This is a genomic window from Frateuria sp. GZRR33 (assembly GCF_051900425.1).
In the GTDB taxonomy this organism is placed as follows: Bacteria; Pseudomonadota; Gammaproteobacteria; order Xanthomonadales; family Rhodanobacteraceae; genus Frateuria_A.
This window is the reverse complement of the sequence record NZ_JBHZGK010000004.1, coordinates 225,682-341,024: the sequence shown is the minus strand read 5'-3', so window position 1 is coordinate 341,024 and position 115,343 is coordinate 225,682. Positions and strand designations below refer to the sequence as shown.

Sequence of the window (115,343 nt, the reverse complement as noted above, 5' to 3'; positions counted from 1 at the left end):
AGTGAAAGTGCCATCCTCGTTGGCGGTTAGGGTGGCTGTGCCGCTTGCTGTTCCAGCGTCCAAACTGCTGTAACTGCGTCCCGCGCGGAAATACAACCTTGAACCATCGGGCCTAATAAAGAATCCCGGAGAGCAGATATTGCGCCGAAGGTCCGGATCCCATTCGCACGACGGCGGGTCTAGGTAGTAGTCGAGATTGGTCGTCCACGCACCAGCTCCGATGCAAGGGTAGCCTTCCTGACACATGAACCGCGAGTTGTAGTACCGCTCGAACTTAAGTCCCATTTCGCCTGGCAAAACGAAATCAACGACGGATTCAACCTTCGCACCCGAGCCAAAGAGGATGGGGTCGGCACCTTTATCTACCGGTTGGGGCTGCGTAGTCTGTCCGCAGGGAAGTGTGGGCGTGGAACTGTTGTTCGCATCAGCAGCCGGGGCTTTGTTCGCAGGTGCATGTTCCGAGCCGTTTCCACGCGGGCTGATTTGCCCCGAACCATGTCGACCTTGATCACCTGTCTCGACCCAGTTTTCGCTACAGATGTAAGTGAAATATGCAGTAACGGTAATTTTGCCCCCGGCATCATGACTCGTCTCCCCTACCTGGTAGGTGTTGCACATGCGCTGCAGTGCCTCGACAGCGACTGCGCGGGGTGCCCATAGCAACGAGCTGATGGCAAATCCATATACCAGTGCCGCTTGGAGCAAGCCCGCAGCAAAGCAAAAAGTCGACCTACCGCGTCGCAATCCTTGCGAAATCATGCCGTCATCCCCTGTTAGCTCGAGCATTGCGCGCGAGCGGCAGAATCGACGATATCAGCATCTTTCGCTTGGACGCAAACAACCTGGTTCGGATGGCCAATACGGGCCGCTGCGAGGCTGATATGCGATTACACGCGGTCCCAAACTACCTTCTGCACGCCTTGCATCAAGGGCGTACCGATGCAAAGTTGCGGGCATACCAGTGGGCCGGTGACGCCGCGCGCCCTGCGATCTGACGCAGCAGGCATGGCCGCTTTGGGTCGGAATCGGTCGTTTCAGCGAAGCCCGAGCAGAGCTCAACTTCCCCGCAGGCAGCTCCTCAAGAACTCGCGCGTCTCTGCGTCTACGCAATACACGTAACAACCTTTCATCCCGCGGGTAAGAAGCGTCTTGTAGGTGTTGCGTATGATCCGATCGACTTGAGCGCTGGTGCCATCGGGATCGATCTTCGCGCGGCTCTTCCAGCCTCGGATCGACCGGTCCATCGGCGAGCGGGCGTCTGCTGTGGTCGTGAGCGTTCCGTCGCGAGCGACCATGTCTGGCCCGATGATCACGCCGATGTAGTCCAGTTCAAGCCCTTGGCAAGTGTGGATGCAACCGACTTCGTCGACGGAAGTGGGTGTGACTATCCAGAGGCTTCCGTCCCGGTCGAGGTTCCACCGTCTGGCGTACCCGTGCTCGGGCATGACGATGTCATACAGATCCGGGTTGCGCTTGCTCACCCAGTCCCAGCAGTAGCCGGCGACGACGCGGGCCTTGTTGCTGCCGTTGCGGGCGGCAATGAGGTCGTGAAGTTCGTTCGGCGAGTCGACGACGCGAAAGTCGAACTCATCGCAATCCAGGCGGGTGTTCGCCGTCTCGCGCAGGCCGAGCGTGTTGTCCAGCCAGGCGAGGTAGCCGTCAGAGCCGCTGCAACGGAACTGCGACGACAGCTCCAAGTGGGAGACTTGCGCGCCCATCGACCGTGCCCATCGCGCAAGCTCCTCCGAGTGGCCGATATCCGACAGCGTGACGATCTGGTCGTCGTCCACGAAGAAGATGGCGCACTTGCTGCTGCGGATGATCTCCTTGATCTGATTCTCGCCGAGGTTGCCGTACATGCCCGACTTTTCGTTCAGGCGGTGGGCCTCATCGACGATAAGTACGTCAAATGCGTCTGGACCGGTTTCGATGAACGAACCCGAGCCCGAAAATAGGTTATCGATGGCCGAGAGGCGGAGGTTGCCCTTCAGCTTGGCCTTGAACACGGCACGAGGGGCGGCATTCTTGGAGACGTACTTGCAGACGAGCCCCTGCTTGGACAGGTGCGCGAGCAGGTTCACGGCGATCACCGATTTACCCGTGCCCGGACCCCCTTTAATGATGACGACCTGCTTCTTCTCTACGGAGGCGGCGGTGGCTAGAGCGGCCGCGCTCTCGAACGCCACCTTCTGATCATCGATCAGTACAAACTCCCGATTGCCCTTCATCATGCCGACCAGGCTGTCGACCAGCATCTTCGACGGTCGGATACGTCCGTTCTCGATCTGGTAGATCAGTCCGGCGTTGTCGCCGTACTTGACGTGCTGCTTGATGAAGTCGCGCAGGCGTCGGCGTTCTTCCTCGCCCTTGAGGAACAGCGGCGCCTTGCGGATGTAGTCCCCGTAATACTCCGGGTGGTCGATGATCCCGTCCTGCACATAGTTGTGGAGGTAGGCACACGGAGTCAGGGCGATGGCTCGCTGGTAGACCGCTTCGTTGAACCCTTCAAGGAGCGCCGCGTAGGACCATGCCTGATAGCAAGGGTGGGCGCCTTCGCGCTCCGGTGCTGCGCCACCACGGCGTGCGGCGATGATACCGTCCTTACCTGTGAGGCTTGCCTCCGACCATTGCTTCAGCTCGACGATGATGAGATTGGGGCCAGCTTCGGTGCGCCCCGAGATGATGAAGTCGATCCGCTTGGACGTCTGCGGGATGCCGAACTCGACACCGACGCCGACGTCGTCAGGAATGCCGGGGTCACGCAGCACCTTGGCCATCTCGCCAAGCGAGTTCTTCCACGCTCGGTACTCGGCGTCCGGCGCATAGCGGCCGGTACGTTCCAGGTACTTCGTCGCGATGACGTGTTCGATTTCCCGGTTGTCGTGGTCGTCGAGAAAGTCGGCCTTGTTCGCCTGGTAAACGATCACCCTTCAGCCCCCTGTGGCTGTCCTTAGAACTCGGAGTACTTCTTGCTGCTGCCCTTGGCCAGATCGACCGGGTACTTGGCGCCGTTGATTTCGAGTTTTTGCCGGGCTGCGGCGAGCACGTCGATGTCGAGCTTGTCCGATAGCTGCAGGAGATAGAGAAAGACGTCGGCAATCTCCTCGGCAATGTCGTTTTTCTTCCCTTCGCTCAGCGCTCGGCTCTGTTCTTCCGTCATCCACTGGAAGTGCTCCAGCAACTCCGCGGCTTCCACTGAGAGGGCGGAGGCCAGGTTCTTTGGCGAATGGAATTGCTCCCACTCGCGCTCCCGGGCGAATGCCCGCAAGGCATCCTGTAAGGCACGAATCTCCGCGTTCACGGCCCCTGATCCATCGATTAAGTGCCCGGCGAGCATAGCGCGGGGCCGGGAAGGGGCCCAGCGGGAGCCATGACTTCCGGCCGTGTCCCGCCGCCGCCTACTCGGGCAACACTCGCGGGGTTCTGTGCCGTTCGTCACCCGTGGTGCCGCCGGCACGGCCCATCGTTCCGCCCATCCCCATAAGGACCCCTATGCGCCGTCATCTCTCCACCGCAATCTGCCTGGCCCTGGCCGGGCTTTCCATGGCTCCGCTGGGGGTCGCTTCGGCGGCCGAGGTGCGGGAGGCGACGACGCAGTTGCCGCGCGGGGTGGTGCCGTCGCACTACGACGTGGCGGTGACGCCCCATGCGGACAAGCTCTCGTTCGATGGCCAGGTGACGATCACGCTGACCGTGACCAAGCCGACCAGCTCCATCACGCTCAATGCCGCGGATCTCACCTTCTCCAAGGCGTCGCTGACGGCGGAGAAGGGCGAGATGGCGTTCGCTGCGCCCAAGATCGCGGTGGATGAGAAGGCGCAGACCGCGGCCTTCACCTTCGACCACCCCATTCCCGCCGGCACCTACCGCCTGGCGATGACCTACACGGGCAAGATCGGTACGCAGGCCAACGGCATCTTCGCGCTGGACTACGACACCAAGGCCGGCAAGAAGCGGGCGCTGTACACGCAGTTCGAGAACTCCGACGCGCGCCGCTTCATCCCATCGTGGGACGAGCCGAACTACAAGGCGACCTTCACCCTGACCGCCACCGTGCCCTCGGGCGAGATGGCGGTGAGCAACATGCCGATCGCGTCGAAGAAGGACCTGGGCAACGGCCTGGCCGAGGTGCACTTCGGGCAGTCGCCCAAGATGTCGACCTATCTGCTGTTCTTCGGGCTGGGTGATTTCGAGCGCGCCACCACCACGTCCGAAGGCACCGAGATCGGCGTGATCGCGCAGAAGGGCATGGTCGACCAGGCGCAGTTCGCGCTGGATTCGTCCAAGGCGGTGCTGAAGGAATACAACGACTACTTCGGCGTGCCGTACCCGCTGCCGAAGCTGGACAACATCGCCGCGCCGGGCCAGAGCCAGTTCTTCTCCGCGATGGAAAACTGGGGCGCGATCTTCACCTTCGAGTACTCGCTGCTGCTCAACCCGGCCATTTCCAACCAGGTCGACAAGCAGCGCGTGTTCAACACCGCCGCGCACGAGATGGCGCACCAGTGGTTCGGTGACCTGGTCACCATGAGCTGGTGGGACGACCTGTGGCTCAACGAAGGCTTTGCCTCGTGGATGGCCTCGCGCACCACCCAGAAACTGCACCCCGAATGGAACACCGAGCTGGATGCGGTCGGCGTGCGCGAAGGGGCGATGGGGCAGGACTCGGTCGCCACCACCCACCCGGTGGTGCAGCACGTGGAGACCGTTGAGCAGGCGAGCCAGGCGTTCGATGCGATCACCTACTCCAAGGGCGAGGCGGTGATCCACATGCTGGAAGGCTACGTCGGCGAGGATGCCTGGCGCACCGGCGTGCGCAATTACATCAAGGCGCACGCGTACGGCAACACGGTGTCCGACGACCTGTGGAAGTCCGTGCAGGCTGCCGCCGGCAAGCCGATCACGCAGATCGCGCATGACTTCACGCTGCAGCCTGGCATCCCGTTGATCGAGGTGCGCGCGGCGGCCTGCTCCAACGGCAAGACCACCATCGCGCTGCGCCAGGGCGAGTTCACCCGCGACCGTCCGCAGAAGAAGCCGCTGCGCTGGCACGTGCCGGTGATCGCCAGGACCGTCGGCGGCGACACCGTGCGCGCCGTGGTCGACGGCAAGGCCACCATGAGCGTGCCGGGCTGCGGTCCGGTCCTGGTCAATGCCGGCCAGACCGGCTACTACCGCACGCTCTACGCGCAGAACAATTTCGACGCGCTGAAGGGCCAGTTCGCCAAGCTTGCGCCAATCGACCAGCTCGGCCTGCTGGGCGACACCTGGGCGCTGGGCATGGCCGGCAACGAGCCGGTGTCCAACGTGCTGGCGCTGATCGCGGCGACCCCTGCCGATGCCGACCCGCAGGTGTGGGGTGAAGTGGCCGGGTATCTGTCGGCGCTGGACAACTACTATCGCGGCGACCAGGCCCGCCAGCAGCGCCTGCGCAGCTTCGCGCTGAGCCAGTTGCGGCCGGTGTTCGAGAAGATCGGGTGGGAAGCCAAGCCCGGCGAGAGCACGCCCACCTCCACGCTGCGCATGCAGCTGATCGGCGTGCTTGCCGACCTGGGCGACCAGGCCGTGATCGATGAGGCGCGCCGCCGCTTCGCCGCGCAGAAGACCGATCCGGCTGCGGTCCCGGTGGATCTGCGCAAGGTGATCACCGCGGTCGTGGCCGAGCACGCCGACGAGGCCACCTGGAACCAGTTGCACGCCCAGGCGAAGGCCGAGACCACGCCGCTGATCAAGGACCAGCTGTACAGCATGCTGTCGATTGCCGAAGACGATGCGCTGGCCAAGCAGGCACTGGAGCTCGCGCTCACCGACGAGCCGGGCGCGACCAACAGTGCCGGGATGATCCGCGCGGTTGGCTACCACCATCCGGAGATGGCGTTCGACTTCGCCGTGGCGCACCGCGCGCAGGTCGACAAGCTGGTCGACTCGACCTCCAGCAGCCGCTACTACCCGGTGCTGGGCGCCAGCTCGACCAAGCCGGAGATGATCCAGAAGATCCAGGACTACGCGCAGAAGTACATCGCACCGACCTCGCGCCGCGTGGCCGAGCAGGTGGTGGCAAACATCAAGTACCGCATGATGATCCGCCAGGACCGCCTGCCGGAAATCGATGCGTGGCTGGACAAGCACGCCGGCTGATCTCCGCAGCGATCGGTTGATCGGGAGAGGCCCCGCACTGCGGGGCCTTTTCTTTGGGCCATTGGCGGCGCGTGGCCGCGCCTGCATTGATGCGGGCTTGACGAAAATCCCGTGCGCGGCATGACCTTTGGCCCTAGCCGGCAGGCATGGTCGGAATAGGCTGCTGGCGCCGTCTGATGGATGGCGTCGTCATCGATCGGATGGCCGTGGGCGGTGCCTGCCGCAGGCGATCAGCCGTGCGTGTGGCAGGCGAACCGCCCGAACCCTCATGAGCACCGCCAAACCCCTGGCCGCTCATGGGTCCCCCACGTCGATGAGAAGCAGGTATCCCCATGAACGCATCCATCTCGACCCAGTCGGGCGCGCGCCGCTCGACGGTACGGAACCTGGCATTGGTGGCGGTCGCTGGCATCTGTGCCGCCGCAGGCCTGACCCCGGCCCACGCTGCGGAAACGACAGGAAGGGTGTTCGGCCGGGCGCCCTTGGGTGCCACGGTGCTGGTCAGCAGCCCGGAGTTCGCGATCCAGCGCGAGATCCCGGTCAACGCCGATGGTCGTTACGTCGCCAGTTGGCTGCCCATCGGGGTCTACGAGGTTACCGTGGTCGACCACGGCCAGCCCCTGGTGAGGCACCCTAGCGTGCAGGTCTTCGTGGACCGCGGTTCCCGGGTGGACTTCAGCTGCGCATCCGGGCGGTGTTCGGAACTCGCGGCAAACTAGCGTGGCCGACATGCAGGGGCCCGCGTGGGCCACGCGCAAGCATCGCCCACGCGTGGCTCCTGCGTGCGCAGTGGAGCCGGCGTGATGTGACTTCTGACCCTTCGGGGAGCCTTGCATATCGGGTACGCTGCGCACGCTCGCGCGGCGGTTTCGGCCTACGCGCAGCGGCGAACGGTTTTGCCGTGGCGTTGAACGCGCGGTGGCGCCGGTCGCATGACCCAAGGGAACAACGCCAAACCCCTGGCGGCCCATTGGGTTCTCCCCACATCGAAAAACAAAGGAAATCCCCATGAAGAATCTGCTCTCGATTCGCCGTGGCCTGTCCGTGCGCTCGTTTGCGATGGCTGCTGCCTTCGCGGCCTTCGGCATGGCCGGCTCCGCCGCTGTCCACGCCCAGGCCACCGCGGGCGAAGTGTTCGGCAAGGCGCCTGCCGGCAGCACCATCCTGGCCAAGAGCACGACCAACGGCACCCAGCGCCAGGTCACGGTGCCGGAGAACGGCCGCTACGCGATCCGTGCGCTGCCGATCGGCGTCTATAACGTCACGCTGTCGGAGAACGGCCAGCCGGTCGCCAAGCATGCGAACGTGCCGGTGGTCGTGGGCCGTGGCATCAAGGTGGACTTCGACGGTCAGGCGACCGCCGCGGGCCAGCAGTAAGGTGTCCATCGGGCGCTGATGCGTTCGATGAAACAAAAAGCCAGCGCCGGAAGGCGCTGGCTTTTTTTGTGGGGACGCCGTTCGGATGCGACCCGGCTGTCCGATGTAGCGATCGCCTGGACGCTGACCCCGCGCCGAGGGCGTTCCTGCACAAGCGGTCCCTCCGTTCAGGGGAGGAACCGGGCTCCTCAGAGCGCCTCGAAGATGCCGGCCGCGCCCATGCCGGTGCCGATACACATCGTCACCATGCCGTACTTCTGCTTGTGCCGGCGCAGGCCGTGCACCAGCGTCGCCACACGCACCGCGCCCGTGGCACCGAGCGGGTGACCCAGCGCGATGGCGCCGCCGAGCGGATTGACCTTGGCGGGGTCGAGCTCGAGGTCCTTCATCACGGCCAGCGCCTGCGCGGCAAAGGCTTCGTTGAGTTCGATCCAGTCGAGTTGGTCACGACTGATGCCGGTGCGCTTGAGCGCCAGCGGGATCGCTTCCTTGGGACCGATGCCCATCACCTCCGGCGGCACGCCGGCGACGGCGAAGCCGACGAAGCGGGCCAGCGGTTGCAGGTTGTACTCCTTGATGGCCTTCTCGCTGGCGATCAGCACGGCGCCGGCGCCGTCAGACATCTGGCTGGAGTTGCCCGCGGTGACGGTGCCTCCGAACTGCCCGTTGCGGAAAACCGGCTTGAGCTTGCCCAGCACGTCGGGCGTGCTGCCCGGGCGGGGACCTTCGTCCTGGCTGATCACGCGGCTGTCGGTGACGATCGTGTCGTTGGCCAGGTCCGGATAATGGTCGTCCAGCTGGAACGGGGTGATCTCGTCCTTGAACTCACCGGCGGCCTGCGCGGCCAGCGCGCGCTCGTGGCTGCGGGCGGCGAAGGCGTCCTGCTCCTCGCGGCTGACCTTCCACTGCTTGGCGACGTTCTCGGCGGTGATGCCCATGCCGTAGGCGATGCCGATGTGCTCGTTGTCGAAGATCGCCGGGTTCATCGCGACCTTGTGGCCCATCATCGGCACCATGCTCATGCTCTCGGTGCCGCCGGCGAGCATCAGGTCGGCTTCGCCGAGGCGAATGGCGTCGGCGGCATAGGCCACGGCCTGCAGGCCCGAGGAACAGAAGCGGTTGATGGTGACGCCCGGCACGGTGTGCGGCAGGCCGGCGAGCAACACGCCGATGCGCGCCACGTTCATGCCTTGCTCGGCCTCGGGCATGGCGCAGCCGATGACGGCATCGCCGATGCGATGCGGGTCGATGCCCGGTGCCTTCGCCATCACGGCGCGGATCACGTGGGCGAGCATGTCGTCTGGGCGGGTGTTCTTGAAGACGCCGCGCGGCGCCTTGCCCACCGGCGTGCGGGTGGCGGCGACGATGTAGGCGTCCTGGATTTGCTTGGTCATCGTTTTGCTCCGTCGCGCCGCGCTTGCCTGAAGCGCCGACGCGTTGTGGTTTGCGTTCGTGGGCCTGTCGCGCGAATCAGTTGCGCAGCGGCTTGCCGGTAGTCATGGTGTGGGCGATGCGCGCCTGGGTCTTCTCGGTCTTGGCCAGTTCCACGAAGTGCTTGCGCTCGAGCTTGAGCAGCCAGGCCTCATCGACCAGCGAACCGCGCTCGATGCCGCCGCCGCACAGCGTGTCCGCGATGCGGCTGGCGATCGCCACGTCGTGCTCGGAGGCGAAGTAGCCGGCCTGCAGGTTGACCAGCGACGCCTTGAAGGTCGCCGTGCCGGTGTCGCCGGCGACCGGGATCGCGCGGGCGGGCAGGGGCGGACGCCAGCCGCTCTCGGCAAGCGCCGAGGCGACCTTCCTGGCCACGTAGAGCAACTCGTAGGCGTTGAACACCACGACGTCGGACTCGCGCAGCAGGCCCAGTTGCTTCGCTTCGAACGCACTGGCGGAAACCTTGGCCATGGCCACCGTCTCGAACACCTTCTTGAGCGATTCGAACGGATCGGCCGGGTTGGCGTTCGCCGCACGCACGGCCAGCTCCTTCAGGCCGCCGCCGGCAGGCAGCAGGCCGACGCCGGCCTCGACGAGGCCGATGTAACTTTCCAGCGCGGCCACGGTGCGCGCCGAGTGCATCTGGAACTCGCAGCCGCCGCCAAGGCACAGCCCGCGCACGGCGGCGACGACAGGAACCAGCGAGTGCTTGATGCGCATGCTCGTGCGCTGGAAGTTCTCCACCATCGACTCGAAGGCGTCGAACTTGCCGTCCTTCAGCAGGCCGAGCGCACCCTTCAGGTCCGCGCCGGCGGAGAACGGCTCGCCGGTCTGCCAGATCACCACCGCCTTGAGCTTCTCCTCCGCCACCCCGATGGCGTGCTGGATGCCGTCGAGCACGTGGTCGTTGACCGTGTTCATCTTGGTCTTGAACGAGAGGATGCCGACGCCGTCGTCGCCCAGCGTCCACAGGCGTACGCCCTCGTTCTCCCACACGGTGGTGCCCTGGTCGAACTTCTCGCCGAGGATCGCGTCAGGGAAGAGCTGGCGCGCGTAGACGGCGTGGGTGGAGCGCGGCTTGTCGGTGTTCGACGCGGCCGAGTAGGAGCCCGCCTTGCCGTGCACGCCGTTGCGGCCGTCGGTGACCCAGGCGGGCAGCGGCGCATCGCTCATCGCCTTGCCGGCCTTGATGTCCTCGGCGATCCAGTTCGCCACCTGCTGCCAGCCGGCGGCCTGCCAGGTCTCGAACGGACCGAGCTTCCAGCCATAGCCCCAGCGGATGGCGAAGTCGACGTCTCGCGCGGTGTCGGCGATGTCGGCCAGGTGGTAGGCGGTGTAGTGGAAGAGGTCGCGGAAGATCGCCCACAGGAACTGCGCCTGCGGGTCGCTCGATGCGCGCAGCTTGGCGAATTTCTCGGCCGGGTCCTTGATCGCCAGGATGGCGGCCACCTCATCGGAGGCCTTCTGCCCGGACGGTACGTAGTCGCGCTTGGCCGCGTCCAGCACCAGGATGTCCTTGCCGACCTTCTTGTAGAAGCCGGCGCCGGTCTTCTGGCCGAGCGCACCGGCGTCGATCAGGCCCTGCAGCACGGCCGGCGTCTTGAAATACTTGTGCCAGGGATCGTCCGTCAGGGTGTCGCCCATGGTCTTGATCACGTGCGCCATCGTGTCCAGGCCAACCACGTCGGCGGTGCGGTAGGTGGCGCTCTTCGGACGGCCGATGGCCGGGCCGGTCAGCGCATCGACCGTGTCGAAGCCGAGCTTGAACTGTTCGGTGTGGTGCATGGTGGCGAGCATCGAAAACACGCCGATCCGGTTGCCGATGAAGTTTGGCGTGTCCTTGGCGATGACCACGCCCTTTCCGACCGTCGTGGCGAGGAAAGCTTCGAGACCCTCGATCACGCTGGCGTCGGTGAGACGGGTAGGAATCAGCTCGACCAGGTGCATGTAGCGCGGCGGGTTGAAGAAGTGCACGCCGCAGAAGCGGTGGCGCATTTCCTCCGGCAGCGCCTCGGCCAGCGTGTTGATCGAGAGGCCGGAAGTGTTGGAGGCGATGACCGCGGTCCTGGACAGGTGTGAGGCGATCTTCCTGTAAAGATCGAGCTTCCAGTCCATCCGCTCGGCAATCGCCTCGATCACCAGGTCCACTTCCTTCAGATGGTCGAGGTCTTCGTCGTAGTTGGCCGGAATGATCGCCGCGGCTAGGTTCTTGTCCGCCAGCGGCGCAGGCGAGAGCTTCTTGAGGTTCTCGATGGCCTTGAGCGCGATGCCGCTCTTGGGCCCTTCCTTGGCGGGCAGGTCGAACAGCACGGTTTCGACACCGGCGTTGGTCAGGTGCGCGGCGATCTGCGCGCCCATGACGCCGGCGCCCAGCACGGCGGCCTTGCGGATGCGTAGTGTTGCGGGCATTGGCTTCTCCAGGGGATGCGGACAGCGAAACAGAAAGTGGCTAGGCAGCCAGCCGTGGCTGGCCGGTGAGTTCGGATGCGGTCAGGGGTGGCTCAGGCCGGCGCTGGCGAAGCGGATCAGGTGCGCGATCGTCTGCTCGCGGTGGGTGGCCTCGCTGACGCCGCCCTTGCGCTGGATCATGCCGAAGCCGGACATCGCGTGGGTCAGCGCGCCGGTGACCAGGTCGATGCGCCAGTACAGCTCCTCGCGGCTGAGCCTGGGCAGCAGACGGGCGAACTCGGCGGTGAACTGGCGCATGACGTGGCCGTAGTTCTCCGACATGAACTGGCGCAGATGGTCGTCGTGCTCGGCGAAGGCACGCGCCAGTACGCGCATGAACAGCGAACCGCTGCCGTCGCCCGAAAGTGCCAGGGCAGGGCGGATGAAGGCGTCGAGCACGTCCTCGAGCGTGGCATCCGGCTCGCCGGCGACCTTCGACAGGGCGGCCAGTCGGTGCGCGTTCAGCGTATCGAGGCGGCGGCGGAACACTTCCTCGACCAGCTTGTCCTTGGATCCGAAGTGGTAGTTCACTGCCGCCAGGTTGACCCCGGCGGCGGCCGTCAATTGGCGCAACGACGCGCCATCGAAGCCGCGCTGGGCGAACAGCACCTCGGCGGCGGCGAGGATGCGTTCCTTGGTCGAGGCGGAACTGTTCACGCTTGGGCTCGCTCGCAGGAAGGGAATCAAACGATCGTTTGAGCATACGCGCGGGGCTTCGGGCCCGTCAAACGGCCGTTTGGTTCACGCCGTGTCCGCTTGCGATCAGCCTAGAATCTGTCAAACTTTCGTGAGCTAAATCCGCATTTCGTGTCGGATTTGGTCCTACATTGATCGGCAAGTCGGCCGATAGCCCACTCAGATACCAGTATTCCCGGAGCAGACCCCATGGCGCTGGAGCGCACCCTTTCCATCATCAAGCCCGATGCCGTCGCCAAGAACGTGGTCGGCCAGATCTACTCCCGTTTCGAGCAGGCCGGCCTGAAGGTCATCGCTGCGAAGATGAAGCAGCTGTCGCGCAAGGAGGCCGAGGGCTTCTACGCGGTGCACAAGGAGCGCCCGTTCTTCAACGCGCTGGTGGAGTTCATGATCTCCGGCCCGGTGATGATCCAGGTGCTGCAGGGCGAGAACGCGATCGCCAAGAACCGCGAGCTGATGGGCGCCACCAACCCGAAGGACGCTGCGCCGGGCACGATCCGCGCCGACTTCGCCGACTCGATCGACGCCAACGCGGTGCACGGCTCGGACGCCGCCGAGACCGCCAAGGTCGAAATCGCCTACTTCTTTGCGGAGACGGAAGTCTCCCCGCGGTGAGATAAGTTGTGAACCAGGTTGTAGCCACTCCTTCCATCGACCCGAAAGCCGCAAGCGACAAGGTCAACCTGCTGGATTTCGATCGCCAGGGCCTGCGTGACTTCTTCGCGCAGCTGGGCGAGAAGCCGTATCGTGCCGAGCAGGTCATGAAGTGGATCTACCACCGCCTGGAAGACGACTTCGGCAAGATGACCGACGTGGGCAAGGCGCTGCGCGCCAAGCTCGAAGCCTCGTGCTACGTCGGTCCCCCGAAGACGCTGTTCGACAAGGCCGCCGCCGACGGTACGCACAAGTGGCTGCTCGGCATGGATGGCGGCAACGCCATCGAGGCGGTCTACATTCCCGAACCGACCCGCGGCACGCTGTGCGTGTCCTCGCAGGTCGGCTGTGGCCTCAACTGCCAGTTCTGCTCGACCGCGACGCAGGGCTTCAACCGCAATCTCGCCGCGTCCGAAGTGATAGGGCAGATGTGGGTGGCGGCCAAGCACCTGGGCAACGTCACGCACCAGAACCGCCGCATCACCAATGTGGTGATGATGGGCATGGGCGAGCCGCTGCTGAACTTCGACAACGTGGTCACGGCGATGAGCCTGATGCGCGACGATCTGGGCTTCGGCCTGGCGTCCAAGCGCGTGACGCTGTCCACCGCCGGCCTGGTGCCGATGATCGACAAGCTGTCCGAAACGATCGACGTGTCGCTGGCCGTCTCGCTCCACGCCGCCAACGACGAGCTGCGCACCGAGCTGGTGCCGCTCAACAAGCGCTACCCGATCGCCGAGCTGATGGGCGCCTGCCTTCGCTGGATCGAGCGTCGGCCGCGCACTTCGATCACTTTCGAATACACCCTGATGAAGGGCGTGAACGACCAGCCCGAGCACGCCAGGCAGCTGGTCAAGCTGATGCGCAAGCTGCCCACCGGCAGCGCGAAGGTGAACCTGATTCCGTTCAATCCTTTCCCCGGCACGCGTTTCGAGCGCTCGGACGCCGACACCATTCGCGCGTTCCAGACCCTGCTGCTCAACGCGAACGTCCTCACCATGCTGCGCCGCACTCGCGGCGACGACATCGATGCCGCCTGTGGCCAGCTGAAGGGCCAGGTGCTGGACCGCACGCGCCGGCAGGCCGAGTTCCGCAAACGCCTTGATCAGGGACAAGGAGCCGTGCATGCGTCTTGAACGCTGGATGGGGGCAGCGCTGGCGCTCGCGCTGGCCGGATGCGTCACCACCACCACCGAGGAAGGCAGCCTCGGCGGCCGGGTGCCGCACACCAGCAGCAGCCAGGAGGCGCAGGACGCGGCCCGCATCCATACCGAGCTCGGTCAGCAGTACATGGCCAACGGCGACCTCAAGACCGCGCTGGAGAAGCTCAACAAGGCGCTCCAGTTCGATGAGGACTATGCGCCGGCGCATACCGTGATCGCGGTGCTCGACGAGCGCATCAATCGTCCCGAGCAGGCCGAGCAGCACTACCGCCGCGCGGTCCAGCTGGAGCCCGACAAGGGCATGCCGAACAACAATCTGGGCACCTTCCTCTGCCGCATCGGCAAGGGCGGTGAGGCGCTCAAGTATTTCGACACGGCGCTGAAGGACCCCTTCTACCAGACGCCCGACGTGGCGCTGACCAACAAGGGCATCTGCCAGATCCGCATGAACGATCTGGCCGGTGCCCAGACCACCTTGCGCAAGGCGCTGGACGCCAACCCGCAGAACGGTGACGCGCTGCTACACCTGGCCAAGGCCCTGTACCTGAACAACGACGCGTTCCGCGCGCGTGCGTTCATCCAGCGCTTCGATGCGCTGGGCCAGCCTACTGCCGACGCGCTCAAGCTCGGCCACGACATCGAAAACCGCCTGGGTAACACGGATGCTGCCCAAACCTACCGCAGGCGACTGCAAAGCCAGTTCCCGGATTCGGATCAGGCCCGCGCCCTCGACGCACCCGCTAGCCCATGACCTTCCAGCAGTCCAATCCCGGCCATCGCGCGATTGATCTGTTCGCCATCGCGGCGATCACGGATGGCCCGTCGAACGATCAGTCCCCCAGTTTCGGTAGTCGCCTGCGCGCCGCCCGCGAGGCGCGTGGCCTCGACATCGACGCCTGTGCGCACGCGCTCAAGCTTCCGGCGCGCGTGCTCCGCCAGCTCGAGAGCAACCAGCGCGAAGGTATCGACTATGCGGTCTACCTGGCCAGCTACATCGCCAAGTATGCCCGCCACCTGGGCGTGGACGAGGATGCCATCCAGGCGGAACTGGCGAGCCTCAAGCGCGCCGAACCGACGCTGGTGGCCACCGGTGGGATGTCGCATTCGCGCTACCTGCTCGAACGCTATGCGACCGCGGCCACCTACGTGGTGCTGACCGCGGTGATCGTGGTGCCGATGGTATGGCTGGGCGTGCGCGGCACGCTCGACCGCGACCTCAGCCACCTGGCGCCGTTGGACGCCACGCCGGTCGTCCAGCAGGACGCGCCGGCGCAGTTCGCGACCACCAACGGCAAGGTGACCGTCGCACCGCCCGCCGGCAAGGCCGCAGCCGCGGCGCCGGCCGAGGAACAGCCGCTGATGGCTTCGATGGCACCGTTCCCCGGGCTGGACGGCGGCAGCCTGACCGCCGCCAAGCCCGAGACCGCTGCCGTGGCGCCGGCCCCCGTCGCCCCCGTGCCGGGCGGGCACAGCGTGAGCCTCACGCTGGACCAGGCCAGTTGGGTCGAAGTGGTCGCTGCCGACGGGTCCCGCCTGGAATACGGCCTGTTGCCGGCCGGCACCAGCAAGACCTGGAACAGCGCGCAGCCGCTGGACGTGCGCATCGGCAACGTCGGCGGTGCCAAGGTCAGCATCGATGGCCAGCCGCTGCCGCTGGACGCCTACCGCCGCGCGAACGTGGCGCACTTCCGCGTACAGGACGGCAAGCCTGCCCCCAGCGGCGCCTGAGCCGAATCCTTGTTGTAGAAGCGCCCTCTGTGCACGACCGCCACGCCGGTCGCGCACAGAGGGCGCTTGTACATGAGAACCCCCAGGATTTCGCCCGTGCCCGCGGCGCATCGGTTATGCTTGCCCATTGACTGCGGTGCAACTGCGGTCATGGCATTCCAACCTACTTTTTTCCCACCGCCGGGCCGGCCCATGCCGTCGCGGCGCGCGCTTTTGACGGACAACTGCATGGCATTCGACGCATACGACGATTACGAGCAAGGCGAACGCGTACAGCAATGGCTGCGCCAGAACGGCCTGTCCATCGTCATCGGCATCGTCATCGGCCTGGTCGCGATCTTCGGCTGGCAGCAGTGGCGCAACCACCAGGCCACGCGCGAGATGGAGGCATCCAGCCTTTACCAGCAGCTGCAGACCGCGCTGGCTTCCGGCAATACAGGCGAGGCCGACAAGCTGGTCGACCGCCTGGAAAAGGACTACACCAAGTCCACCTACGCCGTGTTCGCCGCCAGCGACCAGGCGCAGCGTCTGGTCGAGGCCAAACAGCTGGACAAGGCGCTGGCCTCCCTGCAGTGGGCACGCAGCCACGTCGCCGACAATGCGCTCAAGCCGCTGGTCGAATTGCGTACAGCCAAGGTGCAAATGGCCGCCGACAAGGCCAAGGACGCGCTGGCCACGCTCGACGCGGTCACCGCGAAGGGCTACGAAGCGCTGCGCCAGGAACTACGGGGCGATGCGCTGGTCAAGCTTGGTCGCGCGGACGACGCGCGCAAGGCCTACCAGGCGGCGCTGGCCGCCATGGCTGAAGACGCGCCGCAGCGCGCCGCCTTGCAACTCAAACTCGACGATCTGGCCGTGGCCGGGAAGCAGGGCGCATGAAGGTGATGGGCATGAAGCGGGCGGTAATGGTGGCGCTGGTTGGCCTGGTCGCATTGGCCGGTTGCCATAACGCCAAGAAGGAAAACGTCCAGCCGCCGACGCCGCTGTCCAAGGATTTCAAGCCGACGGTGCAGGTGACCCGCCTGTGGCGCGAGAGCATCGGCGAAGGTGCCGGTGACACCGGTGTGCGCCTGCGCCCGACGGTGGTCGACGGTGTGCTCTACGCCGACAGCGCCGACGGCAAGCTGGTCGCGCTCGACGCCAACACGGGCAAGACGATCTGGTCCAAGAGCTCGCGCACCCACGGCTGGTTCGGCTGGGGCGACAAGAAGCGCAAGGACGCCTTCTACGCCGGCGGTCCGGCCGTCAGCGGCGACCTGCTCGCCGTCGGCACGCTGGACGGACACGTCTACGGCGTCAACGCGAAGGACGGCAGCCCGCGCTGGGAAGCCACGCTCAAGTCCGAGGTGCTCGCCTCGCCAGTGATCGTGGGCGATCTGGTGGTGGTGCGCACCGGCGACGGTCGCGTCTATGGCCTGGATACCGCCAGCGGCGAGCGTCGCTGGGTCTACGACCAGAGCGAAGTGCCGCTGCTTAGCCTGCGTGGCAACGGCCCGCTGCTGGTCGCCAACGGCGTGGTGTTCTTCGGCAGCGACGGCGGCAAGCTGGTCGCGCTGCGTCTGGACAACGGCGAGAAGCTGTGGGAGCAGAACCTCGCCAGTGGCGAAGGCCGCACCGAGATCGAGCGCCTGGACGACGCCGACGGCTCCATCCTGCTCGACGGCCGCACGCTTTACGGCGCCGCTTACCACGGCAACCTGGTGGCCGTCGACGGCCCCAGCGGCCGGCCGATGTGGGCGCACCCGTTCTCGACCTACGCCTCGCTGGCGACCAAGGGCAACGCGCTCTATGCCGTGGACGAAGACTCGCAGGTGTGGGCGTTCGACAAGAGCTCCGGCGCCGAGATGTGGAAGAACGACAAGCTCAAGTACCGCTGGCTGACCGGACCGGCAGTGCAGGGCGACTACGTGGTGGTCGGCGACATCGAAGGCTACGTTCACTGGCTGCAGTCCGGCGACGGCGCACTGGCTGCGCGCGAGCGCCTGTCCAAGCACGCCATTCGCGCCCAGCCGCTGGTCGTGGGTGACATCGTGTACGTCGAGGACGTGGAAGGCCGCATCGGCGCCTACCGTCTCGGCGGCGCGCGCTGATCGCCCGCAAGGAAGATGCTCAAATCATGCTGCCCGTCGTCGCCCTGGTCGGTCGCCCCAATGTCGGTAAATCGACCCTCTTCAATGCACTGACGCGCAGCCGCGACGCCCTGGTGGCCGACATGCCGGGCGTCACCCGCGACCGCCACTATGGCGTGTGCCACCTCGGCCCGCGCCCCTTCGTGGTGGTCGATACCGGCGGCCTGTCCGGCGTCGAGGAAGGCCTGGACGCGCTCACCGCGCAACAGGTACGCCTGGCGATCGACGAGGCCCAGGTGTTGGTGTTCGTGGTCGATGCGCGCGACGGCCTGCTGCCGCAGGACCAGGGCATCCTCGGCGAGCTGCGCCGCAGCGGCAAACCGATCCTGCTCGGCGTCAACAAGACCGACGGGCTGGACATCGAACATGCGGTGGCGGAGTTCGCCCGCTTCGGCATCGCCGGGTCGCTGCCGCTCTCGGCCGCGCACAACCGCGGCACCGAGGAGCTGATCGCCGCGGTACTGCCGCTGCTCCCGCCGGACGAGGACGAGTCCGAGGCGTCCGTCGAGGACGACAGCATCCGCGTCGCCATCGTCGGTCGCCCGAATGCCGGCAAGTCCACCCTGATCAACCGCCTGCTCGGCGAGAACCGGCTGATCGTCTCCGACGTCGCCGGCACCACGCGCGATCCGATCCGCGTGCCGCTGGAGCGCGACGGCAAGCGCTACACGCTGATCGACACCGCCGGTGTGCGCCGCAGGGCGCGCGTGGAAGAGGGCGTGGAGAAGTTCAGCGTCATCAAGACGCTGCAGTCGATGGCCGCCAGCCAGGTCGTGGTGCTGATGGTCGACGCCCGCGAGAACCTCGCCGACCAGGACCTGACTCTCATCGGCCACGCAGTCGAAGAGGGCCGCGCGCTGGTCATCGCCGTCAACAAGTGGGACGGGATGGACGCCTACCAGCGTGAACAATGCCAGCGCACGCTCGAGCGCAAGCTGGTGTTCGTCGACTGGGCCAAGACCGTATTCATCTCCGCGCTGCACGGTTCGGGTCTGCGCGAGCTGATGCGCGCCGTCGTCCGCGCGCATGCCTCGGCTACGCACGAGCTGGGTTCGTCCGACCTCACGCGTACGCTGGAAAAGGCCTACGAGGCCTACCAGCCGCCGCTGGTCCGGGGCCATGCGCCCAAGCTGCGCTTTGCCCATCCTGGCGGCTCCAACCCGCCGACCATCGTGATTCACGGCAGCCGCACCAAGCACATCGCGCCGGCGTACCGCCGCTACCTCGAAAGCTTCTTCCGCAAGCGCTACCGGCTGGAAGGCACGCCGATCCGGATCGACTTCCGCGATGGCGACAACCCGTTTGCCGGTCGCAAGAACGTGCTCACCGAGGGCCAGCAGCGCAAGCGCCAGCGGATGATCCGCGAGATGAAGCGCCGGAAGAAGTAGCCCGCGTTCGCGTGGGGTCCATCTGCAGATCGCGGAACAACCAGCTGCTGTCTGGTGGAGCCCCCTTGGCGCGGCTGCATGCGCAGGTTCGAGTGACTTCCTGAAGGGGCTCAGCATCCCAGATCGGCAGGGACGATCGCGTACACCGCGGCGTCCCGCGGCTCGTCACGCATCCACAGCCGATGCCGCGCAATGCATTCGAACCGCGCGCCGGCCTGTTCGGCCGTCCGCCGGCTTGCCTGGTTGTCCGGCAACACCGCGATCTCGATGCGAACCAGCCCCAGCGCCCTGAAGCCGAAATTCGCTGCCAGCCTCACGGCACGTCCGGCGGTCCGCTGGCCCTGGCGAGACTGGCGCACCCAGTAGCCAAGCGCCGCGCTGCGATGCATGCGGTTGCGCTGGTTCAGCCCGACGCTACCGAGCAGGGCACCGCTTTCGCGCTCGAACACGCCGAACGCGAAATGCTCGTCGCCCGCCCAGCCCTCGCGGCAATGCCGTATCCACGCCCGCGCCGCGTCGAGGTCGTAGCCTGCGTGGCACCAGGGCAGCCAGCGGCCGACGCTTTCCAGAGATTCCTGGACGGCCGCGTGCAACGCCGTCGCATCCTCCGGCTGCCACGGGCGCAGGAGCAGCGGGCCTTCGGCGAGATGCGTGTCAGCGGGCACAGGCAAGGTGGGTTCCTCTGGATTCGCAGGATGGGCTTCAGGCCATCGCGCCGGGTTCCGATCAAGCGAGGTAGGCCCAGAACCAACCTACGACGCCTGGCGTGTTTGTGCAGGGCCGATGGCGACGGGATAATAGACGCCTTTGCACAGCAGGCAGCCCCATGACCGCACGCATCCTCGACGGCAAACGCATCGCGCAGGAACTGCTGGAGCGGGTGGGGCGGCGCGTGTCCGAGCGGAAGGCGCAGGGCCTTGCGGAACCGGGGCTCGCGGTCGTGCTGGTCGGCGACGACGCGGCCTCGTCGGTGTACGTGCGCAACAAGCGCAAGGCCTGCCACCAGGTGGGCTTCCGCTCGTTCGATTACGACCTCCCGGCCAGCACCACGCAGGCGGAGCTGTTCGCGCTGATCGACGAGCTCAATGCCGATCCGGCCGTGCACGGCATCCTGGTGCAGTCACCGCTGCCGCCGCATATCGACGAGGACGCGCTGGTCGACCGCATCGACGCCAGCAAGGACGTGGACGGTTTCCAGGCGGTAAACGTGGGCCGCCTGGCCCTGCGCCGCTTCGGCCTGCGGCCCTGCACGCCCAAGGGCGTGATGACTCTGCTCGGCCACACCGATCGCCCGGTCCGCGGCCAGCACGCGGTGGTGGTCGGCGTGTCCAACCACGTCGGCCGGCCGCTGGCGCTGGAGCTGCTCATCGCTGGCTGCACCACGACCTGCTGCCACCGCTTCACGCGCGACCTCGAGTCGTTCGTGCGCCAGGCCGATATCGTCATTGTCGCGGTCGGCAGACCCGGCCTGGTCAGGGGTGAATGGATCAAGCCGGGCGCGGTGGTGATCGACGTCGGCATCAACCGGCTCGATGACGGGCGGCTCGTGGGCGATGTCGAGTTCGCTCCGGCCGCAGAGCGCGCCAGCTGGATCACGCCGGTGCCCGGTGGCGTGGGGCCGATGACCGTGGCGACGCTGATCGAGAACACGCTCGAGGCGGCAGAGGCGCGATAGGTCCTCGCGGGCTTCCCCCATCCGCCTGTCGACACATTCCCCGTAAACGGGGGAAGGAGCGGGCGCGCAAGGCTGTGCACCTTCCCGCTTCATGAGCCTTCCCCGTTTGCGGGGGAAGGTGCCCGAAGGGCGGTCGGGGAAGCCTTGCTCCGGCTCCTCACGCCCCTCCATCTGGCGACCACCACGCCCCCACGCGTATAATCCCATCTTTGCAGCGAGACCCACCCGCATGCGCATCCTCGCCGAGGCTCTGACCTACGACGACGTGTACCTCGTTCCGGCCCATTCGGCCGTCCTGCCACGCGACGTCGACACCTCTACCCGGTTGACCCGCAACCTGCGCCTGAACATCCCGATCGTGTCCGCCGCCATGGACACCGTCACCGAGGCGCGGCTGGCCATCACCATGGCCCAGCAGGGCGGCATCGGCATCATCCACAAGAACATGACCGCCGCGCAGCAGGCCGCCGAAGTGCGCCTGGTGAAGAAGTTCGAGGCGGGTGTGATCCGCAGCCCGATCAGCGTCGGCCCCAACACCTCGATCCGCGAAGTGCTCCAGCTCACCCGCGCGCACAACATCTCCGGCGTGCCGGTGGTCGACGGCGAGAAGCTCGTCGGCATCGTCACCAGCCGCGACCTGCGCTTCGAGCGCAAGCTGGAAGACCCGGTGCGCAACATCATGACGCGCCAGGACAAGCTCGTGACCGTGCGCGAAGGCGCCAGCCAGGACGAAGTGCTGCAGCTGCTGCACAAGTTCCGCATCGAGAAGGTGCTGGTCGTCAACGACGACTTCCAGCTGCGCGGCCTGATCACCGTCAAGGACATCCAGAAGGCGCGCGACAACCCGCATGCCGCCAAGGACGCGCACGAGCGCCTGCTGGTCGGCGCGGCGGTGGGCGTTGGCGGCGATACCGAGCAGCGTGTCGAGGCGCTGGTCGAGGCCGGCGTGGACGTGCTGGTGGTCGACACCGCCCACGGCCATTCGCAGGGCGTGATCGAGCGCGCCGGCTGGGTCAAGAAGCGCTACCCGCAGGTGCAGGTGATCGCCGGCAACATCGTCACCGGCGAGGCGGCGCGTGCGCTTCTCGACGCCGGCGTGGATGCGGTCAAGGTCGGCGTCGGTCCCGGCTCGATCTGCACCACCCGCGTGGTCGCCGGCGTCGGCGTGCCGCAGATCACCGCGATCGACCTGGTCGCCACCGCGCTCAAGGACGAGATCCCGTTGATCGCCGATGGCGGCATCCGCTACTCGGGCGATATCCCCAAGGCGCTGGCTGCCGGCGCGTCGACGGTGATGCTGGGCTCGATGTTCGCCGGCACCGAGGAATCGCCGGGCGAGGTCGAGCTGTTCCAGGGCCGTTCCTACAAGAGCTACCGCGGCATGGGCTCGCTTGGCGCGATGGCGCTGGGTTCCAAGGACCGCTACTTCCAGGACGAGGCGGACGCCGACAAGCTGGTGCCCGAGGGCATCGAAGGCCGCGTGCCGTACCGCGGCCCGCTGCGCAACATCATCCACCAGCTGATCGGCGGCCTGCGGGCCTCGATGGGTTACCTCGGGGCCGCCACGGTCGAGGATGTGCGCCAGAAGGCGCAATTCGTGAAGGTGACTTCGGCCGGCGTGACCGAGGCGCACCCGCACGACATCCAGATCACCAAGGAAGCGCCGAACTACCGGCTGAACTCGTGACACACGGGGCCCTTCGCGGGCCCCGACTTCTTATGGCGCCATTCCCCGCGGCCGCAGCGCTGCCGCACTCACGGATGTCCGGTCCAGGGAATGACGCCGACCCGTTTCTGGACGACAGCCCACAGAGCCCGGTCCGATGCAGAACATCCATTCCGACAAGATCCTCATCCTCGACTTCGGCGCGCAGTACACCCAGCTGATCGCCCGCCGCGTGCGCGAGCTCGGCGTCTACTGCGAGATCTGGGCGTGGGACCACGATCCGGCCGAGATCGCCCGCTACGCGCCCAAGGGCATCATCCTGTCGGGCGGCCCCGAATCGACCACGTTGCCGGGTGCGCCCAAGGCGCCACAGGCAGTGTTCGACTCGGGCCTGCCGGTGCTGGGCATCTGCTACGGCATGCAGACCCTGGCCGCGCAGCTGGGCGGCGCGACCGAAGCGGCGGACGCCCGCGAGTTCGGCCATGCCCAGGTCGACATCGCGGGCAACAGCCGCCTGTTCGATGGCCTGAGCGATCACGCCGATGCGCACCGCCTGGACGTCTGGATGAGCCACGGGGACCACGTCAGCCAGGCGCCGCCGGGCTTCGCCATCACCGGCGCGACCGACCGCATCCCGGTCGCGGTGATGGAGAACGAGGACAAGCGCTGGTACGGCGTGCAGTTCCATCCGGAAGTCACCCACACGAAGCAGGGCAATGCGCTGCTGAAGCGTTTCGTGGTCGACATCTGCGGCTGCGCCACGCTTTGGACCGCCGACAACATCATCGACGATCAGATCGCCCGCGTGCGCGATAAGGTCGGCAACGATCACGTGCTGCTCGGCCTCTCCGGTGGCGTCGATTCCTCGGTGGTCGCTGCGCTCCTGCACAAGGCGATCGGCGACCAGCTCACCTGCGTCTTCGTCGACACCGGCCTGCTGCGCTTCAAGGAAGGCGACCAGGTGATGGCCACGATGGCCGAGCACATGGGCGTGAAGGTGATCCGCGTCGATGCCGCCGACCGCTACTTCAGGGCGCTCGAAGGCGTGGCCGACCCGGAAGCCAAGCGCAAGATCATCGGCCGCCTGTTCGTGGAGATCTTCGACGAGGAGTCGGCCAGGGTCACCGCCGCCGGCCACGGCCAGGTCAAATGGCTGGCGCAGGGCACCATCTATCCCGACGTGATCGAGTCGGCCGGCAGCAAGACCGGCAAGGCGCACGTCATCAAGAGCCACCACAACGTCGGCGGCCTGCCGGAGGACATGAAGCTCGGCCTGGTCGAGCCGCTGCGTGAGCTGTTCAAGGACGAGGTGCGGCGTATCGGCGTGGCGCTGGGCCTGCCGCGTGAGATGGTCTACCGCCACCCGTTCCCCGGCCCGGGCCTGGGCGTGCGCATCCTGGGCGAGGTCAAGCGCGAGTACGCCGAACTGCTTGCCCGCGCCGATGCGATCTTCATCGACGAGCTGCGCAAGGCGGACCTCTACGACAAGACCAGCCAGGCCTTCGCCGTGTTCCTGCCGGTCAAGTCGGTCGGCGTCGTCGGCGACGCGCGAGCCTACGAATGGGTGATCGCCCTGCGTGCCGTGGAAACCATCGACTTCATGACCGCACACTGGGCGCACCTGCCGTACGAGTTCCTGGGCAAGGTGTCCAACCGCATCATCAACGAGCTGCGCGGCGTCTCGCGCGTCGTCTACGACATCAGCGGCAAGCCGCCGGCGACCATCGAGTGGGAGTGAGGCCGGTGCGCGCCTCGCGCCCGATGACCGGCCCTTCGCGAAGGCTCGTCGCGGTGCTGGCCCGAAGACGCGCGTTCCGCTCCACGGTTGTTCCTGCAAGTCGCCACACACGGTAGCCACGATGAGCCAGATCACGATCACCAAGCAGGATGGTCCGCGCCACGGCCGCTATGTGGCGCAGGCGGCCGGTGTCGATGCCGAAGCCGAGTTGACCTATACCCATCGCGGTCCGGGCCTGGTGAGTGCCGATCACACCGGCGCCCCCGAAAGCCTCCGGGGCACCGGTGCGGCTGCGGCGCTGGTCGACTATCTGGTCGCCGATGCCCGCGGAAACGGATTCCGGATCCTTCCGCTGTGCCCGTACGTCCGCGCCCGCTACGTGAAGCATCCGGAATGGCAGGACGTGATGACGCTGGCGCCCGGTGAGGAGCCAAACGCGGGCTGACGGCGACGACGGGGTGGGCGCCGTGCCGTGCGCCGGCCACCGGCCGTTTTTGCCGCACGATCGAGGAGCAAAACCGATGGTTCGCAAGACCCTGGCCACGGTGGCCGATACCCAGGTCAGTCCGCTCGCGGTGGCCATCGAGGTGTCGGGCCATCACCTGGTCGGCGATGAGCCGGCCACGCAAGGCGGCGCGGACCTGGGGCCCTCGCCCTACGATCTGCTGACGGCGTCCCTGGGCGCCTGCACCGCCATCACCGTGCGCTGGTATGCGCTCAAGATGGGCTGGCCGCTCGAACACGTCCACGTGGAGGTCGAGCACGACAAGAGGGTGATGGCCGCCCGTCCGGAGGTGATCGACGCCTTCCGCAAGCGCGTGACCATTACCGGCCCCGACCTGACGCCCGAGCAGAGGCAGAAGTTGCTCGAGGTGGCCGAGAAGTGCCCGGTCCACAAGACGCTGACCGGCACCATCAGCATCGAGACCTTGCCGGCCGACTGACCGCGGGGGCGAGCGCGGCTCGGCGCGCTCCGCGCAGCGGCTACAATGCCGGCCCCGCCAGCCGAGCCGCCCTTGCGCGTGTCCATGTCCGATTCCCTCACGCCGATTGCCGCCACATTCTCGTCCGAGGACGAAGCCTGCATGCGCCGCGCCCTGCAACTGGCGGCCCACGCGCGCGACGCGGAGAACGAGGTGCCCGTTGGCGCCGTGCTGGTGCACGAGGGGCAGATCGTCGGGCTGGGCTGGAACCGCAACATCACGCTGCACGATCCGACCGCGCACGCCGAGATCATGGCGCTGCGCGCGGCGGGCCAGAAGCTCGCGAACCACCGCATCGTCGGCGCGACGCTATACGTGACGCTGGAACCCTGTTCGATGTGCGCAATGGCCCTCGTGCATGCGCGGATCGGCCGGGTCGTGTACGCGGCGACCGATCCGAAAACCGGCGCAGCCGGCAGCGTGTTCGACACGCTGATCTCCGAGCGGCACAACCATCGCGTGATGGTGCAGGGTGGATTAATGGCCGCCGAGTCGGGCGAGATGTTGCGGGAGTTCTTCCGCTCGCGGCGATAAGGCCCAGGCAAGCGCGGAGGGTGCGCCTCAGTTCACCGTCGCCGCCCCGGGATGGTCGGCTCGAACGCGCCCCACGAGGCCTGCGAGCTCAAGCCAACAGGAATGCCAGCGCCTGGGCGCACGGCTGCTCCACTTTCAGGCTCAACAACGGATCGGCGCGCGTCCTTCCCAGGTTCACCGCCGCCACCGGCTTGCCGGCGCGCGCCGCCGCGTGCACGAAGCGGTAGCCGGAAAACACCATCAGCGACGAGCCGACGACCAGCACGGCATCGGCAGCTTCCAGCGCCGCCATCGCCAGCATCACGCGCTCGCGCGGCACGTTCTCGCCGAAGAACACCACGTCGGGCTTGAGTACGCCGCCGCACGCCGGGCAGGGCGGCACCCGGAAATCGTCGAACTGCGTCGTCTCCAGATCCGCATCGCCATCCGGCGCCTCGGTCGCCTCCAGGCAGGCCCAGCCGGGGTTGAGACGATCGAGCTCCTGCTGGAACACGTCGCGCGGCTGGCGCCAGTCGCAGCCCATGCAGCGCACCTGGTCGAGCCGTCCGTGCAGGTCGACCACCTGGCGCTGGCCGGCGCGGTGGTGCAACCCATCCACGTTCTGCGTGACCAGCAGTTCGAGCCGCCCCTGTGCCTCCAGCCGCTGCAGCGCGTGGTGGGTGCCGTTGGGCCGGGCTCCGCCAAAGTGGCGCCAGCCGACGAGGCTGCGCGCCCAGTAACGCCGGCGCGTGCGCTCCTCGCCCATGAAGGCCTGGTAGGTCACCGGCGGCGTGCGTTTCCAGGCGCCCTCGGTGTCGCGGTAGTCGGGGATGCCGGAGTCCGTGCTGCAACCGGCGCCGGTCAGCACGAACAGGCGCGGATGGGTATCGATGAACCGGGCGAGCGGGGCAGGTTGCATGGCGCCAAGTATGGCGCGAGCTCGTCCCCTGCAGGAGCACAGCTGTGCGCGACCGCGATCGTCGCCCCGCGCGGTCGCCCACAGGTGCGATCCTGCCAAGGATCACGGAACGCTTTACGACTGTCTCATCTTTCCGTGACGGCACCTTCAATGCGCGCCCACCAAGATGCCCGTGCTACCGCAGCACCGCGCGGCCACGGGTGAATCATGAGCCAGTCCGACCGGACCCTGAGCACGATCAACGACAGAGATCCGTTCGCGATGCGGTACTGGTCCAAGCAGCTGCGCATCTCCGAACGCGACCTGCGCGAGGCGATCGCGGTGGTCGGCACCAACACCCAGGCGGTGCGCCAGTACACCAACCGGCCGCAGGCCAGCCATGCGGACAAGCCGCGCGGCGCAAGCCGCCGCCACGGCGACTGATGGCCCGGCGCCAGGGGACAGCGGACGTGCCTGCCCGCCCCGGCACCAGCGGCCAGCGCAAGCGCGGCCCGGCCACGGCCGCGGCAGATCCATCTTCACAGGGAGTCTCCATGCCGGCACACGCCGTGGCGCCGCCTCGCATCTTCAGCCTGCCAGCCGGACCGGACGCCACCAGCGGGCAGACACCCTGGTTCACGCACGCGGCCGACCTCGGCTTCAGCCACGTGCTGGCGCCCGCCAGCGTGCTCGACGAAGGCGCCGGGGCGATCGGCACGCTCGCCCGGCTCTGCAGCAACCACGGCCTGGGGCTGCTGATCGACGTCGACGTAACGCGCCCGCTGCCCGCCGACGCCGCGCTGCGCGCCGAGCACCCGGACTGGTTCCATGCGCTGGCAGACACCACGGTGTTGCCCGACCCGCGCCGCCCGGCCGCCGAAGCCGGCGTGCGCTGGCGGTTCCACGATGACGCCGTGGCGCCCGAAGCGCTTGCCTGGTGGTGCGAACGGTTGCATGGCGCGCTGCAGGCTGGCGCGATGGGTTTCCGGCTGGCATCGCTCGATGCCGCGCCTGTGGCCTGGTGGGCGCACCTCGTCGATGGCCTGCGCGGCCGCGCGCCACAGGCGCTGTTCCTGGGCTGGACCCAGGGACTGGCGCCTGCCGAACTGGCCGCGCTCACCGACGTGGCCTTCGACTACGCCTTCTGCTCGGCCGAATGGTGGGATTTCCGCGCCGGCTGGCTGGGTCGCGAATTGCGCCGTGTGGCCGAGGTGGCGACGCCGCTCGCCTGCGCTGGCGCACCGTTCGACGACCCGGAGGCCGACCCGCGTTTCGGCCAACAAGAGCTGGCCGAGCGCCACCGCCGCCGCGCGGTCTGGTTCGCCGCAGCCTGCGCGGGCGGCTGGTTGATGCCCGCCGGCTTCGCGCGCGACGAATCGCAGGCGCTGGACATCACCGGTGACGTACGCGCCATCAACGATTGGCTGCGTGGCCTCGGCGCGCAGGCGCGTGAACCGGCGGCGATCCACATCGACGATGCCTGGGTCGGTGTGCTGCGCCGGCAGGGCGAGCGCGCCTGGCTGTCCCTCTTCAACGCACGGCTCGATACCGGCACGCCGGTGGACCTGGGGGCGATCGCCGGCGGTGCAGCCAGCCACTTCGCGGACTGGAGCGCACCGGACGGCGCACCCGTCATCGAGCCGATCACCCTCGGTCCGGGTCAGACGCAGGTACTCGAAGGCACGCGCACCCGGCCGGTCGCCACGCGCACGGGCGTGGCGGCCGCGAAACAGGCGCTGACCGCGGCCACGCAGGCGCCGCGCGTCGCCATCGAGGCCGTGACACCTTGCGTGGACGATGGCCGCTTCGCGGTCAAGCGCGTGGTCGGCGACGTGGTGACGGTGGAGGCCGACGTCTTCATGGACGGCCACGACAAACTCGCCGTGGCGCTGCGCTGGCGCGCGCTGGACGAGAAGCAGTGGCACGAGCTGCGCATGGAGCCGCTTGGCAACGACCGCTACCGCGGCCAATTCACGCCCACCCGCATGGGCCGCCACGAATACACGGTGCAGGCGTGGCGCGACGCCTACGCGAGCTACCGGCACGAGATCGTCGTCAAGCACGATGCCGGCGTGCCGATCGCGCTGGAAATGCGCGAAGGCCAGCACCTGGTCGAACAGACCGCCGCCGGCACCGCGCCGGCCAGGCGCAAGCCCCTGCGTGCGCTGGCCGCGGCGCTGGCCAAGGCCGAGGACGACGAGGCGCGCTATCGATTGCTGATCGCCGAGGACACCGCCCGGGCCATGGCCGAGGGCGACCTGCGCGCGTTTGCCGTCGAGCATCCCCCGCTGCGGCTGGAGGTCGACCGCCGCGCGGCGCAGTTCGCCAGCTGGTACGAACTGTTCCCGCGCTCGATCACCGACAGCCCCGACCGCCACGGCACCTTCCGCGACGTGATCGGACGCCTTCCCGCGATCCAGGCAATGGGCTTCGACGTGCTCTACTTCCCGCCGATCCATCCGATCGGCCGCGCCTTCCGCAAGGGCCGCAACAACACCCTCACGCCCGGCGAGCACGATCCAGGCAGCCCGTACGCCATCGGCTCGGCGGAGGGCGGCCATACGGACATCCACCCGGAGCTCGGCACGATCGAGGACTTCCGCGCGCTGCGCGATGCGGCGCATGCCCACGGCCTGGAACTCGCGCTCGACTTCGCCATCCAGTGCTCGCCCGACCATCCGTGGCTGGCCGAGCATCCCGAGTGGTTCGACTGGCGACCGGACGGCAGCCTGCGCTACGCCGAGAACCCGCCGAAGAAGTACCAGGACATCGTCAACGTCGACTTCTACGAGGAAGGCGCGATCCCGTCGCTGTGGCAGGCACTGTGCGACGTGGTGCTGTACTGGGCGGGCGAGGGCGTGCGCATCTTCCGCGTGGACAACCCGCACACCAAGCCGTTTCCGTTCTGGGAATGGATGATCGGCCGCGTGCGCAGCGAATACCCCGACGCGCTGTTCCTCTCCGAAGCCTTCACCCGGCCCAAACCGATGTACCGGCTGGCCAAGCTGGGCTTCAACCAGTCCTACACGTACTTCACCTGGCGGCATACGAAGCAGGAGTTCACCGACTACCTCACCGAGCTGACCCAGGGACCGCCGCGGGATTTCTTCCGACCGAACTTCTTCGTCAACACGCCGGACATCAACCCGTATTTCCTGCAGCACTCCGGCCGCAGCGGATTCCTCATCCGCGCCGCGCTGGCCACCACGCTCTCCGGCCTGTGGGGGATGTACTCGGGCTTCGAGCTGTGCGAATCGTTGCCGATTCCGGGCAAGGAGGAGTTCCTCGATTCGGAAAAATACGAGATCAAGCCGCGCGACTGGGAAGCACCCGGCAACATCATCGCCGAGATCACCCAGCTCAACGCCATCCGCCGCGAGCAGCCGGCCTTGCAGAGCCATCTGGGCGTGCGCTTCCTGCGCGCGGACAACGATCAGGTGCTGTTCTTCGAGAAGACGGCGCCGGGCGGCCGCGACCGCGTGCTGGTGGCGATCAACCTCGATCCGCACCACGCGCAGTCGACCGGCCTGCACCTGCCGCTGGCCGACTGGGGCGTGGGCGAAGACACGCCGCTGACGGTCGAGGACCTGCTGCACGACGCCACGCTGACCTGGCACGGCGGCCGGCAGCAGGTCTGGCTGGGGCAGGGCATGCCCTATGCGATCTGGCGGGTGGAGGCATGAGCGCCCGCCATTCCGCCAAGGTCTTCCATGCGTTGCACGCCCCCTGTAGGAGCGCGCTTGGGCGCGACCGTCATGCCACCCCCGTGCCCCGCGGTCGCGCCCAAGGGCGCTCCTACAGGGGGAGAGGGCAGCCTCGGGACGCGTCGATGCCCGCACGCGGGTGCGCGGCCCCATGGCAGCGAAATGCAAGGAGTTCCGCATGAGCGCCCATCCCCGGACTCCCAAGCGAAGCTTCACCAGCGATCCGCTCTGGTACAAGGACGCGATCATCTACCAGGTGCACGTCAAGTCGTTCTTCGATTCCAACGACGACGGCGTCGGCGATTTCCAGGGCCTGATCGACAAGCTCGACTACATCGCCGAACTGGGCGTCAACACGCTCTGGCTGCTGCCGTTCTACCCCAGCCCGCGCCGCGACGACGGCTACGACATCTCCGAGTACAAGGACGTCCATCCGGACTATGGGCGACTCGCCGACGCCAAGCGCTTCATCGCCGCAGCGCACGCGCGCGGCCTGCGCGTCATCACCGAGCTGGTGATCAACCACACGTCCGACCAGCACCCGTGGTTCCAGCGCGCCCGCCTGGCCAAGCCCGGTTCGGCCGCGCGCAACTTCTACGTGTGGTCGGACACCGACCAGGCCTACCCGGGCACGCGCATCATCTTCCTCGACACCGAGAAATCGAACTGGACCTGGGACGCGGTCGCCGGCCAGTACTTCTGGCACCGCTTCTTCTCGCACCAGCCGGATCTCAACTTCGACAACCCCGCCGTGATCAAGGCGGTGCTCGGCGTGATGCGCTTCTGGCTCGACATGGGCGTCGATGGCCTGCGGCTGGACGCGGTGCCTTACCTGATCGAGCGCGAGGGCACCAACAACGAGAACCTGCCCGAGACGCACGACATCCTCAAGCTGATCCGCAAGGAGATCGACGAGCACTATCCCGATCGCATGCTGCTGGCCGAGGCGAACCAGTGGCCGGAGGACACCCAGGACTACTTCGGCGATGGCGACGAATGCCACATGGCATTCCACTTCCCGCTGATGCCGCGCATGTACATGGCGATCGCGCGCGAGGACCGCTTCCCGATCACCGACATCATGCGCCAGACCCCGGCCATTCCCGACAACTGCCAGTGGGCGATCTTCCTGCGCAACCACGACGAGCTGACGCTCGAGATGGTGACCGATGCCGAGCGCGATTACCTGTGGGAGACCTACGCCGCCGACCGTCGCGCGCGCATCAACCTCGGCATACGCCGCCGCCTCTCGCCGCTGCTGGAGCGCGACCGCCGCCGCATCGAGCTGATGAACTCGCTGGTGATCACCATGCCCGGCACGCCGGTGCTGTACTACGGCGACGAGCTGGGCATGGGCGACAACATCCACCTGGGCGACCGCGACGGCGTGCGCACGCCGATGCAGTGGTCGATGGACCGCAACGGCGGCTTCTCCAAGGCGGACCCGGCCAAGCTGGTGCTGCCGCCGATCATGGACCCGCTCTATGGCTACCAGGCGGTCAACGCCGAGGCACAGGCGCGCGACCCGCACTCGCTGCTCAACTGGACCCGTCGCGTGCTGGCGGTGCGCAAGCGCTACAAGGCATTCGGCCGGGGCAGCATCAAGTTCCTCTATCCGGGCAACCGCAAGATCCTGGCCTACCTGCGCGAGTACGAGGACGAGCAGGTGCTGTGTGTGGCCAACATGTCGCGCACGCTGCAGGCGGTCGAGCTGGACCTGGGCTCCTTCGACGGTCGCGTGCCGGTGGAGATCCTCGGCGGTACGCCGTTCCCGCCGATCGGCCGGCTGCCCTACCTGCTGACGCTGCCGCCGTTCGGCTTCTACGCCTTCCAGCTTTGCGCCAATGCGCAGATGCCGTCGTGGCACCAGCCGCCGGCCGAGCCCATGCCGGAATACGAAACACTGGTGCTGCGCGGCCCGCTGGTGGAAGGCCCGGTCATGGCGCACCATCGCGGCGTGGTCGAGCGCGACGTGCTGCCGACCTACCTCGGCCGGCGCCGCTGGTTCGGTGCCAAGGACCGCGGCATCGCATCGATCAGCATGATGTACGGCCAGCCCTGGCCGGATCGCGGCGAGGACCTGGTGATCACCGAAATCATCGCCACGCTCGACGATGGCGGCATCGAGCGCTACTGCCTGCCGCTGGGCATCATCTGGGAGGACGAGAACCCGCCGGCCCGCGCACAGCAGCTGGCGTTGGCCCGGGTGCGCCGCGGGCGCCGCGTGGGCTACCTCACCGACGGTTTCGTGCTCGATGCGTTCATCTCCGGCCTGCTGCGGGGCCTGCGCCAGCGGCTGGAGATGCCGCTCAAGCGAGGCGGGGCGATCCGCTTCACCGCAACCCCGGCCTTCGACGCGCTCGACTTCCCGCCCGACGCCGAGAACCGCTGGCTGTCGGCCGAGCAATCGAACAGCTCCGTGATCGTGCACGAGCGCGGCATGCTCAAGCTCTACCGGCACATCGCGCACGGCATCAACCCCGAGCTGGAGATGGGCCGCCACCTGACCCGCGTCGGCTACGCCAACACGCCGCCATTGCTGGGCGAGGTGCTGCACGTGGGTGCCGACGGCATTCCCTCGGCACTGGCCGTGCTGCAGGGCTTCGTGCGCAACCAGGGCGACGCCTGGCGCTGGACGCTCGATTACCTGCAACGCACCTGGGACGAGTTCAGCCACGCCGAGGACGACGCAGCACGCGCGGAGATCCTGGCCGACTACGACAACTTCGCTGCGGCCGTCGGCACGCGCCTGGGCGAACTGCATGCCGTCCTCGCGCAGCCGAGCGAGGACGACGCCTTCCGGCCCGAAACCGCCGACGCCTCCCATCTGGACGGCTGGGCGGCCGACGCGCGTGCGCAACTGCAGCGTGCGCTGGAAGCCCTGGAGGGCCTCGACCCCGAGGACGGCGCCCTGCGTGCACAGCGCGAGCGCCTGTTCGAACGGCGCGAGGCGCTGTGCCGGCGCATCGATGCGCTGGCACGGCACGGCGAAGGCGCGCTGCGCACGCGCGTGCACGGCGACTTCCACCTGGGCCAGGTGCTGGTGGTGCAGGGCGACGCCTGGCTGATCGACTTCGAAGGCGAGCCGGCGCGTCCGCTCGAGGAGCGGCGCATCAAGACCACGCCGCTGCGCGACGTCGCCGGCTTCCTGCGCTCGCTGGACTACGTCGCGGCCGTCGCGCAGCGTGGCGAGGAGGGCATGGCGCCGATCGAGGATCCGCTGTTCGCGCCGTTCCTGGAGCGCTTCCGCCTGCGCGCTTCCGAAGTGTTCCTGGCTGCCTATGTCGCGGTCCTCGAGCGCGCGCCGGTGCGCTGGATCGACGCCGACGCGCTGGCGCCGATGCTTGAACTGTTCCTGCTCGACAAGGCCGCCTACGAGATCGCCTACGAAGCGGCCAATCGGCCGGGCTGGCTCGGCGTGCCGTTGCAGGGACTGCTGCGGTTGACCGACGAGGCCGCCATTGGCGGGGCGGGCACGTGAGCCGCTGGCGTCCCGATCCCGGTGCCGTCGACGCGCTGCTGCAGGCGCGCCATGCCGATCCGTTCGCGGTACTCGGACCGCATCAGGTCGATGGCCAGCGCGTGGTGCGCACGCTGCAGCCGGGCGCGCACGGTGTCGAGGCGATCGACCGCCAGGGCCAGGTCCTTGGCCCGCTCGAACCCGTGGCCGATGGTCTGTTCGCCGGCCCGGTGCCGGGCGAGGGCGGCTATCGCCTGCGCGTGCACTGGCCGACGGCGGCGCAGGAGCTGGACGATCCCTACGCCTTCGGCACCCTGCTCGATGACCACGACCTGGACCTGCTCGCACAGGGCCAGCACCCGGAGCTCTGGCGTCAGCTCGGTGCGCACCCGGTCGAGCGTGATGGCGTGCCGGGCGTACGCTTTGCCGTATGGGCGCCGAACGCGCGGCGGGTCAGCGTGGTCGGCGACTTCAACCAGTGGGACGGGCGCCGCCACCCGATGCGCGTGCGCCTGCCGCACGGGGTGTGGGAGCTGTTCGTGCCGGGCCTGCGCGCCGGCGCGCGCTACAAGTACGAGATCCTCGGCGCCGACTTCTCGGTGCAGCAGAAGGCCGACCCGGTAGCGCTGGCGACCGAGCCGCCGCCGGCGACCGCCTCGGTGGTCGCCCCCGATGCGCCGTTCCGCTGGACCGACCACGCCTGGATGGCCGAACGCGCCATGCGCCAGCGGCTCGATGCGCCGCTGTCGATCTACGAGCTGCACGCCGGTTCCTGGTGGCGCGACGAGCAGGGCGAATCCCCCGGCTGGGACGGCCTGGCCGAACGCCTGATTCCCTACCTGGTCGGCATGGGCTTCACCCACCTCGAGCTGTTGCCGGTCGCCGAGCACCCGTTCGGCGGCTCATGGGGCTACCAGCCGCTGGGCCAGTACGCACCCACCGCGCGCTTCGGCCCGCCGGAGGCGTTCGCGCGTTTCGTCGACCGCTGCCACGAGGCGGGGCTGGGCGTGATCGTCGACTGGGTGCCCGCGCACTTTCCCACCGACGCGCACGGCCTGGCGCGCTTCGACGGCACCGCGCTGTACGAACACGCCGACCCGCGCGAGGGTTTCCACCAGGACTGGAACACGCTCATCTACAACCTGGGCCGCAACGAGGTGTCCGGCTTCCTGATCGGCAGCGCACTGGCCTGGGTCGAGCGCTTCCACATCGACGGCCTGCGCGTGGACGCGGTCGCCTCGATGCTCTATCGCGACTACAGCCGCAAGCACGGCGAATGGGTGCCCAATATCCACGGCGGGCGCGAGAACCTCGAATCGATCGCCTTCCTCAAGCGCTTCAACACGGTCGTGCACCAGCGGCATCCGGGTGTGCTCACCATCGCCGAGGAATCGACCGCCTGGCCCGGAGTCACGCGCGCGCCCACCGACGGCGGCCTGGGCTTCGACTACAAGTGGAACATGGGCTGGATGCACGACACGCTCGAGTACATGTCGCGCGATCCGATCCATCGGCGCTGGCACCACCACGAGATGACGTTCTCGATGGTGTACGCGTATTCGGAGCATTACGTGCTGCCGCTCTCGCACGACGAGGTCGTGCACGGCAAGCGGTCGTTGCTCGGCCGCATGCCGGGCGACGACTGGCAGCGCTTCGCCAACCTGCGTGCCTACTACGGCTTCATGTGGGCCCATCCGGGCAAGAAGCTGCTGTTCGCCGGCGGCGAACTGGCGCAGCCGACCGAGTGGAACCATGACGCGCAGCTGCCGTGGCACCTGCTGGACGATCCGCGCCACCGGGGCGTGCAGCAACTGCTGCGCGACCTCAACCATCTGCTCGCGCGCGAGCCGGCACTGCACGCGTGGGACGGCGATCCACGCGGCTTCCGCTGGGCCATCGGCGACGACGCGGGCAACAGCGTGTTCGCCTGGCTGCGCTTCGCTGAGGGCGCGCGCCCGGCACTGGTGGTGAGCAACCTCACGCCGACGCCGCTGCATGACTACCGCATCGGCGTGCCGCGCGAAGGCCGCTGGGAGCTGGCGATCAACAGCGACGATGCCCGCTACGGCGGCTCCGGCGTGGGGCAGGACGAGGCGCAGGCGGAGCCGGTGCCGGTCCATGGGCAATCGCACTCGCTGGCGCTGTCGCTGCCGCCGCTGGCTACGCTGATCTATCTGGCGGATCGGGCATGAGCGTAGGGTTTGCCTGCGGCGTGGGGTATCGCGCTCCGTCCACCCCCATCCGCCTGTCGGCGCCTTCCCCCGTGGAACGGGGGAAGGCTCACTACCGGGCCTCCCCAAAGCCGATCCTTCCCCCGCCCGCGGGGGAAGGTGCCCGAAGGGCGGATGGGGGAAGCCTTGCCTCAGCCCGGCCCCCCACTCCCCAAATGCGTACCGGCGAACGGGCCCAAGGCCGGATCTCACCACAACCGGTCCTTCCCCCGCCTGCGGGGGAAGGTGCCCGAAGGGCGGATGGGGGAAGCCTTGCCCCAGCCCGGCACACCCGTGCCCACACGAAGCGGAACATCTGATGCCCACGCTCCCCGAACGCATGCAACCGGGCTCGCCGTATCCGCTGGGCGCGCACTGCGACGGCATCGGCACCAACTTCGCCGTGTTCTCGGCCCACGCCGAGCGCATCGAGCTGTGCCTGTTCGATCCTTCCGGTCGCCGCGAGATCGCACGCTACGAACTGCCCGAGTGCACCGACGAGATCTGGCACGGCTACCTGCCGCGCCTGCGCGGCGGGCAGCTCTACGGGTACCGCGCCTACGGCCCCTACGAACCGGAGCAGGGCCATCGCTTCAACCCCAACAAGCTGCTGCTCGACCCGTACGCCCGCCTGCTCGCCGGCCAATTGCGCTGGTCGGATGTACTGCACGGCTACCGCGTGTCCTCGCCGCGGGCGGACCTCTCCTTCGACCGCCGCGACAGCGCCGCGGCCATGCCCAAGGCGGTGGTGGTCGACGAGCCGATGCACTGGGAAGGTCGCACGCAACGCCCGCGCACGCCGTGGTCGAAGACCATCGTCTACGAGGCGCACGTCAAGGGCATGACCCGCACGCTCAAGCGTATCCGGCCGCACGAGCGGGGCACCTTCCTCGCGCTGGCCGACCCCTACGTGATCGACCACCTGGTGCACCTGGGCATCACGGCGATCGAGCTGCTGCCGATCCATGCCTTCGTGCAGGACCGCCGCCTCACCGAGATGAAGCTGCGCAACTATTGGGGCTACAACACGCTGGCGTTCTTCGCCCCGGAACCGTCGTACCTGGCCGAAGGCGCGCTCAACGAGATCCGCGCCGCCGTGCAGGCGCTGCATGCGGCGGGCATCGAGGTGATCCTCGACGTGGTCTACAACCACACGGGCGAGGGCAGCGAACTGGGTCCCACGCTCAGCTTCCGCGGCCTGGACAACGCCAGCTATTACCGCCTGCTGCCCGACAATCCGCGCCACTGCATCAACGACACCGGCACCGGCAACACCGTCAACACCTCGCACCCGCGTGTGCTGCAACTGGTGATGGATTCGCTGCGCTACTGGGTGCAGACCTTCCATATCGACGGCTTCCGCTTCGACCTGGGCGTAACCCTGGGCCGCGAGGCGAACGGCTTCGATCCGAACTGCGGCCTGTTCGACGCCATGCGCCAGGACCCGGTGCTCAACGGCGTCAAGCTGATCTCCGAGCCGTGGGACGTGGGTCCCGGCGGTTACCAGCTCGGCAACCATCCGCCCGGCTTTGCCGAATGGAACGGCAAGTTCCGCGACGACGTGCGCCGCTTCTGGAAAGGCGACGCCGGCCTGCGCGGTGCGCTGGCCGGGCGGCTGCAGGGCTCGGCCGACCTGTTCGACCACCAGCACCGCCGGCCGTGGGCCTCGGTCAATTTCATCACCGCGCACGACGGCTACACCCTGCAGGACCTGGTCAGCTACGAGCAGAAGCACAACGAGGCCAACGGCGAAGAAAACCGCGACGGCGCCAACGACAACGAAAGCAACAACCACGGTGCCGAAGGACCCACCGACGACCCCGCCATCCTCGATGCACGCGGCCGCGCCAAGCGCGCCATGCTGGCGACGCTGCTGTTTTCGCACGGCACGCCGATGCTGCTTGGCGGCGACGAGTTTGACCGCAGCCAGGGGGGTAACAACAACGCCTACTGCCAGGACAACGAGATCTCGTGGTTCGACTGGAAGCTGGCGCAAGCGGATGGCGGCCACGCGCTGACCGACTTCGTCGCCCGCCTGATCCGCCTGCGCGAGCAGCATCCGACCCTGCGCGCGGACAGCTTCATGCACGGCGGCCCCGACCTGCTGCCCGGCCTGGCGCCGGTGTCCTGGTACAACGAGCGGGGCAGCGCGATGAAGCAGAGCGACTGGAACGACGCGCAGGGCCGCCTGCTGATGCTGCGTCGCGCGCTGGCCAAGGGGCGACGCCACATCGACGTGACCCTGCTGCTGGTCAACGGCACCGGCGAACCCCACGCCTTCGAGCTGCCCGAACCGAAGTTGCCCTGGCGGCTGCGCATCGACACCGGTAACCCCGAGGCCCCCGAGCGCAACGTCGAGGAAACCACGATCGAACTGAAGGGCCTGAGCGTCATGCTGCTTTCGGCCGCGCCGCGGCAGGACGGTGCATGAGCGGGCGCTTCCGCCACGCCATGCCTTACGGCGCCGAACTGCAAGGCGATGGACGCACGCGCTTCCGGCTGTGGGCGCCTGACGTCGTGCAGGTGCAACTGGAGCTCGGGCAGGGCGGAACGCAGCCGATGCGCACGCTGGACGACGGCTGGCACGAGTGCCGTGCGGAGGCGCCGCCCGGCACCCGCTATCGCTTCCACGTCGGCGAGGATCTGCGCGTGCCCGACCCGGCCTCGCGGCTGCAGCAGGGCGGCGACGTGCACGGCGCCAGCGTCGTGGTGGACCCCGTGGCATTCGAATGGCAGCACGGCGACTGGCGCGGGCGGCCATGGCACGAGGCGGTGATCTACGAGCTGCACGTGGGCGCCTGCGGCGGCTTCCGCGGCGTGCAGGCCATGCTGCCGCGCCTGCACGCGCTCGGCGTCACCGCGATCGAACTGATGCCGATCGCGCAGTTTCCCGGCGAGCGGAACTGGGGCTACGACGGCGTGCTGCCGTTCGCCCCGGCGGCCGCCTACGGCACGCCCGACGAGCTCAAGGCGCTGGTCGACGCGGCGCACGGGCTGGGGCTGATGATGATCCTGGACGTGGTCTACAACCACTTCGGTCCGGACGGGAATTACCTGGGCGCCTACGCCTCGCCGTTCTTCCGCAAGGACGGCCCCTCGACGCCGTGGGGTGCCGCGATCGACGTGGCACAGCCGCCGGTGGGCGACTTCTTCGTGCACAACGCGCTCTACTGGCTGGAGGAATACCGCTTCGACGGCCTGCGCCTGGACGCGGTGCATGCGCTGCACAACCCGGCCTGGCTGCTCTCGCTGGTCGCCCGCGTGCGGGCCGCGATGGACGGGCGGCAGGTGCACCTGATCCTGGAGAACGAGGCCAACCAGGCGCACCTGCTCGGGCCGCACCGCTTCGACGCGCAGTGGAACGACGATTTCCATAACGCGCTGCACGTGATGCTCACCGGCGAGCGCGCCGGGTACTACGGCGCCTATGCCGACGACCCCACGGGCAGGCTGGTGCGGTGCCTAGGCGAGGGATTTGCCTGGCAGGGCGAGCCGATGCGCGGCAAGCCCCGCGGCGAACCGAGCGGCCACCTGGGCCCGTCGTGCTTCGTCGAATTCCTGCAGAACCACGACCAGGTCGGCAACCGCGCCCTGGGCGAACGGCTCGCCGAACTGGTCGAGCCGAAGCTCCTGGAGGCCGCGCTCGCCTTGCTGCTGCTTACCCCTTCCGTGCCGATGCTGTTCATGGGCGAGGAATGGGGCAGCCGCCGGCCGTTCCTGTTCTTCACCGACCACCAGACCGAGGAGCTGCGCACGGCCGTGCGCGAGGGGCGGCGGAAGGAGTTCGCCGACTTCGAAAGCCACGGCAAGGGCGACGTGCCCGATCCGAATGCACCGGCCACCTTCGAACGATCCACGCTGGACACCTCCGAAGCAGGCAGCGCAGAAGGCCTCGCGCGGCTCACTCTGGTCCGCCTGCTGCTGGCGCAACGGCGGCAGTACCTGATGCCACGCCTGGAGCAGGCACGACCGTTGGGCGCACAGGCCCTCGGCGAGCGCGCGCTGCAGGCGCGCTGGCAGCTGGGCGACGCCTGCCTCAAGGTCTACTGCAACCTGGGCGAGGGTGCAGCCGACGTCGACGCCAAGCCGACACCCGATGCGCGATGGTTGCACGGCGAGGCGTCGGCGATCGCCGCCCTGGCCGAAGGCCGCCTCGATCCCGCCTGCACCCTGGTCTGCCTGGAACCTTCGGCATGAGTTTCACCCTCATCCCCCACGCCCCTGCAGGAGCGCACCCCGTGCGCGACCGCGTGGCCAGCAAGGTGGCCAGCAAGGGTCGCCGCACGGAGCGGGGTAGACTGTGAGCGACCTCGACGCCCGCCTCGCCGAGCTTGCCGGGCAGGCCGGCGTCGACGTGCACTGGCGCGACGCCAACGATCGACCGCAGGAGGTGGCGCCGCCCACGCTGCGCGCCGTGCTTGATGCGCTGGGCCTGCCGTGCGCGAACGAGGGCGACATCGACGACAGCCTCGACCGGTTGCGCCGCGAGCGCGAAGGAACCCGGCTGCCGCGCCTGCTGGTGACTGACGCCGGTGGCTCCATTGCATTGCCGCCTGCCCATGCGCTGCGCCATTACCGCATGGAAGACGAGCAGGGCAGTCCGGTCGACCAGGGCACACTGGCGGCGGACGAGCGCACGCTGCGCGCGCCGGCGATAGCCGGTTACTACCGCCTGCTGCTGGGTGAGGACGAATGCACGCTTGCCGTCGCCCCGGCGCGCGCGTTCGGCGTGGGCGACATCGCCGGCGCGCACGGCCGCCCCTGGGGCGTGGCCGTGCAGCTGTCGAGCCTGCGCCGCCCGGGCGATGGCGGCCTCGGCGACTTCACCGCGCTGGAGCAGTGCGCCCGCGCAGCCGCCACACGCGGCGCCGACGCGCTGGCGATCAGCCCGGTGCATGCTCTGTTCGCCGCCGCGCCCGAGCGCTACAGCCCATATGCGCCCTCCAGCCGGCTGTTCCTCAACCCGCTGTACGTCGACCCGGGGCGCGTGGGCGGCGCCTCGGCGCTGCGCACGGTCATCGACGCACACAACCTGCGCCAGGAGCTGGCCGAGCTCGAATGGCTCGAACTGATCGACTGGCCACGGGCGGCGCGCGCGCGCATGACGCTGCTGCGCACGCTGTTCGAATGGTCCACCGCCGACTCCAAGCTGACCCAGGCGCTGTGCGCCTTCCGCAAGGCGCAGGGCGAGGCGCTCGAGCGCCACGCGCGTTTCGAGGCGTTGCAGGTGCACTTCCGCGCGCACGACATGCCCGGCGGCTGGCAGGCCTGGCCGTCCGAATACCACGACCCGGCGAGCCCGGCGGTGGCGACCTTCGCACGCGAGCACAGCCGCGAGGTGGCCTTCCACGCGTTCCTGCAATGGCAGGCCAGGCGCGGGCTGGAAGATGCGCAGCACACCGCGCGCGCCTCGGGCATGGCGATCGGGTTGATCGCGGACCTGGCGGTCGGCACCGATCCCGGCGGCAGCCAGGCCTGGAGCCACCAGGGCGAACTGCTGCACGGCCTGTCGGTGGGTGCGCCGCCGGATCTGCTCAACCGCAACGGGCAGGACTGGGGCCTGACCACCTTCTCTCCGGCGGGCCTCAAGCGCAGTGGCTATGCCGGCTATCTCGCGATGCTGCGCACTGCGCTCGCGCATGCCGGCGGCGTGCGCATCGACCACGTGCTGGGCCTCAAGCGCCTGTGGCTGGTCCCGCATGGCCACGGCGCGACCGGGGGCGCCTACGTGCGCTATCCGTTCGAGGACATGCTGCGGCTGCTCGCGATCGAATCGCATCGCAACCGGGCGATCGTCATCGGCGAAGACCTGGGCACGGTGCCCGCCGACTTCCGCCAGCGCCTTGGCGAGGCGGGTGTGCTGGGCATCCGCGTGCTGTGGTTCGAGCGCGCGGCCGACCGCGGTTTCATCGCGCCGAAGCACTGGTCGCCGGAGGCGATGGCGACCACCTCGACGCATGACGTGGCGACCGTGGCCGGCTGGTGGAGCGGGCGCGACATCGCATGGCGCGCCCGTGCGGGCCTGGCCGAGCCGGGTGTGGACGAAATCGCCGCGCGCGCGCTCGATCGCGACCGGTTGTGGCGCGCGCTGTGCGCGTCCGGTGCGGCGCAGGATGCCGGCGGCTCGCCGGACGAGAACCGGCCACCCTCGCCGGAGGACGTGACGCCGGTGGCCATCGCGGCCGCGGGCCACGTGGCGCGCGCGCCGGCGCCGCTGGTCATCGTTCCAGCCGAAGACCTGCTGGCATTGCCGGAACAGCCGAACTTGCCGGGCCCGACCGACGCGCTGCATCCCAACTGGCGCCGCCGATTGCCCGAGTCAGCCGCGCTGCTGTTCGATGGTCCGGTGGCGCAGGCATGCTGTGCCGCCGTGGCCGCGGCGCGAAACAACGCGTCGTGAGCGCGCGACCGCACGCCGTCGCTCCCTCTCGCCCGGCCCTTGCCGTAGGAGAGGTCTTTCCCGAACGGCTCCCCGCAAGCGTGGCCCCTCACCCAAGCCCTCTCCCCGGAGGGGAGAGGGCTTCAAATCCGGCAGGCACCCCATTTCCCGCAGCACCCGACGCACCGGGCGTGCCCAAGCGAAGTCGAAGGGCCTCGCCGTGAACGACCCCGTGCCCATCCCGCCGCGTGCGCTCGCGCGCCTGCAACTGCATGCCGGCTTCACCCTCGACGATGCCGCCGCGCAGGTCGACTACTACGCCGACCTGGGTGTGAGCCATCTCTACGCCTCGCCGCTGTTCACGGCGCGCCCCGGTTCGAACCACGGCTACGACGTCATCGACTACCACCGGGTCAATCCCGAACTCGGCGGCGAACCGGCGCTGCAACGGCTGGTGCAGGCGCTGCGCGCGCGCGGCATGGGCCTGGTGCTGGACATCGTCCCAAACCACATGTTCGCCGGTCCCGGCAACGCCTGGTGGATGGATGTCCTGTGCCATGGCCGCGCCAGCGCCTACGCCGGCTACTTCGACATCGACTGGCGCAGCCCCGATCCGCTGGTGCGCGGACACGTGCTGCTGCCCATCCTGGGCAAGCCTTACGCACAGGCGCTGCGCGACGGCGACGTCCGGCTCGGTCATGAGGGCGGGAACTACGTGTTGCGCGTGCACGACAACCCGTTGCCGCTCGCCCCGCCGTCGATCGAGGCGTTGCGCCGCGCAGGGGAGCCCTCGCGGGTGCTGTCGGCGCACGATGCCACGCGCGAGGCGGGCTTCGGCCAACTGCACGCCCTGCTGGAACAGCAGCACTACCGCCTGGCGCTGTGGAAGCTCGCCAACGACACGATCGATTACCGGCGCTTCTTCGACATCAACGAACTGGTCGGCATGCGCATGGATCGCACGCGCGTGTTCGAGGACAGCCATGCGCTGGTGTTCCGCCTCTACGCCGAAGGCCTGATCGACGGCCTGCGCGTGGACCACGTCGACGGCCTGGCCGATCCGCACCGCTATTGCCGCCAGTTGCGCCATCGACTGCGACGCCTGCAGCGGCAGCGTCCGGCCGGCGCGCCGCGTGGGCCGGCGTACCTGGTGGTGGAAAAAATCCTGGCCGAAGGCGAGCGCCTGCGCCCGGACTGGCGCATGGACGGCACCACGGGCTACGAATTCATGGACCAGGTCGGCGCACTGATGCACGACGGCGCCGGCGAGGCCATGCTGACCGAACTGTGGCAGGCGATCAGCGGCGAGCGCGCCGACTTCGCGACGGTGGCGCGCGCGGCGCGGCGGCAGATCCTGGTCGACAGCTTCGAGGCCGAACTGGACCGCACCGCGCGTGCCCTGTTCGACGCCGCGCGCGCCGACGTCTCCACCCGCGACGTCAGCCTGCCGGCGATCCGCCGCGTGCTGGTCGAGCTGCTGGTGCACTTCCCGGTGTACCGCACCTACGCCGGCGGCCTGGGCCGCGATGCGGTCGACGAGGCGGTGTTCCAGCAGGCCTATGCACGCGCCCGCCACCACGTGCGCATCGAGGATCGCGAACTGCTGGCCGAAGTGGCCGCCTGGCTCGGCGGCCAGGCGCCGCGCGGCTTGCCGCCGGGGCGCGTACGGCAGGCCCGCGAGCGGGCAATGCGGATCTTCCAGCAGGCCACCTCGCCGATGGCCGCCAAGGCGGTGGAGGACACCGCCTGCTATCGCTACGGGCGGCTGCTCTCGCGCAACGAGGTGGGCGCCGACCCCGGCCACCTGGCGCTGGACATCCCCACCTTCCACGCGTTGTGCGCCGAGCGCGCACGCGACTACCCACACAACCTGCTGGCCACCGCGACCCACGACCACAAGCGGGGCGAGGACGCCCGTGCCCGCCTGGCGGTGCTCTCGCAGGCGGCCGTGGTGCCGCACTGGGCCAGCACGGTCGAGCGCTGGCGCGAGCGCAACGGCCACCTGCGCGCCGCGATCGACGGCGCACCGGCGCCGTCCCCCGCCGACGAGTACATGCTCTACCAGACCCTGCTCGGCGCCTGGCCGCTGACGCTCGCGCCGGACGATCGCGAGGGCCTCGAGGCCTTCCGCGCACGCGTGGCCCAGTGGCAGCGCAAGGCACTGCGCGAGGCCAAGCGCCGTTCGCGCTGGAGCCGTCCCAACGAGCCGTACGAGGACGCCTGCGACGCGTTCCTGACCGCAATGCTGGCGCCGGCCCACGGCTTCGCAGGCGAACTGCACGCCTTCGTGCAGCGCATCGCAGCCGCAGGCGCCGCCAATAGCCTGGTGCAGACTGCGTTGCGACTGACCACGCCCGGCGTGCCCGACACCTATCAGGGCACCGGGTTCTGGGACTTCAGCCTGGTCGACCCGGACAATCGCAGTCCGGTCGATTTCGACGCGCGGCGCGCGGCACTGGCGACCGGGGCGCCGTGGGACGCGCTGCTCGGCCGGTGGCGCGATGGCGCGATCAAGCAGCGCGTGCTCCAGGCGTTGCTGCAGTCGCGGTCGCGCCACCCGGCCGTGTTCGCGCAAGGCGGTTACCGCCAGTTGCCGGTGGATGAGCCGGAAGGGATAGCCGCGGGCCGGTTGCTGGCGTTCCAGCGCAAGCTCGACGGCCAGGCGGTCATCGTGCTGGCGTTGCGCCACACGGCCGGCGTGCTGCTGGACGCGCGCGAGCCACGCTGGGACTGCGCCGCAACGACCGCACTGCTCGCGCCGGACGTGCGCGTGCGCGGTGTCGCTCCGGGGCGGTACCGCAATCTCCTCGGCGAGGGCGAGGGGAGCGTCGCGGATGCACTGCAGCCCGCGGACTGGCTGTCGCCGCTGCCGGTGGCCGTGCTGGAGCCGCTGGGCCCCTGACCCGCGCCCGGCGTCCGCGCCAGGGCTGCATCCATTCGGCCACGGCCTGCGTACAGGTTGCCGACCACCACGGCGACACATGGCTATGATGGACCTGGATCACCCCACCACGACGGTGGCGCGTTTCGAGGCTGCGAAACTCGTGCAAAGACCCCCCACCGCCGCACGACACGACTGGGCCGTGCTGGTGGAGGCGGTGGCGCGCCGGCGCGACCGCGACAGCTTCCTGCGCATCTACGACTATTTCGCGCCCCGGCTGCGCCGCTATCTGGTGGGCCTGGGCGGCGACGAGGGGTTGGCCGAGGAACTGGCCCAGGAAGCCCTGCTGCGCCTGTGGCAGCGCGCCGCGCAATACGACGCGGCGCGCAGCAGCCTGAGTACCTGGCTGTTCCGCATCGCCCGCAACCTGTTCATCGACCGGGCCCGCAAGGAACCGGTCTGGAGCCAGACGCAGGAGTACCTCGAAGAGATGGGCGTGCTTGACGGCACCGGCGGCGAAAGCGAACCGCCCGGTACCGAGGCGCTCACCGAGGAAGCCAACATCCGCCGCGCGATCGAGCAACTGCCCGCGGTGCAGGCGCGACTGATCCGCATGTCCTATTTCGAGGCCAAGAGCCACCAGGCCATCGCCGACGAACTCGGGATGCCGCTGGGGACCGTCAAGTCCCATTTGCGCCGGGCCTTCCTCAAGCTGCAGAACGAACTCCGATGAGACCGATGAACCCACGCCACCATCTGGGCGAAGCAACGCTGCTCAGCTACGCCGCCGGCGCATTGCCTACCGCGCTCGGGGTAGTCGCCGCGGCGCACCTGAGCGTATGCGCCGACTGCCGGCAGCGGTTGCGCCTGGCCGAACGCATCGGCGGCGGGTTGATCGAGATGCAGCAGGACCGGCCTTCGCCGGAGCAGGCCCGTCAGGCCATGCTCGCCCGGCTCGACGACAAGCCCGCGCCCGCGGGGGCCTCGCTGCTGCCGCCGGCTACCCTGGCGGACGACCCCGACGCCCTGCCGGCGCCGCTCCATCCGTACTTCGGGCCGTCGCTGAGCGGGCTGCGCTGGCGCTGGCTGGCGCCGGGCGTCCATCTGATCCGCGCCCGGGTCGACGAGGGGAACCTGTTCATGCTGCGCATCGGCCCGGGCCGGAGCATGCCGGTGCATGGCCACAACGGCAGCGAGCTGACCCAGATCCTGCGCGGCGCCTACAACGACGAGTTGGGCCATTTCGCACCCGGCGACATGGCGGACCTGGACGACGAGATCGAACACCAGCCGGTCACCGCCGAGGGCGGGGCATGCATCTGCGTGGCCGCCCTGGACGGCACGTTGCGCTTTGAGGGCTGGTTCGCGCGGACCCTGCAACCGCTGTTCGGACTGTAAGCCGGACACGCCTGCGGGCGTGTCTCAAGCGCACCTGGCGCGGCCTTGTCGAACAGCACGTTCAGGCGCTGCGCTCCAGCGGCTTCAGCGGATGGCCACGCTTGCGCGGGCCTTCGGACGGATTGGCGCCGCCGTCCATTGACGATGCACGTGCGCGCCGCAAATGGCTTGCGGCGAAGGGCATTTCGGCACGCACGAACGCGCAGGCCGTCAGTCGCCTGCTGCGCTATTGGCAGTCGGCGATGGCACCGTCGACCGCCTGCTCCATGCCACGATCGGGCCACTGCTGCGGCACCTTGACGACCCGTTTGGGGTCGTAGCCCATCGTGGCCACCCGAGCCAGCATCGCCTGGTAGTCGCTCGCCGGCACCTGCGGCGTGCGCGCCATGTACCAGAGGTAATCGCGCTTGTCGCGGGCGACGATGACCTGGCTGTAGTCCGGCGCGAGCCAGGCAACCAGGTACTGGGTCTTGAAGAACCAGGCGAAGTGGACGTGCCAGCGGGCCTGGCTGGCATCGGCGTCCACCGTCGCATACGAGCCGATGGTGTCGATCGGCGACTTGAACCCGCCCTTGCGGTGCACGTAACGGGTGCAGATCTCCCCGTCGGGGGTGAGCCGGTAGAGCTCCACGGCGTTGTAGCTGTTCCGCTCGGGGCGGGTGGGAATCGCGGCGATCACGTACCACCGGCCCATGTAGCGCGGTACGTCGACATGGGCGACCGGCACGATCGGGGGCGGGTTTGCCCGGGTGCATCCGGGCAGGCCGATGGCCGCGAGCAGGCAGTACAGCATGGGTGATTTCATCGGGATGATCCCTTGCTGGAAGCGGGCAGGGGTGGCCGTTCGGCCGGATGGACGGCCGTTATACGGGCACGCTGCTTCCATCGGATGCAGGCCGGGTGTCGTATGCACGCCGCGGCGGTCATCCGTTCGGCGATGCCTGCCGTAAAGGCAAGGCCGGGCACGCGACGGCGACGTCCTTTCAACCAACGGCAGGAGTTTCTCCATGGCACCGAAGACACCGTCCCGCCCCTGGCTCGGCCTGGCCGGATGGTGGCTGCTGAGCTTTGCGGCGGCCGCCATCGGCGCGCTGGCCTCGATTCAGGCCGCGGCGTTCTACGGGCAATTGGCGCAACCGTCGTGGGCTCCGCCGGCGTCGGTGTTCGGTCCGGTGTGGACCGTGCTGTACGCGCTGATGGGTGTTGCCGCCTGGCTGGTCTGGCGCGAGGCCGGACAGCCCGGGCGGCGCGTGGCGCTGGTGTTGTTCGTGGTGCAGCTGGCTTTCAACGCGTTGTGGAGCTGGCTGTTCTTCGCCTGGCACCTGGGCGGATGGGCGTTCGCCGACATCGTCGTGCTGTGGCTGCTGCTGGTTGCCACGGTGGTCGCGTTCTGGCGGGTGCGGGCGATCGCCGGCGCGTTGCTGCTGCCCTATCTGGCGTGGGTCAGCTTCGCCACCGCGCTGAACTGGGCCGTGTGGCGGCTCAACCCGTCCGTGCTGGGATAGGACCGCTCGATCCATCTTTCACGCGCTGATAGGCGTCCAGCGCGCGCTGGCGGGACTGGCCCAGATCCACCATGGGCGCGGGATAACCGCTGCGGCGAAGCAAAGCCGGGTCCTTCCACGGCTCGTGCCGCAGTGCCGGCGGCGCCCCCGCCAGCTCCGGCAGCCAGCGCGCAAGGTACTCGCCCTCCGGGTCGAAGCGCTGCGCCTGCGTGACCGGATTGAACACGCGAAAGTAGGGCGCCGCGTCCGCACCGCAACCGGCGACCCATTGCCAGCCCATCGTGTTGTTGGCCAGGTCCGCGTCCACCAGCGTGTCCCAGAACCAGTTCGCGCCGTGGCGCCAGTGCTGGCGCAGGTTCTTGGTCAGCAGGCTGGCGACGATCATGCGTACGCGGTTGTGCATCCAACCGGTGTGCCACAGCTCCCGCATGCCCGCGTCCACCAGCGGGATACCGGTGCGGCCGCGACGCCAGCGTTCCAGCGCGGGCTCGTCCGGCGGCTCCCACAGGCGATCGTCGAAGCGTGGGTTGAAGTTCTCGTTGGTCGTGTGCGGAAAATGGAAGAGCAGGTGGTGCGCGAACTCGCGCCAGCCCAGTTCGCGAAGATAGGGTTCCAGGTCGGCCCGCCGACGTGCATCGACGTTGCGGCGCTCCAGCTCGTGGTGGATCTGTCGCGGCGAGATCTCGCCGAAATGCAGGTGGGGCGACAGCCGGGACGTGCCGTGGCGGGCAGGCAGGTCGCGCAGCCGCGCGTAGTCGGCCAGCGCATCGTCGGCAAAGAGGTCCAATAGCTCGTGTGCACCGGCCTCTCCTGGCCGCCAGCTGGCCGCCAGGCCACCATCCCAGGGCTGGTTCGGCAGCAGGTCGAACGCAGCCAGGGGCAGCGTGTCGTCCTGTGCCGCCCAATCGTGGAACGCCGGTTCCGGCAAGGGCGCCTGCGCCGTCAGTTGAGGACGCAGGGTGCGCCAATAGGGAGTGAATACCCGATAGGGATCACCCTGCCGCGTGGCAACGGTCCAGGGCTCGGACCAGAGCGCCGCGTTGTGCGTGTGCACCGCCACGCCCTGCGCCTGCAACGCGGCCTTCAGGTGCGTATCGCGTGCGATGGATGCAGGCTCGTACTGGCGGTTCCAGTACACCGCCTGGGCACCGGTGCGGGAGATCAGCCCGCGCAGGGTGTCGAGCGTAGGGCCGCGCGCCAGATGGAGGCCCGCACCCCGCCCACGCAGGCGCTGCCCGAGCGCGGCAAGCGAGTGGTGCAGCCACCAGCGGCTGGCGGCGCCAGGGGCGTACCCGCCTTCCTCTTCCGGCGCATGGATGTACACCGGCAGCACGCGTGCATGCGACGCGCAGGCCGAACTCAGTGCGGGGTTGTCCGCCAGGCGCAGGTCGCGCCGGAACAGCATCAGCGCGATCGTCATGGCAGGCGGGCGGCGAGGCGGAGGCGGAGGCAACCGCGGTGTGCGGGAGGATGCATCGGCGCAGCCTAGCGTTGCGCCGGGCTTCGCTCAACGTGCGGATGCCGGGGTGCGCGAAAGGCCTGTCGCGGGAGACAGGCCTTCGGGGAGGGATCGGTGCTGGCGCCTGCCGTCAGATCAGCCAGCAGGTAGCCGGCTGGGTGGGCGAGATCCAGGGGAACTGGTCGTCTTCGTCCGGTTCCGGGGTAGGCACTGGGATGCGCGGCGTGCGACGGTCCTCGGTCGGCCACTCGATGTCGCTGTGGCGACGGTCCAGCGGCGCGTCCTGGTCGGTCGGCCAGCGTGGGGTCTGCTCCGGACCGATCGCCGGACCATTGATGGTCCAGTCGTGGTCACGGATGAAACCGGGGTGGCGGCGGAGGGTGGAGGGGCTGCGGACGTTCATGGTCATGGGGCGAAACACGTTCCAAAACAACTGGATGTAGTTTCCGGTCCCCGCTGTCTACGGACCGCGAAGAGAGGGCTGCCGATGCATTAAGAACGCTTGTCGCATGTGCCGTGCGGACGGGCGGGTCGCTCGTGGTTCAGGGTCAGCGCTTCCGTTCCAGCCGGCGACGTGACCGGACGTCTCACGCGCCAACGACGTGCAGCATCTCTATGGTCGTTGACCACTATGAAAAAGGGAGAGCTGTCATGAAAGCGGGTTATGGATCTTTTGCGGCCATGGTCACGGCCTCCACTGTGGTGATGTTCGCCCTCATGTACTTCACCGCCGAGCAGTGGTCCCACGTTTACTGGAGCCAGACGCGCGCCTACATGGCATTGGTCATGGGCGCGGCGATGACGATCATCATGTTGGGCTTCATGTGGCGCATGTATCCCAGGCGGGACATCAATACCGGCATCATCGTCGGCGCGCTCGTTGTCTTCTTCGGTGCGTGGTACCTGGCGCGAAGCCAGGCGACGGTGGGCGACGTGGCCTACATGCGGGCGATGATTCCGCACCATTCCATCGCCATCCTGACCAGCGAGCGCGCCGGCATCTCCGACCCGCGTGTGCGTCGACTGGCGGACGGGATCATTGCGTCGCAGCGGCGCGAGATCGGCGAAATGAAGGCCTTGATTGCCGACCTGGAGGACAAGGGGAAATGAACCGTCAGGCGTGCCGACAGCGAGCGTGAGGCTCTGCAGCAAGTGGAAGTCCGGGCGCCGCAGCGCGTCGCCGGCGCGCTGCGCTTGCACAGGCGCGCGAGCTCGGCGCATGCCCGGTCGCAACGCCAGGGCCGCGATGGCCTGGCGCAGCTCCGGCGCCCCGAAGGCGTTGAACAGCCGCAACTTCCATGCGGATTCCGCGCGCGGTGTCGCCGAGCGCGCCTTGAGAGGCGGATCGGGGCACGGAGCACTCGCAGGCATGGCAGGGTCCGTCCGATGATGACACTGCTGAGTGCCCCGCCGATCTACAGGCGGATGCGTACGCCGGCCACCCACTGCCATTCGAACGGGCGCCGGTCGTGGTCGGCCGCGCTCCCGAACCGGCGCGTCCATACCCCGCCGACGTAAGGCGCCACCTCGCGCCGGATCTCGTAGCGCAGGCGTAACCCCAGGGCGACGTCCGACAGGCCGCTGCCAAGGCGGCGCGCCGGGTCCGCCTTGCCGTACGCGTTGAGCTCCAGCTCCGGCTGCAGCACCAGGCGCTGGGTGAACAGCAGTTCGTAGTCGGCGCGCAGGCGTGCGGCGGTGCGGCCGGCCGGGCCGACGTAGCCGGTCGCTTCCAGCTCGAACCAGTACGGCGCGAGGCCCTGGACGCCGAAGGCTATCCATTGGCGGCCCGGGCCTCCGCCCGTGTCCGTGCGCACGCCGAGCTGGGTATCCCAGAAAGCGGCCACGGCGTGCTGCCAGAGCAGCTCGACGTCGGCCGCCTCGAGCCGGCCGCCACTGCGTTCGCCCTCGCTGCGCAGCCACAGCTTGTCGCGGCTGTCGCCGTAGCCACCCTGGATGTCCCACTGCTGGCCGTCGCCACGCGCTGTGTGTACCGCCTCCAGGCGGTCGACATGCAGCACGGCGAAGCGCGGGTCTTCTCCCATCGCCATGTCGATGCCGTGCATGGGGCTCGCGTGCAGGCCATCGGAATAGTCGGGCTCGCGCGCGTCCGGCGGTGGGGTGCCGCCCTGCGCGGGCCCCATGTCGTGATGCATGGGCGCGGATGGGTAGCGCGTGGCCGGCGCGTGCCGATGCTGCGCAGGCGTGGCGGCCTCGTGCATCGGGTGGTGATCGTCCGCCGGGATCGACATCGGGTCGTGGCGGGCCGGCGCGTGCGGCTCCTGCCCGGCGCCCGCCGGCGAGGCTGCGGCGGGTATGGCGTGATGATCCATGCCGGGCATGGCGCCCATGTCCATGTCCGGCATTTCCTGGGCCTGGGCGCCGGCCATGCAGGCGACCAGTGCCAGTGAAGCGAGCATGGGGCGGCTCATGACACCACGACCTCGCGGAACATGCCCGCCTCCATGTGGTAGAGCAGGTGGCAGTGGTAAGCCCAGCGCCCCGGGTTGTCGGCGGTTACGCGGTAGCTGATGCGCTGCGCCGGCTGCACGTTGATGGTGTGCTTGCGCACCAGCACGTTGCCGGCCGCGTCCTCCAGGTCGCTGAACATGCCGTGCAGGTGGATCGGGTGGTTCATCATCGTGTCGTTGACCAGCACGATCCGCAGGCGCTCGCCCTTGCGGAAATGGATCGGCCGGGCGTCGGAGAACGGAACGCCGTCGAACGACCACAGGAAGCGCTCCATGTTGCCGGTGAGGTGCAGCTCGATCTCGCGCTCGGGTTCTCGCGCGTCGGGTGGCGGATCGAGTGAACGCAGGTCCGCGTAAGTGAGTACGCGCCGGCCGTTGTCGCGCAGGCCTATGCCGGGGTCGTCGAGGTTGGTGCGGGGCATGTCCACGCGCATGTCGACGGTCGGGCCGTATTCGGTGCGCGCGTGGTTGACCCCTCGCCCGTCGGCAGAGGGTGCCCGAAGGGCGGGCGAGGGGGTGGCTGAAGCATGGTGGTCGTGGCTCGCCCGAACCTGCATCCCCACCCCCTTTTCCTCGGGGCGAGGGGCGCCGTGCTGCATCTCCCCCATCATGTCCTGCATCCCGAGCCACACGCGCGCATCCATCGACGGTACGTCCGCCTGCATGCCCTCGCGCGGCGCGAGCGTGCCGCGGGCGTAGCCGGTGCGGTCGATCGACTGGGCGAACAGGGTGTAGGCGCGCGCGTCCTGCGGCTCCACGATCACGTCGTAGGTCTCCGCCACCGAGATGCGGAACTCGTCCACCGGCACCGGCGCGACGTCCTGGCCATCGGCGGCCACGACGGTCATCGCCAGCCCGGGGATGCGGACGTCGAAGATGGTCGAGGCCGAGCCGTTGATGAAGCGCAGGCGGATCCGTTCGCCCGGCCGGAACAGCGCCGTCCAGTTGCCGGCCGGCGCCATGCCGTTGATCAGATAGGTGTAGGCGGCGCCGCCGACGTCGGCCAGGTCGGTCGGGTTCATGCGCATGCGGTTCCACATCCGGCGCATGGCGAGCGCTTCGCCCAGGCCGTGCTGGCGCGCGTCGCGCAGGAAGTCCGGCACGGTGGGCTGGTGGAGGTTGTAGTAGTCGCTGCGCTTCCTCAGGCGCGTGTAGATGCGCGTGGGGTCCTCGTCGGTCCAGTCGTTCAGCATCACCACGTAGTCGCGGTCGACCCCATGGCGCTCGGGCCCTGCCGGGTCGATCACCAGCGCGCCGAACAGCCCGGTCTGCTCCTGGAAATGCGAATGGGCGTGGTACCAGTAGGTGCCCGCCTGGCGCACGTCGAAGCGGTAGGTGAAGGTCTCGCCCGGCGCGATGCCGTCGAAGGAGAGGCCAGGCACGCCGTCCATGTCGAACGGCAGCACGATGCCGTGCCAGTGGATCGAGGTCGCTTCGTGCAGATGGTTGGCGACGCGCAGCGTTACGGTGGTGCCTTCCTTCCAGCGCAGCAGCGGCCCCGGAAGGCTGCCGTTGACGGTGGTGGCCAGGCGCGGGCGGCCGGTGTAGTTGACCTGGGTCCGCCCGACGTCCAACTGGAAATCGGTGCCGGCAAGCACGCCTGGCGGTTGGACACCGGCCCGTGCGCGGGCGGGACGCACCAGCCCCAACCCCGCGGCCACGCCACCCACGGCAAGGCCCTGCACGAAGCGACGGCGCGACAGGCCGGCCGTCGGTAAAGCGGAAAGCTGTTTCATGGAACCACTCTGGCAAGCGCATCCAGGGGACGCGCAGGAACACGCGCCAGCGCACCGGCGGCGCGCATGGCGATCAGGACCGACGCAGGGTCAGGCCAGCGGTGGTCGCAGGGGCGGTGCGAAGCCGGAGAGGGGCGCCTCGATCGGATGCGGCGGCGCGTAACCGGCGCGGATGAGCGGCAGGGCCGCAAGCCCGGCCGGGGTGGACGGCAAAACGCCGGCGCAGGGCAGGGCGCACTGGCAGGCCGGCGTGGCGGAGCGATCGGGCATGCCCGCGTGGCCGTCACAGCAACCGGCACCGTCCATGGGCATCGAGGCGTGCGACGCGTGGGCGTCCGGCGTCGCCATCGGCTGCGCAGACGCCATGGGCGGCCACGCGACGAACGGCGCCACCGCAAGCATCAGCCACGCGAACAGGGCCATGGCCGACCGGCAACGCAGACGACGACGGGAGCGCAGGAACACGACCATGTTCCGCAGCGTAGCCATCGCGCTGCGGCCACTCAACTGTGGAGTGGGCTCCAGGCGGCGCGGCAAAGCGGCGCGGCGCCACCTACTCCCTCTTCCCGCCAGGGAGGGCGGGGCGATGGACCAGGGCTTGCCTCGGGAATCGGTTGTGTGGCGACAGAAAACCAAGCTCGTCTGCCGAGGTTTGAGGCGAGCCCCGGCCCCTCACCCCAACCCTCTCCCCGGTGGGGAGAGGGAGCTCGTCTGCGCCAGTGCCCTATGGCCTCGCACCCCAAGCGTTCCAACCATGGCGTGCCCCACGCGACCCACGCACAGCGCGAGTACTCCAAGCTCCCTCGTCGGCTCCCTCTCCCCGGCGGGGAGAGGGAGCTCGTCTGCGCCAGTGCCCTATGGCCTCGAACCCGAGCGTTCCAACCGTGGCGTGCCCCCACGCGACCCACGCACAACGCGAGTACTCCAGGCTCCCTCATCGACTCCCTCTCCCCTCAGGGGAGAGGGCTGGGGTGAGGGGTCAAGGCTTGCCTCGAAACCGTTTGTGCGGCGACAGAAACCCAAGCTCGTCTGCCGAGGTTTCAGACGAGCCCTGGCCCCTCACCCCGACCGTCCGCCCGGAGGACAGAGGGAGCTCATCGGCGCTGTCGCGGGGATGACGTCCGCTCGAGGCGGTCGAGCTTTCCTCTGCGACTCGACGCCGATCGCGGCGCTCCCGGACGGAGGAGGAACGCCATTCGCACCGCCTGCTTTAAGCTGGCGCGAGCGAAACGGAGGCGAAACGGGGTCTGGCAATGATCGACACGACGCGCGCCCTGCACACGCTGCTGCTGGTGCTCGACCTCTTCGGCACGTTCGTGTTCGCGTTGAGCGGCGCGCTGGTCGCCGTGCGGCGCGGACTGGATCTCTTCGGCGTGCTGGTGCTCTCCTTCGCCGCCAGCAGCGCCGGCGGCATCACCCGCGACCTGCTGATCGGCGCCACGCCGCCGGCAGCCATCGAGGACTGGCGCTACCTCGGCGTCTCCCTGCTCGCCGGTCTGCTGACTTTCTTCCGCTACGCCGACATCGAGCGGATGCGCAATCCGATGCAGCTCTCGGACGCCGCTGGCCTGGCCCTGTTCGCGGTGGCCGGCGCGCAGAAAGCGCTCGCCTACGACCTGCCGCCCGGCATGGCTGCGCTGCTGGGCATGCTCACCGGCATCGGTGGCGGCATGCTGCGCGACGTGCTGGTGTCGGACATCCCCACCGTGCTGCGTGCCGAGCTCTACGCGGTGGCCGCGCTGGCAGGCGCCGGCGTGGTGGTGGTGGGCGACATGCTGCACATGCCGCCCACGGCCACCACGCTGACCGGCGCCGGCCTGTGCTTCGGCCTGCGCTTCATGGCCATCCGCTACGGCTGGCGCCTGCCGGTCGCCCGGCCGCCGGATGCGGACCGGCACGGTTGACCCCGCGGGCCAGCGGCGCTGAACCCCCGGCGACCACCGCGGTCCCCTGTTGATCCTGGTCAACCGGATCCGGCTCCTGGTGAACGAGGATGAGTCCGGCTCAACGCGAGATGCCCGTGGAAGGTTTCGACAAGCTCGATCGAGCAATGGTGCCGCGGCGCGGCCCGGTTTGCCGCGCCCTGCTCACGTTGCTTTGGAGCGTCATGGCGCTCCTGGCGTGGCTGCCGGCGAGCCGCGCCGCGAACCAGCCGTTCTGGCGTCCCGAACTGGCCCCGGTGGGTCCGATGGTGATGCTGGTCAGCCTCGACGAACAGCGCATCTACGTCTACCGCAACGGCGTGGCGATCGGCGCCAGCCGCATCAGCTCCGGACGCAGCGGCTACGAGACTCCGACCGGTGTCTACACGATCCTGCAGAAGGAACGCGTCCATCATTCCAATCTGTACGACAACGCGCCGATGCCCTACATGCAGCGCCTGACCTGGGACGGGCTCGCGCTTCACGCCGGCACGCTGCCGGGGCATCCCGCCTCGCACGGGTGCATCCGCCTGCCGGAGAGCTTCGCCGAGCGCCTGTTCGAAGCCAGCCCGCGCGGGACCGTGGTGGTCGTGACCGACCAGCGTGTGGCGCCGCCGGAGATCAATCACCCCGCGGCCATCGCCCCCCTGGGCCTGGAAGGCGCGGCCCACCCAGGCGGGGAAGGCTCGCTCTGGCCGCCCGACGACGGCGGACCGGTCAGCGTCGTGGCAAGCACGCACGACCGGGCGCTCTTCGTGCTGCAGTCGGGAAGGCTGATCGCGAGCACGCCGCTGGAGGTGCCGGAAGGTTTCTCCGTGGGAGGCATGCTGCTCTATGTCCGGCGCGCCGGTACTTCCGCCGGCGCCGCCGAAGGTGACGGCGGGCTGTGGTCGGCCTACCGCGTGCTCGGCGAGGGCCCGGCTCCCGCGCCCCGCGCGCTGGCTGGCGAACTCAGCGTCCCCGACGCGTTCGGCGCACAGCTGCGTGCGCGCATTGCGGTCGGGACCACGGTGCTGGTCATGGACCTGCCGGCGCGCGGCGGCCAGCCGGTGCCCTACGGCACGCTGCTGGAGGCGAGGGAGGCGGTTCCCCGGAAAGCGCCCGGACACCCCTAGCACTTTGTTAAGGCGGAGCGCGGCAAGCTTGTTTTTTTTGCTAAGCCTTACCGTCCATGCTCACCGCATTTGTCCGACGCCTTGCCGTCGCTGCGCTATTGCTCGCCCCTCTGGCGGCCGGCGCGTCTCCCACCACCGCCGACGTCCTGGCCCAGGCCCTGAGCCATGCGGCCCCCAAGGCCAATCCCAAAGTGCTGGCGCTGGCGTCGCAGGCGCTGACTTGCGTGCAACGGACCATGCCGACGAACACGCTCAGCGTGATCGACTATTCGCTGCCTTCCACCACGCCCAGGTTGTGGGTGTTCCAGCTCGGCCAGCAACCGCGGCTGTTGTTCCACGAGCGCGTCGCGCACGGGCGCAACAGCGGCGACAACATGGCGACGCGCTTTTCCAACCAGCCGGGCAGCCTGATGTCGAGCCTGGGCACCTTCGTCACCGACGGTACCTACACCGGGCACAACGGTTATTCGCTGCGGCTCAAGGGTATCGACGGGCGCTTCAACGACCGCGCCGAGGAGCGCGCGATCGTGATCCACGGTGCGAACTACGTGAGCGAGGCCTTTGCACAGAGCCAGGGCAGGCTGGGCCGCAGCTGGGGCTGCCCGGCGGTGCGCGCGGGCGTGGCACACAAGCTGATCGATGCGATCGCCGACCACTCGGTGGTCTTCGCCTACTACCCCGATCAGGCCTGGTTGCAGGCGTCGAAACTGCTTGGCGACTGCGGTGGCGGGGACGAGGCGCTGTCCTCGCGCTGATCGCCCGCGCCGGCCAGCAGCACATGCACGTGGCGGCAGATCTGGCGCTCTTCTTCCGAGGGCATGACGCGAACCTCGCAGGGCGCGTCGCGCGTGCCGATGCGCAACGCGCCGCCGCGGTTGCGTGATTCGTCCAGGCGGATCCCCGCCCATCCCAAGCCCGCGCAGATGTCGGCACGCGCCTGCGCGTCGTGCTCGCCGATCCCGCCCGTGAACACCAGCGCGTCGATGCCGTGGAGCACCGCAGCCATCGCGGCGATCTGCTTGCGCACCGACAGCACGAACATGTCGATGGCCAGCTTCGCGGCCGGTTCCTTGCGTTCCAGCTGGCGAAGCCGGCGCAGGTCGCCGCTGATCCCGGACACGCCGAGCAGGCCGGAGCGGTGGTCGATCAGCCTTTCGAGGCCACGCGCGTCCATGTCTTTTTCGCGGACCAGCCAGGTCAGCACGCCCGGATCCAGGTCGCCGCTGCGCGTGCCCATCATCACGCCGCCGTTGGGCGTCATGCCCATGCTGGTGTCGACGGAGCGGCCATCACGTACCGCGGTGACGCTCGCGCCGCTGCCCAGGTGGGCGATCACCAGCCGCGGCGGCGCATCCGGCCATTGCGCCAGCATCGAGGCGCACGAGAGGCCATGGAAACCGTAGCGCTGCACGCCCTCGGCCTGCAGCGCACAATCCACCGGCAGCGTGCGCGCCTCCTCGGGCAGTCCGGCATGGAAGGCGGTGTCCAGGCACGCCACCTGCGGTAGCGACGGATAGCGCGCCTGCGCGGCGCGGACCACCGACAGCGCCGCCGGCACGTGCAGCGGCGCGTAGATGCTGGCCGCTTCGAGCTGTGCCAGTACCGCGGCGTCGATGCGCGCATGCGTGCGCAGCTGCGGGCCGCCGTGCACGATCCGGTGGCCGATCGCATCGGGCGCCGGCACATCCAGCCCGGCCAGCAGCCGGGCGATGCGGGTGAAGGCCTGCACGCTGTCGGCGATCGCGACGGTTTCCTCGTGCAGCGTGGTGCCGCCGTGGCCGTCGCGCACGCGCAGCAGGCCGGCCGAGCTGCCGATTGCCTGCGCCTCGCCGGTGACGCGCGGATGCATCTCGCAGCCGCGCGCCCCGAACAGCCCGAACTTCAGCGAGGACGAGCCGCAGTTGAGCGCCAGTACGTGGAAGCCGCCGGGGTTCACGCCGACGGCGTCCCGGGCGTCCATTGCCACTGCGCCACCTCCGGCATGTCCTCGCCGTGCTCGCTGATGTACAGGCGGTGGCGCTCCATCGTCGTCCAGTAGCGGTCGGTCGCCGCCGAGGCAAGGTGCGCCAGTCGTGGGACACGCAGGATCGCGTCCAGCGCGAGCTGGTAGCGGTCCAGGTTGTTCATCACCGTCATGTCGAACGGCGTGGTGGTGGTGCCTTCCTCCTTGTAGCCGCGCACGTGCAGGTTGTCGTGGTTGTGGCGGCGGTAGGCGAGGCGGTGGATCAGGCCGGGGTAGCCGTGGAAGGCGAAGATCACCGGCCGGTCGCGGGTGAACAGCGCATCGAAGTCGTGGTCGCTCAGCGCGTGCGGGTGCTCGCCGGGCGGCTGCAGCACCATCAGGTCGACCACGTTGACCACGCGAACGCGTAGGTCCGGCGCGTACTCGCGCAGCAGCGTGACCGCGGCGAGCGTCTCCAGCGTCGGCACGTCGCCGGCGCAGGCCATCACCACGTCGGGCTCGGCGTCGCCGGTGTTGCCGGCCCACGCCCAGATGCCCGCGCCGATGCTGCAGTGACGGGCGGCCGCGTCGATGTCCAGCCACTGTGGAGCGGGCTGCTTGCCCGCCACGATCACGTTGACGTAGTTGCGGCTGCGCAGGCAGTGGTCGGCCACCGACAGCAGGCAGTTGGCGTCCGGCGGCAGGTAGATGCGCACCACGTCGGCCTTCTTGTTGGCGACGTGGTCGAGGAAGCCCGGGTCCTGGTGCGAGAAGCCGTTGTGGTCCTGGCGCCACACGTGCGAGCTGAGCAGGTAATTGAGCGAGGCGATCGGCGCGCGCCAGGGAATCTGCCGCGTGGTCTTCAGCCACTTGGCGTGCTGGTTGAACATCGAATCGATGATGTGGATGAACGCTTCGTAGCAGGAAAACAACCCGTGCCGACCGGTCAGCAGATAGCCCTCCAGCCAGCCTTGGCACAGGTGTTCGCTCAGCACCTCCATCACGCGGCCCTCCGGCGCCAGGTTCACGTCGACCGGTTCGATCGCCGCCATCCACGCCTTGGAGGTCGCCTCGAACACGTCCTGCAGGCGGTTGGAGGCGGTCTCGTCCGGCCCGAACAGGCGGAAGTTGCGCGCGTCGGCGTTCAGCCGCATCACCTCGCGCAGGTAGCGGCCAAGGGCGCGCGTGGATTCCATTTCCACCGCGCCCGGTGACGGCACGCCGACCGCGTGGTCGCGGAAGCGGGGCAGGGTGAGCGGCTCGAGCAGCGTGCCGCCGTTGGCGTGCGGGTTCGCACCCATGCGGCGGCGACCGGTCGGCGCAAGCTCGGCCAACTCCGGCTTGAGCCGGCCCTCGGCGTCGAACAACTCGCGCGGGCGGTAGCTCAGCAGCCAGTCCTCCAGCAGCTTGACGTGGCCGGGCTTGTCGAAGTCCTTCAGCGGCACCTGGTGCGCACGCCAGGTGCCTTCCACCGGCAGGCCGTCGACCACCTTGGGACCGGTCCAGCCCTTGGGGGTGCGGAACACGATCATCGGCCAGCGCGAGCGCTGCGGCGGACGGTCGCCGGCTGCCGACCGGGCGGCACGCTGTATCTCCCCGATGCGGTCGAGCGCGCGGTCGAGCGCGGCGGCGAGTTGCTGGTGTACCCGGGCCGGATCATCGCCCTCGACCAGCAGCGGCTCATAGCCGTAGCCGCGGAACAGCGCGTCCAGTTCCTCAGGCGTGATTCGCGCCAGCAGGGTCGGGTTGGCGATCTTGTAGCCGTTCAGATGCAGGATCGGCAGCACCGCGCCGTCGCGCACCGGGTCGAGGAATTTGTTCGAGTGCCAGCTGGTCGCCAGCGCCCCGGTTTCCGCCTCGCCATCGCCCACGATGCACGCGACGATCAGGTCGGGGTTGTCGAACGCGGCGCCGTAGGCATGCGCCAGCGAATAGCCGAGCTCGCCGCCCTCGTGGATCGATCCCGGCGTTTCCGGCGCCACGTGGCTGGGTACGCCATAGGGCCAGGAGAACTGGCGGAACAGCCGGCGCATGCCGTTGCTGTCGCGCTCGATGTCCGGGTAAGTCCCCGTGTAGGTGCCTTCCAGGTACGACTGGGCCACCAGGCCGGGGCCGCCGTGACCGGGGCCGATCACGTAGATCATGTCCAGATCGTGCGCCTTGATCAGCCGGTTCAAATGCACGTAGATGAAGTTGAGCCCGGTGGTGGTGCCCCAGTGCCCGAGCAGGCGCGGCTTGATGTGCCTGCGCTCCAGCGGCACTTCCAGCAGCGGGTTGTCCTGCAGGTAGATCTGGCCGACGGTGAGGTAGTTGGCCGCGCGCCAATAGGCGTCCATACGGCCAAGCAGCTGGTCGGACAGCGGCATGGGCATGGCGGGCTCCGGGGTTCGCGCTGGGTCGTCGGTGAACATGGATCGGGCTCCGCGTGGAAGGGGTGAAGGCCTGCGGTCAGTGCGCGAGCAGCAGCGGAAGCTGCGCGTGCGAAAGCACGTGGTGGGTGGTGCCGCCGAGCACCAGCTCGCTGATCCGCGAGCGCCCCCAGGCGCCCATGACCAGCAGGTCCGCGCGCATCGCCTCGGCCTCGCGCAGCAGGTGCACGCCGACGTCCTCGACGGGGTGGAACGGGCGACGTTGCTGCACGGTCACACCCTGGCGCGCCAGCCACTCGCCTATCGGCAAGGTTGGCGGGCCGAAGCCAGGCAGGGTCTCGTGCCAGCCGTCGAGCAGGTGCACTTCGGTGGCCTTGCGCAGCAGCGGCAAGGCCGCGCGGATGGCCTCGGTGGACTCGCCCGATCCGTTCCAGGCCAGCAGCACGCGCTCGGGTGCGCCACGCACTTCGCAGGACTCGGGCGCCAGCATTACGGGCACGCCGCCGGCGAACAGCGTACGCGTGACATTGTCCCAGCCGACCGGCAGGTTCTCGTTGCCGGGGGGCGCGCTGCAGACGAGCAGGTCGGCCATCCGCGAGCGGGTGGCCAGCACCGGGACGTACATTCCGCGAAACACCTCCCAGCTGCCTTCCACGCTCGCGCGTCGGCACAGCTCCTGCCACCACGGCGCCCGGCGGCGCGCCGATTCCTCCTCGGCCTCGAGGATCGCCAGCGCGTCCGGGATCGCGGTCACCGAGGGGATCTGCGCGACGATGTGGACGCCCGCCACGAACGCCTGCTGCTGCCGCGCGACGGCCAGGCCCAGCTGGATGGCGGGAAGATCCTCGCGCATCCGGTCGACGTCGATGATCATCTCGTACATGGCGTTCCTCCGGCGAGGCTTCATCCTCGGCCAGGGCTCGGGCCATGCGTTTGATCAGGATCAACCGGGTACGGCGTCGGGTGGCCACCACTGCGCCGGCACGCCTGTGCGTTGACCGAAATCAATTCGCAGCGTTTGCGGCGGCCTAGGCTGCTGCGCAGGCCACAACGGCCCCAGCCGCGGCTGCCTGCCGCCGAAGGAGAAGCGCATGTAAAAGCACATCCTGTTGCCGACCGACGGCTCCGAAGTGTCCCGGCGCGCGGTGGACCAGGGCCTCGAACTGGCAAGGGCGCTCGACGCGCGCGTGTACGCGTTGCACGTGATCCTGCCCTTCCAGGCCCTTTCCTACATGACCCAGATCATTCCCGAAAGCGAGACCAGCTATACCGAGGAGTCGGTGCGCTGGGCCGAGCACTACCTCGGCGAGGTCCGCGAAAAGGCCCGGCAGGCCGGCGTGCCCTGCGACAGCGATTTCGTGTTCGAAAAGCACCCCTGCGACGCGATCCTGGATGTCGCGAAGAAGCGCGAGTGCGACCTGATCGTGATGGGCTCGCACGGCTGGCACGGTTTCACCAAGCTGCTGCTCGGCAGCGAAACGCAGAAGGTGCTGGTACGCAGCCCGCTGCCGGTGCTGGTCTGCCGTTGAGGCGCCCCCGACGGTCTGCGGCACGGCGTGCGGCCGGTTGCCGCAGCCGATCCCGCGGGGAATTGACGCGGATCAATCCGGGCGCGTGACCGGCATGACCCAATGAAGCCACAGGGGTATTACACGCGACGAGGTTCGCCCATGGCCACGCTACCCACCGGAATCACTTCGCCCGCCAACGCCAGCCCGCCCGTGCTGCTGGAGGGAACGCACTGGATCAACCACCTGCGCGACGGCACCGTCGTGCTGATCCGCCCGCTGCAGCCGGAGGATCGCGAGCGCGAAGAGGAGTTCCTGCGCGCGATGTCGCCCGACGCCAAGCGCATGCGGTTCATGTGCAGTTTCCGCGAGGCCAGCCCGGAGCTGGTCGATCAGCTGATGGATGTGGATTACGACAAGCGCATGGCCTACGTCGCGCTCGCGCACGAGGATGGCAAGCTGCGCGAGGTCGGGGTCAGCCGCTACAGCACTAACGGCGACCGCACGCGTTGCGAATGCGCGGTCACCGTGGCTGACAACTGGCGGCACCGTGGCCTGGCCGTGGTGCTGATGCGGCACCTGATCGACGTGGCCCGCAAGCACGGCTTCAGGCAGATGTACTCGGTCGATTCGGCGGACAACCAGCCGATGCAGGAGCTCGCCGCCTACCTGGGCTTCAAGCGCTCGCTGGATCCGGGCGACCCGGCGCAGGTCATCCACACGCTGGTGCTGTGAGGAGCCTGCCATGAATGCCGTCGTCCATGCCCCGAACCGGATCCCCGAAGGCGCGGCCCAACCCGTGCTGCCGGTGGCAAACCAGCCCTCCGACATCGTGGCGATCGCCACCTCGACCTCGCCCTGGAACCCTGCCGTGCTGGTGGCCGCCACGCTGGCCGCGCGCTGGCAGAGTCTGCTCACCGGCTGCTTCGTGGATGCATCGCTGCGCCTTCTGCGCGGCCCGGAAAGCGAACCCTCCGTGCTCGGCCTGCTGCTGGACACGCCCGTGCAGGATTTCGAAACGGCCGACACCTTCCGTGCCTTCGCGCGATCCCGTGGCGTATCGCACGCCTCATGGGTAGTGGCTCAGACGGGGCTGGCGCGCGTCCTGCGCGAGCTGGGCGCCTGGCACAGCCTGGCCGTACTCGAGCGCGATGTGGTCGATGGCGAAACCCTGACCGAGCTGCTCGGCGAGGTGCTGCTGTCCTGCCGGCTGCCCAGCCTGATCCTGCCGCCGGACTGGAACCGCGACACCCCGTTCCAGCGTGTGCTGGTGGCCTGGGATGGCAGTACCGAGGCCACCCGCGCCATCCACGCGGCCTTGCCTTTCCTGCAGGGTGCGCGGCGCGTGGTGCTGCTCGATGGCGGACGGCCGCACAGCCCCGAGGGCGAGTGCTACCTGCCGCACTTCGAACCGTTCGTATACATGGCTCGCCACGGCATCGAGGCGGACCCGATGTGCGTAGGTGTTCCCGCACGCACCGCGGGTGCGGCGCTACTGAAGAAGGCCGAGCAGGTCGGCGCCGACCTCATCGTGATGGGCGCCTTCGCCCACTCACGGATGCGCGAGCGCGCGATCGGGTGCGCGACCCGATACGTGCTCCAACATGCGCAGATCCCGATCTTCCTGCAGCACTGAAGCGCGCGCGAATCGAAAGACGACCCAGAGACGAGGCAACTGCGATATGGAAAAACAGGGCAACCCGGCCGGTGAACGCTACACGGGCCTGTCAATCGGCGTGCACTGGCTGACACTGGCGCTGCTGGTGGGCGTCTACGCGTGCATCGAGCTGCGCGAGTTCTTCCCGCGCGGCAGCGGTACCCGGCAGGCGCTGGCGAGCTGGCACTACATGCTCGGGCTGGCCACGTTCGCGCTGGTGTTCCTGCGCCTGGCGTTCCGCATCGCAGGCCGCACGCCACCGATTCATCCGGCACCGCCGCTCTGGCAGCAGCGTCTGGCCGGGCTGGTGCACCTGGCGCTTTACGCCTTCCTCGTGGCCATGCCGTTGCTGGGATGGCTCATCCTGAGCACCGCCAACGAGCCGGTGCCGTTCTTCGGCGTGCAGCTGCCGCCGCTGGCCGCGCCAGATCGCGCGCTGAGCCACAACCTCGAGGAGATCCACGAAACCATCGGCACCGTCGGCTATTACCTGATCGGCCTGCACGCCGCCGCTGCGCTGTTCCACCACTACTTCATGCGCGACAACACGCTGCTGCGCATGCTGCCGCGGCACGGCCGCGGGTGAGAGCTGTAGGCAGTTCACCATCAAGCGGCACGATGTCGCGCACGGATGCGCTCCTACAGGGACGCGGCAGCATGTCGGCGAGCCCCTGGTAGGAGCGCACCTGTGCGCGACCGAAGCACCGGCTCCCGAAAGAGAGCGGATAGCATCGTCAGCCTTTCAGCAACACCGGCAGCTGGCTGCGCGCCAGCACGGCCCGGGTGGTCGATCCCAGCGACGTTTCGCCCGGGCGCCGGCGTCCGCTGGCGCCCATGACGATCAGGTCCGCCCGGGTGTCGCGGGCGTAGGCGAGTACCTGTTCGCTCGCCTCCTCCTCGGCGCCGGTCACGGTCTCGATCGCGGCGACCGGAACACCGTGCCTGCGCAGGTGCGCGAGGGCATCCGGCGCGTTACCGACGCTGCGCGCCGGGTTCTGTTGCAGCAGGGAGACGACCTTCGCAATCTTCAGCAGCGGGACTGCTGCGTGCAGGGCCCGGCTGGATGCGGCCGACCCGTTCCAGGCCACCATCGCGTGCACCACGCGGCCCGGGGCGTAGTTGGCATCGGGCACCGCGATGCAGGCCGCGCCGGAAAGCACGACCTCGGCAACCAGGGATTCGGCGGCGAAACTTCGCAACGAACGGCCCTGCAGGATCACCAGGTCGTGCCAGTCGCCGATCATCGCCAGCGCATCGGACGCCTGACCTATGGCGACCTGCCAGAGGGTCCGGCCAACCCCGAGCTGGCCTGCCCATGTCGCGAAATCCCGCCCGGCGAGCATCGCCTGTTGCAGGTTGTCCTGCGCGTAGGCGGCCATTTCCGCCGCCAGTCGTGCCGGTCCGTGGGGCGTGGCGCTGCTCGGCGCGATGAAGAGGCCGGTGAGCGAAGCCTGTATCGAGGCGGCGAGCTGTGCGGCATAACGCACGCTGTCATGCAGGGTCCGGTAGTCGGGGCTGTGGACCACGATGTCGCGCACGGCAGCTTCCTCGTTCGCGGACCGATCCGCGCACGAAGCGTGAGCCAACGACCCGGGGACGACTTGACCCAGATCAGTCCAGTTGCCGCAACGGTGCTCCCGGGCCCGGGCCACGCCGGGCATCCCCGCGGCGCGCAGTCCACGCATTTGACCTGCATCACCTTGCGCCGTGCGCGGCGGCCTAGTGTCGTTGCAACGCAGCCGCTACTTGCGCGGCGCACGCACGGAGCCACCGCCATGTACGACATCCTGGTCAACTCGCTGAACTACGAGGACTGGTCCCGCGGCGTCCAGTACGGCACGCAACTGGCGGCGCTGATGCAGGCGTCCGTCACCGGCACGTACATCTATCCCTCGCCGCTGTACGCCACGCCGAGCTTCAGCACGCCGGAACTGATCGAGGCGGTGCTGGAGACGGCACGCACGCTGGAGGCGAGCGCGCTGGCTGCCGAACGTCCGTTCGTCAGCTGGGCCAGCGCCATGGGCATCGAGCACGCCGCCTGGGTGGTGGGGCAGGGCCTTCTGTCCGACGCGCTGGTGCAGGTCGCCTGCTGGCACGACCTGCTGGTGCTCGAACGCGACCCCATGCGGACCTGGGCGACGCCCGCCGACCTGGCGGCGCTGATCCTCGCGGTGGGCCTGCCGTGCATCGTGGTTCCGCCGCAGCCGGTGCATGCGGTCGGCCTGTCCAGCGTGGCCATTGCCTGGAATGGCGCGCCGGAGGCGATCCGCGCGGTGCACTCGGCGCTGCCACTGTTGCAGCGGGCCGAGGAAGTGCTGTTGCTGCGCGGGGCCCCCAAGGAAGCCTTCCACGACGTCAGCTGGAAGCCGCCCTTCGACATCGATGCCTACCTCAACCGCCATGGCATTCGCGCCCGCTCGCAGGACCTGCTCACCAACGAGCACGCCGCCGGCGAAGCCCTGCTGGAGCAGGCCGATCGTTTCCACGCCGATCTGCTGGTGATGGGCGCCTATGGCCGCAGCCGCTTCAGCGAGTGGGCGCTCGGCGGCGCCACCCGGCACGTGCTGTGGCATGCGCGGCTGCCGGTGCTCTTCCGCCATTGAGCCTCGCCCGTGCGCGCCATGGTGCTGGAGTCGGTGGGGCGGCCGCTCGTGCTGCGGCAGCCGGTCGATCCGGAGCCGGGGCCCGGCGAGGTCCGCCTGCGCGTGGAGGCCTGCGGGGTGTGCCGTACCGACCTGCACGTGGTGGACGGCGAACTCCCCGCCGTGGCGCCGCCGGTCGTGCCCGGACACGAAGTGGTCGGCCGCGTGGACCGGCTGGGAACCGGCGTACATCGGATCACCCCGGGCCAGCGCGTGGGCGTGCCCTGGCTTGGCTCGACCTGCGGCGTGTGCGAATACTGCCTGGACGGGCGCGAGAACCTGTGTGAGACCCCGGGCTTCACCGGCTACACGCGTCCCGGCGGGTTCGCCAGCCATCTGGTCGCACGCGCGGACTTCTGCATCCCGCTGGCGGATGACGCCGACCCGGTCGCGACTGCACCGCTGCTGTGCGCGGGCCTGATCGGCTGGCGCGCATTGTGCCGGGCGGGGCGGGCGCGCACCCTGGGCATCTACGGCTTCGGCGCAGCCGCGCATCTGCTGACCCAGGTGGCGCGCCAGCAGGGACAGCGGGTGTATGCGTTCACCCGCCCGGGCGACCTGGCGGCGCAGGCCTTTGCGCTTTCGCAAGGCGCGGCGTGGGCGGGCGATGCCGACGCGGCCGCGCCCGGGCTGCTGGACGCGGCGATCATCTTTGCCCCCGCCGGCGAGCTGGTGCCGGTCGCCTTGAGGGCGGTGCGCAAGGGCGGCCGGGTAGTGTGCGGTGGCATCCACATGTCCGACATCCCGGCGTTTCCCTACCGGCTCTTGTGGGAAGAGCGCGAGCTGGTCTCGGTCGCCAACCTGACTCGCGCCGACGCCGATGCGTTCTTCGCCGAAGCTGCCCGCGCGGACGTGCATGCCACCACCCGGCGCTACCGGCTGGAAGCGGCGAACGAGGCACTCGACGACCTGCGCCACGGCAGGCTCGACGGGGCGGCGGTGCTGCTGCCGTAACAGGCAGGCGCGGGACTGTTACCGACCGTTACACAAGGTTGCGCGGCCGACGTCGTTCCGTGGCAATGGCTGGCTAACGTGGCAGCCAACGCCAACGCCCGGGAAGATCGCCATGAACGCCCTCGCCACCCACGTCCCGATGCCTGCCTCCCTCCCGGTGCTGCAAGCCATGGCCTCGGTGGGGCCGATCGACATCGAGCAACTCTCGCAGCACGTGCAGCTGGTCCGCCGCAAGCTCGCACCGGGCCAGCACGTCTACCGGGCGGGGCAATCGTTCCACGCGATCTATCTGGTGCACGCGGGATTCCTGAAGACCTGCGAATTGTCCGAGGACGGACGCGAACGGGTGACCGGCTTCCGCATGCGCGGTGACCTGGTCGGCGTGGAGTCGATCGGGCTGGCACACTTCGCCTGCGACGTGGTCGCGCTGGACGACAGCGAGGTCTGGGAGCTGCCTTACCCGCCGGTGTTGCATGCCTGCCTGCGCATGCCCGAGCTGCAGACGCGGCTGACCGCAGCACTGGCTGGCGAGATCCGCAACGACCGCGCATGGATGCTGGCCCTGGGTACGCTTACCGCCGAGCAACGCGTGGCCGCGTTCCTGCTGGACATGGCCGAGCGCCACCTGCGGCTGGGTTTCAGCCCGCGCCACTTCCTGCTGCGCATGGGTCGCGCCGACATCGCCAGTTTCCTGGGGATCAAACACGAAACGGTGACCCGCGCGTTGTCCAGGCTCGAGCGGATGCAGTGCATCGATGTGCAGCGGCGCGAGATCCGCCTGCTCGATCCCGACGGCCTGCGCCGCATGGCCGGGCAGGGTGCCACCATCCACTGAAGACGGTCAGCCCGGCCGCTCTTCCAGGGCCAGCGCCAGCGCTTCGCCCAGTTGGTCGCGTCGGTACGGCTTGCGCAACAGGCCGACGCCGCTCTGCAGTGCCTCGTCGGCACCATCGGTGGAACGCTCGTAGCCGGAGGTAAGCAGTGCGGGCAGTCCCGGGCGCAGCCGACGCGCCTCGCGCACCAGCTCGAAGCCGTTGCTGCCGTTACCCAGCGCCACGTCCGAGAACAGCAACTGGATGCCGCGGTCGATGCGCAGCAGCTCCAGCGCCCGTTGCGCGTCGGCGGCTTCCAGCGTGTCGTAGCCCAGCGCATGCAGGAAGCGCACGGCGACCTTGCGCACGCCCGGCTCGTCCTCGACCACCAACACCCGCGCATGCCCCGGGGTGACGCTGCCGGGGGTGCGGGCCTCGCCGATCTCTTCCACCGGTGGTGCGGTCGGCAGCAGGATTTCCACGCGCGTGCCGCGGCCTGGCTGGCTGCCGATCACGACGCGCCCGCCCGACTGCCTGACGAACCCATAGACCATGCTCAATCCAAGGCCGCTGCCCTTGCCGGCGTCCTTGGTGGTGAAGAAAGGCTCCAGCGCATGGTCCAGCACCTCCTGCGTCATGCCCGTGCCGCTGTCCTCGACCAGGAATGCCACGTACTGGCCCGGTGGCAGGCCACCGGTTTCGCCTGCGCCGAGTTCTCGCAAGCGGGCGCTGATCCGCAGCAGTCCCCCGTCCGGCATCGCGTCACGGGCATTGATCGCGAGGTTGACCAGCGCCGTTTCCAGCTCCCCGGGGTCGGCAAAGACGGCAGGGACGCGGGCAGGGCAGTCCAGCTCGACATGGATGCGAGCGCCCAGCGTGCGCGCCAGCATGTCGCCCAACTCGTCCAGGATCTGCTGCGGTCGCACGCCGCGTGGGGCCAGCGCGCGGCGGCGCGAGAAACCCAGCAGCTTGCGGGTGAGGTTGATGCAGCGGTCGACCGCGCGCGACGCGCTGTCGATGAGCTCGCGGGCGTCGCCCACGCCGGCGTACTCCGCGTCCAGTATCTGCAGGTTGCCCGACACGACGGTGAGCAGGTTGTTGAAGTCGTGTGCGATGCCGCCGGTGAGCTGGCCCAGCGCATCCAGCCGTTGCGCGTGGGCGAGCTGCTCCTGGCTGCGCCCGCGCAGCACGGCCGCGGCGAGCATGTTGGCCGCCAGTTGCAGGAAGGCCCGCTGGTCGGCGTCCCACTCGCATGGTTTCCGGTTGAGCGCGAGCAGCGCGCCGGTCGCCTCGTGGCGATCGAGCAACGGGACGATCGCCGCGTCGGACAATCCATGCGCCTTCAGCGCCGCGCGCACGGCGGGCAAGGTGCCGGCCGCATCCTCCGACAGGATCCATGCACCCGGGACATGCCGCTCGCCCAGGCGCGCAGCCAAGCCATCGCGGGCAAACGCATCGGCGAGTGCGTCCAGGACATCCGGTGCGAGACCCGATGCCGAGCGGATCGGCAAGGCCTTGCCACCGGGCAGCCCTACCGCAACAGCCACCGCGTCGACGCCCATGGCGGTGGCGATCAGGCCGGAGACCGCCACGCGCAGCGAGCCGTCGTTGCCGGCCTCAAGCACAAGACGGCCCAGTTCGGCCAGGTAGCCGTCGCGCTGCGCGCGCCGCAGCGCCTGCCGCGCCCGCTGCGTCTCGGAGATGTCGCGGATGGAGGCAGCATAGCGACCGCTTCCGACCGGGCTGAGTGCGATCTCCATCGGGAAGGTACTGCCGTCGCGCCGCACGCCGGTCAGTTCGTAGCCCGCACCCATCGGGCGCGTCCGCGGATGCGCCATGTAGCCGGCGCGATAGGCGACGTGTGCGGCACGCGCGGCTTCGGGCAACAGATTCTCCACGCGCAGGCCGAGCAGCGCGCCCGGGGCGTAGCCGAACAAACGGTCCGCCTGGGGGTTGGCCAGCACGATGTCGCCGGCCGCGTCGACCACGACCATCGCGTCCGGGGCCGTCTCAAACAGCGTGCGGAACAGGTCGTTGTCATCGGCTCGTGATGGCACGGCATCACTCCTGGCGTACCGTATCGCTGAAGATGTAGCCGGCGCCGCGCACCGACTTGATCAGCACCGGAGAGGCGGGGTCGGGCTCGATCTTGCGACGCAGGCGGCCGATCTGTACGTCGACGGCGCGGTCGTAGGGGCCCGAATCCCTGCCGTAGAGGTGGTTCATCAACTCGTCCCGCGACAGCACCCGGTTGGCGTGGGTGACCAGCACGCGCAGCAGTCCGAACTCGCCGCTGGTCAGCGGCACGGCATCGCCCGAGGGCGCGAGCAGGGTGCGACTGTCCAGTTCCAGCCGGTAACCGGCGAAGCGGTAGACCGCCGGCCGCGACATCGCCTGTCGGGGGTGCTCGGCGGTACGGCGCAGCACGCTGCGGATGCGTGCCAGCAGTTCGCGCAGTTCGAACGGCTTGGTCACGTAGTCGTCGGCACCGACTTCCAAACCGACGATGCGGTCGACCGAGTCGCCGCGGCCGGTGACGATGATCACCGGTCCGCGCCAGTGCTCGTGCAGGTGGCGCGTCAGTTCCAGCCCGTCCTCCCCGGGCAGGCCGAGGTCCAGCAGCACCAGGTCGATCGCGTCGGTCGCCAGCACCGCAAGCATGTGCTGGCCGTTGCCGACCGTGCTCACCTGGAAGCCTTGGGCGGAGAGATAGCGCTTGAGCAGCGCCGCGACCTCGGCGTCGTCGTCGACGACCAGCAGGTGAGCCTGCCGGAGTGACACCCCTTGTGGCTTGTCAGGGTCCTGTACCGACACGAGAGCCCCATCGCATGCTGGTTGGCGTGGTAGCCGCCAGAAGCCGGGAGGGCCTGCGGGCCCGCTCGATGACGCGACCTGCCGGCTATATACCAGAGAAGGTCCACGCCGCGCGCGAAGGCGATCAAGCGTGCGTCAAAACCTCCCTGCGCCAGGTTGATCCTGGTCAACAGCGCCAAGTACGCCGCACGCGATGCTGGCAATGGGCGCCATGCGAGGAACCCGCCATGCTCGAGATGCTTGTGGACGCCGGGCCCCATGCCGGCGGTCCGTTCCTGGAAACGGTGTTGTCGCTCGCCAGGCGCGTGGATGCCTTCGCCTGCGGCTTCCAGGTGTTGCCGCTGCAGCCGCCAGTGGCGCTGTCCTTCGAAACCGCTTTGCTGGAGGCTGAGGAGCAGGGTGCTCGCGCCCGGCGCGACTGGTGGCTGGAGCAGTGCGCACAGGCTGGCGTCGAGGGCGATTGGGAAGTCCTGCGTGGCGAGATCGGGCCGGCGATCGCCAAGCGATCGCGGCTGGCCGACCTGGTCTGCCTGGAGGTCTCGGTCGCAGGCGGGGCACGCGACCTGCTCTCGCCCGAACCCGACCGGGCACTGGTGGAGGCCGCCGGTTCGCTGCTGCTGGTGCCCTCCACCTGGAAGGGCGTCACGGGCACGCGCGTGCTGGTGGCGTGGAACGGCTCGGCCGAGGCGGCCAATGCCATCCGCGTCGCGCTTCCGTTGCTGGCCAGGGCGACCGACATCTGCGTGCTCGATGGCGAGCAGGCCTGCCTGCCGGGCATCACGCCTTCGCCGTTGCCGCTGCACGCGTGGATGATCCGGCAGGGTATCCAGGCGCAGTGGGAGTCGCTCGATCCCTCGCGCCAGCGGGATGTTTCGGTCGCCGACGTCGCCCGGCGGATGGGCGCGGACCTGCTGGTGATGGGCGCCTACGGCCGCCACTGGAGCAGCACGTTCGGGCGCAGCCAGATGACCCGAAGCCTGCTCAGCCACATCGATCGCCCCATCCTGCTTTCGCATTGAGTTGCGTGTGCCGATCAGTCGAGCAGGTAACCGCGGATGGCGCCGCTGTCCAGGCCGCTCAGGTTGCGCCGGATCTCACGGCTCACGCATTGCTGCACCTCCTTGCCCAGCTCGCCGTGGAGCGCGCCCAGGAAGCGTGGCGCCGCGGCGATGACCAGCGACTGGAAGCGATGCGCGTCGCGCCCAGCGCGCAGCGCGGCGGCCAGCGTGGCAGCAAAGCGCGCGCTGGCCTTGTCCTTCGGAGCGGTGCGCGGCTCGATCGCATGCCGTGCACTGCCGATGCGCTCCTGTACGCGCGGCTGCCGTTCGGCACCCGGGCTGCGCGCAGCCTCGGTGTTGACGAAGCAGGCGGTCTCGGCCCAGGGCTCCCGGCAGTGCCCGAATTCGAACAGGCGCGCCTTTTCGCTATCGGCCACCAGCACCCATGTCTTGTTCATGGCTTTCTCCGGCAACGGGCGACATGCAAGGAGGAAGGTAGCGATGCTTCCGGACAGGCAGTTGATGCCGGTCAACAAAGCCGGCGGTGCGCCAGTTGATCCTGGTCAATCGGGGCGCGAAGCAAACCGCCATCCTGATGCCGTCAGCAGCGAGCGGAAAGGAGGCGCCATGCGTGCCATCGACATCGGTACCCGGCGGGTCGTCCAGGCGGGCGCTTCGGCGACGGTGAGCGAGGCCGCCGGCGTCATGCGCAGGCACCAGGCCGGCTGTCTGGTAGTGACGCGCGAGCAGGACGGCCGCCCCGAGCCGGTCGGCATCGTGACCGACCGCGACCTCGTCACACGCTGCATCGCCGCGCATTTCGATCCGGCGACCACTACGCTCGAATGCGTCATGTCCGCGCCGCTGCTGCACTGCAGGCCGGATGCGCCGATCGACGAGGTGGTGGACGTCATGCAGCAGCGGGGCGTGCGCCGGCTTCCGCTGGTCGATGATGCCGGCGTGCTGGTTGGCATCCTCAGCACGGACGACGTGCTGGTCGCCCTCGCCGAACTGGCCGACCGGATCAACCAGACGCTCAACGCCCAGCCGACCCTCGATCGGGCCTATCTCTAGGAGCCGTGCGTGCCTGCCAAACCATGGCCTGAGCTGCCGTTTCCGGGCGAACGGCTGCGCCCGTGCCGCATCGGCATCGATACCGGCGGCGAACACGTGGCGTATCTGCGCAAGGACTCGCCGGCCTGCCATGGCGAAGGTTTCGGTCCGCATTCGCGCCTGCAGGTGGGCGTCGGCGACCGTCGGCTGATGGCGACGCTGGCGATCGTGCAGGGCGATGCGCTCGCCCCGGACGAGGTGGGCCTGTCCGAATCCGCGTGGCTGCGGTTGCTGCCCGCCGCGCACGAGCAGGTGACGCTCACGCACCCGCCCAGCGTCGAGTCGCTTTCCAGCGTCCGCGCGAAGCTCTACGGCCGCACCCTTGCCGACGCCGAAGTGCGCGCGATCGTGGCGGACATCGCCGCGCAGCGCTACTCGAACCTCGAAATGGCGGCTTTCATCGCGGCCTGCAGCAACGACCACCTCGATCTGGACGAGGTGGTCGCCCTGACCGGCGCGATGGTCGACTCCGGTGCGCGGCTGCGCTGGCCGGGCGAGGTGGTCGTGGACAAGCACTGCGTCGGCGGGCTGCCGGGCAACCGCACCACGCCGATCGTGGTGGCCATCTGCACGGCGCTGGGACTGACCATGCCCAAGACGTCCTCGCGCGCAATCACCTCGCCCGCGGGAACGGCCGACACCATGGCGATGCTGGCGCCGGTGGAGCTGGACCTGGCACGCATGCGCCGCACGGTCGAGCGCACCGGCGGATGCATCGTGTGGGGCGGGGCGATCAACCTGGCGCCGGTGGACGACGCGCTGATCCGCATCGAGCGCGCGCTGGACATCGACAGCCCGGGGCAACTGGTCGCCTCGATCCTGTCCAAGAAGATCGCCGCCGGCTCGACCCGGGTGGTGATCGACATACCGGTCGGACCGACTGCCAAGGTGCGCGAGCCACGCCACGCGCGCACGCTCGAGCGGATGTTGCGTTCCGTGGCCGATCGTTTCGGCCTCGGGGTCACGGTGATGCGCACCGATGGCCTGCAGCCGGTCGGGCGCGGCGTGGGGCCGGCTCTCGAAGCGCACGACGTGCTGGCGGTGCTGCGCAACCTGCCGTCGCAACCGCTGGACCTGCGCGAACGCGCGCTGGCGCTCGCCGCCGCGGTGATCGAGGCCGGCGGTTTGGTGGGCATCGACGCGTCCGTGGCGGCACGCGACTGCCTGGATTCGGGTCGCGCGTGGCGCCAGTTCCAGGCGATCTGCGAGGCCCAGGGTGGCCTGCGCACGCCTGGCCTCGCGGCCTACCGGCAGCCGGTGGCGTCCACGCGGGCGGGCCGTGTGGACGCCATCGACAGCCGTCGCCTCGCACAGGCGGCCAAGCTCGCCGGTGCGCCGCTCTCGCCGCTGGCCGGGCTGACGATCGACGTGCGCCTGGGCGATGGCGTGGTCGTCGGCCAGCCGCTCTTCACCCTGCATGCGCAGAGCCCGGGCGAACTTGCCTACGCCATGGAGTACGTCTCGCGCCATCCGGACATCGTCCGCCTCGGAACCGGCCCATGAGCCTACTCTACGCGTTGCCCGGGAACGCCGCCTTCGCCCGCGCGCTCTGTCGTCACGCAGGCTGGCAGCGCGGACAGCTCGAGCTGCACCGCTTCCCCGACGGCGAGGCGCTGTTGCGGCTGGCCACGCCACCGCGCGGCGTCGTGGCGCTGGTCTGCTCGCTGCAACGGCCGGACGCGAAGCTGTTCGCGCTGCTGGCCGCGGCGGCCACCGCGCGCGAGCTCGGTGCGGCCCAGGTCGGGTTGGTGGCGCCGTACCTGGCCTACATGCGCCAGGATGCACGCTTCCGGCCGGGCGAGGCGGTCTCCGCGCGGGTCATCGGCGAGCTGCTCGGCCACGCCTTCGACTGGGTGGTGACGGTCGACCCGCGCCTGCACCGCATCCACGACCTCGCCGAGGTGTTCGCCTGCCGCACGGCGGTCGTCCAGGCGGCGCCGGCGCTCGCCGCCTGGATCGGGGCGAACATCCGCTCGCCGCTTCTGGTCGGGCCGGACGGGGAGAGCGCGCAATGGGTGCAGGCCGTGGCGGGCCACCTGGGTGCGCCCTGCGTGGTGGCGCGCAAGCAGCGGCGCGGCGACCGCGACGTCAGCGTGCGGTTGCCTTCGCTGGCGCGCTGGCGCGGGCACACGCCGGTGCTGCTGGACGACATCGCCGCCTCCGGCCACACGCTGATCGACACCGCCCGGGGCGTCCGCGAGCAACTGCCGCAGGCGGCCCCGGTCGCGGTGGTGGTGCACGGGCTGCTCGGGCGGCGCACGCTGGCAGCCTTGCATGGCGCCGGTATCGCCCGCCTGGTCACCAGCAACACCGTGCCGGGCGAACGGGCGGCGATCGACGTCAGCACCCGCGTCGCCGAGGCGCTCGCGGCCATCGCGGGCGAAGCGCGCTAGCGGACCGGCCGCACCAGCGGGTCGACGTGCAGGAGAGTCGACCTGCGCCAGCCGGGTCAGGGCGCGAGCAGCAGCGGTACGCGGCTGTGCCTCAGCGAATGGCGCGTCGCGCCGCCCAGCAGCCGCTCACTGGTCCGCCGGCGCCCCCACGCGCCCTGCACCAGCAGGTCGACGCAAAGGCGGGCCGCCTCGCGATGGATGGCTTCGCCTATGTCGCCGCAGGCCTGGAACGGCAACCAGTCGCACGATACGTCTTGCCGCTTTAGCCACTGCCGCAGCGGTGCGGCGGTCCGGGCGCCCGGACCATGCGTGCCATCGAGCACGGTCACCCGGTCCGCCATCCGCAGCAGTGGCAGCGCCGCGCGCGCGGCGCGGGCAGACGGCGCGCTTCCGTTCCAGGCGAGCAGCACATGGCCGAGCGACGGTCGCGCGATCCAGTCGTCCGGCACCAGGACGACCGGACAGCCGCCGTGCACGAGCGTCTCGGCCAGCCGGCGCGAGACATCCTGCAGGACCGCCGGCCAGCCGGGCAGGCGACCGATCACCAGGTCGGCCAGGCTCGCGCGCTCGGCCACCACCCGGCGGTAGACGCCGCAGACCACTTCCCAGCTGCCGCCCACGGCGGCGGCCTGGCAGCGCTGACGCCACCACACCTCGTCGGCCAGCGCGTCGCGCTCTTCGGCCGCCAGCACGCCGGCCGCATCGGGCAATGCCATCACCATCGCATCGAGCGGGATGACGCACAGCCCGGTCAACCAGGCGCGCCATTGGCGGGCCAGCGAAAACGCGTAGTCCAGCAAGGGCGCCTCGCGTTCGGGCTCGGACACGGTAACGATCAGTTCGGTCATGGCTTGGCTTCCGCGAGCGTCTGCGCCAAGCATGCGCAGACGGCGCGAGGCTGCTGTTGACCGGGATCAAGTCGCGCCATCGGGCTGCGGGGCCGGCAGCAGTTGCCTAACGGCGACCCTTGCGGCGAGCCGAGGGCGCGCAGTAGGCGCCGTAAAGGGTCTCGATCACTGCCTGCGCGGGACCCGGTTCGAGCGCGTAGTGGATCGACTGCGCCGCGCGGCGCGTGCTCACCAGGCGTTCCTTGCGCAGCCGCGCCAGGTGCTGCGAGAGCGCCGACTGGCTCAGGTCCGGCAGCGCCTTGTGGATTTCGCCCACCGATAGCTCGCCCTCGACCAGCAGGCACAGCACGCGCAGGCGCTGCGGGTTGCCGAGCGCCTTGAGCAGGCGCGCGGCCTCGTCGGCGCGGGCGTGCATGGGCGAAAGATCGGGTGGCGAGTCGGCGGGCATGGCAGCTTGACTTTAGCAGATCCGAATATTAGCGTTGTCTAACATTAGAAAACTCTAATATAGCTCGGGATTGATGCCGGTCAAAGGGCGACGGAGAGGCTGGCGCAACCTTTTCGAGGCATCCAACAGGAGCGGGCAACATGGCCAACATCATCGTTCTGGGCGCCGGGCTGGGCGGCACCGCCGCGGCTTACGAGGTTCGCGCCGCCCTCGGCAAGGAACACGCCGTCACCCTCGTAGGGGACGGGCCGCGCTTCAGCTTTACCCCTTCCAATCCATGGCTTGCGCTGGGTTCGCGCAGGCGCGACGACATCGGCTTCCCGATCGGTGAACCCATGGCGCACCACGGCATCGGCTTCGTCGAGGTGCCGGCGGAGAAAGTATTGGCGGCCGAGAGCCGCGTGCGGCTGCGTGACGGCCAGGTGCTGGACTACGACTACCTGGTGATCGCGACCGGTCCGCGGCTCGCCTTCGACGAGGTGCCGGGGCTGGGGCCGGACGGCCACACGCAGTCGGTGTGCACCGCCGAACACGCCCAGCGCGCCTGGGACGCCTACCAGGCGTTCCTCCAGGCGCCGGGACCGGTGGTCGTCGGCGCGGCGGCCGGCGCCAGCTGTTTCGGCCCCGCCTACGAGTTCGCCCTGTTGCTCGACACCGACCTGCGCAAGCGCAAGCTGCGCGATCGCGTGCCGATCACCTACGTCACGCCCGAGCCGTACATCGGCCACATGGGCCTGGGTGGCGTGGGCGACTCGAAGAGCCTGCTGGAGCACGAGCTGCGCCAGCGCGACATCCGGTGGATCACCAGCGCGAAGGTGCTGGGCGCCGAAGCCGGCAAGCTGCGGCTGCAGGAGGTCGACGCGCGGGGCGCGGTAGCGGGCGAGAGCGAGCTGCCGTTCGCCTACGCGATGCTGTTGCCGGCGTTCACCGGTGTCGACGCGGTGCGCGGCATCGAGGGGCTGACCAATCCGCGCGGCTTCATCCTGATCGACGAGCACCAGCGCAACCCGCGCTTCCGCAACATCTTTGCCGCCGGCGTGTGCGTGGCGATTCCGCCGGTCGAGCCCACGCCGGTGCCGACCGGCGCGCCAAAGACCGGGTTCATGATCGAGTCGATGGTGACCGCCATCGCGCACAACCTGCGCGAGGAGATCGCCGGCCGCCAGCCCAATGCGCGTGCGACCTGGAACGCGGTGTGCCTGGCCGACATGGGCGACACCGGCGCGGCCTTCGTGGCGCTGCCGCAGATCCCGCCGCGCAACGTGACCTGGGCGAAGCAGGGCAAGTGGGTGCGCCTGGCCAAGCTCGCCTTCGAGAAGTACTACCTGCACAAGATCCGCACCGGCAACACCGAGCCGGTCTACGAGAAATACGTGCTCAAGCTGCTCGGTATCGAGCGGCTCAAGCCGCCCGTCAGGCATTCCCAGGGAGACTTGCCATGAACATCGATCGTGTCGTGCTCGCCTTTGCCGGAAGCGTCGTGCTGTTGTCCGTCGCGCTGGGATGGTGGGTGTCGCCGGCCTGGCTGTGGCTGGCCGTGTTCGTCGGCGCCAACCTGCTGCAGTCCTCGTTCACGGGCTTCTGTCCGTTGGCGCTGATCCTGAAGGGACTCGGGCTCAAGCCCGGGTGCGCCTTCTCCCGCTGACCCCAACGAGGCCTTTCGCATGTATTACGTCGCAGAAACTCCCAAGCCCTTCGCCCAGGCGGTCGAAGACCTGGACGCGGCCGTGCGCCGCCACAACTTCGGCGTGCTGCACGTGCACGACATCGGCGCGACGCTGCGTGGCAAGGGCGTGCCGTTCGAGCGCGAATGCAAGGTGTTCGAGGTGTGCAACCCGCGGCAGGCGGCCAAAGTGATGGAAACGGACATGCGCCTGAACATGGCGCTGCCGTGCCGCATCTCGGTCTATACCGAAGGCGGCCGGACCTGCATCGGCATGGTCGAGCCCGATCGCCTGCTCGGCATGCTCTCGGACGATCCGGCCCTGCGGCCCGTGGCGGACGAGGTCCAGGCGCAGATGCGGCAGATGATCGACGAGGCGCGCTGATGCGCCACGCCCGGCCACTCACCGCGCTGGCCCTCACCGTCGCACTGCTGGCCGGGTGCCGTGGCGGCGAGCCAGCCGCGCCACCGGCCCCATCCGCGCCGACCGACCTGGCCAGCCGCGTGGTGCAACGGCAGGAGGCACCGCGCGAGCAGGCCTGGGACGGGGTCGTCGAGGCGGTCAACCAGGCCACCGTTTCCGCGCAGACCGCCGGTCGCGTGGTCGAGCTGCCGTTCGACGTGAACGATACGGTGCCCGAGGGCGCAGTGATCGTTCGCTTCACCGACGTCGAACAGAAGTCCGCGCACAACCGGGCCCAGGCACAGATCGCCGCTGCGCAGGCGGCTTACGACGAGGCGGAAGCGTCCTACAAGCGGGTCGCGGCGATTGCCGAACGCGGCCTGGTCGCGCGCCAGCAACTGGACCAGGAACGCGCCCGCCGCGACGCGGCGCGGGCCGCATTGCAGGCCGCCCAGGCGCAGATGCGCGAAGTCGGCCAGCAACTGGACTACACCGTGGTGCGCGCGCCTTACGCCGGCATCGTCACGCGCCGCTTCGTGCAGGTTGGCGAGTCGGTGCAGCCGGGCCAGCCGCTGATGGCCGGGGTGTCGCTCAAGGACCTGCGCGTCACCGTGCAGGTCCCGCAGAGCGCGGTCGGGGCGATCCGGCGGCTCAATCATGCCGAAGTGCTTCTGGACGATGGCGCGCGTCGCGAGGCGGCCACGAAGGTGACGGTGTTCCCCTACGCCGATCCGGACACGCATACCTTCAGCGTGCGGCTGGAGCTGCCGGGCGACGACACCGGCCTGTACCCGGGCATGACGGTCAAGGTCGCCTTCGCGGTCGGGCGCGAGCGCCGGTTGCTGGTGCCGGCATCGGCACTGGTGCAGCGGGGCGAGCTGCAGGGCGTCTACGTGCTGGGGCAGGGCGCGCCGCAGTTGCGCCAGGTGCGTACCGGCGCGCGCTACGGCGACGGGGTCGAGGTGCTGGCTGGCCTGGACGACGGCGAGCGGATCGCGCTGGACCCGGCCGCGGCGGCACGCTGGATTGGTGCGCACCGCGACGAGGCGGCGCCATGAGCGAGCCGAAGCTCGGCTTCTCCGGCCGTATCGCGCGCGCCTTCCAGGCTTCCCCGCTCACTCCGATCCTGGCGCTGGCCGCGTTGCTGCTGGGGCTCGCCGCGGCGGTGATCACGCCGCGCGAGGAAGAGCCGCAGATCGACGTGACCATGGTCAACGTGATGGTGCCGTTCCCCGGCGCCGACGTGCGCGACGTCGAGAACCTGGTGGCGTTCCTACTGGAGCAGAAACTGGCCGAGATCGAGGGCGTCAAGCACGTCTATTCGGTGAGCCGCCCGGGCATGGCGGTGCTGACGGTCGAGTTCCAGGTCGGCGTGCCGCGCCAGAGCGCGATCGTGCGGCTGTACAACCAGGTATTCCAGAACCAGGACTTCGTGCCACCGGGGCTGGGCGTCGGTCCGCCGCTGATCCGGCCGATGGGCATCGACGACGTGCCGGTGATGGCGCTGACCTTGTGGAGCGACGCACCGGCGCAGAACCCTACCCGCCTGGCCGAGGTGGCGCACACGCTGGAGACCGATCTCAAGCGCGTGCCCGGCACGCGCGACGTCTACACGCTGGGCGCACCGACGCGCGCGGTGGTGGTGGAGCTGGATGCCGCGCGGCTGGCCGCCTATGGCATGGCCGTCGGCGACCTCGCCGGCGCACTCAAGGCGGCCAACGTGGTCGCCCAGGCTGGCGACCGGGTGGCCGGTGACCGCGACGTGCCGGTGACCGCCGGCACCTTCCTGGCCAACGCGGCTGACGTCGCCAACCTGGTGATCGGGCTCAAGCACGGGCAGCCGGTGTTCCTTTCCGATGTGGCGCGCATCCACGCCGGCGCGGACCTGCCCAGTCGCTACGTCTGGTTCGGCGCACCGGCGGACAAGGGCGGCCCGTCCGGCAATGCGCCGGCGGTCACCCTGGCGGTGGCCAAGAAGCCCGGCGCCAATGCCGCCGACATCACCGGCGCCATCGACGCGCGGCTGGCCGCGCTGCGCAACGTGACGATCCCTGCCGACGTGCACGTCACGGTGACCCGCGACTACGGCCAGACCGCCACCGACAAGGCGAACAAGCTGATCCACAAGCTGATCTTCGCCACCGGGTCGGTGGTGCTGCTGGTGCTGTTCGCGCTGGGTTGGCGCGAGGCCATCGTGGTCGGCACCGCGGTGATCATCACGCTGATGCTGACGCTGTTCGCCTCCTGGGCGATGGGCTTCACGCTCAACCGCGTGTCGCTGTTCGCACTGATCTTCTCCATCGGCATCCTGGTCGACGATGCGATCGTGGTGGTGGAGAACATCCACCGCCACATGGCGCTGGGCGGACGCACCCTGAGCGAGGCGATTCCCGAGGCGGTGAGCGAGGTGGGCGGACCGACGATCCTCGCCACCTTCACGGTGATCGCCGCGTTGCTGCCGATGGCGTTCGTGTCGGGACTGATGGGGCCGTACATGCGCCCGATCCCGATCAACGCCTCGGCCGGCATGCTGTTGTCGCTGGCCGTGGCGCTGATCGTCACGCCGTGGCTGGCGCTCAAGCTGCTCGGCCACCACGGGCACGGTGGCGAAGGCGGTCACGCGCCGTCCGACAGCCGCCTGCACCGCCTGTTCGGGCGGGTGATGACGCCGTTCATCGCCGGCGAGAAGGCTCCCCGGCGCCGGCGCCTGCTGTTCGCCGCGATGGGCGTGCTGGTGCTGGCCGCGGTCGGGCTGGTGGTGGTCAAGGCGGTGATCCTCAAGATGCTGCCGTTCGACAACAAGTCCGAGTTCCAGGTGGTGCTGGACATGCCCGAGGGCAGCACGCTGGAGCGCACCAACCGCGTGCTGGGCGAGCTGGCGGCCACCGTGGCCACGCTGCCGGAGGTCGCCAACTGGCAGGGCTACGCCGGCACCGCCGCGCCGATCACCTTCAACGGGCTGGTGCGCCAGTACTACCTGCGCAGCGGCGCCAACGTCGGCGACCTGCAGGTGAACCTGGTCGACAAGGCACTGCGCGATCGCCAGAGCCACGCCATCGCGCTGGCCATCCGCCCGGCGCTGGCGAAGATCGGCGCCCGCTACGGCGCGTCGGTGAAGATCGTCGAGGTGCCGCCCGGTCCGCCGGTGCTCGCGCCGATCGTGGCCGAGGTCTACGGGTCCGACGACGACACGGTGCGGCGCACCGCGCTGGCGCTGGAGAAACGCTTCAAGGCCAATAAGGACGTGGTCGACGTCGACTCCAGCGTCGAGGACGCGGCGCCGCGCGAGGTGATGGTGGTCGACCGCGAGCGCGCCGCGCGCCTGGGCCTGGACCAGGCCGGCATCGCGCAGGCTCTGCGCACCGCGCTCTCCGGCGAGGACGCCACCTGGCTGATGGACGGCCACGCCCGCTACGCGGTGCCGGTGCGGCTGCGCCTGCCGGCCGGCGACCAGGCCTCGCTGGCGCAGTTGCTCGCGCTGGAAGTGCGCGCGCAGAACGGTGCGCTGGTGCCGCTGTCCGAAGTGGTGAGCGTGCGCCCGGCCCGCCGGGAGCAGGCGATCTACCACAAGGACCTGCTGCCCTACGCTTTCGTCACCGGCGACGATGCCGGCGCCACCGACAGTCCGCTGTACGGCATGTTCAGCCTGGTCGGCGATCTGCGCGACCAGGACGTCGCCGGCGCGCGGCTGGGCCAGCACTACATCGCGCAGCCGCAGGACACCAGCGCACCGTCGGTGAAGTGGGACGGCGAGTGGCAGATCACCTACGAGACCTTCCGCGACATGGGCCTGGCCTATTCGGTCGGCCTGCTGCTGATCTACCTGCTGGTGGTCGGCCAGTTCAGGAGCTACCTGGTGCCGCTGATCATCATGGCGCCGATCCCGCTGACCGTGATCGGCGTGATGCCGGGCCACGCACTGGTCGGCGCGCAGTACACCGCCACCTCGATGATCGGCATGATCGCGCTGGCCGGCATCATCGTGCGCAACTCGATCCTGCTGATCGACTTCATCAACCACGCGCTGGCCGCCGGGCGGCCCTTGGGCGAGGCGGTGGTCGAGGCGGCCGCGGTGCGCGCCAAGCCGATCGTGCTGACCGGCGTGGCGGCGATGGTCGGCGGCTTCTTCATCATCGACGACCCGATCTTCCAGGGCCTGGCGGTGTCGCTGATCTTCGGGATCCTGGTGTCCACGGTGCTCACCCTGCTGGTGATCCCGCTGCTTTACTACGCATGGCTGGCGCACCGGGCGCCGCGCACCGAAGGAGACGTGACGTGAGCGAGGCGCAGACGGTCGAGGTGAGCCTGACCCAGGTGGGCGAGTACGAGTTCAACGTGCGCTTCGACGGCACCGCGATCGCCGACCTGGCTACCGACGAGCCGGCGCCGCTGGGGCAGGGCCATGGCCCCAACCCGTCGCGCCTGCTGGCCACGGCGGTGGCCAACTGCCTGGCAGCGAGCCTGCTGTTCGCGCTGCGCAAGTTCGGCAACGCGCCGGCGCCGATCACGGCCCGGGCCCGCGCGACCATTGCCCGCAATGCCGACCGGCGCTGGCGCGTGCCGCGTATCGAGGTCGACCTGCGACTGGCCGATGCGGCCGCCTCGCTGGAACACCTCGATCGCGTGCTGGCGCAGTTCGAGGACTTCTGCGTGGTGACCGGCAGCGTGCGCCAGGGCGTCGAGGTCGACGTGCGCGTGCTCGATCCGGCGGGGACGGCGTTGTCCTCCACGAGCGGGTGATCGCGCCGCCGATCGCGCCGTTTGATCGGGATCAATTCGGCGTCCGGCTGGCGGACTAGGGTGGGGTCCTGCGGCATCGGCCGACCCGGCCGCAGCCACCCGCCGGAGGATGCGCCATGAGCGTCGCCAAGGTCATCGAAATCATTTCCGAATCACCCGAGAGCGTGGAGGATGCCGTCAGGCAGGGCCTGGAGCGGGCCGCCCAGACGCTCGACGGGATCAAGGGCGCGTGGATCAGCGAGACCAAGGTCGTCACCGGACCCGACGGCGGGATCATGGCCTGGCGTGTGTGCATGCGGGTCAGCTTCGTGATCGGCTGAACGCTGCGATGGCGGGCCGCCCCGACGACGGTGGCGGACGGAGGCAGCATCATGAAAGGCAATCTGGCATCCCGGGCACGGCGCTTCGCCGACCGTGGCGACGCCGGCCGGCAGCTGGCCGAGGCCCTGGCCGTCTACCGCGGTCAGCGTCCGCTGGTGCTGGCGATCCCGCGCGGCGGCGTACCGGTGGGGAGGGTCGTGGCCGATGCACTGGACGGCGACCTGGACGTGGTACTGGTGCGCAAGCTCGGCTCGCCTGCCAACCGCGAACTGGCCATCGGCGCAGTCGACGAGCAGGGACGCATCCAGCTCACGACGCGGTCGGCCCTTGGCGGCGCGGGCATGGGCTACTTGCGTGCCGAGGCTGCCCGGCAAGGGGCGCTGATCCGCAAGCGCCGCGCCCTCTACAGCCCCGGCCGCGCGCCGGCCGATCCCACCGGCCGCGTGGTGATCGTGGTCGACGACGGACTGGCGACCGGCGCCACCATGCGCGCGGCGCTGGACGCGGTGCGCCAGCAGCATCCGGCGTCGTTGCTGGCGGCCGTGCCGGTGGCGGCGCCGGACAGCCTGCAGGATCTGGACGACCTCGTCGACGACGTCATCTGCCTGCATGCGCCACCGCACTTCCGCGCGGTGGGCTCGTTCTACGAGGACTTCCGCCCGGTGGACGACGCCGAGGTGGTGCGCCTGCTGTCGGTCCCGCCGAGGCCGGCCGCCGGACTGCCGGTGCCCGAGCCGGCACGTTTCCACCTGCCGGACGTGACCCTGCCCGGCGACCTGGCGATGCCGCCGCACGCCCGCGGGCTGGTGATCTTTGCCCACGGCAGCGGCACCGACCGGGACAACCCGCGCGACCGCTTCCTCGCGCAGTACCTGCAGCGGGCAGGCATGGGCACCTTGCTGATCGACCTGCTGACGCCGGAGGAGCAGCTCTCGCGCGCCGCCGCCTTCGACATCGCCGCGTTGTCGGACCGGCTCGCCGCGGTGGTCGCGAAGGTGCGCCACGACCCGGCGCTGGGACCGCTGCCGCTGGGCCTGTTCGGCGCCGGCACCGGTGCGGGCGCCGCGCTGGCGGTGGCCGCACAGCGCCCGCGCGATGTCGCCGCGGTGGTGTCGCGCAGCGGGCGGCCGGACCTTGCCGGTGCGGGCACGCTGGCCCGCATTACCGCGCCGACCTTGCTGATCGCACCTGGCGGGGACCGCGAACTGCTGTCGCTCAACCGGGCCGCGCAGCGCCGCATTCCGGGCAAGAACGAGCTGGCGGTCGTCGCTGGCGCCAGCCATCTGTTCCAGGAACCGGGCACCCTGGAAGCGGCTTCGAAGCTCGCCCGCGACTGGTTCGCTCGCTGGCTCGGCGCCCGCGCCCGGCCGCCGCGCCGACGCCCGACCGGCGGGCATGGGACGGACCGACTCGCCGGCTAGCACTCGTCCCGGCGCAGCCGGAGCAGGGTGTGGCACCTGATGCTAGGGCTGGATGCGCCCGTCGACGACGCGGATGCGCCGGTCCGCCTGCGCCGCGAAATCCGCATCGTGCGTCACCACCGCCACGGCGCGGCCCTGCTCGTGCGCCAGTGCAAGCACGGTACGTTGCACGTTGCGGCTGGCCACGCTGTCCAGGTTGCCGGTCGGCTCGTCGGCCAGTACCAGCATCGGGTCGTTGGCCAGCGCACGGGCGATCGCTACGCGCTGGCTCTGGCCACCGGAAAGCTGGCGGGGCCACTTGTCGCACTGGGCTGCCAGGTCCAGTCCCGCCAGCAGGGCACGGGCGCGGTCGCGGATGGTCGCCTCGTCGTAGGCCCCCAGCCGGCGCATCGGCAGCATCACGTTCTCGCAGGCGCTGAACTCGGGCAGCAGGAAATGCGACTGGAACACGAAGCCGATCGCCCGCAGCCGCGCCTCCGAGCGCTCGGCCTCGCCATACTCGGCCGTGTCCGAGCCGCCCAGCCAGATGCGCCCCGCGCTGGGCAGGTCGAGCAGTCCCATCAGATAGAGCAGGGAGGACTTGCCCGAGCCCGACGGGCCGGTGATGGCCACGCACTCGCCGCCGTCGATGCGCAGGCTGGCGTCGTCCACCAGCGTCACCGGCACCTCGCCCGCGAGGCGGCGCGTCACGCGCTCCAGCCGTATCGCCTCGGCCATCAGGTGCCTCCGCGCAGCACGTCCACCGGCTCGACCTTGGCCGCACGCCGTGCCGGCAGGTAGGCCGCGATCATCGCCGCGAGCATGGCCACGCCGCCGGCGAGCACGAACTGGAACAGGCTCCAGTCGATCGCCAGGTAATTCACGTCGGTGCTGCCGGGGACGCGGAAATGGATGCGCATCAGCCCCGCCATCAGCCCGCAGCCCAGGCCGATGCCGAACACGTTGCCGACCGCGCCGATCAGCGCGCCCTGGGCCAGGAACATGCCCTCGATGTCGCGGGCCTGGAAACCCATCGCGCGCAGGATGGCGATGTCCCTCTGCTTCTCCAGCACTACGGTGGAGATCACGTTGTAGATGCCGAACGCGGCCACGACCAGCACGGCGCCGACCACCGCGTACATGATCACGCTGCGGATCGCCAGCGCGCTCATCAGGTCCTCGGAGCGCTCCTGCCAGGACACTGTCTTGTAGTGCACGCGCTGCTCGATGCGCGCCGCCTCGGTGCGCGCGGCGTTGGGGTCGGCCAGCCTGATCACGATGGTGTTGATGCGGTTGGGCCGGTCGAGCATCGACTGCACGCGCTTGAGCGCGACGAAGGCCTGGCCGGTGTCGAAATCGGACCGTCCGGTGTGGAACAGGCCGATGATCTTGAACGTGCGCACCTGGCCGGTGGTGCTCGCCACGCGCAGGTTGTTGCCCATCGCCAGGCTCATCCGGCGAGCCAGCTCGTCGCCGATGACGATGCCGTTGGGATTGGCCTCCAGCTGGTCCAGCGAGCCCTGCACCATGAAACGGCGGATGGTCGAGACCTGCGCGTACTCGCTGGCGACGATCCCGTAAAGCCCGATCGCGCGGTCCTTGCCGGCGAAACTCGCCAGCGCCTGGCCGCTCAGCACCGCCGATGCACGCAGCCCCGGCGTGCGCCGCAGGTAGTCCAGTATCTGCGGGTAGCCGCGGATGCCGCGCGTCTCGGTCTGCGGAACCAGGTGGTGCAGTTGCACGGCAGCGGAGGGGAACAGCTGGCTCACCGGCTGCAGGGTCGGGTTGCGGTATTCGTCCTCGATGGTGATGTGCGGCGCGTTGTCCACCAGCCGGTGGATGATGTCCTGCTCCGAGCCGCGCATCATCGCGGAGATCGACAGGAAGAAGGACACGCCCAGCACCACGCCCAGCAGGGAGACGATGCTCTGCCGCCGGCGCGCCAGCAGGTGCCGTGCGGCGACGTCCACGAGCAGGCGGATCACGGGCGTGCTCCGGCTTCAGTCACGCGCACCTTCGCGTCCTCGCCGAAGCCTTCGGCCGGCGTCGCGACCACCGCATCCTCACCGGACAGGCCCGCGGTGATCTCGACCTGCCGTTCGCCGCGGATACCGACGCCGACCCGCCGCGATTGAAGCCGCCCGTCGCGCACGACCCATACGCGGTCGCCGACGAGTGCGCCGTCCGGCAACAAGAGCGCGTCGCCATGGCGGCGCACGATGATGTTGACCTCGGCGGTCATGCCCACCTGCAGCGGCGTGTGGCCATCGAACGCGATGCGCACGCGGTAGCTGCGGCCGGTCGGGTCGCCCTTGGGCGTGATGCCGTGCACGCGTCCCTGGAACACCTGCCCGGGAAAGGCATCGGCGCGGATCAGCACCGCCTGCCCCGGGACGACCCGTGTGATGTCTTCCTCGTCGACGTCGGCGGTTACCCGCGGCGGCGAATCGACGGCCAACCAGAACACCGTGCTTCCCGGCGTCATCAACTGGCCGATCTCGCCGTCGCGACGGATCACCGTGCCCGCCGTGGGCGCCAGCAGCCGGGCGTAGTGCAGCTCGGCCGCGGCGCGGTCGGCGGCCGAGCGCGCCGACTGCCAGTCCGAGCGCGCCTTGTCGTACTGCGTGCGCGCGATGACGCCACGCGGCAGCAGGGCGGCATAGCGGCGGTACTCGGCATGGGCGAAGGCCTCCTGCGAACGCAGTTGGGCCAGGTTGCTGGCCAGGTCGGTGTCTTCCAGCCTGGCCAGTTGCTGGCCGGCCCGAACGCGCTCGCCCTCGTCCACGTCCAGTTCGACCAGGCGCGCGGTGATGCGTGCGGCGATCGGCAGCATGACGGTCGGCTCCACCGTGCCGGTGGCGTACACCGCCTCGATGGCCAGACCCCGATGCGCGTGCACGACGATGACGCGCGGCGGCAGCATCCACCATGTCGCGACCGCGAGGGGAACGCAGACCAGCAGGGCGCCGACCAGCCACGCGAACGCATGCCGGCGCCGCGCCGGGCGGGACGGCGCAACCGGGAGGTCGGCTTGCGGTGCGGCGTGGGGTGCGTCGTTTGGCATGTGGCAGGCTCCGTCGAACGGATGCGGGCCATCCCGCTGCGCCGACCGTTTGCCGGAAAGCATAGGTCGCCGTCGCGCCCTGCCTTTGACGCACGTCAACGGCCCAACCGCGCAGGGAGAGGGCGCGCGAGCGGACGCTCTTGATGTCGATCAAGTGCCGGCCGGCGGCGCAGCGTAGCGTCGACGCTGGCCCCGCGGGCGCGGCCGCCCGTGGGCTTTCCCCCGCATCGATTGGAGACTTGCCATCATGACCATGCTTACCCGCTGGAATCCGTTGAAGCCGCTTTCGCGGACCGAGCCGAACGACTTCGACGACCTGTTCCGCAACGTCGGGCTGCGCGCCATGTTCAGGGACCTGGAAGTGGCGCCGGAAATCCGCGTCGACGTCAGCGAGAACGACGAGGCCTACGACATCCAGGCAGACGTTCCCGGTGTGCGCAAGGAAGACATCGACGTCACCATCGACGGTAACCAGGTGTCGATCACCGCCGAAGCCAGGCGCGAGACGGAGAAGAAGAACGGCAACCGCGAGGTGTGCACCGAGCGCTACTACGGCCAGGTGTTCCGCTCCTTCAGCCTGCCGACGGACGTCGACGACGCCAAGGCGGAGGCCCGCTACGAAAACGGCGTGCTGAGCCTGCACCTGCCGAAGAAGCCGAACGGGCAGCAGCGGCGCATCAAGGTAGGCTGAAATCGCGCGCGGCCCAGGGCCGCGTGCCTGACCCCTGCAGGGGCGCACCCGTTGCGCGACTCCCCGGAGTGCATGCCGCGGTCGCGCACAGAAGCGCTCCTGCAGCACCCTGAGCACCTGCCAGCACGCATAGGGCTCGCAGACACCCGTCGCCAGGGGCAGAAGCGATGCTTCAGCGCGACCCCCGCAGCGCCGATCCGCGGTGCTGCAGGTATGCCTCGGCCGCGTATCGACGCATCATGCGGTGCGCATTGAAGTAGACGGCGAGCTTGGCCACCGACTGCTTCATCATGCCGATCCAGCCGGTGCGGTTGCGGTGGTAGAGGGGCAGCACGACCTGCTCCAGGCAGTCGTAGAGTTTCCTGCTCGCGCTTGCCTCGTCCTGCGCCTCGCCCAGCGACCAGCCGGTGACGCCGTCGATGCAGCCCTCGACCCACCAACCGTCCAGCACGCTCAGGTTGAGCACGCCATTGGCCGCGGCCTTCATGCCGCTGGTGCCCGACGCCTCCAGCGGGGGCAGCGGCGTGTTGAGCCAGACGTCGCAGCCGGCTACCAGCACCCGGGCTGCGGCGAGATCATAGTCGGGGACGAAAACCAGCTGGATCTGCGGCACCAGGTCCCGCGCCAACGCATGCAACTGGCGCAGCATCGCCTTGCCCGCCTCGTCACGCGGATGCGCCTTGCCCGCCATGACGACCTGGAACGGCGATGCCGCGTGAATCGCGCGAAGCCGCGCCACGTCGGTGAACAGCAGCGACGACCGCTTGTAGGCAGTCATGCGGCGCGCGAAGCCGAGGATCGGCAACTGCGCATCCAGCGCCACGCCGGCACGCTCGGCCAGGAACGCGATCAGGTCGGCGCGCGCCCGTTCGTGCGCCTGCCACACGTCGGCGTCGGGCAACTGGTCGAACCGGGCCAGCGTCTCCGGATCGTGCACCCAGCAGGCGGAGCTGCGGTCGTAGAGTGCGGCGAACGCCGGATGCACCCAGTCCGGCAGATAGACCCCGTTGGTCACTGCACGCACGTCGTAGCCCGGGAACATGCGCGTGGTGACTTCCGCATGGCGCACCGCGACGCCGTTGACGAAGCCGGCGAGGCTGAGCGCGAGCTGGGTCAGGTTGAGCGCTCCGCTCCCGGCCAGCAGGGCCGCCTGCGAGGTTTCGAGGTAGCCCGGCAGCAGGCGTTCGTACAGCGCGTAGGGGAAGCGGTCATGTCCCGCGTCGACCGGCGTGTGCGTGGTGAACACGCACGACCTGCGCACTTCACCGGCATCGAATTGCAGCTCGCCTGGTCCCACCGTGTCCGGCGGCAGCGGGTAGCGACGCAGCAGCTCCAGGCCGAGCAGCGCGGCATGCCCTTCATTGAGGTGGTAGGTGGCGATCTCGAAGCCCAGCGCGTGCAGCACGCGCACGCCGGCGATGCCGAGCACGATTTCCTGCGCCAGCCGATACGCCGCGTCGCCGCCATACAGCGCATCGGTGATGCGGCGATCCTGCGGTGCGTTCTCCGGCAGGTCGGTGTCCAGCAGCAGTACCGGCAGCTCGTGCCCGAGGCGGCCCCGCAACCGGTACAGCCACGGCCGCACCCAGACTTCCCGGCACTCGATCAGCACGGCGACCTTGGCGCGCAGCGGGTGGACAAAGGCATCCGGCGCCCACGGATCGGCCGACTCGAGCTGGTTGCCCTGCGCATCGAACGACTGGCGCAGGTAACCCTGGCGGGACACCAGCGTGACGAACACCATCGGCAGTTCGAGGTCCGCAGCTGCCCGGGCGGTGTCGCCGGCAAGCACGCCCAGCCCGCCGGCGTAGGTGTGCATGCGCGGCTCCAGCGCGATCTCCATCGAGAAGTAGGCGATATGGGTTCGGGGCAGGTAAGGGCCGATCGCGGCGACGCTCGCGGGCGCCGCGGTGGCCCCATCACGGATCCCCGGAACGTCGGGACTCACGGGCGCGCTTCCATCTCGCGCACGTGGCTGCGGGTCAGCGCCCGGCTCATCGTCTCCATGCAGGCGCCCAGCGCGCCGTAGATGTCGTCCAGGCTGAGCAGCCCGCACAGGCCGCCCTTGGCGTTGAGCACCGGCAGGCGGCGGACGCCGTAAGCGCGCGTGCGTGCCACCACGTCGAGCAGATGCTCGTCCTGCGAACAGGTGACCGGGTCGCGGCTCATCACGTCGCTGACGCGCAACTGCCCACAGGGCGCCTCCGTGGCGACCGCTTCCAGCACGATGTCGCGATCGGTCAGCATGCCGACCGGAATGCGCTCGCCGTTGGGCTGCTCCACCACTACCAGCGCGCCCACGTGCCGCGTGCGCATCAGCCGGGCCGCGTCGACCACCGAGGCGGCCGGGCTGATGGAAACCACTTCGTGCGTGCATATTTCGCGGACTTGCATGGCGGGCTCCCGTGGCTGCCAGCGAGCGTGTGACCGCACGCTGCGCGGGCACTTGATCTCGGTCAACCTGCGCCCGCGTGGGGTGCGACCGTAGGCGCCCCCGGTTCCTCGGCGGACTGGTTGACCGACATCAATTCCCGCGCCGCCGCATGGCGAAGGATGACCGGCGGGAGTCCGGATGCCGTACCAGCCGCACGCGCGGTGGAGGCTTCACATGAACATCCGATTCGACGACTGGCACAGTGCGCTCGCCGCCGCGCTGCTCGCCCTCGCGCCCGCCGCAGCCGTGGTCCAAGGTCATTTTCAAGATGGACATGCACACCACGCGGCGTTCGGTACTGGATACGCTGGGCATGGACCTGGCGCGCGTGCGGCCGTTCCGGACAACCGTGCCGCGGCACGGTTGTCCGGCTGGCACATCGAGCGCGACTACAAGCGCACAACGTGACCGTGCTGCAGAGCCGGGTGAGCGTCGCGGGTCACGTGCCTCAGCGGATGCGCCTGGGAAGACGCCACCACGACCAGCAGGCGCAGCCGGTCGGAGGTGTCCAGTCCACCGCTCTCCTACGCAGCGCGGCACGCCGATCGCCGCAGCTTTCCGCGCGAGGGCGGATCGTGGCGAGGTAGACCATCCCAGCACGGCGGCTACCGTGCGCATTGAGTTGCATCAAGGGCGGCGCATTGGAGTTGACCAGGGTCAACGGCGCGCGTGCGCTGACGGGCATGGTGGCCGCCATGGAATCCGCGACCCGCTCTGCGCCGGAGCCCGCGCCTCGCCCCGGCGATCCCGCGCCACCGGCACGCACCGGCCTGTCCGAGGCCGAGGCGCTGCGGCGCCGGACCCGGTTTGGCCTGAACGAGTTCCCGCGCACGGGATCGGGGCTCGCCGGGACCGTTGCCGCCGCCTTCGCCAACCCTCTCGTGGCGATCCTGATCGCGGCGGCGATCACCGCCGGGGTGCTGGGCGACATCCTCGGCGCGCTGATCATCGCGGTAATCGTTCTGCTCGGCATCGTGCTCAACGCCACACTGGGCTTTCGGTCGCAGCGTGCCGCCGAGCGGTTGCGCGCGGAGGTCACGCCGATGGCCACGGTATGTCGTGACGGCCGCTGGCAGGAGCGGCCACGGCGCGAACTGGTACCCGGCGACCTGATCCGCCTGGCCGCCGGCGATCGCATTCCGGCCGACGCGCGCCTGCTCGATGCCCGGGACTTCCACGTGCAGCAGGCGGCGCTGACGGGAGAATCCCTGCCGGTGGAAAAGGAGCCGCAACCCGACGATACCGGCTCCGACCCGGAAGCGGAACGCAAGGTGTTCCTCGGCTCGTCGGTCGTCGCCGGCACCGCGGTCGCCCTGGTGGAGGCGACCGGTGCCGCGACCGCCTTCGGCGGGATCGCGGCACGACTGGACGAGCGGCCGCCGCTGACCGAGTTCGAGCGCGGCCTGAAGGATTTCGCGGGGCTGATCATGCGGACCGTGGTCTTGCTGGTCCTGCTGGTGTTGCTGGCGGGTGTCGTCCTGCACCGGCCGCCGTTGCAGACGCTGCTGTTCGCTCTTGCGCTTGCGGTCGGACTGACGCCGGAGTTCATGCCGGTGATCACCACTGTCACGCTGGCGCGCGGCGCGGTGCGCATGGCACGCCGCCGGGTGATCGTCCGCCACCTCGCCGCGATCGAGGACTTCGGCAGCATGACCGTGCTGCTCAGCGACAAGACCGGCACGCTCACCCGTGGCGACACGGCGGTCGACGGCTGCTGGGATGCGCAGGGAGCGCCATCGGCCAGGACGTCGCAACTGGCGATGCTCAACGCGATGTTCGAAACCGGCACGCACAGCCCGATCGACGCCGCGATCCTGCGCGAGGGCCCGCTGCCAGTAGGCTGGAGCAAGCTGGACGAGGTTCCGCTCGACTTCGAACGACGGCGCATGAGCGTGGTCGTCGAGCGGGCAGGGGAACGTTGGCTGGTCGCCAAGGGGGCGCCGGAGTCGATCCTGCCCGCCTGCACCCAATATGCGTTGGCAGACGGCATCCTGCCGCTCGACGCGCTGCGCCGCGCGGACTGCGAACGCACCTACCAGGCGATGGGCGAGCGTGGGCTGCGTGTGCTCGCAGTCGCCTGGCGGCCGGTCGAGGCACGCACGCGCTTCACCGCGAAGGATGAAGCAGGGCTGGTGCTGGCCGGCTTCGTGTCCTTCGTCGATCCGCTCATGCCCGGGGTGGCCGGGGCGCTGCAGGCACTTGCCTCCGATGGCATCCCGCTGAAGGTCCTCACCGGGGATAACCCGCGGGTGGCGCGCTACACCTGCGAGAAGGTCGGACTGGATCCCGGCAGCGTGGTGACCGGGGACCAATTGCGCGGCCTGAGCGAGACCGCCCTGGGCCTGCTGGCTTCGCGCACGCGCGTGTTTGCCCAGGTCACGCCGGAGCAGAAGCGCCGCATCGTGATGGCGCTGAAGGCGCGTGGCGACGTGGTGGGCTTCCTTGGCGATGGCATCAACGACGCGCCCTCGCTCCACGCGGCGGACGTGGGCATCTCGGTCCCCAATGCCGCGGACATCGCCCGCGACAGCGCCGACATCCTGTTGCGCGAGCGCAACCTGGAGGTGCTCCATGCCGGTGTAATCGAAGGCCGGCGCGCCTTCGCGAACGTCATGAAGTACCTGTTCATGGGCACCAGCTCGAACTTCGGCAACATGTTCAGCATGGTCGTCGGCGCGCTGGTGCTGCCGTTCCTGCCGATGCTGCCGGCGCAGATACTGCTCAACAATTTTCTGTACGACCTGGCGCAGACCACGATTCCCTCGGACAACGTGGATGCGGCCCAGTTGCGGGGACCACAACGCTGGAGCGTGCCGCTGATCCGCCGCTTCATGGTCGGCATCGGGCCGGTCAGCTCGCTCTACGACCTGCTGACGTTCTACGTGCTGATCCACTGGCTGCAGGCCACCGCGGACACATTCCACACCGGCTGGTTCATCGAGTCGCTGGCCACGCAGACGCTGGTGGTGTTCGTCATCCGCACGCACGGCAATCCGCTGCGCAGCCGCCCATCCGCGCCGCTGGTGGCGAGCGTCGTGGCGGTGCTGGCGGCCGGCCTGATACTGCCGTGGACGCCGCTGGCCGACCTGTTCGGATTCGTGCCGCTGCCGCCGGAGTTCTTTGCCTTCCTCGCCACGGCGGCGCTCAGTTACCTGCTGCTGGTGCAGTGGCTCAAGCGCCGCTTCATGCAGCCGCCCCGGCACCCCGGTGGCGCCTGGCGTGGATAGACCCCTGGTGTCGCCCGCATCGATCCCCTGGGGCGTGCCTCTGCGGTCGAGGCCCTTCACTACCTCGCCGCAGGCGGGTGCCGATCGGTTGACGTGCATCAACGCCGGACATCGCCATCGCCCTAGGTTCCTTTTGCGCGCCGATGCGCGCGGCAAGACCGAGGGCTGCGGCGACGCTGCGCCGACAGCCACGCACCGAAATGGAGGACACGATGACCAACCGCAGACAATTCCTGCAGGCGGCGGCCTCACTGGCACTGGTTCCCATGCTCCCTCGCGGGATCCTTGGCGCCACCAGCTTGCGTACGCGGCCCTCCTGGCCGCAGTTCCGCGACAGCCCGCTGTACACGGCCTTTCTCGACGCCGTCGCGAAGATGCGCGCCAGCCAGGACTCCACCAAGCCCGGGAGCTGGGCCTACTGGACGAATGTGCACGCCAACTTCTGCCCCCACAAGAAACCGTATTTCCTGGCTTGGCATCGCGGCTTCCTGGCGCGCTTCGAGGCGCAGCTGCGCAAGGCTTCGGGCAACAGCGCACTGGTGCTGCCCTACTGGAACTACTACGAGCATCCGCTCCTCCCCGCCGAATTCCGCGACTCCAGCTCGCCGCTCTATTTGCGCAACCGCACGGGCACGGACGTCTCCGGCGCTTGCACCCTTGGCGCCTTCGATCCGGGCCTGACCAATTTCCAGCGCGGCAAGACCGATGCCTTCGAGCCGGCCGTGGAATCCGCGCCGCACAATGGCGTGCACAACCTGATCGGCGGGACGATGGACAACATCGCGGTGTCGCCGCGGGACCCGATCTTCTGGCTGCACCACGCAAATATCGACCGACTTTGGGATGCATGGGTGCAGGCAGACGATGGGCGGCACATGCCTGCCCGGACGGCCAGCTACTGGTCCGGTTCGTTTTCCTATGGCCCCGCGGTTTCGACCATGAAGCGCGTCAGCACCTACACGCCGAGCGTCCTTGGTTACCGCTACGACGATACGGCCCTGCCGACGAGCCAGCCGAGCGGGTACGCCGGAACGCTTCCGTCCATCCAGGAGGCCTTTGCCTCGCCGCTGCCGGTACAGGGCGCCTCGCTGGGCGGTCTCGGAGGGTTGGCGCTGGGGGCACAGTCGACACGCGTGCGGATTCCGCTGACCGTGGAGGGGCGCAATCGCGTGCGTAGCCTGGCCACGGCCCAGGGGCAGGGCGCAACGCCCGCCGGCGATGCGCTGCGGATCGTGCTCGATGGTGTCAGCCTCACCGGGGCGGCCTCGCAGGGCGGTTACTTCTACAAGATCCTGTTGAACTTGCCGAGCACAGGCCTGACGCAACCGGAGCAGACCTACCTGGTCGGCACGCTCGGGCCCTTCGAAGTCAGCGTCGCACGCCACGCGCGGATGATGGCCGGCGCAGGCATGGCCGCCATGCAGGCGCCGGTGCGCATCGTCCTCCCTGCGCAGGACGTGCTCGGCCGTATCTGGCCCGAGCCGCTGGATGCACTCACGCTCAGCTTCGTGCGCGTCGCCACCGACGGCGCGCCGCAGGGCGATGCGGTGGTGATCGACCGGCTCTGGATGGAGACCGACTGAGCGCGGCGGTCGAACAGCCCGCCGGGTGCATGCGCCCGGCGGGTGAGGGCGGTGTGGCAGGCTGACGCAGCCGCCTGTTTCCTGTGGTGCGCCTGACGCAAGTCAAGCGCGGGTGAAGGCCCAAACCTACGCTGGCGTCGACACCACAGGAGACACCCCATGTCACGAATGCTGTCCACCGTGCTCGCGGCCGCCAGCATGCTGGCCCTCGCCGCCTGCTCCGGAAAGCAGGCCGCCGACGCAGCCTTGTCCGCCAGCCCGGCCGCCTACGCGGCGCCCGCGCCGCTGCCGGCGCCGACCGACTTCGGCCCGCCGCAGGGCGAGCCGATCCACGCGGTGCTGACCAGCCCGCCGAACGTGCCGCCGCCGATCCACCGCAACTACCCGGCCAAGGTGATCGTCGAGCTGGAGGTGATCGAGAAGGAGATGCCGATCTCCGAGGGCGTCAGCTATACCTACTGGACCTTCGGCGGCACCACGCCGGGCAGCTTCATCCGCGTGCGCCAGGGCGACACGGTCGAGTTCCACCTGAAGAACAACCCGACCAGCAAGATGCCGCACAACATCGACCTGCACGGCGTCACCGGCCCGGGCGGCGGCGCGGCCTCGAGCTTCACCGCGCCGGGGCACGAGTCGCAGTTCACCTTCAAGGCGCTCAACGCCGGCATCTACGTCTACCACTGCGCCACCGCGCCGGTCGGCATGCACATCGCCAACGGCATGTACGGCCTGATCCTGGTCGAGCCGCCGCAGGGCCTGTCCAAGGTCGATCACGAGTACTACGTGATGCAGGGCGACTTCTACACCACGGGCAAGTACCGCGAGAAAGGCCACCAGCCGTTCGACATGGACAAGGCCATCGACGAGCGCCCGACCTACGTGCTGTTCAACGGCCACGAAGGCGCGCTCACCGGCGACAAGGCGCTGGCCGCGAAGGTGGGCGAATCGGTGCGCCTGTTCGTCGGCAACGGCGGCCCGAACCTGGTCTCCAGCTTCCACGTGATCGGCGAGATCTTCGACCGCGTGCAGCAGGAGGGTGGCCTGCACCCGCAGGAGAACGTGCAGACCACGCTGATCCCGGCCGGCGGCGCGGCGATCGTCGAGTTCCATACCGACGTACCCGGCAGCTACGTGCTGGTCGATCACTCGATCTTCCGCGCATTCAACAAGGGTGCGATGGGCATCCTCAAGGTCGATGGCCCGGAGAACAAGGCGATCTATTCGGGCAAGGAAGTCGACTCGGTCTATCTGGGCGACCGTGCCGAGCCGAACCTGCACGCGGTGACCACCGCCGCCAAGGCCGGCGCCGCCGGCACGCTCAGCAAGGAGGACCAGGTCGCCGCCGGCAAGCAGCTGTTCACCGGCACCTGCTCGGTCTGCCACCAGGCCAACGGCGAAGGCCTGCCCGGCGTGTTCCCGCCGCTGGCCAAGTCGGACTACGTGGCGAAGCTGGTGAAGGAAGACAAGAACAAGCTGATCGCCATCCCGCTGCACGGCCTGACCGGCAAGGTCACGGTCAATGGCAAGGAGTACGACTCGGTGATGCCGCCGATGACCCAGCTCACCGACGACGAGGTCGCCAATCTGCTGACCTACGTGCTCAACAGCTGGGGCAACCTGGGCGGGCAGGTGAGCAAGGATGAGGTGGCGAAGGTCCGCGCGCAGCCGGCCCCGGCGCCCGCCGCGGCGCACTGACCCGGCGCATCGCAGCAACAAGACCGGCGGCAGCCACTGTCGCCGGTCCTTTTCGAGGTGGCCACAGGCCACCTCTTTTTTTTGGCAAATGGACGCCTGGACGTCCGCGGCGCGTTGCCGCACCGCTCCGTCCGCTTGACTGCAGTCAAGCCGTCGCCCCGCCGCGCTCCCGACACTGCGCGCATTCCCCAAGGAGCGACAACCATGCAAACGCGCCTCGCCACTGCCTGCCTGCTGGCCCTTGCCAGCGCCCCGGCCTGGGCTGCCGATACGCCCGCCCCGCTGCAACTGGAATGGGATGCCCGGGCCCGCCACGAGCAGGTCGACAGCGACGCCTTCGTCCGCGATGCCCGCGCCGACACCCTGCGCCTGCGGCTGGGCCTGCGCGCCCAGTTCGGCAAGGGTTTCAGCGGCTACCTCGAGGGCGCCGGCGTGGCGGCTGCCGGCGGCCGCTACAACAGCGGCGCCAACGGGCACACGCAATATCCCGCCATTACCGATCCGAAAGGCAATGAGCTCAACCAGGCCTACCTGGCTTGGCAGGGGAGCCGCTTTGGCGCCATCGCCGGCCGCCAGCGCCTGCTGTTCGACAACCAGCGCTGGATCGGCAACGTCGGCTGGCGCCAGCACGAGCAGACCTTCGACGCGGTGGCGCTGCAGTGGCAGCCCGCCGCCACCTGGACCATGCGCTATGCCTGGCTGGACCGCGTGCATCGTGTCGCCGGTCGCGACGCGCTTCTGCTCACGGCGCGGGAACGCAAGCTCGACACCCACCTGCTCAATGCCGCCTTCAAGCGCGGCATGCAGCAGTGGAGCGGTTACGCCTACCTGCACGAAGACCGCGACGTCGCCACCGCCTCCAGCGCCACCTGGGGCGCGCGCTGGAGCGGCAAACCCGCGGCCGACGGCTTCGGCTGGACGCTGGAAGCGGCGCATCAGGCCGACTACGCCAACAACCCCGACCGCTTCTCGCACGCCTACTGGCTGGCTGAACCCGCATGGACCCTGCACGGCATCACCGGCAAGCTCGGTTGGGAGCACCTCGGCGGCAACGGCCGCCACGCCCTGCAGGCGCCGTTGGCCACGTTGCACGCCTTCAACGGCTGGGACGACCAGTTCGCGGTGACGCCGGCAGGTGGCCTGGAGGACCGCTACGCCGCGGTCAACGGTGCCTTCGGCCCGCAGGCCCGCGCAGGCTGGACGCTCGCCTGGCACGACTACCGCGCCGACCGTGGCGGTCGTTACGGCAGCGAGTGGGACGGCTCTCTGGGCTATGCCTTCAGCCCGGCAGTGAATGGTCTGCTCAAGCTCGCCCGCTACCAGGCCGGCGGCTTCGGTCGCGATGACACCAAGCTGTGGCTGCAGGTGGAATGGAAGGGCGTGCAGGCGCTGCGCTGAAGCTGCTGCCTTGAACTCGCCGCTCTGAAGCCATCTCCTCGGAAGGGAGAGGGAGCCAAAGCGCGCAAAGCTTCGAACTTTCGCGCGTGAGGAAGGGGCCAAACGAGCCAGCTCTGAAGCCCTCTCCCCTCCGGGGAGAGGGTTGGGTGAGGGGCGAGGCTCGCGGGGAGGGTCAGCGGTGCGTGGGCTCGTCGTTGGATGGTCGCAAGTGCGGGGGGGGGCGCCCCCCCCCCCCCCCCCCAGGCTCGCGGGGAGGGTCAGCGGTGCGTGGGCTCGTCGTTGGATGGTCGCAAGTGCGGCCCCTCACCCCAGCCCTCTCCCCGGAGGGGAGAGGGAGCCAAAGCGCGCAAGCTTCAAACTTTCCCGCGTAAGGAAGGGGCCAAACGAGCCAGCTCTGAGACCCTCTCCCTGCGGGAGAGGGTTTGGGGGGGGGGCCGGGGCTCGCGGCGAAGGTCAGTATCCGTGGGCTCGTAGGTAGATGGCCCCAGGAGCGACCCTCTCCGAAGGATGGAAAGCCGGCTGGGTTGACCTGCGTCAGCACATCCCCGTCACCCCCGCAGTCCAATGACGCCATGACTCCGCCCATCGAACTCGACCTGCGTCACTTGCCGCCACCGGAACCCATGCAGCAAGCGCTGGACGCCGCCGATGCCCTGGCGCCCGGCGACGCGGTCGCCATCGTCGCCCCGATGTTCCCGCGCCCGTTGCTGATGGAACTGGCCCTGCGCGGCTTCGACGCCGAGCCGGGCGAGCCGCAAGCCGACGGCAGCGTGCGGGTGCAGATCCGTCGCCCGGACGATGCCGAAACTTCGGCTTGACCAGGCGCCACCGGCCACGCTGCCGCTGCGCTTCCTGCTCGCCATGCCGTGCTGGGGCGTGGCGGGAGCCGCGCTGCTGCTGGTCGACGGCGATGTCGCGCTGCTGACGCGCTGGCACCCGGCCACGCTGGCGCTGGTGCACGTCTGGACACTCGGGATACTCGGCAACGCGATGTTCGGCAGCCTGCTGCAGTTCCTGCCTGCTGCCGCCGGCGCGCAGCTGCACGGCTGGCAGGGCGCGTCTGCGTTGCATGCGCTGTTCAACCTTGGCGTGCTGCTGCTGGTGGCCGGGCTTCATGCGCAGGCGCGCTGGCCGCTGCTGGCCGCCGGCATCGTGTTACCGGCGAGTTTCCTCTGGCTGGGCGCGATGACGATTCCCGGCCTGGTGGCTGCCGCCGGTGAACGACTGCTGCGCGCCGGCATCGGCCTCGCGCTCGCCTTCGGCATGCTTGCCGCGCTGGCCGGCGGCGGACTGGCGCTGTTGTTGGCCAGGCGCATCGCGTGGCCGCTGGCGGCGGTGGACGCACACGCAGGACTCGGCGTCCTCGGCTGGATGGTGCTGCTCCTGGCCACCGTGGCACGGGTGGTCATGCCGATGTTTCAGGGCACCGCAAGCGTGCCGCCGCGCGCCCAGGCCAGCTGGCTTGCGGTGGTGGCGATGGGGTTGTTCGCGGCGGTGGTTGCGCATCTGCGTTACCCGGCCGATCGCACGCTGCCGTTGGCGGTGGCCGGCGGCGGCGCCAGCTTTGCCCTCGGCGCGCTCTGGCTGCAACAACGTGTGCCGCGCGCCCGCCACAGTGCACTGTTCCTGCATTGGCGCGCCGGACTCCTCGCCCTGGCGCTCGCCGCCCTGTCCCTCGCCGCGGGGCAGGGGATGGTTGCCGGCGCGCTCGCGCTGGGCGTCGGCCTTCCGTTGCTGGTCGGTGGAATGACGCTGGAGATCGTGCCGTTCGTCGACTGGATTGCGCTGCGCCGGCGCGTGCCGCGCGGGGTGCAGTTGCCCGGCGTGCAGCGCCTGTTGCCCGACGCATCCAGGCGCCGTGCGTTGCTCGCGCATGGCGCCGCCGCACCGCTTCTGGTCGCGGCCGTGCTGTGGCCGATGCCCTGGCTGGCGCGGCTGGCCGCCCTGGGGCAACTGGCCGCCTGGAGCGTCCACGGCTACGCGCTGGCGAGTGCGTTGCTTGCTGGCCGCGCCTTTCTCCGCCGCGTCGGGCAGCCCGCGTGAGCTGCGTCCGGCATAACACGCGCAGGGTGGGCTTCAGGTGTGGTGGTGGGCTGAAGCCCACCCTACGGAAAGCCGGCCCGTCGCGCTTTGCGCTGGCGCGCGCCCGTGGGGCTATCGATGCGGTGGACGACGGCCTGCTCGTGCTGCTCGCGGCGCGGCGCCGACTGGTCGGCCTGGTGGCGCTGCTCAAGCACAGCGGCGGCATGCCTCCACGGGACCCGGAACGCGAACGCGCCGTTCGGGAGCGGACCCACGACCTGGCCCAACGCCTGGGCGTGCCGGCCGTCACCGCGACCCGGCTGCTCGACCTGGCCATCGGCGATGCCTGTGCGCAGCAGGGCCTGGCGGCTGACCTGGATCAGGGCGGGCCCGACGGCACGCCCGCCATGCTCGATGGCATGAACCTCGACCTTGCCCCCGCCACGCCGATGTTGCGCCTGCTGCCGCCGCCGCGACACCTTGCCCCCTTGCTGCGCGTGGTTCCGGCGCGCTGGCAGCACGCGCTCCTGGAACGCGCGATGGCCCGCGTGCTTGCCGCGCCCCTGGCCGAACACGCGCTCGACTTCATGGCCGGCCGACGGCTCGGCATCGAAGTCACCGACCTGGAGCTCCACTGGGTGCTGACCCTGCGCGAAGGGCGCCTGGCAGTGATCGACGAGACCCCCGAGGCCAGCGTGCGCGGCAGCGCCACCGATCTGCTGCTGCTCGCCAGCCGCCTGGAAGATGCCGACACGCTGTTCTTCCAGCGCACGCTGGTGCTCACCGGCGACACGGAACTCGGCCTCACCGCACGCAACCTGCTCGACCGCCTGCCGTGGGAATCGGTGCCGCTGGGCCTGCGCATCGCGCTCAACCGGGGCGCGCGACTGGCCCGTGCCGCGCGCGACGCCCACCGACGCGGTACCTGACGATCCGGCTCACGCGGCGCGCAGCGGCGGGTGCGGCTCATCCGCACACCCCGTCCGCGCTTGATCCGCATCAAGGCTTCCGTCTGGACGGCTATCCAGACTCGCCGCACCTCCACTGAAGAACTCCCCATGACACGTCCCTCCTCGTTCGACCGCGAACAGCTGCTTGCCTGCGCCCGCGGCGAACTGTTCGGTCCCGGCAACGCCCGCCTGCCGTCACCGCCGATGCTCATGTTCGACCGCATCACGCACGTCGACGACCACGGTGGCGCCCATGGCAAGGGCGTGCTGCGCGCCGAGCTCGATATCCATCCCGAGCTGTGGTTCTTCGGCTGCCACTTCGCCGGCGATCCGGTGATGCCCGGCTGCCTCGGCCTCGATGCGATGTGGCAGCTCTCCGGCTTCTACCTGCCGTGGCTCGGCGAGCCCGGGCGCGGGCGTGCGCTGGGCGTGGGGCAGGTGAAATTCACCGGCCAGGTGCTGCCGAGCGCGAAGCTCGTGCGCTACGAGATCGATGTCCGCCGCGTGATGCGCGGCAAGCTCAACCTGGTGGTGAGCGACGGCAAGACCTTCGTCGACGACCGCCTGATCTACGTGGCCACCGACATGCGCGTGGGCCTGTTCCAGTCGGCGGAGAACTTCTGATGCGCCGTGTCGTGGTCACCGGCATGGGCATCGTCTCCTGCCTGGGCAATGTGGCGGACACCGTCGCGCGCGCCCTGCGCGACATGAAGAGCGGCATCCGCGCGATGCCCGACTACGCCACCCGCGGCCTGCGCAGTCAGGTCGCCGGCGTGCCGCACATCGACCTGGAGGCGGCGATCGACCGCAAGCTGCGCCGCTTCATGGGCGACGCGGCGGCCTATGCCTACGTCTCGATGCGCTCGGCCATCGCTGACGCGGGCCTGACGCAAGAGCAGGTCAGCCATCCGCGCACCGGCGTGGTCGCCGGCTCGGGTGGCGGCTCGGCCCACTGGCAGATCGAAACCGCGGACCTGCTGCGCGAGAAGGGCGTGCGTCGCGTCGGGCCCTACATGGTGCCGCGCACGATGTGTTCGACCGTCTCCGCCACGCTGGCCACCGCGTTCGGCATCCTGGGCCTTAGCTATTCGCTCGCCGCGGCCTGCGCGACCTCGGCCCACTGCATCGGCACGGCGGCCGACCTGATCCGCCACGGCGCGCAGGACGTGGTGTTCGCCGGCGGTGGCGAGGAGGAACACTGGGGCATGACCGCACAGTTCGATGCGATGGGCGCGCTCTCCAGCCGCTGCAACGACATGCCGACCGCCGCCTCGCGTCCCTATGACGCCGCCCGCGACGGCTTCGTCATCGCCGGTGGCGGCGGCATGCTGGTGCTGGAGGAGTACGAGCACGCCCGCGCGCGCGGCGCGCACATCCACGCCGAGCTGGTCGGCTACGGCGTGACCTCCGACGGGGCCGACATGGTCGCGCCGAGCGGGGAGGGCGCGGTGCGCTGCATGCAGATGGCCCTTGCCAACGTCGACCGTCCGGTCGACTACCTCAACACGCACGGCACCGCCACGCCGCTGGGCGACATCATCGAGCTCAACGCCGTGCGCGAGGTGTTCGGCGATGCCATGCCGCCGCTGTCCTCGACCAAGGCGCTGACCGGCCACTCGCTCGGTGCGGCCAGCGTGCACGAGGCGATCTACAGCCTGCTGATGATGCGCGGCGGCTTCGTGGCCGGCTCGGCGAATATCGACTCGCTCGATGAGCGCGCCGAAGGCTTTCCGATCCTGCGCGACACCCGCCCGGCGCGGTTGGCGACGGTGATGTCGAACAGCTTCGGGTTTGGTGGCACCAACGCGAGCCTGGTGTTTGCCAGAGTGTAGGGTCCGGCAAGGCTTCCCCCATCCGCCCTTCGGGCACCTTCCCCCGCGCGCGGGGGAAGAAACAACCTGGCGCGATGTACCCATGGAGCCATTCGCCGGCCCTGGGAAGGAACCGCTTCGCGCGATGCATCCCACTGAGCCTTCCCCCGCCACGCGGGGGAGGGTGCCGACAGGCGGATGGGGGCATCCGGAGCGAGCGCTACCCCGCCACCCGCATCCCCGGCTCCCCATGCCAGTACCCGTTGCGTACCCCGATCCGCGGCGGCGCTTGCGGGGAACGCCGTGCCAGGTGGAAGTGCGCCACCACCTCGGCCATCCCCTCGGCCTGGGGATAGAGCCGCAGCACGTCCACGCCCAGTTCGCGCAGCCCCGGCAGCTCCGGTCCCAGGTCGGTGATCTCCTCGCCCTGGATCTGGATGCCGTTGATACGCAGGAACGGTTTGCCTTCGCGGGTGGCCAGCGGCAGCCCGTCGGGGTAGTCGATGCAGCGGAAGCCGCACTGGTCCTTGGGTACGTCCAGCGCGCGGGCGGTGAAGCAGCGGGCGGAAAAGGAGAGCGGCAGGCGGCCGAAGGCGATCACCTCCAGCTCCGGCATCGCCTGGCCTTCGGCGAGCATCGCCTCGCGCAGTTCCCTGATCAGCGTGTGGCCCTGCTCGACGCCCGGCACCCAGCGGCGCAGGCCATCATCGATCAGCAGCTTCAGCGCGCGGTGGTTGTAGACGTTGAGCGTGGGTCCGGCGACGAAGGGCACGCCGCGTTCGCGGCACAGCTGCACGGCGGAGAGGTCGTTGGCCTCGATCCAGCCGTTGCCTTCGGCGACCAGGCGCTTGACGACGCCCAGCTCCGACTCGGCCTCGATCAGCGCGAGCGAGGAGAGCACGACCTGCTTGCCGCTCTCGGCCAGTTCGGCGGCCAGCTCGATCCAGTCGCGGGTGGACAGCTCGCGGCGCTTGCTGCACACCGTCTCGCCCAGGTAGATAACGTCGACCGGCCACTGCACCGCCTCGCGGTAGAAGGCCAGTGTGCGCTCGCGCGGCCAGAAGTACTGCAACGGTCCGAGGCTGAGTTTCATGCGCGGTTCCTGCCTCAGTGCCAGCGGCGGTGGTAGGGGCCGAGGGTGGTCTGGTGGCCTTCGGCGTGCCGGGTCAGTGCCGATTGCCACGCGGGCTGCGTCGTCCAGGTCTCCGGCGCGGCGCGGTAGCGCTCCAGCGCATCGCGCCAGGTACGGGTGACGGCGGTGACATAGGCCACGCCGCGCTGGCGGCCTTCGATCTTCAACGCGGCGACACCGGCCTTCGCCAGGCGCGGAAGCAGTTCGAGCGTGTTGAGGCTGGTCGGTTCTTCCAGTGCGTGGAACGTTTCGCCGCGCACGTCGAAGCGGCCTTTGCAGACGGTCGGGTACCCGGCCGGTTCGGACGGCTCGAACCTGTCGATCAGCACGTCGTTGAGGCGCACGCTGCGTCGGCCGTCGTCGTGTTCGTCCCAGCGCACGTACTTCGCCGGCGAGCACACGCCGTGGCGATTGGGCGAGGCGCCGGTGACGTAGCTGGAGAGCTGGCAGCGTCCCTCGACCATGATGCACAGGCTGCCGAAGGCGAATACCTCCAGCGGCACCGGGCTGGTCTCGCACAGTCGCTCGACCTGCTGGATCGAGAGCACGCGCGGCAGCACCGCGCGGCTGATGCCGAAGCGCTCGTGCATGTAGCGCAGTGCCGGTGCGGTGGTCGCCGAGCCCTGCACGGAAAGATGCCGCGCCATCGCCGGGTGCGTGCGCGAAGCGTAGTCCAGCACTGCCAGTTCGGCCGCGATGATCGCATCGCAGCCGAGCGCCGCGGCCTTGTCCACCGCCGCATGCCATTGCCCGAGGCGCGCGCTGTCCGGGTAGGTGTTCAGTGCCAGGTAGACCTTGCGGCCGCGCGCGTGGGCGTGGGCGATGCCCTGGTGCAACTCGGCATCGGAGAAGTTGAGGCCGGGGAAGGCGCGCGCGTTGGTTTGGTCGCGCAGGCCCACGTAGACCGCGTCGGTACCCGCCGCGATCGCCGCCTGCAGGGCCGGCAGGTTGCCGGCGGGACAGACCAGTTGCATGCGCACCTCGGTAACTGTGGAAGTGCGCGCATCGTGGTCGCCGCAAGCGGGCTCGGCGTTGACGTGGATCAGTTTGTCGCGGATCAATGCACAGCCGACCGCGCTGGCTACCATTTCATGCACGCGGCACATCCGCCGCTTTGCAGGAGCCCAGGCCCATGTCCCCGATGAAGCTGTCCGTCGTGCTGCTCGCCGTCCTCGCGGTGACGCCGGGCGCCGCCCGCGCCCAGCACGACCACGCCGCGCACGCGCACGTCACCCACCCGGTGCCTGCGCCCGCCCAGCGCTGGGCGGCGGACGCCGCGCTGCGCGATGGCATGGGCCGCATCCACACCGCGCTGGAGGAGCTGCGTCACTACGAAATGGGTCACATGGACGCGACCATGGCGTTGGATCGCGTCGGCCTGATCGAACAGGCGGCCGCCGACATCTTCGCCAAGTGCAAGCTCGCGCCGGAGCAGGACGCCGTGCTGCACGGGATGCTGGTGCCCTTGCTCGGCGCCGCGCAGAAGCTCAAGGCCGATCCGCAGGACATGGCGCAGGTGCAGGCCATGCGCAACGCCGTGGCGGACTATCCGCGCTATTTCAACGATCCGGACTGGACCGCGCCGGCAGCCCACGCGCACTGAGCATCGTTCGCCGGGCAATGCTCGCGAGAAGCGCCCTACCTGATCCTTCCCCCGCCTGCGGGGGAAGGTGCCCGAAGGGCGGATGGGGGAAGCCTTGCGGGGAGCTTTCATTCCTGGCGGAGCGCGAAGACAGCCAGCCGCGCGCTCCGTCCAACCCGGCCGATAGCCGGACTCAGCTTTCGCAGCGACGGACAGGTTGCACCATCGGCTTGGTCGCCAAGCTGCCCCACAGGGCTTCCACGCGCGCATCCACCGCTGCGTCCGGCGCGATCGGCATGCCCCAGGCGCGACTCGTTTCGCCCGGCCACTTGTTGGTCGCGTCGATGCCCAGCTTGGAGCCCATGCCGGCGACCGGGCTGGCGAAGTCGAGGTAGTCGATCGGCGTGTTCTCCACCAGCATCGTGTCGCGCGCCGGATCCACCCGCGTGGCGATGGCCCAGATCACCTGCGACCAGTCGCGCACGTCGACGTCGGCATCCACCACGATCACGAACTTGGTGTAGGTGAACTGGCGAAGGTAGGACCACACGCCCATCATCACGCGCCGCGCGTGGCCGGCGTACTGCTTGCGGATGGCGACCACGGCGACGCGGTAGGAGCAGGCTTCCGGCGGCAGGTGGAAGTCGACGATCTCGGGGAACACCTTCTGCAGGATCGGCACGAACACTTCGTTCAGCGCCATCGCCAGCACCGAGGGCTCGTCGAACGGTGCGCGGCCCATGTAGCTGCCGTGGTAGATCGCGCCTTGGCGCAGGTGCATGCGCTCGATGGTGAGCACCGGGAAACGGTCCTGCGCGTTGTAGTAGCCGGTGTGGTCGCCGAACGGTCCCTCCAGCGCGCTGTCGTCCGGATGGATGAAACCCTCGAGCAGGATCTCGGCGCCGGCGGGCGCGTCCAGGCCGGTCAGCTCGCTGCGCCACAGGCGCGTGCGTTCGGCGCGAAGCAGGCCGGCGAATTCGTATTCGCAGAGCGTGTCCGGCACCGGCGCCACGGCGGCCAGCAGGGTGGCCGGGTCGGCGCCGATGGCGACCAGCACGGGGAAGGGTTCGCGCGGGCGGTCGAGGCGCCAGTCGGCGTAGTCCAGCGCGCCGCCGCGATGCGGCAGCCAGCGCATGATCACGCGATTGCGGCCGATCACCTGCTGGCGGTAGATCGCCACGTTCTGGCGGCGCTTGGCGGTGCCGCGGGTGACCACCAGGCCGAGCGTGACCAGGCGCCCCGCGTCGCCCGGCCAGCAGTGCTGGATCGGCAGGCGGGCGAGGTCGATGTCGTCGCCCTCGACCGTTTCATGCAGGAAGGCCGCCTCGTCGACATGGCGCGGCGCAACGTGCGCCAGTTGTGCCAGCTCCGGCCAGGTGGCGAGTGCCTGGCGCAGGTTGGCCGGCCAGCGTGGTTCCTTGATCGAGGCGAGCAGCTGGCCCAGTTCGCGCAGGCTGGCGATTGGCCTCCCGGCGAGCGCCAGTTCGATGCGCCGGCGGTGGCCGAACAGGTTGCCGAGGAAGGCGTGGTCGGAGCCGACCGGGTGTTCCATCAGCAGTGCCGGACCGCCTTCGCGCAGGGCGCGATGACACAGGGCCGTGGTTTCCAGGTGCGGATCGACCGGCGCCTGCACGCGGGCGAGCTGGTGCTGGCGTTCGAGCTGGGCGAGGAAGGAGCGCAGGTCGTGGTGGCTCATCGGCGGCGTCGGTGGTGTGTGGTGGTGCGAGGCTCGCCGGCGCGGGAACCGGCTGCCTTGACGCGGGTCAGGCGGGAGCGTCGGAGCTTCCGCCCCGAGGGGACAGGATCAGCACGCGGGGACGCGCGACAGCTAGCCGACAACGCACCGGTTGCGTCCCTGCGCCTTGGCGCGATACAGCGCCGCATCGGCGCGGGCGATCAGCGCTTCGGGCGCCTCGCCGGTGTCGCGGGTTGCGAGCCCGACGCTCAATGTGGCGCGCGCCTCGCCATCGGGCACCGGCACGTGCATGGCTGCCACGGCCAGGCGGATGCGTTCGGCGGTAGCCAGTGCATCGGTCCCGTCGCAGGCCGGCAGCACGGCAAGGAATTCCTCGCCGCCATGGCGCGCCGCCAGGTCGGATGCGCGCAGCTCCCGCCGCAGCACCTGGGCGAGCGCCACCAGCACGCAGTCGCCGCCGGCGTGGCCGTGCTGGTCGTTGACGCGCTTGAAGTGGTCCAGGTCGAGCATCAGCACCGACAACGGCTCGCCCCGGCGATCGGCGTCGGCGCAGGCAGCCTGCAGATGCGCGGTGGCATGGCGGCGGTTGGCAAGCCCGGTGAGCGGATCGTGGGCAGCATCGCGGCGCGCCGCAAGCAGGCGCACGAGCAGGCGCAGCTGCGCCTGGCCGGTCCACGCGCCGACGGCCACGATCAGGCCGAACAGCCACACCCGGTTCCACAGCAACGCATCGGCAGGCGCGCCTTCCAGCGCCAGCAGCAGCGCGAACTGGCCGGCGGCAGCCACTGCCGCGAGCAGGTTGCGCCACCACGGCAGCGGGAACAGCGCCAGTTGCGCGGCCATCAGGTAAGGGAAAAGGCCGTAGCCGATGCGCAGCGCGTCGTCGTGCGGCGGCACCCGCCACTGCAGCAGACCGAAGCCGACCGCCTGCAACGCCACCAGCAGCCACATGGCGGTGAAGCGCGGCAGCCGCGCGGCCTGGCACGACAGGGCTAACAACCCGCCGGCCAGCGCCAGGCGCAGAACCAGTGCGGGCAATGCGCGGGCGGGGCCGAGCGCCAGAACGTCCAGCGGAATCCACGCGAGTGTGAGCGGTACCAGCAGTCGCGCAAAGGCCACGGCGCGCAGCCGCACCACTGCTTCGACGTGCGTGCGGCATTCGGGCGGTATACGGCAGCTGGCCGCGAGGGTGGCGGGGAGGCCGTGGAGCGTGATCAGGCGGGCAGGGGCGTCCACGTACCGGTGGCCAGGCAACGTTCCAGCGCGGCGCGCGCGGGGGCGATGTCGATCGAGCGGGCGGCAAGCCAGGCCGGATCGAACAGGGTTTCCGCGTACCGTTCGCCGGGGTCGCACAACAGGCTGACGATGCTGCCGCGCTGGCCCCGCGCACGCATCGCTGCGGCCAGTTGCAGACAGGCGACCAGGTTGGTGCCGGACGAACCGCCATAGCGGCGACCGAGCAGGTCCTCCAGCATCCACGCCGCGGCGACCGACGCCGCATCGTTCACCTCGACCACGTGGTCGACCACCTCGAACAGGAAGCCCGGTTCGACCCGCGGGCGACCGATGCCCTCGATCACCGTCGGCCGTTTGGCCACGGCCCGGCGGTCGCGCGTTCGCCAGCCTTGCACGAAACCGCTGCAGGCCGGCTCGGCCACGCACAGGCGGGTGTCCAGGCGGCGGTAGCGCAGGTAGCGGCCGATGGTGGCGGAGGTGCCGCCCGTGCCGGCGCCGCAGACGATCCATGCCGGCGTCGGCTGCGGCTCGCGCGCCATCTGCTGGATGATCGATTCGGCGATGTTGTTGTTGCCGCGCCAGTCGGTGGCGCGCTCGGCGAGGCCGAACTGATCCAGGTGACAGGCGCCGCGGGAGGCGTGTTCGGCGGCGCGGGCGTGTACCTGAGCGGGGTCCTCGACCAGGTCGCAGCGGCCGCCGAGCGCCTGCACGTCGCGGATCTTGCGCGGCGCGGTACAGGCGGGCATCACCGCGGTGAAGGACAGCCCGAGCATCCGCGCGAACCACGCTTCGGAAATCGCGGTGCTGCCGGAGGATGCGTCGACCACGTGCTGGCCTTCATGCAGCCGGCCGTTGCACAGCGCGTAGAGATAAAGCGAGCGGGCCAGGCGGTGTTTCAGGCTGCCGCTGGGATGGGCCGCCTCGTCCTTGAAATAGAAGTCGATGCCGGGGAAGCCGGGCAGCGCGAGCTTGAGCAGGTGCGTGTCGGCCGAGCGCGCTGCTTCCTGCGCGAGTGCGGCGAGGGCGTCGTGTACCCAGGCGCGGTCGTGGCTGGTGCGGTGCGGTTGCAGGGGAACGGGATGGTCCATGGCGGTGTCAGCGGCGCGTGGCGGCAAGCGCGCGCAGGCGCCGGGCCAGGTGGTCGAAGTAGCGGTCGATGTAGCTGATGCCGTTTTCGTGGTCGATCAGGTACGGGTTCATCAGAGTGTGGCGCAGGATCAGCAGGTGGTCTTCGCCGCCGTCGAACGTCTGCGGGTCCAGGCCCAGCGCGTCCAGGATGCGCCGCGTCTGCGCCGGGCCGAGCACGTCCGGGCGCAGGCTGGTGACCGAGCCGAAGAACTCCTTCACCTGCAGCGGCTGGCGCACGTCGCAGCGCAGCTCGTCGTGCAGCGCGCGCACGAAGGCGTTGGCGGCCGCCGCGTCGCGGTTGCCGTGCGGGTTGATCGCCAGGCAAACCAGGTTGCTGTCCGGCGCGAAGGGCACCAGCACATGCACGCGCCCGGCCAGCTCGTCCGCGCATTGCCGTGCCCGGGCGTGAAAGGCCTCGGCCGCCTGCAGGGTGGCGCGCGGCAGGCGGCCGAAATGGGCGTGGTCCAGCGGCAGCACTTTGTGCGTGACGTAGACCGCGGCCGCGGCGGCGCCCGGCTTGGAGCCTTCGGGGATGTACTGGCCGAGGCTGCGGTAGCGGGCGAGGTAGTCGACCGGTGTGGCGCCGTGGAAGACGTAGTCCGCGCGCTCGGCCAGCAGCGCCATGGCGCGGTGGTCGCGGCAGACGAAGGCGCCCGACCCGTAAGGCAGGTAGCCGAGCTTGTGCGGATCGACGGTCACCGAATCGGTGTCGCCCAGCGCGGCGAACGCAGCGTGCACGTCGGGCGTCGGGAAATGCGCGTAGTCGACGGCCACGTCCTCGCGCGGACGCAGGCTGCCGTCCTCGCGGCGGAACACGGTCGCCAGATAACCGCCCCAGGCGGCATCGACGTGCACGGCAAAATCCAGCCCCTGGGCGCGGCTTGCCTCGCGTGCCTTCAGCACGTCGTGGACCGGATCCATCGTGCCGTACTCGGTGCCGCCCAGCACCGCCACGCACAGCAGTACCGGCTCGCGCGCCCGGGCGAGGCGCTGCAGTCGCTCGGCCAGTGCGTCGGCATCCAGCCGCATGTCGCGGGTCGGCAGCAGCTCGAGGTTCTCCCGGCCCAGCCCCAGCAGCTTGACGCCCTTGCTCCAGGAGTAGTGCGCGGTGATCGGCGCCAGCACGCGTGGCACGCTCAATTGCGGGTGCGCGGCGAAGAAGCCGGCCAGGCCACGCTGCTCGATGCGCTCGGCTTCCACCCAGGCACGCCATTGCGCTCGCACCGGCGGCGCGAGCGCGGCCAGCCAGCGCTGCCACTGTTCCAGCAGCGCGATCGACGCGGCCGGGGAAAGGTTGAAGGCGCCCCAGTCGTTCTCGGGCAGGGCGATATCCGGCACCTGCGCGGCGCGCAATGCGACCGGGAAGGCCTTCAGTGCCAGCGCCAGGCGCAGTGCCTGGTAGTTGGCGACGGTGCCGCCGGAGGTGAGGTGGCCGAAGGCGCAGTCCGGCCGCGCCGGATCGTGCGGGTAGCCGAGCATGCGCGCCAGTTGCAGGCCGGCCTGCACTTCCAGGTCGACGGTGACCGGCGCGGCATCCTCGCTGACGTTGTTGGGGTTGTAGGGCAGGGTGAGCATCTGCGCAGCCAGCCCCGGCAGCAGCAGGTCGGAGGCCATGTGGCCGATGTAGCGGGGGCTGTGGAACGGCACCGACTTCTTCAGCGCGGCCGAGAGCTGGTGCAGCTCGCGGCGCATGCGCGACTCGAACGCGAGGTAGTCAGGATGGCACGCAGCCGAGGTGGCGATCGCCGGCGGGTCTTCCGGGTGGAAGTTCCGCCGCCAGTAGACGTGGTCGCGCAGGAACTCGACCAGCAGCTTTTCCAGCAGCGTGTCGTTCTCGCCGTAGGGGCCGAGAAAGCAGGCATCGAGCGTGTGGTCGCGCGGCGATTCAGCCGGCAGCTCGGAGGCGGCGCTCATGCGAACCACCCGTGCAGCCAGCCCATGGGATGGTGCATGCGTGCGATCCCCAGGATGAAGACGTATATCGCCACCGCGGCGGCCAGGAATATCCGTCGCGCCGCTGGCGTTCGCGCACGCTTGAGCGCGAGGCTGCCGAGCACGACGTAAGCCACCACCAGCACCAGCTTCACGGTCAGCCAGCCGTTGGCGAAGTACGCGCCGGGCAGGATGGTGAGCAGCATCAGTGCCGCGGTGAGCAGCGTGGTATCGATGGTGTAACTGAGATAGCGCAGCGGCGCCCAGTGCGCCGCACCGGCATGGCCGACCTGCAGCAGCAGCCCGCGCAGCGCGAACAGCGCACCGCTGAGCAGGACGCAGGCGATGTGCACGGCCTTGATCTGGGGATAGAACTCGAACATGGCAGCCCGTGGTGTCGCAGGAGCGCACCGGGTGTGCTCCTGCAGAAAAGGATCAGGGCGCGCCTCGCGGCACGCCCTGATGTCGGTCACGCGCTCTCTCGCGCCGCTTGCGGCAGCGGCACCGCCCTGGGCTCGCGTTTGCCCCGCAGCCACAGCGAGGCCACGAACACCGAGGTCAACAGCGCGCCCACCGCGAACAGCGTGTCGCCCGGCACGCGCATCCACACGAGCAGGTGGATCAACGGGCGGTCCATGAAGTGCTCCGAGCGTGCGAACCAGTAGCCGTGGTCGAGCACCGCGTCGAGCTGGAGGATGCCAAGCGGCAACAAGGTCAGCAGGGCCATCATCGACAGGCCGATGTTGAGCGACCAGAACGCACCCTTGAGCCAGCCTTCGCGCCACTCGGCGTCCGGCTTGATGCCGCGCAGGCAGAACAGCATCAACCCCAGGCCGAGCATGCCGTACACGCCCATCAGCGCGGTGTGGCCGTGCGTGGCCGTGAGGTTCAGGCCCTGCATGTAGTACAGCGCGATCGGCGTGTTGACCAGAAAGCCGAACAGGCCGGCACCGATCAGGTTCCAGAAGCTCACCGCCACGAAGAAGATGATCGGCCAGCGATAGCGCGCCATCCACGGCGCGGCGTGCTGCTTCTTCCAGTTGTCGTAGGCCTCCAGTCCAATAAGCGCCAGCGGCACCACTTCCAGCGCGGAGAAGCTCGCCCCCAGCGCGATGACCGCCGTGGTCGTGCCGGTGAAGTACAGGTGGTGCAGGGTGCCGAGCACGCCGCCGGCCATGAACACGATGGTGGCGAAGAGCACGTTCACCGTCGCGCTGTGCACGCGCAGCAAGCCGAGGCGTACGAACAGGTAGCTGATCACCGCGGTGGCGAACACCTCGAAGAAGCCTTCCACCCACAGGTGCACCACCCACCAGCGCCAGTACTCGACCATCGCGATATGGGTGTGCTCGCCCCACATCAGGCCGGCGCCGTAGAGCAGGCCGATCGCGATGGTGGAGAGAAACAACAGGCCCACGATGTTGGAGGTCTCGTCGCGGCGCTTGATCGCCGGCCACAGTGCACGACCGACCAGGAACAGCCACAGCATCAGCCCGACGAACAGGAAGATCTGCCAGAAGCGGCCAATGTCGGTGTATTCCCAGCCCTGGTGGCCGAACCAGAAGTTGTACTTCAGGCCCATCTTGTCCATCACCGCGAACCACTGACCGGCGAAGGAGCCAACCACGATCAGGATCAGGCACACCCACAGGAAGTTGACGCCCAGACGCTGGAATTTCGGTTCGTGTCCGCCGATCACCGGCGCGATGTACAGGCCCGTGGCGAGCCAGGCGGTGGCGATCCACAGCACGGCCAGCTCCGTGTGCCATGTGCGCGTGAGCGCATAGGGCAGGATGTTGGCCAGCGCGAAGCCGTAGGCCTGCTGGCCTTCGACCTGGTAGTGCGCGGTAGTGGCGCCGAGCAGGATCTGGGTCA

Annotated in this window: 98 protein-coding genes (2 of these 98 only partly in view); 62 read left to right on the top strand and 36 right to left on the bottom strand. The window is 69.3% G+C overall.

The genetic code is table 11. The features are described from left to right. The 3 genes from ACFWZU_RS07455 to ACFWZU_RS07445 form a co-directional block, all read right to left on the bottom strand. Positions 1-618, bottom strand: partial view of a DUF6531 domain-containing protein gene (locus ACFWZU_RS07455; protein ID WP_439700770.1) — the 5' end (the start) only. 2,715 nt of this gene lie to the left of the window's left edge; 618 of the gene's 3,333 nt are visible here — the first part of the coding sequence; its start codon is at positions 616-618; the stop codon falls past the left edge of the window. 437 nt (positions 619-1,055) lie between these two features. After that, positions 1,056-2,927, bottom strand: coding sequence for a DNA/RNA helicase domain-containing protein (locus ACFWZU_RS07450; RefSeq protein ID WP_439700769.1), 1,872 nt, complete (start codon positions 2,925-2,927; stop codon positions 1,056-1,058). 23 nt (positions 2,928-2,950) lie between these two features. Continuing rightward, positions 2,951-3,301, bottom strand: a complete 351-nt coding sequence (locus ACFWZU_RS07445) for a nucleotide pyrophosphohydrolase (protein WP_439700768.1) — start codon at positions 3,299-3,301, stop codon at positions 2,951-2,953. A 191-nt stretch (positions 3,302-3,492) separates the two neighbouring features. Here ACFWZU_RS07445 and ACFWZU_RS07440 point away from each other — a divergent pair, with 191 nt between their 5' ends. The 3 genes from ACFWZU_RS07440 to ACFWZU_RS07430 all read left to right on the top strand — a co-directional run bounded on the left by ACFWZU_RS07440 (position 3,493) and on the right by ACFWZU_RS07430 (position 7,515). Then, positions 3,493-6,138, top strand: a complete 2,646-nt coding sequence (locus ACFWZU_RS07440) for a M1 family metallopeptidase (RefSeq protein ID WP_439700767.1) — start codon at positions 3,493-3,495, stop codon at positions 6,136-6,138. Between the two features lie 332 nt (positions 6,139-6,470). After that, positions 6,471-6,857, top strand: a complete 387-nt coding sequence (locus ACFWZU_RS07435) for a carboxypeptidase-like regulatory domain-containing protein (protein ID WP_439700766.1) — start codon at positions 6,471-6,473, stop codon at positions 6,855-6,857. A gap of 289 nt (positions 6,858-7,146) precedes the next feature. Beyond that, positions 7,147-7,515 carry a carboxypeptidase-like regulatory domain-containing protein gene (locus tag ACFWZU_RS07430; protein WP_439700765.1) on the top strand — a complete coding sequence of 123 codons (369 nt, stop codon included), beginning with the start codon at positions 7,147-7,149 and terminating at the stop codon, positions 7,513-7,515. 188 nt (positions 7,516-7,703) lie between these two features. On the opposite strand, the gene ACFWZU_RS07425 is transcribed toward ACFWZU_RS07430, so the two are convergent. The 3 genes from ACFWZU_RS07425 to ACFWZU_RS07415 form a co-directional block, all read right to left on the bottom strand. Further along, positions 7,704-8,909: an acetyl-CoA C-acyltransferase gene (locus tag ACFWZU_RS07425; protein ID WP_439700764.1), complete on the bottom strand. Its 1,206-nt coding sequence runs from the start codon at positions 8,907-8,909 to the stop codon at positions 7,704-7,706. Positions 8,910-8,985: 76 nt separating this feature from the next. Continuing rightward, positions 8,986-11,355 (bottom strand): 3-hydroxyacyl-CoA dehydrogenase/enoyl-CoA hydratase family protein, encoded by a 2,370-nt coding sequence (locus ACFWZU_RS07420; protein ID WP_439700763.1) that lies wholly within the window; start codon positions 11,353-11,355, stop codon positions 8,986-8,988. An 81-nt stretch (positions 11,356-11,436) separates the two neighbouring features. Then, complete coding sequence (locus ACFWZU_RS07415) at positions 11,437-12,051, bottom strand: TetR/AcrR family transcriptional regulator (RefSeq protein WP_439700762.1); 615 nt, start codon at positions 12,049-12,051, stop codon at positions 11,437-11,439. A 228-nt stretch (positions 12,052-12,279) separates the two neighbouring features. Between ACFWZU_RS07415 and ndk the strand changes: the two genes are divergently transcribed. The 7 genes from ndk (at position 12,280) to der (ending at position 19,152) form a co-directional block, all read left to right on the top strand. Beyond that, positions 12,280-12,705, top strand: a complete 426-nt coding sequence (ndk, locus tag ACFWZU_RS07410) for a nucleoside-diphosphate kinase (protein WP_209618137.1) — start codon at positions 12,280-12,282, stop codon at positions 12,703-12,705. An 8-nt stretch (positions 12,706-12,713) separates the two neighbouring features. Next, complete coding sequence (gene rlmN, locus ACFWZU_RS07405; protein WP_439700761.1) at positions 12,714-13,880, top strand: 23S rRNA (adenine(2503)-C(2))-methyltransferase RlmN; 1,167 nt, start codon at positions 12,714-12,716, stop codon at positions 13,878-13,880. Further along, the gene (pilW, locus tag ACFWZU_RS07400) at positions 13,870-14,658 is read left to right on the top strand and encodes a type IV pilus biogenesis/stability protein PilW (protein ID WP_439700760.1); all 789 of its coding nucleotides are present in this window, start codon (positions 13,870-13,872) and stop codon (positions 14,656-14,658) included. The genes rlmN and pilW overlap by 11 nt, the downstream gene beginning before the upstream one ends. Continuing rightward, the gene (locus ACFWZU_RS07395) at positions 14,655-15,635 is read left to right on the top strand and encodes a helix-turn-helix domain-containing protein (RefSeq protein WP_439700759.1); all 981 of its coding nucleotides are present in this window, start codon (positions 14,655-14,657) and stop codon (positions 15,633-15,635) included. Before pilW ends, ACFWZU_RS07395 begins: the two co-directional genes overlap by 4 nt. 228 nt (positions 15,636-15,863) lie before the next feature. Next, positions 15,864-16,514, top strand: coding sequence for a YfgM family protein (locus tag ACFWZU_RS07390; protein WP_439700758.1), 651 nt, complete (start codon positions 15,864-15,866; stop codon positions 16,512-16,514). Next, positions 16,511-17,725 carry an outer membrane protein assembly factor BamB gene (gene bamB / locus ACFWZU_RS07385; protein ID WP_439700757.1) on the top strand — a complete coding sequence of 405 codons (1,215 nt, stop codon included), beginning with the start codon at positions 16,511-16,513 and terminating at the stop codon, positions 17,723-17,725. Before ACFWZU_RS07390 ends, bamB begins: the two co-directional genes overlap by 4 nt. A 26-nt stretch (positions 17,726-17,751) precedes the next feature. Then, positions 17,752-19,152, top strand: a complete 1,401-nt coding sequence (gene der, locus ACFWZU_RS07380; protein ID WP_439700756.1) for a ribosome biogenesis GTPase Der — start codon at positions 17,752-17,754, stop codon at positions 19,150-19,152. A gap of 110 nt (positions 19,153-19,262) precedes the next feature. Here der and ACFWZU_RS07375 read toward each other — a convergent pair whose 3' ends face one another. Then, positions 19,263-19,817, bottom strand: a complete 555-nt coding sequence (locus ACFWZU_RS07375) for a GNAT family N-acetyltransferase (protein WP_439700788.1) — start codon at positions 19,815-19,817, stop codon at positions 19,263-19,265. Between the two features lie 161 nt (positions 19,818-19,978). Here ACFWZU_RS07375 and folD point away from each other — a divergent pair, with 161 nt between their 5' ends. From folD to tadA, 6 genes are all read left to right on the top strand, one after another. Beyond that, positions 19,979-20,827, top strand: coding sequence for a bifunctional methylenetetrahydrofolate dehydrogenase/methenyltetrahydrofolate cyclohydrolase FolD (gene folD / locus ACFWZU_RS07370; RefSeq protein WP_439700755.1), 849 nt, complete (start codon positions 19,979-19,981; stop codon positions 20,825-20,827). A 229-nt stretch (positions 20,828-21,056) separates the two neighbouring features. Then, positions 21,057-22,514: an IMP dehydrogenase gene (guaB, locus tag ACFWZU_RS07365; protein WP_439700754.1), complete on the top strand. Its 1,458-nt coding sequence runs from the start codon at positions 21,057-21,059 to the stop codon at positions 22,512-22,514. 136 nt (positions 22,515-22,650) lie between these two features. Further along, on the top strand, positions 22,651-24,231 hold the full coding sequence (guaA, locus tag ACFWZU_RS07360) for a glutamine-hydrolyzing GMP synthase (RefSeq protein ID WP_439700753.1): 1,581 nt from the start codon (positions 22,651-22,653) through the stop codon (positions 24,229-24,231). A gap of 121 nt (positions 24,232-24,352) precedes the next feature. Next, the gene (locus ACFWZU_RS07355; RefSeq protein WP_439700752.1) at positions 24,353-24,676 is read left to right on the top strand and encodes a GNAT family N-acetyltransferase; all 324 of its coding nucleotides are present in this window, start codon (positions 24,353-24,355) and stop codon (positions 24,674-24,676) included. Positions 24,677-24,752: 76 nt separating this feature from the next. Continuing rightward, positions 24,753-25,175 carry an OsmC family protein gene (locus tag ACFWZU_RS07350; RefSeq protein ID WP_439700751.1) on the top strand — a complete coding sequence of 141 codons (423 nt, stop codon included), beginning with the start codon at positions 24,753-24,755 and terminating at the stop codon, positions 25,173-25,175. Positions 25,176-25,259: 84 nt separating this feature from the next. Next, positions 25,260-25,748: a tRNA adenosine(34) deaminase TadA gene (gene tadA / locus ACFWZU_RS07345; RefSeq protein WP_439700750.1), complete on the top strand. Its 489-nt coding sequence runs from the start codon at positions 25,260-25,262 to the stop codon at positions 25,746-25,748. A gap of 88 nt (positions 25,749-25,836) precedes the next feature. Here the strand turns inward: tadA and ACFWZU_RS07340 are convergent, their stop codons facing one another. After that, the gene (locus ACFWZU_RS07340) at positions 25,837-26,646 is read right to left on the bottom strand and encodes an NAD-dependent protein deacetylase (RefSeq protein WP_439700749.1); all 810 of its coding nucleotides are present in this window, start codon (positions 26,644-26,646) and stop codon (positions 25,837-25,839) included. 207 nt (positions 26,647-26,853) lie between these two features. Between ACFWZU_RS07340 and ACFWZU_RS07335 the strand changes: the two genes are divergently transcribed. From ACFWZU_RS07335 to ACFWZU_RS07290, 10 genes are all read left to right on the top strand, one after another. After that, complete coding sequence (locus ACFWZU_RS07335) at positions 26,854-27,069, top strand: DUF3606 domain-containing protein (RefSeq protein ID WP_439700748.1); 216 nt, start codon at positions 26,854-26,856, stop codon at positions 27,067-27,069. Between the two features lie 110 nt (positions 27,070-27,179). Further along, positions 27,180-30,308: a maltotransferase domain-containing protein gene (locus ACFWZU_RS07330; protein WP_439700747.1), complete on the top strand. Its 3,129-nt coding sequence runs from the start codon at positions 27,180-27,182 to the stop codon at positions 30,306-30,308. A gap of 199 nt (positions 30,309-30,507) precedes the next feature. Further along, on the top strand, positions 30,508-33,810 hold the full coding sequence (gene treS / locus ACFWZU_RS07325) for a maltose alpha-D-glucosyltransferase (protein ID WP_439700746.1): 3,303 nt from the start codon (positions 30,508-30,510) through the stop codon (positions 33,808-33,810). After that, a complete protein-coding gene (gene glgB / locus ACFWZU_RS07320; protein WP_439700745.1) occupies positions 33,807-35,981 on the top strand; it encodes a 1,4-alpha-glucan branching protein GlgB in 2,175 nt (724 codons plus the stop codon). The genes treS and glgB overlap by 4 nt, the downstream gene beginning before the upstream one ends. A 337-nt stretch (positions 35,982-36,318) precedes the next feature. Then, entirely contained in the window at positions 36,319-38,430 is a 2,112-nt protein-coding gene (glgX, locus tag ACFWZU_RS07315) for a glycogen debranching protein GlgX (RefSeq protein ID WP_439700744.1), read from the top strand. Beyond that, a complete protein-coding gene (gene treZ / locus ACFWZU_RS07310) occupies positions 38,427-40,196 on the top strand; it encodes a malto-oligosyltrehalose trehalohydrolase (protein ID WP_439700743.1) in 1,770 nt (589 codons plus the stop codon). The genes glgX and treZ overlap by 4 nt, the downstream gene beginning before the upstream one ends. Positions 40,197-40,299: 103 nt before the next feature. Further along, entirely contained in the window at positions 40,300-42,399 is a 2,100-nt protein-coding gene (gene malQ, locus ACFWZU_RS07305) for a 4-alpha-glucanotransferase (RefSeq protein ID WP_439700742.1), read from the top strand. Positions 42,400-42,598: 199 nt separating this feature from the next. Next, positions 42,599-45,280, top strand: coding sequence for a malto-oligosyltrehalose synthase (gene treY / locus ACFWZU_RS07300; RefSeq protein WP_439700741.1), 2,682 nt, complete (start codon positions 42,599-42,601; stop codon positions 45,278-45,280). A gap of 85 nt (positions 45,281-45,365) precedes the next feature. Next, a complete protein-coding gene (locus ACFWZU_RS07295; protein WP_439700787.1) occupies positions 45,366-45,992 on the top strand; it encodes a sigma-70 family RNA polymerase sigma factor in 627 nt (208 codons plus the stop codon). Between the two features lie 5 nt (positions 45,993-45,997). Continuing rightward, complete coding sequence (locus ACFWZU_RS07290) at positions 45,998-46,657, top strand: ChrR family anti-sigma-E factor (RefSeq protein ID WP_439700786.1); 660 nt, start codon at positions 45,998-46,000, stop codon at positions 46,655-46,657. Between the two features lie 226 nt (positions 46,658-46,883). On the opposite strand, the gene ACFWZU_RS07285 is transcribed toward ACFWZU_RS07290, so the two are convergent. Beyond that, positions 46,884-47,462 (bottom strand): lipocalin family protein, encoded by a 579-nt coding sequence (locus ACFWZU_RS07285; protein ID WP_439700740.1) that lies wholly within the window; start codon positions 47,460-47,462, stop codon positions 46,884-46,886. Between the two features lie 202 nt (positions 47,463-47,664). Here ACFWZU_RS07285 and ACFWZU_RS07280 point away from each other — a divergent pair, with 202 nt between their 5' ends. Next, entirely contained in the window at positions 47,665-48,162 is a 498-nt protein-coding gene (locus ACFWZU_RS07280) for a TspO/MBR family protein (RefSeq protein WP_439700739.1), read from the top strand. On the opposite strand, the gene ACFWZU_RS07275 is transcribed toward ACFWZU_RS07280, so the two are convergent. Both ACFWZU_RS07275 and ACFWZU_RS07270 read right to left on the bottom strand, forming a co-directional pair. After that, positions 48,140-49,582 (bottom strand): cryptochrome/photolyase family protein, encoded by a 1,443-nt coding sequence (locus tag ACFWZU_RS07275; protein ID WP_439700738.1) that lies wholly within the window; start codon positions 49,580-49,582, stop codon positions 48,140-48,142. The genes ACFWZU_RS07280 and ACFWZU_RS07275 overlap by 23 nt on opposite strands. A gap of 169 nt (positions 49,583-49,751) precedes the next feature. Further along, entirely contained in the window at positions 49,752-50,030 is a 279-nt protein-coding gene (locus tag ACFWZU_RS07270) for a hypothetical protein (protein ID WP_209618053.1), read from the bottom strand. Between the two features lie 242 nt (positions 50,031-50,272). Here ACFWZU_RS07270 and ACFWZU_RS07265 point away from each other — a divergent pair, with 242 nt between their 5' ends. Continuing rightward, a complete protein-coding gene (locus ACFWZU_RS07265; protein ID WP_439700737.1) occupies positions 50,273-50,731 on the top strand; it encodes a DUF305 domain-containing protein in 459 nt (152 codons plus the stop codon). Between the two features lie 305 nt (positions 50,732-51,036). Here the strand turns inward: ACFWZU_RS07265 and ACFWZU_RS07260 are convergent, their stop codons facing one another. The 3 genes from ACFWZU_RS07260 to ACFWZU_RS07250 all read right to left on the bottom strand — a co-directional run bounded on the left by ACFWZU_RS07260 (position 51,037) and on the right by ACFWZU_RS07250 (position 54,296). Next, positions 51,037-52,038 carry a copper resistance protein B gene (locus tag ACFWZU_RS07260; RefSeq protein WP_439700736.1) on the bottom strand — a complete coding sequence of 334 codons (1,002 nt, stop codon included), beginning with the start codon at positions 52,036-52,038 and terminating at the stop codon, positions 51,037-51,039. A gap of 8 nt (positions 52,039-52,046) precedes the next feature. Beyond that, entirely contained in the window at positions 52,047-53,825 is a 1,779-nt protein-coding gene (locus ACFWZU_RS07255) for a copper resistance system multicopper oxidase (RefSeq protein WP_439700735.1), read from the bottom strand. A 90-nt stretch (positions 53,826-53,915) separates the two neighbouring features. Continuing rightward, on the bottom strand, positions 53,916-54,296 hold the full coding sequence (locus ACFWZU_RS07250; RefSeq protein WP_439700734.1) for a hypothetical protein: 381 nt from the start codon (positions 54,294-54,296) through the stop codon (positions 53,916-53,918). 803 nt (positions 54,297-55,099) lie between these two features. Between ACFWZU_RS07250 and ACFWZU_RS07245 the strand changes: the two genes are divergently transcribed. The 3 genes from ACFWZU_RS07245 to ACFWZU_RS07235 all read left to right on the top strand — a co-directional run bounded on the left by ACFWZU_RS07245 (position 55,100) and on the right by ACFWZU_RS07235 (position 57,617). Next, positions 55,100-55,729, top strand: coding sequence for a trimeric intracellular cation channel family protein (locus tag ACFWZU_RS07245; RefSeq protein WP_439700785.1), 630 nt, complete (start codon positions 55,100-55,102; stop codon positions 55,727-55,729). Between the two features lie 89 nt (positions 55,730-55,818). Further along, entirely contained in the window at positions 55,819-56,862 is a 1,044-nt protein-coding gene (locus tag ACFWZU_RS07240; RefSeq protein WP_439700733.1) for a L,D-transpeptidase family protein, read from the top strand. Between the two features lie 56 nt (positions 56,863-56,918). Continuing rightward, a complete protein-coding gene (locus ACFWZU_RS07235) occupies positions 56,919-57,617 on the top strand; it encodes a murein L,D-transpeptidase catalytic domain family protein (RefSeq protein WP_439700732.1) in 699 nt (232 codons plus the stop codon). On the opposite strand, the gene ACFWZU_RS07230 is transcribed toward ACFWZU_RS07235, so the two are convergent. The 3 genes from ACFWZU_RS07230 to ACFWZU_RS07220 form a co-directional block, all read right to left on the bottom strand. Beyond that, a complete protein-coding gene (locus ACFWZU_RS07230) occupies positions 57,545-58,822 on the bottom strand; it encodes an acetate/propionate family kinase (RefSeq protein ID WP_439700784.1) in 1,278 nt (425 codons plus the stop codon). The genes ACFWZU_RS07235 and ACFWZU_RS07230 overlap by 73 nt on opposite strands. Beyond that, positions 58,795-61,176, bottom strand: coding sequence for a phosphoketolase family protein (locus ACFWZU_RS07225; protein WP_439700731.1), 2,382 nt, complete (start codon positions 61,174-61,176; stop codon positions 58,795-58,797). Before ACFWZU_RS07225 ends, ACFWZU_RS07230 begins: the two co-directional genes overlap by 28 nt. A 76-nt stretch (positions 61,177-61,252) precedes the next feature. After that, a complete protein-coding gene (locus ACFWZU_RS07220; RefSeq protein ID WP_439700730.1) occupies positions 61,253-62,056 on the bottom strand; it encodes a universal stress protein in 804 nt (267 codons plus the stop codon). Positions 62,057-62,282: 226 nt separating this feature from the next. Between ACFWZU_RS07220 and ACFWZU_RS07215 the strand changes: the two genes are divergently transcribed. The 4 genes from ACFWZU_RS07215 (at position 62,283) to ACFWZU_RS07200 (ending at position 64,924) form a co-directional block, all read left to right on the top strand. After that, a complete protein-coding gene (locus tag ACFWZU_RS07215) occupies positions 62,283-62,702 on the top strand; it encodes a universal stress protein (protein WP_439700729.1) in 420 nt (139 codons plus the stop codon). 141 nt (positions 62,703-62,843) lie between these two features. Next, positions 62,844-63,416 (top strand): GNAT family N-acetyltransferase, encoded by a 573-nt coding sequence (locus ACFWZU_RS07210; RefSeq protein ID WP_439700728.1) that lies wholly within the window; start codon positions 62,844-62,846, stop codon positions 63,414-63,416. A 10-nt stretch (positions 63,417-63,426) separates the two neighbouring features. Next, entirely contained in the window at positions 63,427-64,317 is an 891-nt protein-coding gene (locus tag ACFWZU_RS07205; protein ID WP_439700727.1) for a universal stress protein, read from the top strand. A gap of 46 nt (positions 64,318-64,363) precedes the next feature. Then, complete coding sequence (locus ACFWZU_RS07200) at positions 64,364-64,924, top strand: cytochrome b (protein ID WP_439700726.1); 561 nt, start codon at positions 64,364-64,366, stop codon at positions 64,922-64,924. A gap of 148 nt (positions 64,925-65,072) precedes the next feature. Here the strand turns inward: ACFWZU_RS07200 and ACFWZU_RS07195 are convergent, their stop codons facing one another. Next, entirely contained in the window at positions 65,073-65,876 is an 804-nt protein-coding gene (locus ACFWZU_RS07195; RefSeq protein WP_439700725.1) for a universal stress protein, read from the bottom strand. A gap of 237 nt (positions 65,877-66,113) precedes the next feature. Here ACFWZU_RS07195 and ACFWZU_RS07190 point away from each other — a divergent pair, with 237 nt between their 5' ends. From ACFWZU_RS07190 to ACFWZU_RS07180, 3 genes are all read left to right on the top strand, one after another. After that, positions 66,114-66,941 carry a universal stress protein gene (locus ACFWZU_RS07190; RefSeq protein WP_439700724.1) on the top strand — a complete coding sequence of 276 codons (828 nt, stop codon included), beginning with the start codon at positions 66,114-66,116 and terminating at the stop codon, positions 66,939-66,941. A gap of 18 nt (positions 66,942-66,959) precedes the next feature. Next, entirely contained in the window at positions 66,960-67,934 is a 975-nt protein-coding gene (locus ACFWZU_RS07185) for a zinc-dependent alcohol dehydrogenase family protein (RefSeq protein ID WP_439700783.1), read from the top strand. A 112-nt stretch (positions 67,935-68,046) separates the two neighbouring features. Next, positions 68,047-68,769, top strand: coding sequence for a Crp/Fnr family transcriptional regulator (locus tag ACFWZU_RS07180; protein ID WP_439700723.1), 723 nt, complete (start codon positions 68,047-68,049; stop codon positions 68,767-68,769). A 6-nt stretch (positions 68,770-68,775) separates the two neighbouring features. Here ACFWZU_RS07180 and ACFWZU_RS07175 read toward each other — a convergent pair whose 3' ends face one another. Both ACFWZU_RS07175 and ACFWZU_RS07170 read right to left on the bottom strand, forming a co-directional pair. Beyond that, positions 68,776-70,803: a PAS domain S-box protein gene (locus tag ACFWZU_RS07175; RefSeq protein ID WP_439700722.1), complete on the bottom strand. Its 2,028-nt coding sequence runs from the start codon at positions 70,801-70,803 to the stop codon at positions 68,776-68,778. Positions 70,804-70,807: 4 nt separating this feature from the next. Further along, entirely contained in the window at positions 70,808-71,527 is a 720-nt protein-coding gene (locus tag ACFWZU_RS07170) for a response regulator (RefSeq protein ID WP_439700721.1), read from the bottom strand. A 260-nt stretch (positions 71,528-71,787) separates the two neighbouring features. Between ACFWZU_RS07170 and ACFWZU_RS07165 the strand changes: the two genes are divergently transcribed. Then, the gene (locus ACFWZU_RS07165) at positions 71,788-72,579 is read left to right on the top strand and encodes a hypothetical protein (protein WP_439700720.1); all 792 of its coding nucleotides are present in this window, start codon (positions 71,788-71,790) and stop codon (positions 72,577-72,579) included. 14 nt (positions 72,580-72,593) lie between these two features. Here ACFWZU_RS07165 and ACFWZU_RS07160 read toward each other — a convergent pair whose 3' ends face one another. Continuing rightward, positions 72,594-73,016, bottom strand: coding sequence for a host attachment protein (locus ACFWZU_RS07160; RefSeq protein WP_439700719.1), 423 nt, complete (start codon positions 73,014-73,016; stop codon positions 72,594-72,596). 169 nt (positions 73,017-73,185) lie between these two features. Here ACFWZU_RS07160 and ACFWZU_RS07155 point away from each other — a divergent pair, with 169 nt between their 5' ends. From ACFWZU_RS07155 to ACFWZU_RS07145, 3 genes are read left to right on the top strand one after another with little or no spacing between them, the layout of a single operon-like run. Continuing rightward, entirely contained in the window at positions 73,186-73,632 is a 447-nt protein-coding gene (locus ACFWZU_RS07155; protein ID WP_439700718.1) for a CBS domain-containing protein, read from the top strand. Between the two features lie 9 nt (positions 73,633-73,641). Further along, complete coding sequence (locus tag ACFWZU_RS07150; protein ID WP_439700717.1) at positions 73,642-75,174, top strand: thymidine phosphorylase family protein; 1,533 nt, start codon at positions 73,642-73,644, stop codon at positions 75,172-75,174. Continuing rightward, complete coding sequence (locus ACFWZU_RS07145) at positions 75,171-76,064, top strand: ribose-phosphate diphosphokinase (RefSeq protein WP_439700716.1); 894 nt, start codon at positions 75,171-75,173, stop codon at positions 76,062-76,064. The genes ACFWZU_RS07150 and ACFWZU_RS07145 overlap by 4 nt, the downstream gene beginning before the upstream one ends. Before the next feature lie 56 nt (positions 76,065-76,120). Here the strand turns inward: ACFWZU_RS07145 and ACFWZU_RS07140 are convergent, their stop codons facing one another. Beyond that, on the bottom strand, positions 76,121-76,912 hold the full coding sequence (locus tag ACFWZU_RS07140) for a hypothetical protein (protein WP_439700715.1): 792 nt from the start codon (positions 76,910-76,912) through the stop codon (positions 76,121-76,123). A 106-nt stretch (positions 76,913-77,018) separates the two neighbouring features. Next, positions 77,019-77,360, bottom strand: a complete 342-nt coding sequence (locus ACFWZU_RS07135; protein ID WP_439700714.1) for an ArsR/SmtB family transcription factor — start codon at positions 77,358-77,360, stop codon at positions 77,019-77,021. Between the two features lie 140 nt (positions 77,361-77,500). On the opposite strand from ACFWZU_RS07135, the gene ACFWZU_RS07130 reads away from it, so the two are divergent. The 8 genes from ACFWZU_RS07130 (at position 77,501) to ACFWZU_RS07095 (ending at position 85,908) form a co-directional block, all read left to right on the top strand. Beyond that, a complete protein-coding gene (locus tag ACFWZU_RS07130) occupies positions 77,501-78,802 on the top strand; it encodes an NAD(P)/FAD-dependent oxidoreductase (protein ID WP_439700713.1) in 1,302 nt (433 codons plus the stop codon). Further along, positions 78,799-79,005 carry a YgaP family membrane protein gene (locus tag ACFWZU_RS07125; protein WP_439700712.1) on the top strand — a complete coding sequence of 69 codons (207 nt, stop codon included), beginning with the start codon at positions 78,799-78,801 and terminating at the stop codon, positions 79,003-79,005. The genes ACFWZU_RS07130 and ACFWZU_RS07125 overlap by 4 nt, the downstream gene beginning before the upstream one ends. Before the next feature lie 19 nt (positions 79,006-79,024). Continuing rightward, positions 79,025-79,408 carry a DUF302 domain-containing protein gene (locus ACFWZU_RS07120; protein ID WP_439700711.1) on the top strand — a complete coding sequence of 128 codons (384 nt, stop codon included), beginning with the start codon at positions 79,025-79,027 and terminating at the stop codon, positions 79,406-79,408. Further along, positions 79,408-80,484 (top strand): efflux RND transporter periplasmic adaptor subunit, encoded by a 1,077-nt coding sequence (locus ACFWZU_RS07115; RefSeq protein ID WP_439700710.1) that lies wholly within the window; start codon positions 79,408-79,410, stop codon positions 80,482-80,484. The genes ACFWZU_RS07120 and ACFWZU_RS07115 overlap by 1 nt, the downstream gene beginning before the upstream one ends. Beyond that, the gene (locus tag ACFWZU_RS07110) at positions 80,481-83,705 is read left to right on the top strand and encodes an efflux RND transporter permease subunit (protein WP_439700709.1); all 3,225 of its coding nucleotides are present in this window, start codon (positions 80,481-80,483) and stop codon (positions 83,703-83,705) included. The genes ACFWZU_RS07115 and ACFWZU_RS07110 overlap by 4 nt, the downstream gene beginning before the upstream one ends. Further along, complete coding sequence (locus ACFWZU_RS07105) at positions 83,702-84,166, top strand: OsmC family protein (protein WP_439700708.1); 465 nt, start codon at positions 83,702-83,704, stop codon at positions 84,164-84,166. Before ACFWZU_RS07110 ends, ACFWZU_RS07105 begins: the two co-directional genes overlap by 4 nt. 116 nt (positions 84,167-84,282) lie before the next feature. Continuing rightward, positions 84,283-84,486: a dodecin family protein gene (locus ACFWZU_RS07100; protein ID WP_439700707.1), complete on the top strand. Its 204-nt coding sequence runs from the start codon at positions 84,283-84,285 to the stop codon at positions 84,484-84,486. A gap of 51 nt (positions 84,487-84,537) precedes the next feature. Beyond that, positions 84,538-85,908 (top strand): phosphoribosyltransferase family protein, encoded by a 1,371-nt coding sequence (locus ACFWZU_RS07095; protein ID WP_439700706.1) that lies wholly within the window; start codon positions 84,538-84,540, stop codon positions 85,906-85,908. A gap of 42 nt (positions 85,909-85,950) precedes the next feature. Here the strand turns inward: ACFWZU_RS07095 and ACFWZU_RS07090 are convergent, their stop codons facing one another. The 3 genes from ACFWZU_RS07090 to ACFWZU_RS07080 are packed head-to-tail and all read right to left on the bottom strand — an operon-like array spanning position 85,951 to position 88,951. Beyond that, entirely contained in the window at positions 85,951-86,625 is a 675-nt protein-coding gene (locus ACFWZU_RS07090; protein WP_439700705.1) for an ABC transporter ATP-binding protein, read from the bottom strand. After that, positions 86,625-87,872 (bottom strand): ABC transporter permease, encoded by a 1,248-nt coding sequence (locus tag ACFWZU_RS07085; protein WP_439700704.1) that lies wholly within the window; start codon positions 87,870-87,872, stop codon positions 86,625-86,627. Before ACFWZU_RS07085 ends, ACFWZU_RS07090 begins: the two co-directional genes overlap by 1 nt. Continuing rightward, positions 87,869-88,951, bottom strand: coding sequence for an efflux RND transporter periplasmic adaptor subunit (locus ACFWZU_RS07080; protein ID WP_439700703.1), 1,083 nt, complete (start codon positions 88,949-88,951; stop codon positions 87,869-87,871). Before ACFWZU_RS07080 ends, ACFWZU_RS07085 begins: the two co-directional genes overlap by 4 nt. 247 nt (positions 88,952-89,198) lie before the next feature. Here ACFWZU_RS07080 and ACFWZU_RS07075 point away from each other — a divergent pair, with 247 nt between their 5' ends. Then, positions 89,199-89,642 (top strand): Hsp20/alpha crystallin family protein, encoded by a 444-nt coding sequence (locus ACFWZU_RS07075; RefSeq protein WP_439700702.1) that lies wholly within the window; start codon positions 89,199-89,201, stop codon positions 89,640-89,642. A 172-nt stretch (positions 89,643-89,814) separates the two neighbouring features. Here the strand turns inward: ACFWZU_RS07075 and glgP are convergent, their stop codons facing one another. Together glgP and ACFWZU_RS07065 are read right to left on the bottom strand one after the other, a co-directional pair. Continuing rightward, complete coding sequence (gene glgP / locus ACFWZU_RS07070) at positions 89,815-91,590, bottom strand: alpha-glucan family phosphorylase (protein WP_439700701.1); 1,776 nt, start codon at positions 91,588-91,590, stop codon at positions 89,815-89,817. Next, entirely contained in the window at positions 91,587-92,036 is a 450-nt protein-coding gene (locus ACFWZU_RS07065) for a CBS domain-containing protein (protein ID WP_439700700.1), read from the bottom strand. Before ACFWZU_RS07065 ends, glgP begins: the two co-directional genes overlap by 4 nt. 214 nt (positions 92,037-92,250) lie before the next feature. On the opposite strand from ACFWZU_RS07065, the gene ACFWZU_RS07060 reads away from it, so the two are divergent. The 10 genes from ACFWZU_RS07060 to fabB all read left to right on the top strand — a co-directional run bounded on the left by ACFWZU_RS07060 (position 92,251) and on the right by fabB (position 104,783). After that, positions 92,251-92,484, top strand: coding sequence for a hypothetical protein (locus tag ACFWZU_RS07060; protein ID WP_439700699.1), 234 nt, complete (start codon positions 92,251-92,253; stop codon positions 92,482-92,484). A gap of 287 nt (positions 92,485-92,771) precedes the next feature. Beyond that, positions 92,772-95,303, top strand: a complete 2,532-nt coding sequence (gene mgtA / locus ACFWZU_RS07055; RefSeq protein ID WP_439700698.1) for a magnesium-translocating P-type ATPase — start codon at positions 92,772-92,774, stop codon at positions 95,301-95,303. 200 nt (positions 95,304-95,503) lie between these two features. Beyond that, positions 95,504-96,886: a tyrosinase family protein gene (locus ACFWZU_RS07050; RefSeq protein ID WP_439700697.1), complete on the top strand. Its 1,383-nt coding sequence runs from the start codon at positions 95,504-95,506 to the stop codon at positions 96,884-96,886. Positions 96,887-97,045: 159 nt separating this feature from the next. After that, positions 97,046-98,581 (top strand): copper-containing nitrite reductase, encoded by a 1,536-nt coding sequence (nirK, locus tag ACFWZU_RS07045; protein WP_439700696.1) that lies wholly within the window; start codon positions 97,046-97,048, stop codon positions 98,579-98,581. Positions 98,582-98,785: 204 nt separating this feature from the next. Beyond that, positions 98,786-99,979 (top strand): alginate export family protein, encoded by a 1,194-nt coding sequence (locus tag ACFWZU_RS07040; RefSeq protein WP_439700695.1) that lies wholly within the window; start codon positions 98,786-98,788, stop codon positions 99,977-99,979. A 572-nt stretch (positions 99,980-100,551) separates the two neighbouring features. Continuing rightward, positions 100,552-100,797 carry a DUF2249 domain-containing protein gene (locus tag ACFWZU_RS07035; RefSeq protein WP_439700694.1) on the top strand — a complete coding sequence of 82 codons (246 nt, stop codon included), beginning with the start codon at positions 100,552-100,554 and terminating at the stop codon, positions 100,795-100,797. Then, positions 100,778-102,022: a hypothetical protein gene (locus tag ACFWZU_RS07030; protein WP_439700693.1), complete on the top strand. Its 1,245-nt coding sequence runs from the start codon at positions 100,778-100,780 to the stop codon at positions 102,020-102,022. Before ACFWZU_RS07035 ends, ACFWZU_RS07030 begins: the two co-directional genes overlap by 20 nt. 122 nt (positions 102,023-102,144) lie before the next feature. Beyond that, complete coding sequence (gene ubiT / locus ACFWZU_RS07025; protein ID WP_439700692.1) at positions 102,145-102,930, top strand: ubiquinone anaerobic biosynthesis accessory factor UbiT; 786 nt, start codon at positions 102,145-102,147, stop codon at positions 102,928-102,930. 129 nt (positions 102,931-103,059) lie between these two features. Next, positions 103,060-103,575 carry a 3-hydroxyacyl-[acyl-carrier-protein] dehydratase FabA gene (gene fabA / locus ACFWZU_RS07020; RefSeq protein ID WP_439700691.1) on the top strand — a complete coding sequence of 172 codons (516 nt, stop codon included), beginning with the start codon at positions 103,060-103,062 and terminating at the stop codon, positions 103,573-103,575. After that, positions 103,575-104,783: a beta-ketoacyl-ACP synthase I gene (gene fabB / locus ACFWZU_RS07015; protein ID WP_439700690.1), complete on the top strand. Its 1,209-nt coding sequence runs from the start codon at positions 103,575-103,577 to the stop codon at positions 104,781-104,783. Before fabA ends, fabB begins: the two co-directional genes overlap by 1 nt. 199 nt (positions 104,784-104,982) lie before the next feature. Here the strand turns inward: fabB and ACFWZU_RS07010 are convergent, their stop codons facing one another. Together ACFWZU_RS07010 and ubiU are read right to left on the bottom strand one after the other, a co-directional pair. After that, positions 104,983-105,855, bottom strand: coding sequence for a U32 family peptidase (locus ACFWZU_RS07010; protein WP_439700689.1), 873 nt, complete (start codon positions 105,853-105,855; stop codon positions 104,983-104,985). A gap of 14 nt (positions 105,856-105,869) precedes the next feature. Further along, the gene (ubiU, locus tag ACFWZU_RS07005; protein WP_439700782.1) at positions 105,870-106,982 is read right to left on the bottom strand and encodes a ubiquinone anaerobic biosynthesis protein UbiU; all 1,113 of its coding nucleotides are present in this window, start codon (positions 106,980-106,982) and stop codon (positions 105,870-105,872) included. A gap of 44 nt (positions 106,983-107,026) precedes the next feature. Between ubiU and ACFWZU_RS07000 the strand changes: the two genes are divergently transcribed. Beyond that, complete coding sequence (locus ACFWZU_RS07000; protein WP_439700688.1) at positions 107,027-107,497, top strand: DnrO protein; 471 nt, start codon at positions 107,027-107,029, stop codon at positions 107,495-107,497. Between the two features lie 172 nt (positions 107,498-107,669). On the opposite strand, the gene ACFWZU_RS06995 is transcribed toward ACFWZU_RS07000, so the two are convergent. The 6 genes from ACFWZU_RS06995 to ACFWZU_RS06970 all read right to left on the bottom strand — a co-directional run. Further along, positions 107,670-109,172 (bottom strand): UbiD family decarboxylase, encoded by a 1,503-nt coding sequence (locus ACFWZU_RS06995; protein WP_439700687.1) that lies wholly within the window; start codon positions 109,170-109,172, stop codon positions 107,670-107,672. A 132-nt stretch (positions 109,173-109,304) separates the two neighbouring features. After that, positions 109,305-110,408, bottom strand: coding sequence for a diguanylate cyclase (locus ACFWZU_RS06990; RefSeq protein WP_439700686.1), 1,104 nt, complete (start codon positions 110,406-110,408; stop codon positions 109,305-109,307). Beyond that, on the bottom strand, positions 110,387-111,496 hold the full coding sequence (locus tag ACFWZU_RS06985) for a PLP-dependent cysteine synthase family protein (RefSeq protein ID WP_439700685.1): 1,110 nt from the start codon (positions 111,494-111,496) through the stop codon (positions 110,387-110,389). Before ACFWZU_RS06985 ends, ACFWZU_RS06990 begins: the two co-directional genes overlap by 22 nt. A gap of 7 nt (positions 111,497-111,503) precedes the next feature. Next, on the bottom strand, positions 111,504-113,450 hold the full coding sequence (locus tag ACFWZU_RS06980; protein ID WP_439700684.1) for a pyridoxal phosphate-dependent decarboxylase family protein: 1,947 nt from the start codon (positions 113,448-113,450) through the stop codon (positions 111,504-111,506). Next, a complete protein-coding gene (locus tag ACFWZU_RS06975) occupies positions 113,447-113,851 on the bottom strand; it encodes a SirB2 family protein (protein WP_439700683.1) in 405 nt (134 codons plus the stop codon). Before ACFWZU_RS06975 ends, ACFWZU_RS06980 begins: the two co-directional genes overlap by 4 nt. Positions 113,852-113,937: 86 nt before the next feature. Continuing rightward, positions 113,938-115,343, bottom strand: the 3' portion of a protein-coding gene (locus tag ACFWZU_RS06970; protein WP_439700682.1) for a nitric-oxide reductase large subunit. The gene runs 877 nt beyond the window's last position; only the last 1,406 of its 2,283 coding nucleotides appear in the window; its start codon lies off the right edge, out of view; it ends in the stop codon at positions 113,938-113,940.

Bases quoted from the DNA above. Each gene is read 5' to 3' on its own strand.
- ACFWZU_RS07440 (WP_439700767.1), top strand. From the start codon at position 3,493: ATGCGCCGTCATCTCTCCACCGCAATCTGCCTGGCCCTGGCCGGGCTT.
- ACFWZU_RS07435 (WP_439700766.1), top strand. From the start codon at position 6,471: ATGAACGCATCCATCTCGACCCAGTCGGGCGCGCGCCGCTCGACGGTA.
- ACFWZU_RS07430 (WP_439700765.1), top strand. From the start codon at position 7,147: ATGAAGAATCTGCTCTCGATTCGCCGTGGCCTGTCCGTGCGCTCGTTT.
- ACFWZU_RS07425 (WP_439700764.1), bottom strand. From the start codon at position 8,909: ATGACCAAGCAAATCCAGGACGCCTACATCGTCGCCGCCACCCGCACG.
- ACFWZU_RS07420 (WP_439700763.1), bottom strand. From the start codon at position 11,355: ATGCCCGCAACACTACGCATCCGCAAGGCCGCCGTGCTGGGCGCCGGC.
- ndk (WP_209618137.1), top strand. From the start codon at position 12,280: ATGGCGCTGGAGCGCACCCTTTCCATCATCAAGCCCGATGCCGTCGCC.
- pilW (WP_439700760.1), top strand. From the start codon at position 13,870: ATGCGTCTTGAACGCTGGATGGGGGCAGCGCTGGCGCTCGCGCTGGCC.
- ACFWZU_RS07395 (WP_439700759.1), top strand. From the start codon at position 14,655: ATGACCTTCCAGCAGTCCAATCCCGGCCATCGCGCGATTGATCTGTTC.
- ACFWZU_RS07390 (WP_439700758.1), top strand. From the start codon at position 15,864: ATGGCATTCGACGCATACGACGATTACGAGCAAGGCGAACGCGTACAG.
- bamB (WP_439700757.1), top strand. From the start codon at position 16,511: ATGAAGGTGATGGGCATGAAGCGGGCGGTAATGGTGGCGCTGGTTGGC.
- der (WP_439700756.1), top strand. From the start codon at position 17,752: ATGCTGCCCGTCGTCGCCCTGGTCGGTCGCCCCAATGTCGGTAAATCG.
- folD (WP_439700755.1), top strand. From the start codon at position 19,979: ATGACCGCACGCATCCTCGACGGCAAACGCATCGCGCAGGAACTGCTG.
- guaB (WP_439700754.1), top strand. From the start codon at position 21,057: ATGCGCATCCTCGCCGAGGCTCTGACCTACGACGACGTGTACCTCGTT.
- guaA (WP_439700753.1), top strand. From the start codon at position 22,651: ATGCAGAACATCCATTCCGACAAGATCCTCATCCTCGACTTCGGCGCG.
- ACFWZU_RS07355 (WP_439700752.1), top strand. From the start codon at position 24,353: ATGAGCCAGATCACGATCACCAAGCAGGATGGTCCGCGCCACGGCCGC.
- ACFWZU_RS07350 (WP_439700751.1), top strand. From the start codon at position 24,753: ATGGTTCGCAAGACCCTGGCCACGGTGGCCGATACCCAGGTCAGTCCG.
- tadA (WP_439700750.1), top strand. From the start codon at position 25,260: ATGTCCGATTCCCTCACGCCGATTGCCGCCACATTCTCGTCCGAGGAC.
- ACFWZU_RS07340 (WP_439700749.1), bottom strand. From the start codon at position 26,646: ATGCAACCTGCCCCGCTCGCCCGGTTCATCGATACCCATCCGCGCCTG.
- ACFWZU_RS07335 (WP_439700748.1), top strand. From the start codon at position 26,854: ATGAGCCAGTCCGACCGGACCCTGAGCACGATCAACGACAGAGATCCG.
- ACFWZU_RS07330 (WP_439700747.1), top strand. From the start codon at position 27,180: ATGCCGGCACACGCCGTGGCGCCGCCTCGCATCTTCAGCCTGCCAGCC.
- treS (WP_439700746.1), top strand. From the start codon at position 30,508: ATGAGCGCCCATCCCCGGACTCCCAAGCGAAGCTTCACCAGCGATCCG.
- glgX (WP_439700744.1), top strand. From the start codon at position 36,319: ATGCCCACGCTCCCCGAACGCATGCAACCGGGCTCGCCGTATCCGCTG.
- treZ (WP_439700743.1), top strand. From the start codon at position 38,427: ATGAGCGGGCGCTTCCGCCACGCCATGCCTTACGGCGCCGAACTGCAA.
- ACFWZU_RS07295 (WP_439700787.1), top strand. From the start codon at position 45,366: ATGATGGACCTGGATCACCCCACCACGACGGTGGCGCGTTTCGAGGCT.
- ACFWZU_RS07290 (WP_439700786.1), top strand. From the start codon at position 45,998: ATGAACCCACGCCACCATCTGGGCGAAGCAACGCTGCTCAGCTACGCC.
- ACFWZU_RS07285 (WP_439700740.1), bottom strand. From the start codon at position 47,462: ATGAAATCACCCATGCTGTACTGCCTGCTCGCGGCCATCGGCCTGCCC.
- ACFWZU_RS07280 (WP_439700739.1), top strand. From the start codon at position 47,665: ATGGCACCGAAGACACCGTCCCGCCCCTGGCTCGGCCTGGCCGGATGG.
- ACFWZU_RS07275 (WP_439700738.1), bottom strand. From the start codon at position 49,582: ATGACGATCGCGCTGATGCTGTTCCGGCGCGACCTGCGCCTGGCGGAC.
- ACFWZU_RS07270 (WP_209618053.1), bottom strand. From the start codon at position 50,030: ATGACCATGAACGTCCGCAGCCCCTCCACCCTCCGCCGCCACCCCGGT.
- ACFWZU_RS07265 (WP_439700737.1), top strand. From the start codon at position 50,273: ATGAAAGCGGGTTATGGATCTTTTGCGGCCATGGTCACGGCCTCCACT.
- ACFWZU_RS07260 (WP_439700736.1), bottom strand. From the start codon at position 52,038: ATGCTCGCTTCACTGGCACTGGTCGCCTGCATGGCCGGCGCCCAGGCC.
- ACFWZU_RS07255 (WP_439700735.1), bottom strand. From the start codon at position 53,825: ATGAAACAGCTTTCCGCTTTACCGACGGCCGGCCTGTCGCGCCGTCGC.
- ACFWZU_RS07250 (WP_439700734.1), bottom strand. From the start codon at position 54,296: ATGGTCGTGTTCCTGCGCTCCCGTCGTCGTCTGCGTTGCCGGTCGGCC.
- ACFWZU_RS07240 (WP_439700733.1), top strand. From the start codon at position 55,819: ATGAGTCCGGCTCAACGCGAGATGCCCGTGGAAGGTTTCGACAAGCTC.
- ACFWZU_RS07235 (WP_439700732.1), top strand. From the start codon at position 56,919: ATGCTCACCGCATTTGTCCGACGCCTTGCCGTCGCTGCGCTATTGCTC.
- ACFWZU_RS07230 (WP_439700784.1), bottom strand. From the start codon at position 58,822: ATGGACGCCCGGGACGCCGTCGGCGTGAACCCCGGCGGCTTCCACGTA.
- ACFWZU_RS07225 (WP_439700731.1), bottom strand. From the start codon at position 61,176: ATGCCCATGCCGCTGTCCGACCAGCTGCTTGGCCGTATGGACGCCTAT.
- ACFWZU_RS07220 (WP_439700730.1), bottom strand. From the start codon at position 62,056: ATGTACGAGATGATCATCGACGTCGACCGGATGCGCGAGGATCTTCCC.
- ACFWZU_RS07210 (WP_439700728.1), top strand. From the start codon at position 62,844: ATGGCCACGCTACCCACCGGAATCACTTCGCCCGCCAACGCCAGCCCG.
- ACFWZU_RS07205 (WP_439700727.1), top strand. From the start codon at position 63,427: ATGAATGCCGTCGTCCATGCCCCGAACCGGATCCCCGAAGGCGCGGCC.
- ACFWZU_RS07200 (WP_439700726.1), top strand. From the start codon at position 64,364: ATGGAAAAACAGGGCAACCCGGCCGGTGAACGCTACACGGGCCTGTCA.
- ACFWZU_RS07190 (WP_439700724.1), top strand. From the start codon at position 66,114: ATGTACGACATCCTGGTCAACTCGCTGAACTACGAGGACTGGTCCCGC.
- ACFWZU_RS07185 (WP_439700783.1), top strand. From the start codon at position 66,960: ATGGTGCTGGAGTCGGTGGGGCGGCCGCTCGTGCTGCGGCAGCCGGTC.
- ACFWZU_RS07180 (WP_439700723.1), top strand. From the start codon at position 68,047: ATGAACGCCCTCGCCACCCACGTCCCGATGCCTGCCTCCCTCCCGGTG.
- ACFWZU_RS07165 (WP_439700720.1), top strand. From the start codon at position 71,788: ATGCTCGAGATGCTTGTGGACGCCGGGCCCCATGCCGGCGGTCCGTTC.
- ACFWZU_RS07160 (WP_439700719.1), bottom strand. From the start codon at position 73,016: ATGAACAAGACATGGGTGCTGGTGGCCGATAGCGAAAAGGCGCGCCTG.
- ACFWZU_RS07155 (WP_439700718.1), top strand. From the start codon at position 73,186: ATGCGTGCCATCGACATCGGTACCCGGCGGGTCGTCCAGGCGGGCGCT.
- ACFWZU_RS07145 (WP_439700716.1), top strand. From the start codon at position 75,171: ATGAGCCTACTCTACGCGTTGCCCGGGAACGCCGCCTTCGCCCGCGCG.
- ACFWZU_RS07140 (WP_439700715.1), bottom strand. From the start codon at position 76,912: ATGACCGAACTGATCGTTACCGTGTCCGAGCCCGAACGCGAGGCGCCC.
- ACFWZU_RS07135 (WP_439700714.1), bottom strand. From the start codon at position 77,360: ATGCCCGCCGACTCGCCACCCGATCTTTCGCCCATGCACGCCCGCGCC.
- ACFWZU_RS07130 (WP_439700713.1), top strand. From the start codon at position 77,501: ATGGCCAACATCATCGTTCTGGGCGCCGGGCTGGGCGGCACCGCCGCG.
- ACFWZU_RS07125 (WP_439700712.1), top strand. From the start codon at position 78,799: ATGAACATCGATCGTGTCGTGCTCGCCTTTGCCGGAAGCGTCGTGCTG.
- ACFWZU_RS07120 (WP_439700711.1), top strand. From the start codon at position 79,025: ATGTATTACGTCGCAGAAACTCCCAAGCCCTTCGCCCAGGCGGTCGAA.
- ACFWZU_RS07115 (WP_439700710.1), top strand. From the start codon at position 79,408: ATGCGCCACGCCCGGCCACTCACCGCGCTGGCCCTCACCGTCGCACTG.
- ACFWZU_RS07110 (WP_439700709.1), top strand. From the start codon at position 80,481: ATGAGCGAGCCGAAGCTCGGCTTCTCCGGCCGTATCGCGCGCGCCTTC.
- ACFWZU_RS07100 (WP_439700707.1), top strand. From the start codon at position 84,283: ATGAGCGTCGCCAAGGTCATCGAAATCATTTCCGAATCACCCGAGAGC.
- ACFWZU_RS07095 (WP_439700706.1), top strand. From the start codon at position 84,538: ATGAAAGGCAATCTGGCATCCCGGGCACGGCGCTTCGCCGACCGTGGC.
- ACFWZU_RS07090 (WP_439700705.1), bottom strand. From the start codon at position 86,625: ATGGCCGAGGCGATACGGCTGGAGCGCGTGACGCGCCGCCTCGCGGGC.
- ACFWZU_RS07080 (WP_439700703.1), bottom strand. From the start codon at position 88,951: ATGCCAAACGACGCACCCCACGCCGCACCGCAAGCCGACCTCCCGGTT.
- ACFWZU_RS07075 (WP_439700702.1), top strand. From the start codon at position 89,199: ATGACCATGCTTACCCGCTGGAATCCGTTGAAGCCGCTTTCGCGGACC.
- ACFWZU_RS07065 (WP_439700700.1), bottom strand. From the start codon at position 92,036: ATGCAAGTCCGCGAAATATGCACGCACGAAGTGGTTTCCATCAGCCCG.
- ACFWZU_RS07060 (WP_439700699.1), top strand. From the start codon at position 92,251: ATGAACATCCGATTCGACGACTGGCACAGTGCGCTCGCCGCCGCGCTG.
- mgtA (WP_439700698.1), top strand. From the start codon at position 92,772: ATGGAATCCGCGACCCGCTCTGCGCCGGAGCCCGCGCCTCGCCCCGGC.
- ACFWZU_RS07050 (WP_439700697.1), top strand. From the start codon at position 95,504: ATGGAGGACACGATGACCAACCGCAGACAATTCCTGCAGGCGGCGGCC.
- nirK (WP_439700696.1), top strand. From the start codon at position 97,046: ATGTCACGAATGCTGTCCACCGTGCTCGCGGCCGCCAGCATGCTGGCC.
- ACFWZU_RS07040 (WP_439700695.1), top strand. From the start codon at position 98,786: ATGCAAACGCGCCTCGCCACTGCCTGCCTGCTGGCCCTTGCCAGCGCC.
- ACFWZU_RS07035 (WP_439700694.1), top strand. From the start codon at position 100,552: ATGACTCCGCCCATCGAACTCGACCTGCGTCACTTGCCGCCACCGGAA.
- ACFWZU_RS07030 (WP_439700693.1), top strand. From the start codon at position 100,778: ATGCCGAAACTTCGGCTTGACCAGGCGCCACCGGCCACGCTGCCGCTG.
- fabA (WP_439700691.1), top strand. From the start codon at position 103,060: ATGACACGTCCCTCCTCGTTCGACCGCGAACAGCTGCTTGCCTGCGCC.
- fabB (WP_439700690.1), top strand. From the start codon at position 103,575: ATGCGCCGTGTCGTGGTCACCGGCATGGGCATCGTCTCCTGCCTGGGC.
- ACFWZU_RS07010 (WP_439700689.1), bottom strand. From the start codon at position 105,855: ATGAAACTCAGCCTCGGACCGTTGCAGTACTTCTGGCCGCGCGAGCGC.
- ubiU (WP_439700782.1), bottom strand. From the start codon at position 106,982: ATGGTAGCCAGCGCGGTCGGCTGTGCATTGATCCGCGACAAACTGATC.
- ACFWZU_RS07000 (WP_439700688.1), top strand. From the start codon at position 107,027: ATGTCCCCGATGAAGCTGTCCGTCGTGCTGCTCGCCGTCCTCGCGGTG.
- ACFWZU_RS06995 (WP_439700687.1), bottom strand. From the start codon at position 109,172: ATGAGCCACCACGACCTGCGCTCCTTCCTCGCCCAGCTCGAACGCCAG.
- ACFWZU_RS06985 (WP_439700685.1), bottom strand. From the start codon at position 111,496: ATGGACCATCCCGTTCCCCTGCAACCGCACCGCACCAGCCACGACCGC.
- ACFWZU_RS06980 (WP_439700684.1), bottom strand. From the start codon at position 113,450: ATGAGCGCCGCCTCCGAGCTGCCGGCTGAATCGCCGCGCGACCACACG.
- ACFWZU_RS06975 (WP_439700683.1), bottom strand. From the start codon at position 113,851: ATGTTCGAGTTCTATCCCCAGATCAAGGCCGTGCACATCGCCTGCGTC.